The following is a 115,343-nucleotide window of genomic DNA, read 5'->3' on the forward strand; positions in this document are numbered from 1 at the left end:
ACTTTCATAATTACGGAATACAGCAAGGATAAAAAATATGGTTATGATCAAGATTACCCCATCAATATTTTTTACCGAACTACTAAAGATGACTCCATTAATCAAGAACGGTTTTTAAATGCCTTATCAGGGCCAAAAGGCGAAGTAATCAGTTATACAAAATTAGAAAGCTGTTGTCCTTTCCCTACCAAAAGAACCGATTTGGGTGCTGGTTTTCTAGATGTTTATGAATTAAAATGGGACGGTCAAAAAAAACCTGTAAAACTCTATTTGAACATTTACGAAAAAGGAATTTTAATGGTGCCTGTTGGCCTTAGTTTAAAGAAAAATTAAATTATAAACGAGTCCAGCCCTGATAGAAGTGAAAATCCTTTTATTTTTTTCTTTAAAAAAATAAAAGATTGTAACGGATAGCAGGAAATAGCTTCAAAAAAATACTAAATCATATTTTCTAATTACCTTTGCACTTTCAAAATAACTACTATGAACATACATCATATTCCACAAATCAAACATACTGAAAGTGGTAACTTCTTTCTTCTTGCCGGACCTTGCGCCATTGAAGGTGAAGAAATGGCAATGCGTATTGCCGAAAAATTAATTGGTATCACTGATAAATTAGAAATCCCTTTTGTTTTTAAAGGTTCATTTAAGAAAGCGAATCGCTCGAGAATTGACAGTTTTTCTGGAATTGGAGATGAAAAAGCATTGAAAATTTTGGAAAAAGTATCAAAAACCTTTGGAGTTCCGACTGTAACGGATATTCACACGAATGATGATGCCGAAATGGCTGCACAATACGTTGATGTGCTTCAAATTCCAGCATTTCTTGTGCGCCAAACTGATTTAGTGGTGGCTGCTGCCAATACTGGAAGAGTGGTAAACCTGAAAAAAGGGCAGTTTATGAGTCCTGAAAGTATGAAACATGCGGTACAGAAAGTATTGGATTGTAACAATCAAAATGTAATGGTTACCGATCGTGGAACTATGTTTGGGTACCAAGATATGATTGTTGACTTTAGAGGTATCCCTACCATGCAGCAATATGCGACTACGGTTCTTGACGTAACACATTCGCTACAACAACCCAACCAAACGGCTGGAGTAACAGGCGGAAGGCCTGATATGATTGAAACTATTGCCAAAGCAGGAATCGCTGTTGGCGTTGATGGGATTTTTATAGAAACGCATTTTGATCCCGCTAATGCAAAAAGTGACGGGGCTAATATGCTGCATTTAGACTACTTTGAAAATTTAATGACCAAATTAGTGGCTATCAGAAAAACTGTAAATCAGTTTTAAAATTTAGTTATAAAAGCACATTGAACCATTTTATGTTCAACTGAATATATGGGAGGCTGTCTGTAAAATGACAGCCTTTTTTTGTTTAACTCATTTTTTATTTAAATGATAGCGATACGTTTTACTTAAATTATAAATTTGTTTATACCATTGCTTTATTATAAATAATTATTAGCTAAATTTGAAATTATGTTTTTTTTTCTAAAATTAAACATTTCATAAAATTTGTATTTATCTAAAACCCAAATAAAAACAACTTTTAAATTCAATGACTATAAAAAAAGCAAATCCTGATTCAGACGGGACCTATCACTTTGATAATTTTTTTAATATATCAGCTGATTTTATTTGTATTGCAGGATTTGATGGCTATTTCAAGCGAATAAATCCGGCTGTCTCAAAAGCTCTAGGCTATTCAGAGGAGGAATTATATGCTTCGCCTATTGCTAGTTTTGTTTATGAGCCAGACCTTCAAATTACTCTTGAAACGAGGGAACAAGTATACAAAAACAAGCCGCTTTTAAATTTTGAAAATCGATATTTAACTAAAAATGGAGCCGTTGTTTGGTTATCGTGGACCTCAATGCCTGTGGAGTCCGAAAAATTAGTTTATGCGATTGCCAAGAACATCACCCATAAAAAACGAATTGAAGAAGAGCGAAACTTACTTCTTACCAGTCTTACGCAAATTAATAAGGAACTTACTGTTTTATCGCACAAAACATCCCATGATTTAAAATCTCCCATTAACAATATGCTTTCCGTTTTTAGTCTCATTGATGTTTCTAAAATCAATGATCCGGAAACTTTGGAATTAATTAATATTCTTAAATTAACTAGTGAAAATTTAAAACAAACTTTAAACAGCTCAATTGATGAACTTATTGAAAATGAGAGCATAAATACTCATGTGGAAGAATTGAATTTAAGTACATCGCTCAATGAAGTACTTATGTCCATAAATTACTTGGTACGTGATTCAAAAGCAATTATAAATGTTGATTTTTCAGATTTCGAGAATATTCATTTCAACAAAGCGTATATGAAAAGTATTTTTTTGAATTTATTAACCAATTCAATTAAATATGCAAAACCACATCATGCACCCGTTATAACGATCCAATCTAAAAAAGTCAATGGAGTCAAACAATTAATTTTCTCAGATGAGGGACTTGGTTTTGATATGGATAAAGTGAAAGATAAGATTTTTGGTTTATATGAAAAATTCCACTCAAACATTGACAGTAACGGTATAGGACTGTATTTAGTTTACAATCACATCACCAGTTTAGGTGGTCGAATTGCAGTTGAAAGTAAAATAAATGAAGGTGCTAAATTCACAATATCTTTTAAATACTGAGAATTTAGCATTCATAATGGAAGTTATAACTTCTTATTGTTAAATTTTAGACTTAACAACCTCGATCCCATTTTGATCTATTAAGTACATTAGCGAAGCCATTGTTGCCGCTCCTAATTCCAGTTCTCTTTTATTGACAGCATCAAATGTATCATTCAAGGCATGGTGATAATCAAAGTAACGTTGTGAATCTGGTTTTAAACCTGCTTTAACAAGCGTTTTAGAAGTCAATGGTCCAATATCTGAACCAGCATGTCCTTTTACAAAACTATGGATTAAATACGGCTCAAAAAGATCTTTCCATCCTAGAATTTTATTAAAATTAGCATCATCACTTTCTAAAGAAAATCCTCTTGGACTAAATCCTCCTGAATCACTTTCTAATGCAAAAATGTGGTTTTCTTTGTTGGCTTGAGCCAATTCTTCGTATTTTTTTCCGCCTCTTCCTCCGTTTTCTTCATTCATAAAAAGTACAACACGGATTGTGTTTTTCGGTTTATATCCCAAGTTTTTAAAAATATTTACGACTTCCATACTTTGAACCACTCCTGCTCCATCATCATGAGAACCATCGGCTAAATCCCAAGAATCAAGATGCCCACCAACAACCATAATGTTTTCTGGATGTTCACTTCCTTTTATTTCTCCTATGACATTATACGATAAAACATCATCCATTTGTTTACAGGATTGTTTAAAATAGAATTTTAATTTTGGATTACTTTTCAATTTTTTGCTCAATAATTCCGCGCCGTTTGTACTAATAGCGCAAGTTGGAATGTATTGTGACTTTGGAATATCACCGTAACTCTGTGCTCCTGTATGAGGAAAATCATCCAATCGAAGATTCATAGATCGTACAATCGTACCCAAGGCACCAAATTTTGAAGCTTCTTTGGCTCCAGCAAATCTTTGATCTACACAACCACCATAAGCATTGAAAGCTTCTATCTGCTCATCCTCCATCGGTCGGTTAAAAAAAACTATTTTCCCTTTAATTTTAGCTCCTAAAGCTTCTAATTCTGCTATGCTGTGCACTTCAATTACTTCAGCTGTAAGTCCGTTTTTTGAGGTAGCAACAGAACCTCCCAATGCACAAATAGGCACATTTATCTTAGTATTATTGTCTTGAATAAAAGCAGTTTCTTTTTCGCCTCTAACCCATTTTGGCACCATTACTTGCTGAAGGTAAACCCGGTCAAGCCCTAATGTTTCCAATTGTGCTTTGGTATACTGAACCGCTTTCTCAGCGCTGGCCGAACCTGATAAACGAGAACCTATTTTATTGGATAAGTAATCCAACCAAGAATAACATTTTGAGTTGGTTAATGATGATTTGTAAATTTCTTTTAATGTTTGTTCCTCTTTAGTTTGTGCAAAAAGAGTAATTCCATTCAAAAATAATACTGCCAGAAATGTTGCTTTTCTCATACGGTGATAGATTGTGATTCAAAAATTTTGCTAACTTTTAATTATTTATTTGCATCGCAAGTTCGACATTCCTGCATAATTATATATTAAAAAATCAAAAAAAAATCCTACAAGATTTTAGATACTTGCAGGATTTGATAATTTAGTTAATTGGCTCAAAACTAATTGCTGTCCCTCCGCCTGGTGCCAAATTCAAATTAATTTTCGATTTACTTCTTACGAGCATCGTTTTAATTTTGTAAGCGATAGGGTTATTCTTCCAATCAGCATCTTTTGCATCTTCATAAATAATCGCTTTATACTTTTTGCCTTTGGTAAGGAAATCTAACTTTATTTCCGATTTTCTAGCATTTTCATCTGTGATTGCACCTAGAAACCAAGATTCTTTACCTTTTGCTTTTCTTGCAATCGTTAAATAATCCCCTGGTTCCGCCTGTAAATATTTACTTTCATCCCAATCTACTGCAACGTCTTTCATAAACTGAAAAGCATCTGGATATTTTTCATAATTTTCAAGTAAATCAGCCGCCATTTGAATTGGAGAGTACATAGTCACGTACAAAGCCAGTTGTTTTGCTAATGTTGTATGAACTTGCTCTGTTTTATTTTTGTCATAATAACTCATTTTTATTTCAAAAATTCCAGGTGTATAATCCATTGGTCCTCCTAAAAGTCTCGTAAATGGTAATATCGTTTCATGCATTGGCGGATTCCCTATACTCCACGCATTAAATTCAGTACCACGGGCAGCTTCAGCAGCAACATAATTTGGATATGTTCTTCCGTAACCTGTTGGTCTTGAAGATTCATGCGAATTAATCATCAACTTATAATCAGCTGCGCGTCTGGCAACAAAATTGAAATGATTGACCATAGTTTGTCCGTCATGAAATTCACCACGCGGAATAATTTTACCCACATATCCTGTTTTAACTGCTGGATAATTATATTTAACCATATTCTCGAAAGCGCGGTCCAAATGGCGCTCATAATTAGCAACAGAACCTGATGTTTCATGATGCATGATCATTTTTACGTTTTTTGATTTGGCGTAAGCCGAAAGAGCCGCAATATCAAAATCTGGATAAGGTGTAGTGAAATCAAAAACTTCTTCCTTCCAGTTTCCGTTCCAATCTTCCCAACCTACATTCCAACCTTCTACCAATACGCCGTCAAAACCATTTTTGGCTGCAAAATCGATATATCTTTTGGTGTTTTCCGTCGTTGCTCCATGCTTTCCTGAAGCTTTTGGTGCGTCTGCAAAATTAGTTGCATTTTGTGACCCTGCATAATCCCAAGTTGATTTTCCTACGTGCATTTCCCACCAAATCCCCACATATTTCATTGGTTTTATCCAAGAAGTGTCTTCAATTTTAGAAGGTTCATTTAAATTTAAAATCATTTTAGACCCTACAACATCTCGGGCATCATTACTTATCATAATAGTTCGCCACGGTGATACGCAAGGCGTTTGCAAATAAGCTTTGTCTCCAATGGCGTTAGGCACCAATTGAGCTGTTAATTTGTAATTGTTGACATCTACGTTCAAATGCATTACCGGATAATTAACCACTGCAGCCTCAAAAATATTAACATACAAACCCGTCGGAGATTTCATCATCAAAGGCGTTTGTACCATATATTTTCCTGGAATGGATTTCACTCCAATACCGTTATTCATGTTTATTTTAGAGTTGTCAATTTCTGAAAGCTTTGTTTCATTATATTCGTATTCATTGCTGTCAAAATCTCCTGGAATCCAGAACACTTTGTTATTTTCTGTCAAATTAAATTGGGTAACCTCATCAGAAATAATGAAATAATTCAAATCAGCTTGTTTTGGAAAATCATATCTAAAAGCTACTCCTTCATCAAAAGCTCTGAAAATGATATTTATTTTTACATGTGTTCCCTTTTGAACAAGAGAAACAGTGAGCTCATTGTAATGATTAACAATATTGGCTTGTTCTCCTAAAACTGGTTTCCAAGATTCATTGAAAGTCGCCGTTTTTGAACCAACAAATTCAAAATTAGCATCTAAAGCCGGTTTATCCTTTAATTTTATTCCCAAAGCACTTTCCAAAACGACCGCTTTGCTTTTGTAATTTACCGAATAAGTTGGTTGGCCATCTCCTGCTAATTTAAAATTAACGGCAATTTTACCGGAAGGGGATTCAATACTTTGCGAATGCCCGAAGGTTATGGCAAAAAAAAGAAAAAGAGAAAGTACATGTTTCATTTTTTATAGTTTTTTAGAATTGATAAAAGTAAATAAAATAGTCGCTTTTTTATAATGTGACATATAACAAATTCGATTCATTTGTTAAAAAAGCCCTTCGATATTTAACATCGAAGGGCGAATCTCAAAATAAACAAACCAATTTATTTAATCAACTCAAAACTAACTTTATTATCTGTGCTGGAGTTTGTTCCTACGAAAACCTGAAATGCACCTGGTTCAGCAATAAATTGTAAATCAGAATTATAAAACTTCAACTCTTCGACAGAAATTTCAAAGGTTACTGTTTGTTTTTCTCCTTTTTTAATAGCGATTTTTTGGAATCCTTTCAACTCTTTTATAGGTCTAGTTACCGAACCTACCATATCTCTAATATACAACTGAACAACTTCCTTACCATCAAAATTCCCGGTATTGGTAACATCAACAGTAACATTTACTTTATCATTGAAGTTCATTTTATCTGATGAAATTTTCAGGTTTGAGTATTCAAAAGTGGTGTAACTCAATCCAAAACCAAAAGGAAATAAAGGTTCATTTCTTTCGTCAATATAATTAGATCTGAATTTTTCGAATTTCCCTTCTTTGTTACCTAACGGTCTTCCTGTATTTTTTTGATTGTAATAAATAGGCACCTGCCCTACACTTCTAGGAAAAGTAGCAGTTAATTTTCCAGAAGGATTTTCATTTCCAAACAAAACATCAGCAATAGCGCTTCCTGCTTCACTTCCTGCAAACCAAGTGTTCAATATAGCTGGTACAGTTTCATTTTCCTGAACTAAAACTAATGGGCGTCCTGTAAATAAAACTAAAACCACTGGTTTTCCTGTTTTCAATAATGCTTGTAATAAATCTTTTTGAGCTTGTGGAATTTCTAGATTGGTTCGGCTGCTGCTTTCTCCGCTCATTTCAGCAGATTCTCCAAGAGCTGCAAAAATTATATCCGATTGATTGGCAATTTTTAATGCTTCTGCCAATAATTCTTCTTTTGTTCTGTTATCGCGGTGCAAGGTTTTACCAAACATTGTTGCTTTTTCTTCAAATGCCGGATCATAATCCAGGTTACTTCCTTTGGCGTAAAGCACTTTAGTAGCATTTCCTGCCACTTCTTTGATTCCAGCCAATAATGAAACAGAGTTTTCCATTTTAGTGGCCACACTCCATGTCCCTGCCATGTTTTCTTTGGCATCAGCCAAAGGGCCAATCAAAGCAATTGTTCCTGACTTTTTTAAAGGAAGCAATTGGTTGTTGTTTTTTAGTAAAACCAAAGATTGAGCAGCCGTTTTTCTGGCTTCAGCTCTATGTGATGTTGTAAAAATTTCTGTTTTAGCCCTTTTTTCATCACAATATTTATATGGATCTTGGAATAAACCTAAATCATATTTGGCATCCAAAATAAGGCGAACTGCATTATCTATTTGCTCCATGCTTACTTTTCCTTCATCCAAAGATTTTTTTAAAGTTGTAAGGAAACCTTCACCTACCATATCCATTTCAATTCCAGCATTTAATGCCAAAGCAGATACGGTTTGTAAATCGCCCATCCCGTGTTCAACCATTTCGTTAATACCTGTAAAATCGGTAACAACAAAACCTTTAAAACCCCATTGCTTTCTTAAAACATCGGTCATTAACCATTTATTTCCGGTTGCAGGAATTCCTTCTACTTCGTTGAAAGACGCCATAGCTGATCCTACACCTGCATCAACAGCGGCTTTGTAAGGAGGAAAATAATCATTATACATTTTTATTCTGCTCATATCAACCGTGTTGTAATCACGTCCCGCATCAGGCGCGCCATACAAAGCAAAATGTTTCACACACGATAAAATCGTATTGTTTTTTGATAAATCATCACCTTGATATCCATGAACCATTGCTTTAGCAATTTGACTTCCCAAATACGGATCTTCACCAGAACCTTCAGAAACTCTACCCCAACGTGGATCACGAGAAATATCAACCATTGGTGAAAAAGTCCAGTTTATCCCATCAGCACTAGCTTCCTGAGCTGCAATTTGAGCACTTCTTTCAATCAATTTCATATCCCAAGTACATGATAATCCAAGCGGAATAGGAAAAGTTGTTTCATAACCATGAATTACATCCATACCGAAAAGCAAAGGAATTTTCAATCGGCTTTTTTCAACTGCAATCTTTTGTACTTCTTTAATTTTCTGAACGGACTTGATATTGAATAAACCTCCAACTTTGCCTTCTTCAATATTTTTTGCGACATTAGAGCTACTGGCTGATCCAGTTGTGATGTCTCCCGAAGTAGGCAAATTTAATTGTCCTATTTTCTCTTCCAGAGTCATTTTAGACATTAATTCAGCTACAAATTCGGTTTTAGGTTTAATTTTAACCGTTTTCTTGGCAGTCTTTTTTTGGCTGTAGCCAAAAAGTGAAAATCCCAAGAGTAGTATAATTAGTTTAATTTTCATTTTTTATCTGTTTTTATTTGTTTAAACATCCAATCATAAATTTCTTGGTTGTCATATACTTTAGACCAACTATCATGTCCCGCATCATCGAAAATGGTTAGTTGAACATTGGCATTACAGGTTTTTAATTTTTTATAAATTGTAATAGCATAATCCACGTTGACTACGTCATCCAGCAAACCATGAAAAATTCGGGTAGGAATGTTCTTGATTTTACAGTCTTCTATCATTGGAACTCTATCTACAAATCCCGCAATTGGAACCAAAGCGGCAAAAGTTTCAGGGTGTGCAAAAGCAAGATTCCAAGCGCCCCATCCTCCCATACTCAAACCCGTTAAGTAAATTCTATTGGCATCAATATTGTTTTCTTTTTGGATTTTTAATATCAATCGATACAATACTTCTTCATTCCAGTATTCATTCTCCGGACATTGTGGCGCTAGAATATAAGCATCCACTTCGTGGCTTTTTAAATATTTGAAAGGACCATGAACTTTTACTTTTTCGATTTCGGTTCCTTTTTCGCCCGAACCATGAAGAAAAATAATCAATGGTTTTTTCTCTTTGGTATTCGCCGGAATGTGCAATGCATAACCTAATTCGTATTTTTCAACGATTTTGGTTTCCATTTTCCCATTTACATCGGATTGCGAAAAAGAATTCAATGAACATAAAAAGGCAATTACTATAATTTTATAATTCATAATTCTCTAAAAATTATATTTCCCTGAATGAAAACCAAGTTTCACTAAACCTTGTTTTACCTCAGGAGCATTCATAAATAATTTCCATAATAAACCAGTACGATAATTTTCAATCATCGGTGCAATTGTACCTTGATCGATTGCTAAATATCGTGGTGTAACCCAATTATAATGAGGCGAAAAAGCATCATAAGGTCCCGCAATTCCAACTAAAGAGCTCTTTTTTTCATCATATAAATAATGCAAAAATTTCATTGATTCTGTTGGCGTATAGGGAAAAGAAGATAAAGCTGCTGTTGGTGAAATTACTCCTGTATCGTTTAAAGGCTGATGCGCTGTATAACCGGTTGTACCATCTGTATTTCTAGTATAACTTGCTGTCAGTCCCCAACATTTATCAGAATATCCATTCCATTGTTTTGGATTGGCTATGCAATATTGGTTAATAATTTTAGAATGATTTTGCGTCAATGCCCAATAATCTGCATACTGATCCGTCAAAGTAGTAGGGTCCAACCCCAAATAGGAGTATTGAGCCCAGAACAAAGGTCCAACATTTCCTGTAGCTCCGTTATAATTGAAAATCACTGGAATTCCGTACTGTGAACCACCATTTACTATTGCGCCATTTCTTGCCCAAGCTTGATGATATGCTGCTGCCGGAATAGGATGTGTTGGAGAAGCAGCCCCCATTACATAAGTAATCAAACATTCGTTATATCCTTCCAGTTTAAAATTCATTTCCCAACCGTAAGTAGGTGACCAATGCCAGTATAAAGCATTTTCGCCTTTTGTATACCAATCCCACTCAACGCCTTTCCATAAATTATCTGCTTTAGTGGCTAAGGCTTGTTCTGCAGTAGTTCCATTTTTGAAATATTCTCTAACCACTAATAAACCCTGACACAAAAAAGAAGTTTCCACTAAATCTCCCCCATTATCTTTAGTTCCAAAAGGAATTACTTTTCCTGTAGTTCCATTTATCCAATGTGGCCATGCACCGTGAAAACGATCCGCATTTTCGAGAAAAGTCAAAGCAGTAGCAAGTCTGGACACCGCTTCACTTCTATTAACAAATCCTCGCTCTACACCTACAACTATTGACATTAATCCAAAACCCGAACCTCCAGTGGTAACTATATTAGCTTCAAAACTTGGATCATCCGTGAGATAGCGCTCTCTTGCTAATTTTGAATTAGTTTCAGCATAATCCCAAAAATATTTAATGGCATCTTTTTGAACCTGATCCATTGCTTCCGTATCTGTTAAAACAGGTACAGGAGTTGTGGGAGTTGTTGGTAATGGCGTACCACCACCATTATTTCCTCCAGGGGATGAAGACGAACAAGAATTTAAAACAATTAAAAAAAACATTAAGTATAAACCGTTTCTCATCTTTATAAAATAATAGGATTAATAACTAGAAAATACACACCCAATTTTATACAAACTGGGTGTGTAAATAAATCTTTATCTGTTATCTTTTTCTAATTTATATAAAGCAACAACCTCATTATCCGAAAGTGCTGCGTTATAAATTCTAAACTCGTCCATTAGACCGGTGTAATTCAACATCCAACCATCAGCAGCACCCCAAGGAGCACCTAAATGTTGTTGAAATCCTCCAATAATGAATTTAGAAACACTAGAATTAGCCAAATCGCCATAACCAACACCACCAGAAGCGGGGTCATTAGTATATCTTTTGGCTATTGAAGCAGGCAAATCGAGTTTCTTACCATCAATATACATACTGTAGGTAGAACTTGCTCCACTATAGGTCCATACCACATGTTTCCATGTTCCAAACATATTAGTCAAAACGTTAGCACCACTGTGTTCTATAAACTGACCTGACCAAGCAATACTAGGTGTCACATCTTTTTGAAGATGATTTTTCATAAGCATCGTTTCTGCAGGACCAGTACCTTCAATCAAGGAGAAAATATTTCCCCAAAAATCTGTAGTTTTTGGTAACATAAATAAAGATTGCGCTCCTCCAGTATGAGGATTCGTATTGATCCACATAGAAACCGTAATACTTTTTATATCTACCAAAGAACTTGCTACAGCATTATAAGCTATAAATGAACTTGAAGATCCTTTATAAGCCTGACCTTTGATTCCTGTCCCATAAGTCACATTTGTTCCAACACCACCTGTTATTGCGTTTTTTGAATCTGAAACAGTATTCTCAAAACTGAATTTAGCAATCAAACTACTGGCAGCAACATCATCTGAGTTTTCATAACCCCCAATTGACTCATAAGGAATCGGGCTGTTTACTTTATCTATACTATCCTCACTACAGCTCACAAAAAATTGATAAGCCAGAACAGAAGCAAATAAGAAAATATATTTATTTTTTTTCATTTTTACTGTTTTTAAAATTAATAACCAGGATTTTGCGCTGATAATCCGTTTGATTGCGTAATAAATGCTTGTGGTAATGGAAATAATTCATGTTTCCCTGCAACAAATGTTTTACCATCAACAGCAAACGCAGCAACAGCTTGTCCTGTACGTACTAAATCAAAGAATCTATCGTGCTCGAATGCCATTTCAACTCTTCTTTCTTTCCAAATTGCTTTTTTAACATCTAATTGAGATACAGCAGTTGTATTCCCTAATCCAGCTCTTACTCTGATTTGGTTCAACAAAACAATAGCCGCAGGAGTTTGATTCAATTCGTTTAATGCTTCCGCTTTCATTAGAATTACGTCGGCATATCTCAAATATTTGATATTCACATCAGTCTCCCAACCATCTGTGAAAGCAGAAGAATACGCTTTGTAGTTGTATCTTTCATTTTCAACAGTAACTGGAACAACTCTACCATCATATAAAGTTGTACCTCTAAAAATGATTGTTGCATTTTTTCTAACATCACCAGCTTCATAAGCATTTACCAAACTTTGTGATGGAGTATTGAAACCCCAACCCCATCCACCATTACCACGAGCACCTTGTGTATTGGAATATCCTGAAATTCCTTTGGCTGGTGTTGAACCAGTTCCTTGAATTTCAAAAATTGATTCGGCATCATTTTCTCCAGCTAATCTAAACATGGAAGCATAATTGGGAACGATAGAATATCCTGTAACCAAATTACAGTTGTCCACTACTTTCTGCCAGTTTTTTTGGTACAAATTTACTTTTGCTAACAATGCATAAGCAGCTCCTTTTGAAGCTCTTCCTTTTTCAGAAGCAGCATATTCCGATTTGTTTGGCAATGCGGCAATAGCATCGGTCAAATCACTTTCGATAAAAGCATAAACTTCAGCACTTGTTTTGCGTGTTAGTTGCATGATTCTATCTTCATCAGAAGATGGATTTGGCAAACGATCTACAATAGGAACACCACCATAGGTTTTCACCAAAGTAAAATACATAAAAGCTCTTAAAAATTTAGCTTCTCCCAATAATCTTGCTCGTAAAGCAGGATTGGCTTGGTCTAATTGCGGGACAATACTTAATGCTTGGTTGCATCTGTTAATGCCTTCATAGTTAGCCGCAAAAATTTCACTCGTTGATGGCGTTGATGCGTTATAGGTTAAAGCGTCCATTAAATCTTTATCTGACCCTGTATCTCCCGGAGAAGATCCTTTATCAGCATCATCAGAGGCAATACTAGACAAACCAATCCAAGAGAATGAAGTCATGTTCCAATCTAAAAACTTACTATAGATTGCCGTTACAAAAGTAGCCGCCCCTTCATCATTATTGAATAACGCAATATCTTTCGTAGAAATAGATTCTGTTTGATCTACATCTAAATAGTCATTTGAACATCCGGAGAAAAAGTATGCGGATAGTGCAAAAATTGATATATATATCTTTTTCATTTTATTAAAATTTTAAATTAGCACCGATAACGAATGATCTTAATGTTGGGTATGCATCCAACTCGATACCTTGTGTTCCATAAGGATCGCCATTACCATTTAATTCAGGAGAAAAACCAGAGAATTTTTGAGTAATGAATGGATTAATTGCATTTACATATATTCTGCAAGAATTCACAAATTCACCTTGTAATGGAATTTTGTATCCAAGTGTAATATTGTTTATTCTAAAGAAATCGCCTGATTCTAAATAATAAGTAGAAGCTACAGGAACTAAATTAAATGGTCCAGGATTCACTGCAGTGGTATTGTTTGGTGTCCAAAAATCTGTTGCCAATGATTCTTCGACATTTTCTCCGCTAAAGCGTTGTGCTTTTTTACCGTTGTACACTTTTGCACCAGAAGTGCCATATCCATCAACGGATAAATCAAAGTTCTTGTAGTTTAAACCTAAACTAACACCGTAGGTAGAACTTGGTAAAATAGAACCTACATACTTTTTATCTTTATTAGCATCTAAAGCATCTTGAGTCACTTTGTCACCTGTTGCTGTGTAATATAACATTTTACCATTAGTGGCATCAAAACCAGCATATTCATACATATAAAAACTACCCAATGGCTGTCCTATAGAGGTATTATCTAATAATTTTGTCCACTGTCCGTTTCCTAAATCTCCCCCAGTAATTGGAGCAAGGGTAGCATTTTTCAAACCTGTCAATTCATTTTTGTTGTTAGAAAAATTGCCTCCTACGAAGTAGCTCAAATTGTCATTTATTTTGTCGTCCCAACGTAAAGAAACTTCATATCCTTTATTAGATACTTCCCCAACATGTGCCGGTGAAGAATTGCTTATACCTGAAGTTATGTAAGGTCTTGTATTTAAAATAACATTAGTTGTTGTTTTATCATACAAATCAAACGAACCTTTTAATCTGTTGTTCAATAATTCAAAATCAATACCTCCAGAAGTTTCTTCGGTAATTTCCCATGATAAACTAGGGTCAACCTGAGAATTGATAGTAGTTCCTTCATACAATATTGAACCTCCTAAATAACTACTTAATCCAGAAGAATAAGCTTGATTATTAAGCGGTACATTTTGATTTCCTAGTCTACCCCAACCTCCTCTTAATTTCAATAAATTGATTCCTTTTACATCAGCCATAAAGTCTTCTTTGGTAACAATCCAACCTAAACCAAAAGCTGGAAAAGTTCCCCAACGATAGTCTTTACCAAAATTAGATGAACCATCACGTCTAATTGTACCAGTAAACAAGTATCTGTCCATTAATTTATATTGGAAACGACCAAAATAAGAAGCTAACTTATTTTCATTGAAAACTTCGTCTTTATAACTTGTTACAGTTCCAACGTAATCAACGCCTGCCAATGACCAATAATTAGCATCTGCATTTACATTTTTTCTGGCAACAGTCAATTGCTCTCTAGCTCCTCTAACAGAAGTCTCGATACCTGCTGTTACTTCAATGTCGTGAATCTCTGCAAAAACTTTATTGTACGTCAAGTAATTAGATAGATTCCAATTGAAATATTGATTTCTACCTTTTGTCAATAAATTAATATTCTTATCAGCTGGATAGATAATTGTAGCTAACTGACCCGGATTGTTATTGGATTGCCAAATGGTTTTAGTGTCTTCAAAATTGTAATTTTTCCAAGAATAATATTCCCCGTTAAACTGAGAAGTAAATTTCAATGATTTTACAATTTCATAATCTAATTTCAAACCACCTTGTAATGTTATACTTCTTTGTTGCTCATTAAAATAGTCTAATTGTGCTACTGGATTTCCAACATTATTGAAAGAAGAACCTGCAGTACCAGCAAAACCATCGTTTCCTACATAAGAAACACCATATTGCCCATTTGAAAATCGAACAGGAACGATTGGAGACTGTTTGTAAGCATTAGTAAAAGCACTTAAAGGTTTTGGAGTTGAATTCGCTGAACCAAAACTAAAATTTTGATTCAATGTCAATTTTTTAGAAATTTTGTATTCATTATTATTTCTAAAAGTAGTACGACTGAAATCTAAACCATTAAGTATAGCTTTTTCTTGGTAATTTCCTAAACTGAAAAAGTATTTAATGTTCTCTGTTGATCCGGAAACCGAAGCGTTATTTTGAACATATGTTCCTGTTCTCGTAATCGCATCAAACCAATCTGTATTAACGGGTTGATCTTGTGAAAAAGTGGTCGTTTGCAAAGCCGCATTCGAATAATGAGCATATTTATTACTTCCCGCCATTTTTACTTTTTTCAAAGGCTCTCTAAAACCAGCATAGCTTTCAAATTCTACTAAAACCTTATCGCCTTTACCCTTTTTAGTAGTAATAATGATTACCCCATTTGCAGCTCTGGTTCCGTAAATTGCCAATGAAGAGGCATCTTTCAAAATCTCATATGATGTAATATCATTGGTATTGATGTTATTGATATTTTCAGTAGGCATTCCATCTACTATGTACAAAGGATTTCTACCTCCCAAGGCTGTTCCCAAACCTCTAATAACGACTGAAGGCGCACTTCCCGGTAAATCAGAAGAAATTACTTGAACACCCGCAGCTTTACCTTGAATGGCTTGAGAAGCATTCAAAACTTTGGTTTTAGATATTTCTTCCGCTTTCAATGAAGTAATTGCAGTAGTATTATCAATTTTCTTTCTGGTTCCGTAACCAATTACAACTACCTCTTTCAATTCAGTATCCTTAGATTCTTTCATCGTTATCGACATAGAACTTGAAGTTACAGGCATTGATAAAGCATCAAAACCTACCATACTGATTTTCAATACCTCACCTACTTTGGCACTGATATTAAAATTCCCGTCAAAATCAGTATCAGCTGAAGTTTTAGAATCAGTAGCTACAATCATTGCACCTGGAATTCCAATTCCGTTTTTATCTAATACTTTTCCCTTGATTACTTGACCAGACATATAGGCCGGAAGTAAAATGAGCGCTAAAAAGCTAAAAATAAAATTTCTCATATATTAATAATTTGTTAAAGTTAGTAGGGCCAAATTAAATAATTACAACGTTATAGTACGCTAAATGAAGTTACTACATGAATACATCAAAATGTATAATTGAAACAAGAAATCAATGTTTTAAAGGTACTAAAGAAGGAAAATAGAGTGGTACTACATCTTAATGATGTAGTAATGATGTATTGTGATTTGATAAAGAATTCGCTTAAATACTATAGTATCAATAAAAAATAATACTTTTTTATAAACTTAATAAAAACTTAGATAGATTTTCATCCTGAACAAGGTTCAATTTTTTCCTTAATCGGTAGCGGTGAAGCTCCACTCCACGGAAAGAAATATTCATCATTGGTGCAATTTCCTTAGAGGAAAGATTCATTTTTAGGTATATACAAAGCTTAATATCCTTAGAAGTAAGGTTTGGATATTTCTTAGACAGATTAATTATGAATTCATTGTGGATTTGATTTAGATTTGCTTCAAATGTTTCCCATTCGTGCTTGTTCACTGCATTAATTTTAATCGCTTTTTTGATTTCACTTTTTAGTTTATTGAAATCTGTTTCAGAATCTAGTATTCCTTGAATATTCTCAATCATTTCACTTTGCTTGGCAATCGAAAGTGATTTTCCGGCAACTTCAGATGATTTTGATTGCAATTCTAATTCTAAAATATGTTTTTCATATTCCTGTACATTCAGTTCATTCTCCGCTTTTAATTCCATCTCCAGAATTTTCTTTTGATGTTTTAATTCTTCCTCCTGAAATTTTAGTTTCTGAATATATTTTATCTTATTCCATTTGTAATACAGATATAATATCAATCCGATAAAAATGAGATATACCAAAATCATCCAAAGTGAAAAGTACCATGCTTTAGATACGATAAATTGAAAATCTGCCACTTTATTATAATGCAATCCATCATTACCGTAAATAGTTACATCATGTGAACCACTACTAAGGTTGTTCAAGATAATTAAACCCTCATTAACCGGAATAAATTCTTTAGTTCCATTCATTCTATAAAACAAATCAGGCCTTCCCACTCCATAAATCCCCGAAATCACATGTATTCTGAGCTCCGAATTATGCTTGATTCTTGATGTGTTTTGTACCAATGTATTATCATTGAAAGCCTCAATCTTTATATTAGTCGTTTTCTTTTTTTTATTTTTTAATTGAAGCGAAATAAAACCATCGTCCAGATTCAAAAGATAACTATCGTTATTCTTGAATACTTTCAAGTTGCCATTGATAATTTTTCCTTTATAATATTTCTCCTGAATACTATTTTTGATGAATTTATTATCAGTAGCATAAATATGATACAAAAGGCCATCTTGAAGCACCATAAAGTTATTTTCATCAATAGTAACAATATCAGAGACATTTTTGAAATTCGAATTAAACAATTCATTCCCTTCTAATTGATTCGTGATTGAATTATAGGTATACCAGGAGTTATCTATCAAAAAAAGTATTTCATTTCGAAACTCAAAAATTTTTACACCAAAATCATTTGCAATTTTGCTGCGTTGGGTAACGTTTTCAACTTTGATGGTCTCGTATGCATCATTATAAAGAATTCGATACAAACCTCTATTATTATCTGCAGCCCAAATTTCATTTTTTCGATTTTGTGCCACATATTTTATCGGCTTTTGCACTCCCTTTATGACTATCTTTTGATTCAAATCATTAGCATCAATATATATGATTACACCACTGTAAGTCGCTTGCAGATAGGAGTTGTTGATACTACTTTTTACCAAATTCCAGCCTCCATTTATAGTACTGAATTTGTAGAACAATCCTTTCTCGTATATAAAAGTCCCCTCATTGTGACCTACGAGATATTTGCTATCTATTTTACTGATATTCCAGGCTTGTCCTTGCGTATTTGGAATAAGTGAGAGCTGCTTGTCCTCATATTTAAAGACACCATGATTAGAAGCCATCAAATAACCTTTTGAAGTACTGGCAACAGAATAAACCGAGCCTAAAATTCCTGAACTGTCATAAAAAATAGAAATCGGTGAATTGACTTCAATATGTGCAATTCCATTATCCAGTCCTAGCCATAAATCATTCTCTTTGTCCTGACCAATACTTAGAATAGAATTGTTCATCAAGACATTATTTCTATTGATGTTCTTATATGAACCGTCATTCAAGTCTAGAACATAAACTCCTTTATTTGCGGTGCCAATAATCAGTTTATTGTTTTTTATAAACTGTGCCACATTGATATTTGCCGCTTTCAGAATATCATTTAAAGGATTATTCCAAGCGTTTAAAACACCATTTTCCAGAACATAAACACCATTTTTCTTAGTGAAAAAATATGTTTTGTTTTGATATTTTTGAATGCCATGAATAACATTATTTTCTAAAACAGCCCATCCGTTTATTTTTTCTATATGACCATTATTCAACTTATAAATTCCTTTTTCTACCGAAGCAATCAACAACTCATTGTCTATGATAAAACAATAAGAAATAAGGAAAGGAAACTTAACTTCCCTAATGGCTTTTCCATCAAATAGAAATATTCCGTTAAAGGACTGAAAGTATATAGTGTTATTGAATTTAAATATCTTCCAAATTTCTTCGTTGTTATTGTCATCAAAAACCTTCTTGTCTTTAGAAATTGAAACGTAATGCATCTTTCCATCTTTTCGAAACCAATACCCGAATTCTTTGTACGAGCCAGAATAAATCTTGTCGCCATCAACCATAATGGAACGAATAATTGTTTTGTTCGGCAAAGTGTTTTTCTCCCATGTAACACCGTCGTATCGCAACAAATAGTAATTATTTGCAAAGTACATAGCAGCATCATTTCCTTGCGTTACATTCCAGATCTGGTTATCGCCCTGATAATTTGATTTGCTGTAATTTTCAACAAAAGGGAGCGACTCTTGAGAATAAAGTTGGAACGAAAAAATATACAATAGAAATATTGTGGCAATTCTTGCTTTCAAAATGTGGCGTTTTATCTTCAAATATAAAGAGATTTCTTAAATAAAGGGCATAAAAAAGGCCTCTGAATCCAGAAGCCATTTTCGAATATGAAATTTTTTATTTCGTAAGCAATTCAAATACCTGATTCGCAATTTCAATTTCTTCATTCGTAGGAATAACTAATATTTTAGTTTTCGAATCAGGAGTGTTGATTTCCCGGATTTCCTTAGACCGAATTTCATTTTTGAATTCATCCAGTTTAATTCCAAAATAATCCATATCTGTACAAACCAATTTTCTAATGTAGGAAGAATTTTCTCCAATTCCTGCAGTAAAAACAATAGCATCCAATCCATTCAAAACAGCAGAGTAGGAACCAATATATTTTTTAATTCGGTACGCATTCATAGCTAATGCCAATTGACAGTCAACATTTCCATTTTCAGCATTGGCTTCTATATCTCTTAAATCGCTGTAACCGGTAAGCCCTAACATACCGCTTTGTTTTTGCAACATCGTATTAACCGCTTCCAGCGAATAACCCAATGAATTTACCAAATAAAAAATCACGGATTGATCTACATCTCCACTTCTGGTTCCCATAATCAAGCCGTTCATTGGACCAAAACCAAGTGTATGGTCGATACTTTTCCCGTCCTTTATGGCAGTCATGCTGCAGCCATTACCTAGGTGAATGGTAATAATATTACTGTTTTTATCTAAATGCGCGATTGCTTTTTCCGAAACATATTTGTGACTGGTTCCATGAAAACCGTAAACGCGTATTTTATTTTCCGTCAAAAGGTAATTTGGCAACGCATATTTGTGAGCCACAACAGGAATTGTCTGATGAAAAGCTGTGTCAAAAACGGCTACTTGTTGCGCATTTTCAAAGATTTCTTCGGCTACATTTATTCCTTCTAAATTCGCAGGATTATGCAATGGTGCTAAGTCAAAAAGTTGTTTGATTTTATCTTTTACTTCGGTATTAATTACAACGGTATTTGAGAAAGCGCTTCCGCCATGAACTACACGATGTCCTGCAGCTTCGATTTCATCCGTGCTATTAATCACTCCAACTGTTTTATCCATCAACAATTGGGCGATTTTTTCTAAACCTATTTTATGAGTTGGGATGGGTAAAATCTCTTCCAGCTTGACATTATTTGTTACATACGTTAGATTTGAAGTTTCCAATCCTATTCTGTCAATCATCCCGGAACAAATGACTTCAACGTCTGGCATATCAATTAATTGATATTTTATAGAAGAACTCCCTGAATTTATAATTACAATTTTCATTTAAATTTTATTAAAAGATTAAAAAATTGGAGTATTAAAAGATTACTTTTTAAACCTTTTAATATTTCAATCTTTAAATTAAAAAGCTACAATCCTTGTGCTTGAATCGCGGTAATCACGACCGTGTTTATAATATCATCTACGGTACAACCTCGGCTTAAATCATTAACGGGTTTGTTTAAACCCTGCAACATTGGGCCAATAGCTAATGCTCCTGTTTCTCTTTGTACCGCTTTATACGTGTTATTTCCTGTGTTTAAATCAGGGAAAATCAAAACGCTGGCTTGTCCTGCAACTTCTGAATTTGGCATTTTACTTTTCCCCACTTCCATATCTACGGCGGCATCGTATTGAATAGGGCCTTCAATTTTTAAATCGGGACGTTTTTTTCTCACTATTTCGGTTGCAGTTCTTACTTTATCAACTTCATCGCCTTTTCCTGATGAACCGGACGAATAAGAAAGCATCGCAATTTTTGGTTCAATTCCAAAAGCCAAACTCGAATCCGCAGAGGAAATAGCAATTTCTGCGAGTTGTTCCGCAGTCGGATTTGGATTAATCGCACAGTCTCCAAAAACTGAAACACGATCCTCCAAACACATGAAAAATATCGAAGAAACCACACTGGAATTCGGTTTAGTTTTAATGAATTGCAAAGCGGGCAGAATGGTGTGTTGCGTAGTATGTGCAGCACCGGAAACCATACCGTCGGCGTGCCCTTTATACACCATCATCGTCCCAAAATAGGAAACATCTTCCATCAAATCTTTAGCCATTCCTAATGTCACGTTTTTACCTTTTCGCAACTCAAAATACGTATTTACATAATCATCATAATTTTCGGATTCTATTGGATTTATGATATCAACTTTCGAAAAATCAAATTCTAAACCCAATTCAGCTACTTTATTTTCTATTTGCTTTTTGTTTCCAATAATCGAAATATCAACGACATCCATCGCTAATAATCGAGAAGCAGCAATAATTATTCTTTCATCATTTCCTTCGGGCAAAACAATGTGTTTTCGATGTTGTCTGGCGCGTTTTACTAAGTTGTATTGAAACATTTTTGGTGTCATACCCTCAGCTTCAAAAGTAATTAGCTTTTCAGCCAAATTATCCAGGTCAACGTATTTTTCGAATGTACTGATCGAAATTTCAATTTTTTGTTTGTTGTTCGCGTAAATTTTAGATTTGATCGATCCAATTTTATTGGTGATATAATAAGTTCCTTCCTCAACGGCTATAATTGGAACAACAGTAGAAAGACCTTCTATTAATTTCAGAATACTAATCTCAGGCAAGATATTCCCTGTCAATACTATTCCGGAAATAGAAGGATAATTTACGGATTCATTCGCTTGTAGCGCGCCAAGTATGATATCAGCTCTGTCTCCTGGTGTGATTACCAAACTATTTTCCTTCAAATGCAATAAATAATTGCACAGTTGCATTGCTCCTACACTGAAATTTCCGGTTTGATTGTTTAGGTGTGCTGCACCAAATAAAACTTTAGCATCCAACTCATTTACAATTTCCTGAAGTGTAGGATTATTCAAATTTGAAATTAAAGGAATTGAATTCACCAATACATTTTCTGGCAAACTTTTTTTCAATCCATTAGTCACTAATTCTATATTCTCCCGCTGTACTTTATTAGCAATTACTGCCAATACTTCAACATCTTTTACCTTAAATGAATCATATGCAAGATAAAGACTATCAATTAACTCTTCTAATGTTTTCCCCACGCCTGAACCTACAATAATCGTTGGAATCCCAAGGTTTTTGGCAATAAGAACATTCATATCCAGTTCTATAACGGTACCTTCTCCGGTAAAACTGGTTCCTTCAACCAAAACAAAATCGAAACGTTCCTCTAATTTTTTATATTTTTCAATAATCAAATCCAGAACATCTCCTATTTTCCCCTTGTTCTTTTTCTTGATTAACTTACTTTTTGTAATCGCATAAGCATCTTCAAATTGAATATCTAATCCAAAATGACCAATTACCGTTTCAATATGATTATCAAATCCTCCTTCTTCGGTATCTTCTATAATTGGTCTAAAATACCCTACTTTGGCAGTCTTTCCTATGAGCATACTCATAAGTCCCAGAGTGACAATTGACTTACCGCTATTTTCTTCGCTTGTTGCTATATATATGGCCTTGTTCATTTTTATATTTTTATATTACTTCCAAAATAAATTGGATACAATGCATTTAATTACTAAAACCACCGACGTCTTTTAAAATAAATAATCATCCCAATTACTACCAAAAACATCAAGCCAATAACGATATAATACCCATTTCGATAATGTAATTCGGGCATAAACTCAAAATTCATTCCGTAAACACCCACAATAAATGTAAGCGGAATAAAAATAGCCGACACAATCGTCAGCGTTTTCATAATCTCATTCATCTTATGCGTTTGTGCCGAGAAAAAGAAATTAGAAGCACTTTCCAATGAACCCATATCCGATTCTATTTGTTCAAGAAGCTCCAAACTTTTTTGATGTAATCGAGTAAAAAAACTAAAATTTTCTGCTTCTATGGAATTAAACACATTATCGTCTTTAATGCTTTTAATGTCGTACAAAGAATCGCGTAACGGAATAATAGAGCGCTTCAAAAAATTGAAATTATCGCGATGTTTTTCAATCCTTTCCAGAATTATTGGGTCGGCACTATTCTTAGAAATATTGATCAGTTCTTCTACTTTATCTTCTTCATTCTCTATCGTGATATAGAAGTTTTGCATAATGGCATCCAGAAGAATATACAAAAGATAGTCCGCCTTTTTTGTCCTTACAATTCCAGTATGCGTTCTAATTCGTTCCCGAATATGTATGAAAAAATCACTTCGTTTTTCCTGAAAAGAAATCAAAATACCATCTTTTATCAGAAAACTAATTTGCTCCACACTAATATTATCAGAATCTCCGGCGGGTAAAAGTGATTTTATATTAAAAAACAAAGTATCTGACAACTCTTCTAGTTTTGTTCTCTTGGTGGTATTCAAAATATCAGCAAGCATGAAATTATCAATATTAAAATGGCCTCCAATAGACTTCATTAATTCGAGATTATTTAAACCATGAATATTCAGCCAATTCGTTTTTTGACTATTGATATATTTGTCAAGATCTGAAATTTTAAAATCCTCATATTCTGATAAATCAAAATTGTCATAAACAAATAACTGCATTTCTGATTCGTGGCTTTTATGAACCCCGGTATACTCCAGATTATAAGGCTGCAGTTTCCTGCCTTTCTTGTATTTAATTTTTCTCATCCAAAATTATTTATCTAGTAATAGTACGAAAAACTTTTATCAATGACTGACTTCTCTAGCAATTTGCCACTGATAAAAAACAAAGATATGCAGAAATAATAATTCCATATATGAGATTAATCATGTAAGACTTATTAAAAACATTTATTTTTCTATAAAAAACAAACCCGACCTATTTTTGAAACGGGTCGGGTAAAATCGTGAAAACTAAATTTATTATTTTTTCTTCAATGGTCCGGCAGAAACGAAAACAAACTTTTTATCCGCAAGAACGTAAACCATTTTATTTTCCTTCGCTTTATTTTTCAATATCACGTCTCCTTGTTTGTTTACTATACATTCAAAACCTTCATTTCTAATTCTGTCTATCGTTTCAGAAACCGTTTGTTTGTCATCTAAAAAATGTATTTCAGTTATTTTTGTAGTAGTTTGTTCATTCGACAGCACTTTTGTTTTTGAATGTAATTCGCAAATAATAGAAACTGTTGTTACTGCAGCCTCGGTTTTTAATTTGCTTTGCATGGTCTTTTTTTCTTGCCAAGTAATTTTATGCAAAGTAATTCCTTTGGTCGTAAAAGGTTCGATTTTGCATTCTAAGGGCAGCTTATCTACCTCAAAACTTTTCAATAAAATCGTGTCTTTTTTGGCTCCTTTATTGGTGATAAACAAATAAAATTTATTTTTAATCATTTCTGCTGAAACATTATCTGATTTTGCAAAAACGGAGGAAGATGTTGCTTTTTTGCTCTGGCTGAATATAGCGGTACAAAAAAAGGACAGGACAAGAAGTAAGATTGTTTTTTTCATAATTGCTTTCGATTTCAAAGGAATTGAAAAGTACAATAATATTTGATACAAAGCGAACGTAATAATTTCAAAACAAAAAATAAATAGCGTAAAAAAACCGGAATATCGCTAGTCCGGTTCTAAAAAACAAAGAAAATTAAAATTTAATTGGTTTGTGATTTTAATGCTAAATTGTAAACGACAAGTCCAAAGCCGATTTTATTAATTGCATCTGCAATGTTATAAACGACATCAATATTAAGACCTAATCCATGTATACCATTGTACCAGCCGTCAGTTCCTAACATATATCCTAATGGATATATTGACCATCCAACTAATACGAACCAGCATAATATTTTATGAGCAGCCAAAACATTTCCACCTGCCGCTGCTGCTATTTTAGAAGCGTTACCAAGCCAGATTTCATACACAATTATAAAATAAGCAATACCGGAGATTAATCCCCATAACCATGCATTCGGTCTGTCTACCGCTTCTCCAAAATAACCGGTAAGCAACATCACTAGTGATAAAATAATCATTTTCCACATCAATGATTGCTTAGCACCTGCAACTTTCAGAATTAAGAAAAACTCAACACACATCAACGGAACGGTTAACGTCCAATCGATATAACGAAAAAATGTAGGTGATTCCTGGAATGCTGCCCAGTAATCTCTCATGTAAAAATAATGTACGGCAGCAATGAAAGTAATCAAACCTGAAACTAATACTGAAGTTCGCCATTTTTTATCAAATTGATTCAATGATAAAAAGAAAAAAGCAGAAGCAGCCATCATAGCCATACAACCTACAAAAAAGGTAAATCCTACATAATCAGTAGGTGACAATCTTGCAACTAATCCTGGAATAAACATAAAATTTGTCATAAATAATTAAGGTTAAATGATTTTGTTGAATCAAATATATAAAAAGTTAAACAATAAAAACGCATTTTGTTTAGTTTTTTTTTACTAATTTTAAACAAAATAAAAACTTTCATGTCTAAATATTCTAATATCTCAATAGTAGTAAGCTTTTTTGGTTTATGGATTGATTCTTTTTTTTCGGATCAGGTTCAAATTATAATTGGATTTTTATTGATATTTTCATTTGGAATCTTACATGGTTCAAATGACCTGCTGTTAATAGAAAATATCAAGGAAAAAAAATACCCGCTTCCTTTCTTTAAAATAGTAGGGTATTATATACTTGTAGTTTTGGTCGGTGCGCTTTTATTTTATTTAATACCTTGGTTAGCATTAGTTCTATTCCTCATTGTGAGTGCTTATCATTTTGGGGAACAGCAATGGCAGAGTCTAATTCAGAAAGCATCGAAATGGTTTTCAGTACTATTTCAATTCATTTATGGCGCAACGATCTTGTTTTTGCTATTTGCTTTTCATCTCCATGAAGTCCAGAAAATTATATTTCAGATAACACAAATTTCAATTGATACGCTTTATATAATATTACCTCTAAAAATAATTGTTGGGGTTTTAATTCTATCAGGTACTTATTTGTATTGGAAATTTGAAATAGTAAGTAAACAGCTTTTAACAGAAACTTTATATTTATTGCTATTTATCATTATTTTTAAATCTTCTGGTTTGATATGGGGATTTGCTTTATACTTTGTCTTATGGCATAGTATCCCCTCCATATTTGATCAAATAAAATTCCTTTATGGAAATTATTCTTTCCTGCTTTTTGTTACCTATTGCAGGTCGGCATTGTTGTATTGGGGAATATCCATTTTGGGGATTTTAGTTCTCTATTTTGTATTCAGGCAAGAACAATTATTCAATGCCTTATTTTTTTCCTTTTTAGCAGCCATAACGTTTCCGCATGCCTTAGTCATTACAAGAATGTTTAGTGGTAAACAAGAATGAAAATCGAAATCAATGCCCATAAAAAAAACCGTTCACCAAAGGCGAACGGTTTTCTAAATCAACAGTAAAGACGCACCGCAGTGCATCTCTACGGGAAATTATTATTTTACTTCTTCGAATTCAACGTCTTCAACATTGTCTCCTTGAGCAGCATCCCCTTGAGGTTGTGCTTCAGCTTGACCTTGTTCACCTTGAGCATACATCGCTTCAGTTGCTTTTTTCCAAGCTGCGTTGATGTTGTCAAGAGCCGTTTGAATTGCAGGAATGTCTTGAGATTGGTGAGCCATTCTCAATTCAGTTAATGCATATTCTACAGCAACTTTGTTTTCATCAGATAATTTAGAACCTAATTCTTTCAATTGAGTTTCAGTTTGGAAGATCATTCCATCTGCTTCGTTCAATTTTTCAGCTCTTTCTCTTGCAATTTTGTCAGCATCAGCATTAGCTTCTGCATCTTTTTTCATTCTTTCGATTTCTTCAGCTGTCAATCCAGAAGAAGCTTCGATACGAATATCGTGAGATTTACCAGTTCCTTTATCAGTTGCAGAAACTTTGATGATACCATTAGCATCAATATCAAAAGTTACTTCAATTTGTGGAACACCTCTTGGTGCTGGTGGAATACCATCTAAATGGAAACGACCAATAGTTTTGTTATCAGCAGCCATTGCTCTAGCTCCTTGTAAAACGTGGATTTCAACTGTTGGTTGAGAATCTGCAGCTGTAGAGAAAACTTGAGATTTTTTAGTTGGAATAGTTGTGTTAGGCTCAATAAGAGTTGTCATAACACCACCCATAGTTTCGATACCTAAAGATAAAGGAGTAACGTCAAGTAAAAGTACATCTTTTACATCTCCAGAAAGAACTCCACCTTGAATAGCTGCTCCAATTGCAACAACCTCATCAGGGTTAACTCCTTTAGACGCTTTTTTACCAAAGAATTTTTCAACTTCTTCAGCAATTCTTGGCATACGAGTAGAACCTCCAACCAAGATAACTTCGTCAATATCAGAAACAGATAAACCTGCATCTTTAAGCGCTTTAGCAACTGGTGCCATAGAACGTTTTACTAAAGAATCAGTTAATTTTTCAAATTGTGCTCTAGTTAATTTTTTAACTAAGTGTTTTGGTCCTGAAGCTGTAGCAGTTACGTAAGGCAAGTTGATTTCAGTTTCAGTAGAAGAAGACAATTCAATTTTTGCTTTTTCAGCAGCTTCTTTCAAACGTTGCAAAGACATTGGATCTAAACGTAAATCAATACCTTCTTCAGTCAAAAATTCAGCAGCTAACCAGTCAATAATTTCGTGGTCAAAATCATCCCCACCTAAGTGAGTATCTCCGTTTGTAGACAATACTTCAAAAACTCCGTCTCCTAATTCAAGAACAGAAATATCAAATGTACCTCCACCTAAATCGTAAACAGCAATTTTTTGATCTTTACCTTTTTTATCAAGACCGTAAGCAAGCGCTGCTGCTGTTGGTTCGTTGATAATACGCATAACTTTAAGACCTGCAATTTCACCAGCTTCTTTTGTAGCTTGACGTTGTGCATCATTAAAGTAAGCAGGAACAGTAATAACCGCTTCAGTAACTGTTTGACCTAAATAGTCTTCAGCAGTTTTTTTCATTTTTTGAAGTGTCATAGCTGACAATTCTTGTGCAGAGTATAAACGTCCATCAATATCAACACGTGGTGTATTGTTGTCCCCTTTTACTACTTTGTAAGAAACTCTTTTTGCCTCAGCCGAAACTTCAGAAAAAGAATGACCCATAAAACGTTTGATAGAAGCAATAGTCTTAGTTGGATTAGTTACCGCTTGTCTCTTAGCAGGATCTCCTACTTTAATTTCTCCACCTTCAACAAAAGCGATGATAGATGGTGTTGTTCTTTTTCCTTCTGCGTTAGGAATAACAACTGCTTCATTACCTTCCATTACAGAAACACAAGAGTTTGTCGTACCTAAATCAATTCCGATTATTTTACCCATTTTTAATATATTTAATTTTATTGTATACTAGTTTTAATGACTCGAAGTCGATAAGTCAATCTTTGTGCCAATGCAATACACCTCCTTAAATTGTCAGTTTCTGTTAAAATTGGCGTGAAAAAATCTGACAAGATGACATTTTAGCTCCACTGTCATTGTTCTGGGAGTTGTCATCCTTACTGTGACACTAAACACAACCGAAGCTTGAATTTATTTTAGGAGCTATTTCCCGCTATTCGCTGTATCTTTTCTTTTTTAAAGAAAAAAAGAAAAGGATGCCGCTACTATCGGGGCTAGGGATTCTGATTCTTAAATTCTAGTTGTTTTTTATAAAATTACTTTTGCATATCGGCAATAATAACTCGTAAAATTTTAGTTTTCGCCTGATCACTTCTTTATCCAACTTGTTGAATAAGATTATTTGCTTTGCAAATCTAAATGCAAGGGCAAGCGCACCAATAGGCCCCTAAAGCAACTTTAACAAACATTTGAAATCAATCTCGTTGACCTTTCTATTTTACAATAAACAAACAGCGATTGGTAGAGAAAAACAGCAAACCAATAACGGCGGTTTAGCTGAATTTGAGTAATAGTTTTTAATTTGAAGTTGACATTGAAGTCGATTCAAACAGCAGGAATCCGAAAAATAAATCTTAATTTAGTCTTTTCAAGTCTAGAATTTGTCGAGCTATCGCAAAAAAATATCCACAAATTAAAAACTAAAACCTAAAAATGAAGTATAAAGCTAAATCAATCAGACCTTTCATAGGAGCCAAAGATTATGAATTATCGCGTAATTTTTACCGTGATCTTGGATTTCAGGAAATCACTTTATCTTCTGAAATGAGTTATTTCGATAAGAGTGGCTTAGGCTTTTATTTACAAAATGCGTATGTCAAGGATTGGATAGAAAATACAATGGTTTTTATGGAAGTAGAAAATGTGAAACAATTTTGGAACGATTTAGTAGCATTAGAACTTACAGCAAAATATGAAAATATTAAATTAGTGCCTATGCGTGAACTTGATTGGGGAAAAGAATGTTTCTTGCATGATCCTTCAGGAATTCTATGGCATTTTGGAGAATTTACAACGAAATAAAATACAAGAGACAGTATTTTGAACTTGCCACAATACTAACAATCCCGCATCCATTAAACACTTAAACTGTTTCGAAACCAATAAAATATAATTGTAAAAACAGACAACAATTTTCCATGAGAGAAATCGAAAAACTTGATAATCCAGTTTGGCATTCCTTATCCGAGAGCCATCATAGTTTTGCTATTGACTACAATACTGTAAAGTTCTACCAACCGGATTATTGTCCGTTTGGCGGTTTTACAGCACTTGGTACTACCTCCGCCGCTATTGCTGACTATTCTAAATTAGTCGATAATTTCTTCATTGTTGGAGAAAAACCATTATTGCCAAATTCTTTAAAATTGAACAAGGAATTAGTTTGCCTGCAGATGGTAGCTACTGGTAAAATAGACATGGAGATTAAAGAAGAAATTGTGGAGCTTGGTCCTGAACATCACGAGGAGCTTTATGAATTAGTTCGTTTAGTACAACCCGGTTATTTCAAAAAGAAAACACCTTTATTAGGGAGGTATTATGGAATTTTCAAAAACAACAAACTCATAGCGGTAACAGGAGAAAGGATGAAAATGAATCACTATATTGAAGTAAGCGCAGTAGTTACGCATCCTAATCATACTGGAATGGGATATGCAAAACAACTTACGACCCATACTGTAAATGCCATTTTTGATCAAAGCAAAAAACCATACTTACATGTAGCCGAAACCAATAGCATCGCTATTGCATTATATAAAAAACTGGGCTTTACAACCAGAAGGGAAATTAGTTTTTGGAATATAGCAAAATAAATTCTTATAATTTACTGATTTTCAGTTGCTAGATTCAAAATTTATTTATACATTAGCTATAGATGAGGATTCCTAATTTTTGAAAATCCCACTATCCCCAAAATCTTATTACTATTGAAAAGTTAGAAAGCATTTTAAAACTTAACTAACTTTTAGATTGCATCAACTGTTTAAAAAATGATAATTAAATGCTTTTAAAAGCAAATAATTACTTTTTTTATCGTAAACATTTGTGTGATAATTTCATACCAACCTACTTTAAATACAATAATTTTTAATTAATTTAAACTAAAACTTATGTGTTTTTCAGCTAGTGCCAGTTTTGGAGCGGGTATAATTCTTGCAGCAGTTAGTGTTATTTCAATAAAGGAGGTAAGAAAACCATCTCAGATTTATTTCGCCTGTATTCCTATTATTTTTTGTGTACAACAATTTGTAGAAGGCTTTTTATGGTTAGCATTGACTAAGCCTTTTTTCGCGCCTTTGCAACAAATTACAACGTATATCTTATTATTTCTTAGCCAAGTTGTATGGCCATTGTGGATTCCTTATGCAGCATTAAAACTAGAAAAAGAACACGAAAATATAATTTTTCAGCGAGCGCTGCTTGCAATTGGTGCTTTGATTGCTTTTTATTTGGGATATTGTTTGTTGAATTATTCTGTTGAAGCACAAATTAGCGGCTATACTATTTCCTTTTCGCAAAACTATCCAATGAAATATAGTATTCCTGCCGGCCTACTTTACATTATTGCAACTGTTGCTCCACCCCTATTTTTAACTATTAGAAAAGTCTGGTTATTGAGCATCACAACTATAATTTCCTACAGTATCACTACCATTTATTACCAAGATTACATTGTCTCCGTTTGGAGTTTGTTTTCTTTATTCATTGGTGTATCCGTTTTGGTAATTATGGATGAAATCAGGTATCCGACTACGAAAAATTCCAAATACTATTATTCGAGCGATCGCAGTAAAAATTCCAGTATCTCCAATCAGGACTTTAAAGCTTTACATTAATTTAGATTTCAGATTTTCTCGAACGCTTTCAAACCATTCGTTTCTGAGGATACTCAAAATAATGCTGTCACGACGAACATCACTGCCTAAAGTTGGCATGTGATTTCGCAAGACACCTTCTACTTTGCAACCAATACTTTTCATGGCTGCAATACTACGTTGGTTGTTATTATCGGCACGAAATTCTACACGTTCCATCTCCAGAGTTTCGAAGGCAAATTGCAAAAGCAAAAATTTACAATGTTTGTTGAGTCCAGTTCCTCTAAAATTTTTACCGTACCAGGTATAACCCAACTGCACCGTTTTGAATGGCAAACTGATATCATAAAAACGGGTACTTCCTGCATATTTCCCTGATTTTTTATCAAAAACGATGAAGGGGAATTCGGTTTTATTTTCTTTGGCTTTTAAGGCAATTTGGATGTAGTTTTCTAAATTCTCTTTTCCGTTGGCTCTTACCAAAGAATATTCCCAAGTTTCTGGTTCATTGATAGAGAATTCCAATAGGTTTTCAACATCACTTTCTTGCAAAGGACGGAGTAAAACAAATTCATTTTCAAGAATTGTATTTTGGGGAAATTCTAAAATTGCAGCCATTATTTTTTTAAGCTAATTTATAAAAAATCAAACACGATTAATAACGCTATTTAATTTTTCTGCATTTTTTAGCCCAGATTACTTCACTTAACTTTTATTTTCATCGGAGTTCAGTGAACACTCCTTGTTTGAAATGAAAAGCCCACGGTATAAAAAAACAATTTTTCTTGTTGTAAAAGAGCGACCGGCGGAAGCTCCTTTTAGGACTTAGAAAAATATTTTTTTTATACCGTGGACTTGTAATGTATAGCTGGTTTAGCTCCTAAAAATACTACTCACTCATTTCGTCGTAACGCTCCGGAACTTGTGGATCGTAAAGTGGACATTTGAATTCAGCCATAGTATCTACCAGAAGATCCATGGTTTTTCCTTCGGTACCGTAGCAATCAATTTGGATGCTTTTCGGTGTGATTTCTACTTGAAAAGCGCCTTTACCATTTGGGTTTTTCCAACTATTTTCGTCTACCTTATCCCATTTTGAAAACAAAGAATTGATTCTATTGAGAATAACAGCCGTAGGAAGTTCCTCTAGACCAGCCACTTCTTGTTGCTCTATAATGGCTTCATAAACCTCTTGATGGTTTAGATAAATGCCTTCCAAATATCTCCAAAAAACTAGTTCGTACATTTTAAAAAAAATTAAAAGATTGAAAAATTGAAAGATTAAAAAACTCGTGTCAATTAAAACTTTTTAATATTCGAAAGTTCCGTATTCGCTGGTAATCGTCAGTTTTTTAGTAACGGCTGCTTCTACTCTTCCCACGATTTGGGCATCAACATTGAACGATTTTGAAATCGCAATAATGTCTTGAGCGATAGCTTCCGGAACATACACTTCCATACGATGTCCGCAATTGAAAACCTGGTACATTTCTTTCCAATCTGTTTTGGATTGTTCTTGTATCAATTGAAAAAGTGGCGGTACAGGAAATAAATTATCTTTTATGATGTGTAAGTTTTGTACAAAATGTAAAATCTTAGTTTGCGCTCCTCCACTACAATGCACCATTCCATGTATTTCTTCAGACGAATATTTATCTAAAATTTTCTTGATAATTGGCGCATAGGTTCTGGTTGGCGAAAGCACTAATTGTCCCGCATCAATTGGTGAATTTTCTACTGAATCAGTCAATTTTACCTGACCTGAATAAATTAATTCTTCGGGAACTGCAGAATCAAAACTCTCCGGGTATTTGATTGCTAAATACTTCCCGAAAACATCATGACGCGCTGATGTTAATCCGTTGCTTCCCATTCCGCCATTATAGCTTTTTTCATAAGTAGCCTGACCAAAAGAAGCCATTCCTATAATTACATCACCCGCTTTAATATTGGCATTATCAATCACATCCGAACGCTTCATACGAGCCGTAACGGTAGAATCTACAATTATGGTACGCACAATATCACCCACATCAGCCGTTTCACCGCCTGTAGAATGTATGGTCACGCCAAAAGAATCCAGTTCTTTGATCAATTCTTCGGTTCCATTGATGATTGCTGATAACACTTCACCAGGAATCAGGTTTTTATTTCTACCAATAGTGGAAGAAAGCATAATATTATCAGTTGCTCCAACACACAATAAATCGTCGATATTCATAATCAAAGCATCTTGAGCAATGCCTTTCCATACTGAAATATCGCCTGTTTCTTTCCAATACATGTAGGCCAGCGAAGATTTAGTTCCCGCTCCGTCAGCATGCATAATCAAACAATACTCTTCGTCTTGGGTTAAGTAATCAGGAACAATTTTGCAAAATGCTTGAGGAAACAATCCTTTATCAATATTTTTTATGGCGTTATGAACATCTTCTTTGGATGCCGAAACACCACGCTGTGCATATCTTTTTGAAGTATCTGAACTCATGTAGTCTAGTTGTGTAAGCTGCTTTTGAACAGCTGGGTTGTGCGGCAAAGATAATTATTTTTTTGGGTTTTGCCTATCGGTATTTTGGAAGTATGCATAAGAAAAGATAGATCAATCTTACTAGCAAGTAGATTGAAAAAAGTATTGACACTAGTATTGTGAGATACAATCCGACATCTGATGTAAATAACAGGAGCGTTATCGCGGTTTATTAATTTTCCAAGTATTTGACGTAAAAAAAAGTATAGTTAAAAAAAGTTTAAACCTTACAATTAAATAGAAATAATTTGATAATTTTATGACTCAAATAACTCATTAATAGCTATTTAAATTTTAATTATTTAAATATCGACTTCATAAAAACGCAAATCAGGCCACGAAAAAAAAAATATAGAAAATTAAAAACCTCAAAATCATGCCTAAATATTTAATTGAAAGAGAGATTCCAGGTGCCGGTAATTTAAGCGCTGAACAATTGAAAGCCATTTCTCAAACTTCCTGTGGAGTATTGGGCAAAATGGGACCACAAATCCAATGGATTAATAGCCAAATAACGGCTGACAAAATCTATTGCACTTATATTGCTCCAAACGAGGAGATGATTCGTGAACATGCAAAATTAGGAGGATTCCCTGCAAATTCCATTAGCCGAATTGCCACAACCATTGACCCAACTACTGCAGAAGAAACAGTTTGATCAATCTAATCTAAAACAGTAATAGGGAAAGAAAAAACAAAATCTTAAAAAAGAGTAATTCAATGCTTTATAAACAAAAAAACTAAAAAAGATGAAAAATGCAATTAACTGGTTTGAAATCCCAGTACAAAACTTAAGTAGAGCACAAGCCTTTTACGAAACAGTATTAGGAGCAAAAATGCATCCAATGGAAGCTATGGGCATGAAATCAGCTTTCTTTCCCGCCGACATGGAACATGGTGTTGGAGGCAGTTTAGTGGAAAATGAAAAGTATCAACCAGCTGATAAAGGCACTTTGATTTACCTCAACGGTGGTGAAGATTTGAGTATTCCTCTTGCAAAGGTGGAACAAGCAGGTGGAAAAGTTGTTTTACCTAAAACTTCGATAGGACCTAATGGTTTTATGGCACACTTTACCGACACCGAAGGAAATAAAGTAGCCTTTCACTCCATGAAATAAAAAAGTCGCGTCTCAATGAAGTGAAAAAAGGCCCTTGGAAACTTTTGAATTTGATATAGGTCGTCAAAAAAAAATGCTTGGCTTTTGGACATCACTAATTTTTTTTTAAGAATAAATTACTAATAAAAAGGAGTAGGAATCGAATTTTCCTGCTCCTTTATTACAAATGCCACAATAAGAATATGTCAATATCCAAGTTGCTAGACAAAATTCAAAAAACTATGTTTGAACGATATTTTTTTTTAAGCGATTGACTGATAAAACGGTCTTTATAGCAGTTGAAAATGGAATCATCTGGTCCTTATACTAAAAATAGCTATAAAAATAAAACGCTCATAACGGATATTTAAAATCCTGCTATAAGCGTTTTTTTCGTCTAAAAAGTTCCTTTAATAAAAATAAAACTACATCTTGCAATCCACTTTTGACAACACTGTTTTCCCTTCAAATTTTAATTGCTTGATGTCTTTAAATGTTACTTTTCCTTTGTTATCATCAACAACATCGCCATAACCTTCTACATACGTATTTCCCTTTTTCAAAAAAGCTACTTGTCGTACTGATGAAACTCCTTCGGACATAAAAGTGTAATCCGCAATAAGCGTATCGCCTTTAAGTTCCCCGACAAGTGTTCCTTCATTTTTATCTTTTTCATAGAATTTATAACTCAATTTCCCATTTGTTACTTCGTTTCCTTTGATAGTCAAATTCATCAAAATAGTATCTTTTTTTATAGTACCGCTATAACATTCATCGGAAACTGGTTCTTCAACAACTATTTTTTCCGATGCATCCGGAATTGTTTCCACTTCCTTTTCGCTTTCTTTTTTACATGAAACCAGAACACTCACAAACACGAACCCTAATACAATTACTTTTTTCATCTTATTTTATTTACCTATTGATTTAATAAATATACGGTTTTATTATTTGGATTGAATCCAAAAAAAAATCCATCAACAAAAGCTGATGGATTTCCTATATAAAATTAAACAGAAAACTATGCGTCTAAATCAACAGTAGTGCGCGCTGCAATCTCTTTGTAAGTACCGTTTTCTAATTTATCACGAATTGCTTCAAAAGCCGTTAGTGTTTCGTCAATATCTGACAAAGTATGCGGAGCAGTAGGAATAACACGCAATAAAATCATTCCTTTTGGAATAACTGGATAAATTACTATTGACAAGAAAATACCATAATTCTCTCTTAAGTCATTTACCATTACCATCGCTTCTGGTACACTTCCTTCCAAATAAACTGGTGTAACGCAAGTATTGGTATCACCAATATTAAATCCTTTGCTTCTCAAACCATTTTGCAAAGCATTTACATTCTCCCAAAGTTTGTCTTTCAATCCTGGGTTATCACGCAACAATTGCAAACGTTTCAAAGAACCAACTGTTTGAATCATCGGTAATGCTTTAGCAAACATTTGCGAACGTAAGTTGTATTTTAGGTAATCGATAATATCTTTATCAGCGGCTACAAAAGCACCTATATTCGCCATCGATTTTGCAAAAGTCGAGAAATAAACATCAATTTCATCCTGAACGCCTTGCTCTTCACCTGCTCCAGCTCCTGTTTTACCAAGAGTACCAAAACCGTGAGCATCATCAACCAAAAGACGGAAATTATATTTCTTTTTCATTTCTACAATCTCTTTCAACTTTCCTTGTTGTCCACGCATTCCAAAAACACCTTCAGTAATAAAAAGAATTCCTCCACCTGTTTCCGTAGCTATTTTGGTAGCACGTTGCAGGTTTTTCTCCATACTTTCGATATCATTGTGTTTGTAAGTAAAACGTTTTCCACTATGCAAACGAACTCCGTCAATAATACAAGCGTGCCCATCAACATCATACACAATCACATCATTTCTAGTCACCAAAGCATCAATTATAGAAACCATTCCCTGGTAACCAAAATTCAATAAATAAGCCGATTCTTTCATTACAAAAGCAGCTAATTCATTCTCTAATTGTTCGTGATATTTAGTATGACCACTCATCATACGAGCACCCATTGGAGCAGCTGCACCAAATTCTAACGCTGCATCCGCATCTGCTTTACGCACTTCTGGATGATTTGCAAGACCTAAATAGTCGTTTAAACTCCAATTCAAAACCTCTTTCCCTTGAAATTTCATTCTTGGGCCTAAATCTCCTTCTAATTTTGGAAATACAAAATATCCTTCTGCTTGTGAAGCCCATTTTCCTAATGGTCCTTTATTGTTTTGAATCCTTTCGAATAAATCCTTTACCATAATATATTAAGTAATAATTTTAATTTTAAGAAGTTGCAAAAATAATTATTTAAACGGTATAAAGGTATTGAAAGCGAATTTATTTTTTTAGGGTTTATACATATGAGTATCAGGAGCTATTTAGCTAGGTTGAATCTTCAATGTCCCACTCTACACTATATTTTTTGTGATGTCAAGAAAGATTGCTTCGTTCCTAGGAATGACAGCACAAAGGAATGCCTTAAGTAGTGAGGCTTTGGAATCACGACAATCAGGGTTAATCCCGAAGTTTCGAGACTATTGCGATGATAAACTTTGTATATTTGAATCCTAGAAAACATAGTTTATGTCTGACAAAATCACAAACGAACTGCAGGAGCTACTCAAAGCCAATGTAGTTACAGAAGAAACCGCCAAAAAAATCCGGCAATACTTCAACGAAAAACAGGAAGGAAGCCAAAACAGACTCTCTTCTGTTTTTGGCATTTTGGGAGCAATCCTTGTTGGTCTTGGAATTATTCTTGTTTTTGCACACAACTGGGATAACCTTTCTCGATTAACTAAAATATTACTATCGTTTCTTCCGCTGATTATTGGTCAATTATTTTGTGGATATTCCCTTTTAAAAAAATCAGAAAGTCCGGCCTGGCGAGAAAGTTCTGGCGTTATTTTATTTTTTGCTGTTGGATCCAGTATAGCATTAATTGCTCAAGTTTATAACATTTCGGGAGATTTAAATTCGTTTTTAATGATTTGGATGCTTTTGTGCCTGCCATTGGTTTATCTACTAAAATCCTCCATAGTTTCACTATTATACCTTACTGGAATCACCTATTATGGTTGCAATGCAAATTACTTTACCTATCCAACTGCACATTCTTACTATTATTGGTTGCTGCTTTTAGGGATCGCGCCACATTATTATGAACTTTTGAAAACCAAAGCTAACAGCAATTTCACCCTATTTCACCACTGGTTTATAGCTTTGTCCCTTATCATATGCTTGGGTACAATTGCCCATAAAAATGGAAATTCAATAGCATTAAGTTATATGAGTTTGTTTACCATTTTCTATTTCATTGGTCAAACACCATTTTTCGAGGTGCAAAAATTAAAAAATAACAGTTTTCTCATTTTTGGAAAATTAGGAATACTATATCTTTTGCTACTTTACAGTTTCAAATGGTTTTGGGATAAATCTATTTACGATACGACTTCTGTATCGGAAACATTTTTTTCTCTAGAATTCATAATTGCTTTGCTACTGACATTTTTGGCAGCTTTACTCTTTTACAAGAAAAACAGCCAAACAAATTTTAAAGAGATTTCCGTTCTGGAACTTGTTTTCCTGACCAATATTCTCTTTTTCATCCCAGGATATGAATTTTCTATTATTGCAAACGGAATTGTATTAGCAATAGGAATTTCTGAAATTAAACGCGGAAGTAAATTAAACCATTTAGGAATACTGAATTTTGGTTTAATTCTTATTAGCATTCTTGTAACTTGTCGCTTTTTTGATACTAATTTGAGTTTTGTAATCCGAGGGATTTTATTTATTACAATTGGTTTAGGGTTTTTCTTAACCAATTATCTAATGCTCAAAAAAAGAAATAGAAATGAAAAATAAGAAAAACATACTTCTATTATTTGCATTGGTTGCAATAACTCAATTATTTGTTCCTTTGCAAATGATATTCAATCAGGAAAATATCATAAACACCGGAACTGAATTCAAATTTCAAACCGCTCCAATAGATCCTTATGATGCTTTTAGAGGAAAATACATTACACTGTTCTTCAAAGAAAGAGAAATTAAGGTAAAAAACGCCAAAAAATATACTAGCGGCGAAACGATTTTTGCAACAATTATTACCACCAAAAATGGCTTTGCAAAAATTAGTTCTATTTCTAGAAGCAAACCAGAAAACACTGATTCCTATCTAAAATTAAAGGTTGGTTTTGCCCATAATAATGATAAAATAGCCATAGATTTGCCTTTTAATAGGTTTTATATGAATGAAAATATAGCTTCAAAAGCCGAAAAAATCTATCGCGAATCTTCCATTAAAAAGAAAAATGAAACCTACGCTTTAGTTGCCATAAAAAACGGAGAAGCCTTCATCAAAGATGTTCGCATCAACGAAGTTTCCATTAAAGATTTGGCAAACAAAAAGTAAAGAAATATCAATTTAAAAGAATTATTCCTACCTTTAAAGTAGAAAAACTCAATAATATTAAAAATGTCACAAGATACAATTGAATTAAAACTCGCCGTTCTCATTGATGCTGATAACGTTCCATATAGCAATGTAAAAGGAATGATGGAAGAAATCGCCAAATTTGGAACACCAACCACCAAACGTATTTATGCCGATTGGACCAAACCAAATGCCGGTGGATGGAAAAGTGTTTTACTGGAACATGCCATCACGCCTATTCAGCAATACAGCTATACGGTTGGAAAAAATTCTTCGGATTCAGCGATGATTATTGACGCCATGGATTTATTGTATTCGGATAAAGTGGATGGATTTTGTATTGTTTCCAGTGATTCAGATTTTACAAGACTTGCCATTCGTTTGAGAGAATCAGGAATGAAAGTTATTGGAATTGGGGAACAAAAAACACCAAATTCCTTCATTGTTGCCTGCGATCGATTTATTTACATCGAAGTTTTGGATGGCGCAATCAAGAAAAAAGCAAAAAAACGTTCGGCAGATACTAAAAAACCGGTTGAGAAGCCCGTTGAAAAACCCGTTGAAAAATCATTAAACAAAATAGATTCAGATACAATAGAACTTATAGAAACCTCCATAGAAGATATTTGTGATGATGATGGTTGGGCATTTCTTGGAGACGTGGGAAATATGATCGTAAAGAGAAAACCTGAATTCGACCCAAGAAATTATGGTTTCTCTAAACTGACACCAATGTTAAAATCGCTGACTGACATTTTGGAAATCGATGAAAGAGAATCTGATAAAAAAGGAATCAAACACGTTTATGTTAGATTGCGTTACAGTTAAACTAAATCTTTTATCATTTGAAACAAGGTTTCTTTCTTGATTGGTTTAGATAAATACTGATTCATACCAATTTCCTTAACACGCTCTTTTGTAGTTTCCATAACATCAGCAGTTACAGCAATAATGGGGATGTTCATATTTGATATTCCGGCTTCCCCATTTCTAATTGCAATCGTGGCTTCATAACCGTCCATAACAGGCATTTGAAGATCCATTAGTACAATGTCAAATTGGTTTGTCTTGAATGCATATAAACCTTCCTGACCATTGTTTGCATAAACTACTTTGGTATTTAACCATTTTTTGGTAATCATCTTTATGACCATTTGATTGATAGGATTATCCTCAACCACTAGAATTGTCTTGCCCTCTAAGTCGTAAGTAACGGACTCAACTATAACTACTTCCTTTTTTTCTTGTTGCACTACATCATAATCAATCGTTATCTTGCATGTTGTACCTTCATTAACTATACTATCCATTTCAACGTTTCCGTTTTGCATATCTACCACTGTTTTTACAATATAAAGTCCTAATCCGAGTCCGCCAAATTTTCGTTTATTATCAATATTATTTTGCGAAAAAGAATCAAAAATACTTTCCATTTTTTCTTTGGAAATTCCCACACCTGAATCAGAAACAGTCAAAATCAAACTAGATCTATTGTTTGGTTTCTGTTCAGCGTCAATGTGGAATTTAACAAACCCCTCAGAAGTAAATTTAATAGCATTACTCAAAACATTATTAACCACTTGAGCTAATCTCGTCACATCTCCATTCATACGATCTGGAATGTTATCCGATTTTGAAAATTGAAATTCTAATCCTTTATCGCTTGCTCTATTGTGAGCATTATTTTTTAAATGTTCCAAAACTTTAACAGGCTCAAATGATGATTCTTCCAGTTTAAGTTCGCCTTTTTCGATTTTAGAAAAATCTAAAATATCATTTACAGAACTCAACAAACTATGGGAGGAATATTTTATGATTTGGCAGTTTTTTTTGATAGTATCATCTTGCACTTCTTTAGAAATAGAATCAATTAAATTCATAATAGCGTTCAAAGGTGTTCGCAACTCATGGCTTATATTCGATAAGAAATAAGATTTTAATTCATTCATTTCTTCAGAACGTACTAGTGCAATTCTATTCAATTCGTTTTTCTCATTTTTAAGATTCCGAATCAAATTTGACATCGACAAAGAAAGAAAAATAACTTCTAAACCTGTTCCTAATTTAGAACTATTTTGAGTAAAAAAATTGATAGGAAATAACCCAAAATTATATAAAATGAATATGCCAAAACCGACAATCAAAAATAAAATACCTGCGGTAAAAAAAGAGTCCACCGGTTTTTTATTGTAATAAAGATAAATTATTGAATAGACAATCAGAATCAAAAATACAAGTGTAAGCACATTAACTAAAATGTAAGAAAACAACAAGAGTGAAGGAACAAAAATAACACATAACAATAAAAAAAGCAATAAGCCATAAGCTACATTGAATAGAATATAAATTTTCTTGCTATTCGCTTTAATTTTCAAAAACAATTCGCTGTATTTCCCCGATAAAAAAACAGCAAATATTGCTATGAATAATAGGCCATGATTAGAAAACCACCCTCCATTTGGCGTCACATACTTATAGAAAAAACCATCTAAAGCAAACTGCAACAAACCGACAAATGAAACGTACAAACTATAGTATAAAAATATCCTTTCATTTAAAGCAAAATAGAAGAAGAAATAAATAACTGCCGCAATTGACAAAATACCATAAAACATCCCAAAAAACAATTGTTCATTTGAAATCATCCTTATAAAGTTTTCTGACGAATACAGCTTAACAGGAATTTTTATGACTTCGCCGTCGCTCTTAAAATGTAAAAACAACTTAAGATTTGATTTAGGCTGAATTTCCAAGTCAAAAATTGATTTTCTATTATCAAAACTACGTTCCGAATACCGCATAGTATCACCGCTTACCATTTTGACAATTTTTCCCGAAGCCACATCAACAATATATAGTTCTACCAAATCTGTGATAGGTCTTGCTGTCTCAAGGTAATAATCTAACGATTTAGTGGTCGGGTTTTTAAGTTCAACTTTAGCCCAAAAATTGTTTTCAGTAAAGCCTAAATCATCATTTTCAGTTTTTAGTTTTTTGGGATTTAAGGACTGATAATTGGCTATTACGTCCTGAATATCTAAATTTCGTTGGCCTACATCGGCTACTGTAGTATAATTATGAAGCGATAACTCGTTAGGTAGTGAATTTTCATCAAAAATATATTGCGAAAAACTATTTGTTGAAAAGAATAAAACAAATAAAAATAGTAAAACAGTATGGTAGATATTTGATATTTTCTGATACATCATATAATTTTAGTACTATCTATTTACGATAAAAATAATATTTTGGTTTTTTATGTGAGTCAAATTTAAGTCTTTATTTTCTGTTAAAAAAAGTTGATCTTTCATTATTCTCATTAATTTAGTACAAAAACTATATCATGCGACAAAAATTTTTCGTTTTAGGAATTGCAGGACTTATTATTTCTTTGACTATTTTTTTCTATTTTAAAATAGGGCTCGTTTTGTCAGTAGCTATATTTATCCTTTTGTTAATTGGTTTTGCCAACAGTATTCAGCAGAAACATTCCATTCTTAGAAATTTTCCAGTGTTTGGCTATTTTAGATATTTTTTTGAAATGATTGCTCCAGGAATTCAGCAATATTTTATAGAACGTTCTACTGATGGGAAACCATTTTCAAGAAACCAGCGCACTCTCGCCTATCAACGAGCCAAAAATATTGATTCAACATCTCCATTTGGAACACAACTAAACCTCAATCGCTCCAGCTACGAGGGGATTAAACATTCTATTTTCCCTACTACTGTAAATGAAGAGTTACCTCGTGTTTTAGTTGGCGGACCAGATTGTAAGCAGCCTTATTCCGCTTCCTTATTAAACATTTCTGCGATGAGTTTTGGTTCTTTGAGCGAAAATGCAATTATGGCATTAAACAAAGGAGCGCTTAATGGAAATTTTTATCACAATACCGGGGAAGGTGGATTGACTGAATTTCATTTACAAGGCGGTGATGTTACTTGGCAAATAGGTACTGGTTATTTTGGTTGTCGTGATGACAGAGGTGGATTTGATGGTGGTCGATTTGCTGAAAAAGCAAATTTACCAGAAGTAAAGATGATTGAAATAAAACTATCACAAGGTGCAAAACCAGGGCACGGTGGTGTTTTACCCGCTGCTAAAAACACAGCGCAAATTGCAAAAATAAGAGGAGTACAACCAAACATCACTATTCTTTCTCCGCCGGGTCATTCTGCCTTTTCAGACACCAAAGGCTTAATTGAGTTTATTGCAAACCTGCGACAACTTTCTAATGGCAAACCTATCGGATTTAAATTATGTATTGGAAAAACCAGCGAATTCGAAGCAATTTGCCAAGAAATGATCATGCAAAATTGCTTCCCGGATTTCATTACTGTCGATGGCGCCGAAGGAGGAACAGGAGCCGCACCACTTGAATTTGCTGATGGTGTGGGAATGCCATTTGAGCCCGCACTCATTTTTGTTAATAAGACTTTAGTTCGTTTTGGGATTCGTCACAAAATGCGTGTGATTTGCAGCGGAAAGGTAATTTCTGGCTATTCTATTCTTAGAGCTGTAGCTCTTGGAGCAGACATGTGCAATAGCGCCCGTGGTTTTATGTTTTCGTTGGGCTGTATCCAAGCTTTACGATGCAACACCAACGAATGTCCTACAGGAGTCGCCACCCAAAATAAAATGGTTGTAAAAGGTTTGGTTGTTACTGATAAAGCGGAGCGGGTTTTCTATTTTCATAAAAACACCTTACATGCTGCAAATGAACTTTTGGCAGCAGCTGGTAAAAAAAGCTTTGCTGAAATTGATATCGACATTTTTATGCGTGGAGATGAATTCGCTCATTTATCTGATTTGTATTTTCCTGATAATTTAAAAAGCGTAACCATACATTAAAATTACAGCAACAAAAAGGAGGACCTTTTAGAGTCCTCCAATTGTTGGTTCTGATTTACCATTATCTAACTTATACTTTTACTCGTATAGCTGACTATTGAATTATCATGTCTTATTGTAAGATTGATATACTCAAGTAATTAATCAAAACCACACTCAAAGATACAATTTACTTTTCTAAAAATATAAAGCAACCGCTATTTTAACTATTGATTAACTTATTAAGCATAAGGTATTAAGCATCTTAATTACACATCCGTTTTCCAATTATATAATATAATTTAAAATATCTAATACTATTTCCAATGAGACAACAAAAAAGGAGGTCTTTTTAAAGGACCCCCTATGTGATTCTGAATTACCGATATTAACTCTTACCGTTGCTGGTATAGTCTATTGTGAGTTATCAATCTCATTATAAGATTAACATTCCCAAGTATTCAATCAGAATCACATATCAAAGATATTGTTTGTTTCTAAAATAATCAACTGTTAATCCGCATTTAACCAATAATTAACGCCATTCATTTTACTTAAATGATAACCAACTATATACACCACACCGTTAAAATTACTTTTCTAAAAAATTAAATTAGAAAATACTTTTTTTGGAGTATAGCCACAAAAAAAGAGGCCTTTTTACAGACCTCTAGTTTAGATTTTGGTTTACTATTATCGACTTAAACCTTGCGGTCTAGTGACTATCGAATACGCTACTCTTTGCAGATGGCCATATTCAAGAACAAATCAAAATCATACTCAAAGATACGGCTAATTTCATTTTAAAAAACATTCGAAAAGTACTTTAACCTATTTTTAACTTGTTAAATTTAAGCGATTTAAATTAAAATTTATTGTACCAGTTAATCAATACTAACAGCGTGATCAAAATAGCTAAAATTAAATAAAAAGTGATTGTCAGTAGCAGAACCTAACATTCACAATTCTGAAATACATCTAATATTAACACAAAAAAAGGAGGCCTTTTTAAAGGGCCTCCGATTGTTGATTTTGATTTACCATTTATCAAATCATACCGTTAAGCATGAAATAACTATTTGAATAAGCTTCTCTTTGCAGATGGTTTTACCCAAGTGATTAATCAAAACCACAATCAAAGATATAATTTATTTTAATTAAATACTTAAAAAACAACATTTTAACTATACATTAACTAGGCAGCTTTTGCGTGTATCAAAAACAAATTTAAGCACTTTATTAAATAACCTTTTATACCTTAGTTTTAGTATTTCGTTAAACTGAATTACGTTTCGATGCAGGCACAAAAAAGGAGGCCTTTTTAAAGGGCCTCCGATTGTTGATTTTGATTTACCATTTAGCAACTCATACCGTTCAGCATGAAACGACTATTTGAATAAGCTTCTCTTTGCAGATGGTTTTACCCAAGTGATTAATCAAAATCATACTCAAAGATACCAATTATTTCGCCTATTTTCTTCAAAAACAATACTTTAACTATTAATTAACCTGCTCTTTTTAGATATGCATTGTAGTCTAAATGTGCTAATTACAAATAGATAATGAGAAGTACATTGCTCCACTATTGAAGGCGCTAGTGCAAGAATATCTAAAAGTATGTATCTTTGAAAAATCAAACTAAAACCAATAAAATGCAACTCGTTTTCGCTTCCAATAACAAAAACAAAATCCTAGAAATACAAAGTATACTTCCTGCATCCATCAAAATCCTTAGTTTAGAGGACATTGGATGTTTAGAGGAAATTCCAGAAACAGCAGATACAATTGAAGGCAATGCTATTTTAAAAGCCAATTATGTAACCCGTAACTATGGCCACGATTGCTTTGCAGATGATACCGGACTCGAAGTAGCTGCTTTAAATGGAGAACCTGGTGTCTACTCGGCAAGATATGCCGGCGAGCAACGTAATGCTGATGATAATATGGATAAATTATTGAAAGCCTTGTCAAATAAAAACAACAGGAATGCACAGTTTAAAACGGTCATTGCTTTGAATATAAAGGGCAAACAAGAATTATTTACAGGTGTTGCCAAAGGTGAAATTACTTTAGAAAAAACAGGAAACAAAGGTTTTGGCTATGATCCCATTTTTCAACCTTTAGGCTACAAAAAAACATTTGCCGAATTATCTTTGGAAATTAAAAATGAAATCAGTCACAGAGGAAAAGCAACACAACAGCTCATCAACTTTCTAAGAAAGAGCAGTTAATTTTGATATTATTCAAATTTAACACTGAAAAGTTAAACTGAAAACCCTAATTTAAGCCTAAATTTTTAAATTTTAAAAATCAAATTTCAAACCAATCTTATAACTTTCTGACAATCAAATGATAATAAATCATTAAATCTTAAAATAGCATTAGTTTATATCGATTATTAACAGTAATTTTGCACCCTATTTTAAAAATACATATGAATAAATTTGAACAATTAGGATTGAGTGAATCGTTACTGAAGGCGATTTTAGATCTAGGATTTGAAAATCCGACCGAAGTACAGGAGAAAGCGATTCCCCTATTATTGGAAAAAGACACAGATATGGTTGCGTTGGCTCAGACAGGGACAGGGAAAACGGCAGCTTTTGGTTTTCCAGTTATTCAGAAAATTGATGCCAACAACAGAAACACACAAGCATTAATTTTATCTCCAACACGCGAACTTTGTTTGCAGATTACCAACGAAATTAAAAACTACTCTAAATACGAAAAAGGTATTAATGTGGTAGCAGTTTACGGTGGAGCTAGCATAACAGAACAAGCGAGAGACATAAAGAGAGGCGCACAAATTATTGTGGCAACTCCAGGAAGAATGCAAGACATGATTAATAGAGGTTTGGTAAACATCTCTCAAATCAACTACTGTATTCTTGACGAAGCTGACGAAATGTTGAACATGGGTTTCTACGAAGATATCGTAAACATCCTGTCTACTACGCCAGACGAAAAAAACACATGGTTATTCTCTGCAACAATGCCTGCTGAAGTAGCACGTATTGGAAAACAATTCATGACGGATCCAATTGAAATTACAGTTGGAGCTAAAAACTCAGGTTCAGCTACCGTTTCTCACGAATTTTACCTTGTAAATGCTCGTGATCGTTACGAAGCTTTGAAACGTTTAGCTGATGCTAATCCAGACATTTTCTCCGTAGTTTTTTGTCGTACTAAAAGAGATACCCAAGCTGTCGCTGAAAAATTAGTAGAAGATGGATACAGCGCTGCTGCTTTGCACGGAGATTTATCTCAAGCGCAACGTGATGGTGTAATGAAATCTTTTAGAGGAAGACAAATTCAAATGCTTGTGGCTACTGATGTTGCTGCTCGTGGAATTGACGTTGATAGCATTACTCACGTAGTAAACTACCAATTACCTGATGAAATCGAAACTTACAATCACCGTTCAGGTCGTACTGGTCGTGCTGGTAAGTTAGGAACATCTATTGTAATTGTTACTAAAAGTGAATTGCGTAAGATTTCTTCTATTGAAAGAATCATCAAACAAAAATTCGAAGAAAAAACAATACCTTCTGGAATTGAAATCTGCGAAATCCAATTATTACACTTAGCTAATAAAATTAAGGATGTAGAAGTTGATCACGAAATTGACAACTATCTTCCTGCAATTAACAGCGTTCTTGAAGATTTATCGAAAGAAGAATTGATCAAGAAAATGGTATCGGTTGAATTTAATCGTTTTATCAATTACTACAAGAAAACAAGAGATCTTTCTAATCAAGCTTCAGGTTCTGAAAGACGTGAGCGTGATGATAGAGATGGTGCTCCAAGAGAAAATAACAATGGTGGTGCAACAAGATATTTTGTGAACATAGGTTCAAGAGATAATTTTGATTGGATGTCATTGAAAGATTACTTGAAAGAAACATTAGACTTAGGTCGTGATGACGTTTTCAAAGTAGATGTAAAAGAAGGTTTCTCTTTCTTTAACACTGATCCAGAGCATACTGATAAAGTAATGGAAGTATTGAACAACGTACAATTAGAAGGACGTAGAATCAATGTTGAAATTTCTAAAAATGACGGTGGCGGAAGACGTGACCATAACGGAAGAAGTTCTGGCGGAGGTTTTGGCGGAGGTCGCTCAGGCGAAAGAAGTTCAGCTCCAAGAAGAGAAGGAAGTTTTGCACCAAGAAGAGAAGGTTCTGGCGGTGGTGGTTTCAGAAGCGATAGAAATTCAGCTCCAAGAGAAGGTGGATTTGGCGGAAGAAGTTCAGCTCCAAGAGAAGGTGGTTTCGGAGGAAGAAGCTCAGCTCCAAGAGAGGGTGGTTTTTCTGATAGAGCACCAAGAGAAGGAAGTTCTGACAGAGCACCAAGACGTTCTGAAGGCTTTGGTGATGCACCAAGACCAAGAAGACCAAGAAAAGACTAACATTCATTGTTAATTTTCTTATAATTATATTAGTAAACTACAAAATATTCAATCGCCTTTATTACTTTTAAAGTTTTAAATGAGTTTATGAAATATTTTGTAGTTTTCTTTTTTTTAGTACTTTCCACAGCTGCTATCGCACAAGATATACAGCCCTCTCAAAAGGTTAATGGTATTATTATCAACAACAACACAAGACAGCCTTTGTCTAATGTAAATATCATCAATATTAATAAAGTAAGAGGCGCAACTACCGATTCGAGAGGATATTTCGAAATCGATGTGCAACCAAATGATACTTTACATTTTACTATCCTAGGATATCAATCCTTAAGAGTTCGTGTTACAAACGACTGGATAAAAAACAAAAGCACCAAAATACAACTTACCGAAAAAGCTATTGCGCTGGAAGAAGTAATTATCAGACCTTTTAATTTAACAGGATATCTGGAAGTGGATTCAAAATTAATTCCAACAAAAGAAAACTACCGTTATAGCATTTCCGGTTTAACACAAGGCTATGAAGCAGGTGAATATTCTCCAAATGCCTTTGGTAGAGTATTAGGCTCTATCTTTAACCCTACGGATATGCTTTATAATTTCTTTGGGAAAAATCCAAAAGAGCTAAAAAAGTTAAAAGAAATGAAGAAGGATGATACAGTCCGAAATCTACTGGAATCTAAATTCGACAGGGAAACTATTTCCGTACTTCTTGGTGTAGACAAAAATGAATTGGCCGAAATTCTACAACGCTGCAATTATTCCGAAGCTTTTATACAAACTGCAAATGATTTACAAATCATGGATGCCATTAGCGGTTGTTATGAAGAATATAAAATTCTGAAGAAGAAATAAGATTTTAGTCTAAAAACAATATCAATCCTCAATCACGAAAGTAGTTGGGGATTTTTGTGTTAAAATAGTTAAATTTGAATTTTATAAATCTCAATTAATATAACATCAACTTACATGTCTAACATACCTTTTCAAACCATCAATTGGGATACAATAGAGAAAACAGAACATAAAGGAGAAATAGGAACTGCTTATTGGCAAACTATGCAATTAGGAGGGCTTAGAATTAGAAAAGTTATTTACTCTGAGGGTTATTTGGCAGATCATTGGTGCCAAAAAGGACATATTGTACATTGCCTCGAAGGAAATTTTATTACCGAAATGGAGGACGGACGACAAACAAATCTGTCTAAAGGGATGACTTATGTCGTTTCTGATGATTTAAGCTCTCATCGCTCCATAGCCACTAATGGAGTTGAATTATTAATTATCGACGGGGATTTTTTGAAATAATATTCAAACAGATGAAAATATTATATACATTTACTCACATCAAAATTAAAAACATAATTTAAATCCAATATCATGGCAAAAAGTCAAGACGCAAAGAAAACTGCAAAAAAAGAGCCTTTAAAAACGGCTAAAGAAAAGAAAGAAGAAAAAAGAGACAAGAAAAACGCTCCTAAAAGAGACTAAAAATTAGTGTTCAGTATTCAGATTATAGTGTTCAGTTTCGTTTGTTACTGAACACTATTTTTTTTTTTAAATACTGAACACTGAATACTATTTCATCGGAATATTAGCTAAAATTTCCAATACAAATTTCCAAAATTTCTGAGAAGAAGAAATACTTGCTCTTTCATCCGGAGAATGCGCTCCATGAATAGTTGGTCCAAAAGAAATCATATCCATATCAGGATAATTAGTTCCCAGAATTCCACACTCTAATCCCGCATGACAAGCCACAACTTTTGGTTTCGCCTTGTTTTGTTTCTCGTAAATAGCAACAAGAACATCAAGAATCTCCGATTTAACATTTGGAGTCCAACCTGGATAAGAACCTGAAAGCTCTACCTCACAACCTACCAATTCAAAAGCAGAGCGCAAAGAATTAGCCAAGTCATATTTAGATGTTTCTACCGAAGAACGAGTCAAACATCCTACTGAAATTTCACCATCTTTTATAATTACTCTTGCAATATTATTAGAAGTTTCCACTAAATCTTCCATATCAGCACTCATACGATACACACCGTTATGTGCCGCATAAATTGCTCTTATAATTCCTTCCTGAACACCTAAATCCATAACTTTTTTCGGCAAATCGCATTTCACGATTTCTATGGTTAAGTTAGGTTCCGTAGTTTTATATTCGTTTTTGATATCGTTGATGATTTCCTGCATATCAAAAATATAGGCTTCATCAAACATTTCTGAAATAATCACTTTCGCCACACTTTCTCTTGGAATAGCGTTACGTAAACTTCCTCCGTTGATTTCTGCCACCTGCAAACCGAAGTTTTCAAAAGCATCGAATAACAAACGGTTCATGATTTTATTGGCATTACCCAAACCTTTATGAATATCCATTCCTGAATGCCCGCCTTTCAATCCTTTTACAGAAATAAGATGTCCAACTGAACCTTCTGGAACTTCCTCTTCATGATAACTTCTCGTAGCCGTCAGATCAATTCCTCCAGCACAACCAATATCTATTTCATCGTCTTCTTCTGTATCTAAATTCAAAAGAATTTGACCTTGAAGAATCCCTCCTTTTAAATTCAATGCTCCTGTCATTCCTGTTTCTTCGTCTATTGTAAACAAAGCTTCAATAGCTGGATGTGGAATATCTTTACTTTCCAAAATTGCCATAATTGTAGCAACTCCAAGGCCATTGTCCGCACCAAGAGTTGTTCCTCTAGCACGAACCCAATCTCCATCAACGTACATGTCTATTCCTTGTGTGTCAAAATCAAAAACGGTGTCTGCATTTTTTTGATGCACCATATCCAAATGTCCTTGAAGTACAATCGCTTTGCGATTTTCCATTCCTGCAGTAGCCGGTTTACGGATGATTACATTACGGATCTCGTCTTCAAAAGTTTCCAATCCCAGACTGTTACCGAAGTTTTTCATAAACTCAATCACACGCTCTTCTTTTTTAGAAGGGCGCGGAACAGCATTCAAATCAGCAAACTTATTCCAAAGTGCTTTGGGTTCTAAATTTCTTATTTCTTGGCTCATTTATTTTATTTGAAGTTTAAATTTTATCAAGTTCAAAGTTACAAAGTTTAAATTCTTTACGCTACTAAATGATATTGTAATTATATTTACATTCTCAAAATCTATCTATTGAAACCAAAATATTTTCTTTCCCTCTTTCTTCTTGCACAACTATTTTTTCTGCAAGTTATTCCCTATTTCCCTGAATATGTGGAGCAATTTTACAGTAATGGTCTGTATCCAATGATTGCAGCATTTTCGAGAATAGTTTTTGGCAAAATTCCATTTTCATTAGGGGACTTTATTTATTTGATCACGATTTTATCTGTATTATTCTGGTTTTGGACCAAACGAAAATCTTGGAAATCAAGATGGAAAAACAATCTTTTGGCTGTTGTAAGTTTTTTATCAATTTTTTATTTTCTGTTCCATATCCTTTGGGCATTTAATTATTACCGTCAACCACTTTTTGAGAAAATGGTAATCGCAAAAGAATATTCAGATGCTGATTTACTTGATTTTACCAAAAAATTAATCACTAAAACTAACGCGGTTCAAGTTGAAATCACAAAAAATGACAGTTTAAAAGTGGTATTTCCCTATTCGCAAGAACAGATTTTTGAAATGAATTTAAATGGTTATAAAAACTTATCCTCTCAATATTCCTATTTTGCTTACAATAATAGAAGCACAAAAAAATCGATTATCAGTTTACCATTGGCTTATATGGGTTTTAGTGGCTATTTGAATCCGTTTACCAATGAAGCTCAGGTAAATTATCTTGGACCCATGTACAGTTTTCCAATGACAACCAATCATGAAATGGCACATCAAATGGGTTATGCCAGCGAAAGTGAATGCAATTTTATTGGTTTTTTGGCGTCTGTAAAAAATGATAATTTACACGTTCAATATTCAGGCTACAGTTTTGCTTTGCGCTATTGTTTAGGAAATTGGCAATTTCGCAACCCAAAAATATTTAAACAATTGCTAAAAACTATTCATCCTGGAATTTTGAAAAACTACAAAGAAAGCGATCATTTTTGGAAACAATATGAAACACCAATTGAAACTGGCTTTCATGCTTTTTATGACAATTTCCTGAAACTAAATCAACAAAAGGACGGCATTGAAAGCTACAGTAAGTTTGTGAATTTGATGGTGAATTATTACAAAAAAAATGAGTTATAAGTTCTAAATGTTACCATTTTTGAACTCATAACCCACCGTATTTAAACTAGACCTGTCAGGCTTAATTTCTATATTTTTTCAAGTAATAATCCTGTAGCGGTAAGTCCAGGACCAAAAGCCATAGCTACAATTTTTGTTCCGGATGCAATATTTGAATCGTTAATAATTTCATTAAAAATATGAGGAACTGTCGCGGAAGACATGTTTCCCAATTGAAGTAATATTTCATACGACCAACGCGCTTGTTCTTTTGATATTCCAACTGCATCCACTACATAATCAATAATTTTAGGCCCTCCTGGATGTATTGCAAAATGCATATCAGATTTCTCTTCGTCAAGATCTACATCAACTTTGGCGCAAAGCGTTGTCAAAAATGATTTTATATTTTTACGAATAAAAACGGGAACCCTTTTAGAAAGCGTCATTAAAAAATTGTACTCTCCTATTTCCCAGGACATATCATCTAATGAATCCGGAATAATAACCTCATGAGAAGCTAAAATTCTGAGTCCTTTTTTATCCTCAATAGAATCATCATTCATGAACGTATCTTCTTCATATAAAGAATATCCAATAAAACCGTCTCCAAAAAGAGAGCATATCATAGTGTTTGCAACAGAAAATTCAGTTAAATTTAAATGTGCAGATAATAACTCCGTGTGAACCACATCAACTCTACCATGATTTCTACTACCGCTTATCAAGTGACTGGCAGTTCTTATAGCAGGGAAAGCCCCATAACAGCCCATTTGATACGAATGTGTAACCTGCGTTGTACCCCAATTTCTATTTATTACGGCTTCTTGCGCAACACTAGGCGAGGAATATCCCGAACAGGTAACATGAACCAGGTTTTCAGGAGCAGAATTTGTTGTTGAATAAAATTCATCAAAAACATATCCCATCTTTTCTTTAAACCATTGCATTCGGGTTCCAATTTTTGGTCCAAAAGAATCTCTTCTCGCTGATACTAAGCTACTAGGAAATTGATAATCCGAAGGTAAAGTTTCGTCCATTTCATTTTCAATAAAATGTTCAACATCTTCAAAAATTAAAACTTGTCTCTTATTAATATTTTCGGCAGGAACAGAATACTTATCAACCTGATCTGATATAACCTCGAAACTATTTGATTCGTCAATAATTTCATCTTCTCCTGAACCAACTAGACTTGGCTTGGTTTGAAAATGATGGTATAAAAACTTGGTGTATTGGTTAAGTTTTTGCTGATCGATTAATTTCCCTACCAAAATAGGCTTGAAATTAGTAATAATAATGCTTTTCATTAATTTTGAAACTTTGTGTGAATTCCACAAACTTAAGCCATAACACTGTTTTTAAAAAGAAGCCAAATAAAAATTAAAATCGCAAAATTATAATTACTTGATTACTAGGTATTTATGATTATTATAATTTTGTTAAAATATTGTAAATCAGCATATTGTAAGAATGATATCACACGAGCTTAATCACTGATTATCAACGATGTAAGAATGCAATTACACTATTAATAAGGCCGGTTTTTTACACTTCATCACTGGTAAACGTAGTAAAACTTTTCTTTTTATATGGTCTAATAATCAATCTTCCTTCACGGTCAAAACGAATGTAGTTATATACCCAATTGAGGAAAACCACAGCTCTATTTTTGAATCCAATTAGGGAGAATAAATGCACAAACATCCACACAAACCAGGCAAAAACACCACTGAAATGGTATTTTGGCAAATCGACTACTGCTTTATTTCTTCCTATTGTAGCCATTGAACCTTTGTCGTTGTATTCAAAGGCTTGCATCGGTTGTTTTCTAATTAATTTTATGATGTTTTCTCCCAATAATTTGCCTTGTTGCATAGCAGGTTGAGCCATCATGGGATGTCCTTCGGGATAACTTTCCGTTTCCATGGAAGCGATGTCGCCTACGGCAAAAATATTGTCGTAACCTACCACTTGGCTGTATTGATTGACCCGAATACGTTCTACTCTTTCCACCAATGATTTGGCGTCTAATCCTGCAACTAATGCTCCTTGGACACCAGCAGTCCAAATTACGGTTGCGGTTTCAAATGTCAAATCAGAATTCGTAATAATAGTTCGTCCATCATAATTAGTTACCCGAACATTTTTCCAAATTTTCACGCCTAAACTGTTCAGAAACTTCTCGGCGGCAATAGAAGATTTTTCACTCATCGTGTTTAAGATTCTGTCTCCGCTTTGAATGAGATTGATTTCCATTTTATCAATATCCAAATCGGGATAATCTTTTTGCAGAATGGCTTTTTTCATTTCGGCTAGAGCGCCTGCAAGCTCTACTCCTGTGGGTCCGCCACCTACGAGTACAAAATTAATAAGGCTATTACGCTCTGCCACATCAGTGGTAAGAACCGCTTGTTCGAAATTTTCGAGAATAAGACTGCGTATATTGAGCGACTGTGGTATGGTTTTCATCCCCATACTGTTGCGTTCTATTTCTTTGTTGCCAAAATAATTGGTTTTAGATCCTGTGGCAATGATCAGATAATCGTAACTTAATTCGCCAATCTCGGCGATGACTTTTTGGTTTTTTGTGTCTATCTCTTCTACAGAAGTGAGTCGGAAGTAGAAATCATCATATTCCTGTATGACTTTTCGAATTGGATAAGCAATAGAACCTGCCTCTAACCCGCCTGTGGCAACCTGATATAGCAAAGGTTGAAAATTATGATAGTTGTGTTTGTCTAAAAGTACGACTTGCATATTTTTATTTTTTAATTGTCTGGCCAATGCAATGCCTGCAAAACCTCCACCTATAATTACTATTCTGGGATTCTTAGATTGTGGAATGTTCATGTTTAAAAAAGTTCTGATTTGTTGATACTCAAAGATACAATGTTTTTTAATGTTGAATTAAATCAAATAGTATCGAAATTTTTGTTTTTGAAAAAGCCATTCAAAGTACTAAACATGTAAAATAGCCCTGATGGAAATGAAAATCCTTTGTTTTTCTGATTTTTTCAGAAAATAAAGATTGTAATGTACAGCGGGAGGGATGTTTATTATGGATTGAAGTCTTTCTGCTCCTAAAAATTATTAATATTGTAACAAAATCCACTTTTTGATTACTAACGTATATATGAGTGACAATCTAGAACAGTCTTTTGTTAAGCAATTGCAGGAAAATCAGAATATAATCCACAAGATTTGTAGGTTGTATACTAATGGCGATGATGCACATAAGGATTTGTTTCAGGAAATCACGATTCAGTTATGGAAAGCTTTTCCAAAATTTAGAGGGGACAGCAAGTTTTCTACATGGGCCTATCGTGTGGCATTGAACACGGCAATCACTTTATATAGAAAAAGTAAGCGCTCAATTGCAACCATTGAGTTCGAGGGACGTCAGCATTTCTTGAATGATGTGGAATATAATTATGAGGAAGAAGAACAGCTTAAGCTTATGTACAAAGCTGTTTACCAATTGAATGATATTGAAAAAGCGTTGATTTTTATGTATCTTGAAGACAAAGATTATCAGGAAATAGCCGAAACATTAGGAATTAGCGAAGTGAATGCGAGGGTAAAAATGAATAGAATAAAAGGAAAATTAAAAAAAATATTAAATCCATTAGGAATATGAAAGAGCTGGATTTATTGAAAAAAGACTGGCAAAAGAACACGGATTCTTTTGAACAAGTATCGGAAATTGAGATTTACAAAATGATACATAAAAAATCATCTTCGATTGTGAAGTGGATTTTGATTATTAGTATTTTGGAGGTTTTATTATGGACTGCGTTAAGCTTGTTTTTTAATTCAGATGACTATTTGAAGCAGTTGCATCATGAAGAGTTGATATCCTATTTGAAATTATTAACGTATTTTAATTATGGCGTAATATTGACCTTTATTTATTTGTTCTATAAAAACTATGTTAGAATTTCAACAACTGCCTCTACTAAGCAGTTAATGCAGGATATATTGAAAACACGTAAAACGGTTCAGTTTTATGTTTGGTACAATCTTGGAATGATTGTTTTGAGTTTTATTATAGGCTTCATAATTGCATTTAGTTACAGTCCGGAAATAGGTTCTTTGAGAGAGAAAATCTTTAATGACACTAAGGTAATGGCAATCATATTTGGCGTTTTATTCTTGACTATTGCTGTATTTTTTGGCGCATTTTGGCTATTTTACAGAGTTTTATATGGAATCTTACTTCGTAGATTGTATGCGAATTATAAAGAATTAAAAAAGATAGATTTGTAGTTTTACAAAAAAAAAGAGTTCACTAATGAACTCTTTTTTTTTAATATTCCCAACGACGCAGTTTATTTAGCTTTTCCTGTTCTTCTATTTCCTCACAAGGAATTACTTTTAGGAAAGATGCATGTTGCTCGATAGCATATTCTACTTTTTCAACAATTTCCTCAATAGTGTCATTATCATAATCAATCTCTAAAGGTTCTTTGATGATAAACGACTGCAGAATACCTTTCTTTTTCATTCTCAGTCCTTTTTTATCAAAAGAACGGCGGAAACCGTCTATAACAATAGGCACAACAATGGGTCTGTGTTGTTTGATGATATGAGCGGTTCCTTTTCGTACCGGTTTAAAAGACTTAGTGGTTCCCTGCGGAAATGTAATTACCCAGCCATCTTTGAGCGCTATTTTAATATTTTCAGTATCATCTGGGTTAATATTCTTCTTCTCTTGCACATCAACTCCTTTTGCTCGCCAAGTTCGTTCTACTGAAATTGCTCCCGCATAAGCCATAATTCGTGGCAATAAACCCGCTTGCATCGTTTCTTTGGCTGCAACGTAATAAATATTTAATTTAGGCTGCCACATATAACAAACATTTTTGATGGTATCATCGCGCCCGTTCAGACTAGCATTAAAAACATGGAACATGGCTACGACATCGGCAAAATAAGTTTGGTGATTGGATATAAAAAGGACATTTGTATCAGGCAAATTTCGTATAATCTCGGACCCTTCGATCTGTAATTCATTAAATCCTCTATAACGTCGATGGGTAATAACTCCAAAAACACGAATTAAGAATTTTTTTATAAATAATATATGACCAAAAGGATTTCTCTTAAACAATCCCATAAATTTGTGTGTTTTTCTGTGAATTATGTTTGCAATAATACGAATTTTATTTTTGTACTTCCTTTCCAATTTTTCATCTAAAAAAAAGTATCACCAGGAATTGAAAACATCTTTTAAAACATCTTTCAACTCACTCAGCATCATCGCTGTAGCTCCCCACACAATATGTTCCTCGATTTTAAACGCAGGAACACTAATATCATTTGCGTATGAAGTAGTCAGATTAGTATCAGTAATAATAGCATCACTCAAAAAAACCGTTAAAGGCAATTCAATGATGTTTGCAACTTCTTTAGGATCCGGGACGAAAACAATTTCCTCTTTACAAATTCCTAAAAAAGGATGTACCATAAAATCACTGGGAGGAATATACATTGGTGTAAAAGTCTTGATAATTTCCATTATATTGGGGTGAATCCCAACTTCTTCATGGGTTTCACGCAGTGCAGTATTTTCGAAAATTTCGTCTTGAACTTCATATTTTCCTCCAGGAAAAGCAATTTGAGCAGAATGTACTCCCTTGTAAGAATTTCGGACAATAAGTACCAAATGCGTTATTCCATTTTTAGGATAAAACAACATCATAACGGCTGCAATTTTTGGCTTTTTTATTCCAATATCAAAATTTTTTAAACTTTCAATTCTCTCTAGAGGAGCCATTTTGATATGCGAAACTTCAGCAGGAAGCTCTGCTGTCATTAATTTAGGAACATATTCTAAAAATTCTTGAAAATCCATAATCAAAGTCTATTTTTGCATCATAAAAAGATAATATAAATATAGTTTAGAAAATAACGTGATGCAAATTTTCTAAATTAAAAGCCATTAAAATGTATAGTAAAGAAGAAACTCAAAAATTAAAGCGAGAATTCTGGGTGACATTCGCAGATAAATATCCCAGAAAATGGGTGCTTTATGATACAAAAATAAAAGATTTCTCTTTTAAATTTTATGTAGATAATAAAAAGGCGCTAGTTTTAATTGATATTGAGCATCGAAGTGATGACAAACGAATTGCTTATTTCGAGAAAATAGAAGCACTAAAAAATATACTGGAAGAAGAATTCATCAAAGATTTAGTATTTGAAAAAGAATTCATTCTTGAAAATGGTAAAACAATTAGCCGAATTTGGGTTGAAAAATTAGAAGTCAGCGTTAGTAATCGAAAATACTGGGATGAAATCTTTGATTTTTACAACGAGAAAATGAATTCTTTAGAGTTGTTTTATAAAGAGTACGACGATTTTATAAAAGACATCGACTAATTCTTTTTTTGGATTGTTATTAAATAAAAAAAGTCACTACGAGTGACTTTTTTTATTTTTACATGTTGAAAATATTATAAACGATAATTCTATTTTCATAATTGACATACAATTGTTTCCTGTTATCCTGCTTCTTTCTCGTAATAATTGAAAGTGTGCAATCCTCTCCATTATTATCTTTACAAGTAAATGAATAAACGATATCGGTATCATTTTCTTCTGTTGGTTGATAATCAATAATTTCAAACAATTGAATGGCTTGAGAATATATAACGATTCTATCTTTATTAGTATCTAATGATACTAAGATATTGACCAACCCTAAATCAGACCATTTTCCCCACTTGCCTTTTTCGTTTTTTTCTAAAACACTAAAACCTGATGTTTTGAATTTATAATTCTGACTGTAAGACTGTTGTGATCCTAAACCCAAAAAAAACAATATAATAAATAATTTTGTTTTAGTCATTGTGTATTAATTAAAAGTCGAATTTAGTTACTTCTTTTCTGGCATTTTCAAAATCAGTTATTATTTCAAAAAGTATGTCGGCAGCTGGTATAATTTCATGAATTAATCCCGCAACCTGGCCTACTTCTAATTCTCCTTCGATTAAATCACCTTCAAACATACCTCTTTTTGCTCTTGCTCTTCCTAAAAACTGAGACAACTCCTCTGTTGTTGGACATTTCGCATACAATTGCTGAAGATCATCGTAAAACTTGTTTTTAATCAATCGAACAGGAGCCAATTCTTTTAAAGTTAATTGCGTGTCGCCTTCTTTCACCTTTATAATCGTATTCTTAAAATTTTCATGTGCTGAAGATTCTACCGAAGCTGCAAACCTACTCCCTACCTGAACGCCATCAGCGCCTAAAACCATTGCCGCTAACATTCCACGACCAGTGGCAATACCTCCGGCAGCTATCAAAGGAATTTTTATATGTTCTTTTACCATTGGAATCAATGTAAAAGTGGTCGTTTCGTCTCTTCCGTTGTGCCCTCCAGCTTCAAATCCTTCAGCAACTACGGCATCAACACCTGCCGCCTCAGCTTTTAAAGCAAAAACAGAACTACTAACCACATGTACAACTGTTATGCCATTTTCTTTCAAAAAAGAAGTCCAAGTTTTTGGGTTTCCAGCCGACGTAAAAACTATTTTCACTCCTTCATCGACTATAATTTTCATTATTTCTTCGACATTGGGATATAGCATTGGGACATTAACACCAAAAGGTTTTGTAGTGGCTTTTTTGCATTTTTGAATGTGTTCCCGCAAAACTTCGGGATACATAGAACCTGCACCTATTATGCCTAAACCACCCGCATTACTTACTGCACTCGCTAATTTATAACCGCTGTTCCAAATCATTCCGGCTTGGATAACAGGGTATTTAATTTTGAAGAGCTCTGTAATTCTATTCATTTGTTTTACTGTAGGTTATTGCTTTATTATTTTTCCGGTTTTAGAAAAAAGTCCAGATTCTAATTTATAAACATAGGTTCCTTTTTCAAGGGATTCCAAAGAAACATTTGATGTTTCTGTTGTTATATCACTATTTAATATTTTTTGTCCTAAAGCAGTATAAATGAAAAACGACCCTTTATCATGGCCTTCTGGCAGAGAAATGGATATGGAGTCATTTACTGGATTTGGATACAATATAAAATCATTTTTTGAAAAAGCATTTATAGAAAGTGTATACGCTGTGCCAAAATTTGGAATACCAAATCCATATTGATTATTAGGAGTCGCGAATCTATCACCTGATTTTATGATTAAATCTCTGATTTCCTTATTTGTTTTAAGTGGAAATGCCTGCCACAAACAAGCGACCATCCCTGCCATAATTGGACTAGAAAATGAAGTCCCGTTTGCTGTTACAACATTACCTAACGCATCAGCTACAACATCTGATTGTCCTTGAGCCATAACATCCGGTTTTATACGATTATCACTCGTCGGCCCAATCGAACTAAATGAAGCCTGTGCTTTTGCAGAATTTACAGCTCCTACCGCAATCACCGAAACTGCATCAGCAGGTACTGAAATATGTGGCTCTGATGTATTCCCTGAATTACCGGCTGCCGTTACGATAATCATCCCTCGGCTAAACGCTATTTCAGCTCCTCTTGACATATAAGTAGTAGTTCCATTCATTTCACTATATTTATGGCTATACGCGGTATTATCATATTCAAAATAACCTAAAGAGGTATTTATGATATCTACGCCCAAACTGTCTGATTTTTCTGCAGCTTCCACCCAAAGTGATTCTTCCACAGGATTTTCGGTGGGATCATCTTCTGTAATGAATAAATAGTATAGAGCATCTGGTGCTGTTCCTACCAATGCATTTTCTTTATAACCGCCCATGGCTGAAAGAACGGATGTTCCGTGTGAAACTCCGGTGTAAAAATCAGGATTTCTCAATACAAAATTGTAGCCTCCCAAAATTTGATTATTATCTCTCAATCTTTGAAAAGGTTGTGTGGTATTAACACCCGGAAAACCAGCATCTAGAACTGCTATTATCTTACCTGAACCCGTATAATTTTGTTGGTGCAATTGATGTCCATTCAACATCTGAATTTGATTAGCCGAGCTTCCGTAAGCATAATCAATTTTAGTTTTGGTAATCTTATCAGCGTTTCTAATTTTTTTTACCTTCGCAATATTCCCAACGATATTCAGCGATTTATCCGCAAAATCGATTTTATTGACAAAAGAAAATGTTTTTACTGAATTTATTACTGCTTGTGTGCCACGAACATGAATTGCATTTAACCATTTTGATTTGGCTAAAACAGAAATACCAGCGACGTTTTTTACTTGGTTTATATAAGATTGCTCGATAGGAATATCTTTAGAATCTAATGGTATCTTTTGATTACTTCTTCTGTCCAACGCCCTTTGCGACAGCATTTTTAATGGGGAATCAAAGTACATTTGAGTATTTGATTTTGCATTAAAGTAAACCCAAGCATCTTGTACTTGCGAAAAAACAGTTGCTGTAGTGAATATCAAAAGAAACACATAGAATTTTCTCATAGTTAAAATATTAATGTTAAAAAGGAAACTTTATTTATTTCTATAGAACTCTACTATTTAAAATTCATGATATCATTTTACTTCTAAAAAGCTAGATGATTTATAAACCTTCAAAAATAAAGTACTAAACTAAGAAATAACTCCGGAACCAACTAATTCATCACCTAAATACCAAGCAACAAATTGTCCTTCAGTTATAGCGGACTGTGGCTCTTCAAATGAAACATACATTCCGTTTTCAAACTGATGCAGAGTTGCTTTTTGCAAAGGTTGTCTATACCGAATTCTTGCCAATACATCCATTGTTTTGCCATTGGCTAAAGCCAAATCCGTTCGGATCCAATGTACTTCGGATTTTTCAACAAACAATGCTTTTTTAAACAATCCGGGATGCTGACTGCTTAATCCGGTATAAATAGTATTCGTGGCAACATTTGTGGAAATTATAAACAAAGGATCTGTTGTTCCTCCTACATTCAATCCTTTGCGTTGACCTGTTGTAAAATAATGAGCCCCTTGATGGTTTCCTACTACTTTTCCCATTTCAGGAATGTAGTCAATCTTTTTTGCCTCAAGCACTAATCCATCTTCAACAGACAATAATTTAGGCGCATCTATATTGTAAACAGGATTATTTTTATCGATTTGAATAATTAATCCTTCTTTAGGTTGTAATTTTTGTTGCAAAAATTCAGGTAAACGTACTTTCCCTATGAAACATAATCCTTGCGAATCTTTCTTTTCGGCAGTAACCAAATCCATTTGAGCCGCAATTTCACGAACTTCTGGCTTTGTTAATTCACCAATTGGAAATAACGATTTTGCCAATTGCTCTTGTGACAATTGACAAAGAAAATAAGACTGATCTTTATTATTATCTGCTCCGGCTAACAATTGATAAACGGGTTCACCGTCAACTTCAATTTCACTTTTTTTACAATAATGACCTGTTGCCACATAGTCCGCGCCAAGACTCATTGCAATTTTCATAAAAACGTCAAATTTTATTTCACGATTACAAAGTACATCTGGATTTGGAGTTCGTCCTTTTTCGTACTCTCTGAACATATAATCAACAATTTTCTCTTGGTATTGTTCGCTTAAATCTACCGTTTGAAAAGGAATTCCTAATTTTTCGGCTACTAAAAGTGCATCATTACTATCCTCAAGCCATGGACATTCATTAGAAATAGTCACTGAATCATCATGCCAATTTTTCATAAAAAGACCTATAACCTCATATCCTTGTTGTTGCAACAAATAAGCGGCAACACTTGAATCTACACCCCCTGAAAGTCCTACAACAACACGCTTCATCTTCAAAAAATTAAAATTTTATAAGGGTGCAAAGTTACGAAAGATTTATTAAGTCTTAAGTTAATTGTTTTTGGATTTTGTTGCATTTTCAGGGTTGCTCATATTGACAGTTTTGACTGGTTTTCCCTTTTCGAAAAACTGCCAAACACCTGATTTTTTACCATTTAAAAATTGACCTTTCGAAACAACATTTCCATCGGTATCTTTGAAAAATGCCAATCCATTGTACTCGTTGTTCTTAAAAATAGACTCTTCAAGCACAATTCCATTCTCAGTATATTTTTTATAAACCCCTTCTTTCAAGTTGTTTTTGTAATTAATTAGCTCCGCAATTTTGCCATTACTATAATATACGGTTCGCAAACCTTCCAGCTTTCCTTGCTTATAATTTTCAGTTGCCATAATGTTTTTTGAAGCCAGATGGTAATACTTCCATGGTCCGTCAAATAATTTATTTACCACTTTACCCTCACTCACTTTATTTTTAGACTGATCATAAAATATGGTATAAGCAGAATTATCTTTGGCATTGAATTCCCTAGTGGCAATTATGGATTTTGCCTTGGTATCATCATAAAAATTGAAAACTCCAATTTCTTTTCCATGAACAAAAGTCCCTTCATATCTTGGTCTTTTTGATTCTTCGTAAAACCCTTTCCATAGTCCATGTTTTTTTCCTTTTTCATCTAGTTTATTGAAATCTGTTTGGGAAAATATACTTTGACAAAAGCATAGGAGTATAATAACTTTAAAAAAACTAAACTTAATATTTTTCATTATATCTTTTAATTTAGGAGCATTTAGTAAGAACAACTTTATTGCCTTTTTATTTCAACAAATTTACATTTTATATTAGAAGTGACCCTTTTATTCTTTTTAGATTTACAAAACATAATTTGATTGATTTAAATTCTAAAATTCAATACCAAAATCTTCCATTTATACTTTTGAACTCAAGCATTCTTACAGTTGCAAAACAGCCTTTAGAATCAAAAAAGCCTATAATATCATAATAAACCAAATGTCATCAATGATAATCAAAAAGTGATTTTATCAATTGTTCAATTTAATAGATAGCTAATAGCATACCATATTTCACTAAAACAACCTATATCGCTAATATTAAGCCCCTTACATGGTTATTTTCAAATTAAACAATAATAAAAAAAAACATAAATTTTTAATTTGTTTTATCTTTTAACAAAAATATTAAACATTTAATAAAAACAAATATTTAATTTAGCGTAAACAATTAAAAATCAACACTATGAAAAATTCATTAAAAATTAAATGTTTAGCCTTGCTAACATTTTTCGCAATCGTAGGAACATCATGTGATAATAACGATGATGACAATTCTGCACCCGTAGACAATACAATCACAGGAAAAGCAATTGCTACAACGAATTTAAGCATCTTGGTTCAGGCACTTGTCAAAGCAGATTTAGCCACAACCTTACAAGGTGCTGGTCCGTTTACCGTTTTCGCACCTACTAACGATGCCTTTACAGCCTTTCTTGCCACAACTCCTTATGCTACCATAAATGATGTGCCAAAAGAAGTCTTAACCCAAATTTTACTAAATCACGTTGTAACAGGTGCTGTGAAATCCAGCGATTTGTCAACTGGATATATAAAAACATTGGCAAAAGGTTCCGCTTCAGCAACCAATACGTTGAGTATGTTTGTAAACACTTCCGGAGGAGTAAAACTAAATGGAGTCGCAAAAGTAACAACTGCTGACATCATGGCTTCTAATGGCGTAATACACATCGTGGACAAAGTAATTGGCTTGCCTACCATTGTGACCCATGCAACTGCAAATCCAAATTTCACTTCTTTAGTTGGGGCTTTAACTGGAGCGGGGCAACCTAATTTTGTTTCCATTTTATCTGGACCTGGGCCTTTTACAGTATTTGCGCCTACTAATGACGCTTTTACAGCGTTAAATGCAGAACTAGCACCAGGAGGAATTGCAGGTGTTTCTGCTGCAAATTTGACAAAAGTTTTACAATATCACGTAGTTTCTGGAAATGTATTGGCCGCTAGTTTAACCGAAGGTCAAGTAGTTGCAACGCTTCAAACACCACAAACTTTTACTATTCAATTAACTGGCGGAGCAAAAATAAAGGATGCAAATAATAGAATATCAACGATAATTGCAACTGATGTACAATGCTCAAATGGAGTGATTCATGTTCTTAACAAAGTCCTGTTGCCTATTCTATAAGAAAAAATATGTCAAAAAAAAAGCTCCCTATTTTCAGGGAGCTTTTTAGCTTATAATCTACAAAGAATTACTTCTTTTTATCTTTTGCTTTTTGAGCTTCAGCTTGCTCCATAACTTCTTGAAGTTTTTGTTGGAACTTACCTTGTTTTTTTGGCTCTTTCAATTTGTTCTGTTGAATTTGCGCATGTATTCTATCGCTATCAACAATATAATTTTTAATAACAAACATGATTCCTATCGTAATCAAATTGGAAATAAAGTTATACAAACTCAATCCAGCACCATAGCTATTGAAGAAAATTAACATCATAATTGGCGAAATATAAATCATGTATTTCATCATTTTTGCCATATCCGGCATTCCTTCTTGTTGTGGAGCTGCCATTTGTTGGTCCCCGGAAGTCATTTTCATATAAAAGAAAATCGCTATTGCAGCCAATATTGGAAACAAACTGATATGATCTCCATACATAGGAACATGGAAAGGTAATTTTACAACTTGGTCAAAAGAAGATAAATCGTCTGCCCAAAGGAAGCTTTTTTGTCTTAACTCGAAAGCAGATGGAAAAAACTGAAATGAAGCATACATAAAAGGCAGCTGAATCAAGGCTGGAATACATCCTGCCATTGGGTTCACCCCAGCTTTATTGTACAATTTCATCGTTTCCTGTTGTTTCTTCATTGGGTCTTTTTTGAATTTTTCTCCCAATTCCGTAATTTCAGGTCGCAATACTTTCATTTTGGCCTGCGACAAAAATGATTTATAAGTAATAGGCGACATCGCAATTTTGATGATAATTGTAAAAATAATTATCGCAATGCCATAAGCAATGTAAGAACTTAAGAATCCGAATAATGGAATAAACACGAATTTGTTAATCCATCCGAAAATACCCCAACCTAAAGGAATAATTTTCTCTAAATTTTTATCGTATGCCTTTAAAGTCTTATAATCAGATGGTCCAAAATACCAGCTCATTTTATGATCTATCTCACCATTGGTAAATGCTAAAGGCACTTTTGCATTAAATTGTTTAATAAATGTAGTATCAACTTTTTCGTCAACAACTAATTTATTAGACTTCAATGTTGATTTTGCAAACGGAGTATCAGTCAATAAAATCGTACTGAAAAAATGCTGTTTGAATGCAATAAATTTTACATTTTCAGGTGTTTCTTCTTTGTCTTTTCCGTCTCCTACATTGTTAAATTTTTCATCGCCATATTCATAATTCAATAAAGTGTAACGATCTTCATAAGCGATACTTTTTTCCGTTCTAAAAGTTTTCAAATTCCACTCTAAATCCAATGGTTTAGCCGTATTCAAAACTTTATTTAATCCTTGTGAACGAATATCAAAACCAACCATAAAATCGTTTGGTTTCAAAATGTATTTGTATTCCAGAAATTCATTTGGACCTGCTTTCAATTTCATAGAAAGAATTTGATCCGCTCCTACTTTTGTAAGTGTTGGTTCAAAATACAAATCTTTGGTATTTAAAGTACGATTGTCACTTGTCAACAATTGAACATTTAAATCGGCATTGTTGTCCTTAATCAATTCAACTAATTGACCTGATCCTTTCTTAAATTTTTCGAAATTTTTCAAAGTTGCTTCAACAATATACCCACCTTTATTTGCAATTTTTAATTTTACAAATTCATTTTCGATAGTAGTGTAAGCAGCCTTAGCGGAAGGAAGTGTAGCTGAATAAGCAAAATTTCCTAAGGATTTTTGCAATTGAGCCAGTTGCGTTGAATCTCCGGTGGCAGCAACTGCAACGGTAGCTGTTGCTACAGCTTTATCAGATAATTCTTTGGCTTTAGCCTCTTTGATTACTAATTCTTTTTGCGCTTTTTCTGCTGCAATAGCTTTTTCATCTGGTTTGTTTTGGTACATTATCCAAAGCAAAATTCCAAAAATCAATACAAAACCAATAATCGAATTGAGGTCTAATTTTTTTTCTTTCATTATTCTATTTAAAAAAGTTTAATCTATTAGTATAAAGTTTGATGAATTGTTTCAAAAAACAGGAACTATTTTTTCTTCGCCTGTACAGCTGCCGCAACAAAATTCACAAAAATAGGATGTGGATTCGCAACCGTACTTTTATATTCCGGGTGGTACTGTACCCCAATAAAAAACGGATGGTTTTCTATTTCTATAATCTCTACCAATCCGGTATCAGGATTTACTCCAGAAGCAATCAATCCTGCATTTTGTAATTGTGCAACATAGTTACTATTGTACTCATAACGGTGACGGTGACGTTCTGAAATAGTTTCTTTTCCGTATATTTTATAAGCCAATGAATCTTTTTTGATATCACATTTCCATGCACCAAGACGCATTGTACCTCCTTTATCAGTAACTGTTTTTTGCTCTTCCATAAGGTTGACCACCGGATGAGCAGTGTGCTCATTCATTTCGGTTGAATTAGCATCAGCATAACCAAGAATATTTCTTGAATATTCTATGATTGCCATTTGCATTCCCAAACAAATTCCGAAAAATGGTACTTTATTTTCACGAGCATATTGCACTGCAGCAATTTTTCCTTCAATTCCTCTTTCTCCAAAACCTGGTGCAACCAGAATTCCGTCTAAACCAGAAAATTTGTCGTGAATGTTAGTTGCATCAATATGTTCAGAATGGATCGAAATCACATTTACCTTAGTTTCATTTGTAGCTCCTGCATGAATAAATGCTTCCAAAATAGATTTATAGCAATCCTGCATTTCTACATATTTCCCAACCAAACCGATATTTACGGTATGCTTTGGATTTTTTAATCGGCGTAAAAAAGTATTCCAGTTTTTTAAATCCGGAGCAGCTTTCTTAGGCAAATCTAATTTTTTCAACGCAACAACATCAAGTCCCTCTTCCAACATTAAATTAGGCACTTCATAAATCGTTGAAGCATCTATAGATTGTATAACGGCTTCTCTTTTTACATTACAAAACAGAGCCAATTTATTACGTAATTCTTCTGAAATTTCATGTTCTGTTCTACAAACCAGAATATCAGCTTTGATACCACTTTCCATCAACGTTTTTACCGAATGCTGCGTCGGTTTTGTTTTCAATTCACCTGCTGCAGCCAAATAAGGCACCAAAGTAAGGTGAATTACAATACCATTATGCTCTCCTAATTCCCAAACTAACTGACGAACGGATTCGATATAAGGTAAGGATTCAATATCCCCTACAGTTCCTCCGATTTCAGTGATGACAATATCATAATCGCCGGAATTTCCCAGCAATTGCATTCTATCTTTAATTTCATTGGTAATATGAGGTACAACTTGTACCGTTTTACCAAGAAATTCTCCTCTTCTTTCTTTTTCTATAACCGAAAGATAGATTCTTCCAGTAGTAACATTATTGGCTTGAGAGGTAGGAACATTCAAGAAACGCTCGTAGTGTCCTAGATCTAAATCAGTTTCTGCCCCATCATCAGTTACGTAACATTCTCCATGTTCATATGGATTTAAAGTACCTGGATCGACATTAATATACGGGTCAAACTTTTGGATAGTTGTACGATAGCCTCTTGCTTGTAACAATTTTGCCAAAGATGCCGCAATAATTCCTTTTCCTAAAGAAGAAGTCACACCACCTGTAACAAAAATATATTTCGTTTGATTCATTCTGTTGTTATTGTTGTTGTTTGTATTGTAGTTATGTAAAAAACTTGGCAAAAGTACAAATTTAATTAGACAATTTGCCAATTAGACAATGAGAAAATAAAGCAAGGATAAAATTAAATTATTCAATCAATTAAAGGATAAAAACAACAAATTAGCGGAGTAGACAATTAAAAAAAGATAAAAATCTAATTAACATAAATTATCTAATTTTCTAATTGACGAATTTCTAAATTATGGTTTTGGGTACCGTTTTTTTATATTTCTAATTAACTCTTCAAGACCATTGAGTTTTAATTCGTAAATCAGTTGCAACTGCTCGCCTAACTCCCCTTTTGGGAATCCCTTGTTACTATACCAAACAACATAATATTCAGGCAAATCGATAAGAAACTTGCCTTCATATTTACCAAAAGGCATTTTAGTATGAGCTAGTTTAATTAGCTTTTTTTGGTTTTGATCCATTTTATTTTAATAAAAAAGCAAGAGACAGCAACAAGAAGTAAATACGCTTTCTTGTTGCTGTCTCTTGCTTCTAAACACTATTTATTTCCAGTTAAAAGTAATTCTCTTCTCTATTTCTGTATTCAAACTCATAAAAACAGGACAGGTCATTGCGGTTCTCTCCAGAATAGTTATGTCTTTTTGATCATTTGTTCCTTCCATTTCAAACGTAATTTCTATAACACCTATTCTTCTTGGTTCGGCATTCATTATTTTTGTTACGGCAGCGGTAGATCCTTTTAAATCTACATTCATATCACGAGCTTTTATTCCCATAACGGTCATCATACAACTTGCTAAAGCATTTGCAACTGTATCCGTTGGAGAGAAAGCTTCCCCTTTTCCATTATTATCTAAAGGTGCATCCGATATGATTTCATTTCCAGATTGCACATGTATTGATGACGTTCTTAAATCGCCTAAGTAAGTTACTTTTGATGTCATAATTTTATTATTATTTATTCTACTGTCCGACTAATTACTGAATATTTTTAATTTGCTTCTTTTATGGTCAAATCAGTGTCGTAGTACAAGATATAAACTCCTTTATTCGTGTAACCTCCGTCTGGTTTTTTATAATATTCAAATTTATTATCTACTTGCTCCGTTGCCATAGCATCAGCCGTTTCCTGATATGTCTTGCCTTGCGATAGTCGCATCATGGTATCAAAAGTAATATCAAAACCACGAGTCGCAAAAATATTCGGGGAAATTTTATTTATTTTTTTGAAGCTTTTTTCAAATTGCAACGCTCCTGCTGATTCATTATCACGAGTCATGGATGGATACATCATTTTTAATTTTGTCAGATTCACGAAATTTATTTCATCCGTATCTAATGTTTCATTTGGCTCTAAAATAACTAATTGCACCTTATATGTAGCCATAGAACTCATCATAGTCGCAATAGTTGCTTTTATCATACTGGTATTTCCAGTTTCCATAACCACGTAATTTATTTTGTCTTTAACGAACAAACTCTTTAAATTTTCAGCTGACAAGCTTCCGTTTGAATTAAGAGTTGAGAATCGTACGTCTTTTTGATTTTCTTTGATATACTGTATAACCGATTCTTTTTTCTTATCGATTACCGCTATTACATTTCCACCCTTTGATCTCATATAATCAAACATTGCATTTTTAACAGCCAGAACCGTTGGAATTGTTTGGTATAAATTACTAAATGATTTTCCTACGTCTTTTGATAAAGGCGAAATTACAGGTACTTGATTTAAATTCAACAATTCTGCCGTTTTCTCTACATTACTTTGATAAAAAGGTCCAATTATCGCATTGGCATTTTCAAGATTATTTTCCTTGATTATAGAAGCTACGTTTGATGCATTTTTTGTTTCCTGAGAATCAAAAACACTAACGTCTATTGAAAGTCCAAGTTGTTTAGCCGAATCTATAGCTGACATTGCACCAGCATAAAAATCCAAAGTCATATTTAAAAACTTATCTTTTTTCAATCGTATAGCAGTCGAATTGATTGTATCTCCTTCAATAGCATTCATATTAAAAGGCATCAATAACACTATTTTTTTTCGGTCGTTATTCCCGCTTTTTTTAGACAAACTGCTGTATTCTTTTTTACTTTCCTGCGGCATTGAGACAGTAGACGGTATTTTCAGAGTCATTGCTTCGGTTACACCATAAGCCATAGTAGGATTTAAAGCAATCAATTCCTCCTGGCTCATCCCGAACATTTTTGATAAACTATAAAGCGTCTCTTTAGATTTTACTTCATAATTCCAATAATTTATTGGGGTGGTTACTTTTACCGCAGAAGGATTTACAGTTTCCTTTTTCGATTCAGTTACTGCAGCAGTTTTAACTGCTTTTGAAACATTTCCTTTAATAATCAATTTATATCCAATGGGTAAATTAGAAACAACCTCAGGATTTTTTTTCTCTAGCTCAGCAATGGTAATTCCGTATTTTTTAGCAATAGAATACTTCGTTTCCTTAGCTAGAACTTCATGATAGACTACTGCTTCTTTTTTTACAGTTGAAGGTTTTTCAGTTGCAATCGAAGCCTTCGTTGCTGCTTTTGAAGGAATAATTAGTGTTTGTCCTATTTGCAATCCTTCTTTTTCGAGAAAAGGATTCGCTTTTTTCAATGCCTCATCAGTAACTCCATATTTCTTCTCAATACCAAAGAGCGTTTCTTTAGCTATTACCAGATGGGTTTTGGCTTGTAAATTCGTTTTAACTGGGGCAGCTGTAGTTTTCTTTGTTGCACTTTTTGGAATCAACAAAATACTGTTTGGTTTTAAACCGCTTTGCGCATCGGGGTTTAATTGATATATATCATTTGGAGTGACATTATATTTTTGAGCAATCTGCGTGATTGTTTCTCCTTTTTCTACTTTATGTGTACTGTTTTTTTCTTGTGAGGAAACACTGAACGTAAAAAACAAACAAGCCATACAAACTGTAATAAAATACTTCATCATTTTTATTTATAAAAAATTATTCACTCATTAATAACAGAACGGTATCAAATTTTATTCCAAAATCTGATACCGTTTATATAAAGAATATTAAAAAATAATTACTCTTAAAGAATAGGAACTATGTGTAAACGTTATTCCCATTCAATTGTTGCAGGCGGTTTTGAACTAATGTCGTAAACCACTCTATTCACTCCTTTAACCTTATTAATAATGTCATTAGACACTTTCATCAAGAAATCGTAAGGTAAATGAACCCAGTCAGCAGTCATACCATCAGTTGACTCAACAGCGCGAAGTGCAATTACTTTTTCATAGGTACGCTCGTCACCCATAACACCTACACTGTTCACTGGAAGCAAAATAGCTCCGGCTTGCCATACCTTGTCATACAATCCCCAAGATTTTAATCCGTCGATAAAAACTTTATCCACATCTTGCAAAATCTGTACTTTTTCTGGAGTAATATCACCTAAAATTCTAATTGACAATCCAGGACCTGGAAAAGGGTGTCTTCCTAATAATTCTGGATCTATTCCTAATGAAGCTCCTACTCTACGCACTTCATCTTTGAAAAGCATACGTAACGGTTCTACAATTTTTAATTTCATGTAATCAGGTAAACCTCCTACATTATGGTGTGATTTAATAGTAGCTGAAGGTCCTTTTACAGAAACTGACTCAATAACATCAGGATAAATGGTTCCTTGTGCCAACCATTTCACATTTTCTATAAGGTGCGATTCATCATCAAAAACTTCAATAAATACACGTCCTATAATTTTACGTTTGGTTTCCGGATCACTTACGCCGGCTAATTCAGATAAGAAACGATCTCCTGAATCCACTCCTTTTACGTTTAACCCCATCCCTTTATATTGATCTAATACATTTTGGAATTCGTTTTTACGAAGCAAACCGTTATTTACAAAAATACAATATAAGTTTTTTCCAATTGCCTGATGCAATAAAACTGCCGCTACGGTAGAATCTACCCCTCCAGAAAGACCAAGGACCACTTTATCGTCCTGTAATTTTTCCTTTAATTCAGCAACCATTTCTTCAACAAAAGCATTTGGTGTAAAATTTTGAGGAACATCAGCAATTTTTACTAAAAAGTTTTCCAGCATTTTCGCTCCATCTGTCGAGTGAAAAACCTCTGGGTGGTATTGAATAGCGTATGTTGTTTCACCTTCAATTCTATACGCTGCAAATTCTACATCATGTGTACTTGCAATTTTTACTCCATTTGTTGGTAAGGCCTTGATACTATCACTATGGCTCATCCAAACTTGACTATTCTCTGAAACACCTTCAAAGAAGACTTCATTTTCTTTTATAAAAGATAAATTAGCTCTACCGTATTCTCTGGTATTCGAAGCCGCAACTTCACCTCCACTAAAGTGAGATAAGTATTGTGCTCCGTAACATACGGCTAGCAAAGGAAGTTTTCCTCTAATTTGAGATAAATCAGGATGAGGCGCATCTTCTCCTCTAACAGAAAAAGGGCTTCCTCCAAGAATTACGGCTTTATAACTTGATAAATCACTCGGAAAATGATTGTAAGGGAAGATCTCGCAGAATATATTTAATTCGCGAACTCTACGCGCAATAAGCTGTGTATATTGCGATCCGAAATCTAAAATAAGTACGTTGTGTTGCATGCGCAAAAATACTTTTTATATTTTGAATTGAAAAATTGAATTTTAAAAATATTCAATTTATTTTGTTCTTTGGTCATTTATAATTGCTTTTAATCTTATTAACACGACAATATTTAAAAACCAAAAGAGTTATTGTAGCGTATATAGTTATATTTTTGCACCTTAAATATAACAAAAATGAATCTTACACTAATAAAATAATTTAAATGAAAACAAAAACGTACACCCTAATTACCCTAGTAGTCCTATTTTTAGCGTCCTGCAATGTGGTAGATCAACTTTTGACCTTCACCATTTCTAATCAAACTTCTTTCACCATTGCAAGTGGATTTCCTCTTAATACCGCTTCTGAAATAATAACGCCAGATGTTACTACAAATTCAAGTGCTGAATTTCAAAATAATAACACTAATGCTAATTTAGTAAAGGATGCACGATTAAAAGAACTAAAAGTAACCATTACTAACCCCACTGATAAAACATTCAGTTTCTTAAGATCAATCCATTTATACATTTCAACGGATTCAACTGATGAAATAGAACTAGCTTATTTAGATGACATTAATTCTACCACTAACGTGTTAAATCTAACATTAACAGATGCAAAATTAGACAAATACATTAAAGCATCCAGTTATAAAATAAGAACAAAAGCGGTAATTAAAGAAACTCTAACAAAAGACATAACAGTTAAAGCGGATATGAAATTTAGAGTTACGGCTGATCCGTTTTAATAAAAAAAAAGCAAAAGAAAACCCGTTGGAGATTTACGTCCAACGGGTTTTTTTATTCCTAAGATTAGGATATTTTTATTCCTTTACAAGAATAATTGTCGCTTTGAATCCCGTTCCAAGATTCCACTGACTGGAAGAAATCAAAGCTCCCTTGTCATCAAAAACTTGAAATTGAGCGGTATTGGGTCCTGAACTCCCTTGATTCAATGCTTCAAAATCTATTTTATTGAATCCTTTTTCCAAGACTATGTCAAAGCCTTTGTAATCACTGTCCAAATTCACTTGGTATTGAATCACTTTGTCATTCAAATATACCCGAATCTGATCACCATCAACATAAGCTGCATCTCGATAAAGTACCTTGGCAGTCACCGAAGCAGTTTTAAAATCACCTAAATTTTGATTTCTCCTATAAACCGTTCCTTCTTCGTTATCCACCTTTTTATTGAGTTTATCTCTATAAACGTCTCCTGGATTAATAAACTCATTTTTAATAACCATTGAAAAATTGCTAGCAGGCGTCAATAAAGAATTGGGCTTTGGCTTTATAAGATCCGGACTTTTAAAAATATTTGGCGTCGTTATAGGAGGTGAAGCCGATTCCGGTGGAATCACTTTTTTTATCTTTGGAGTTCTATTTATCGGCGCAATCGCCTTAAACTTATTGGAATTAAACTCACTTTGAGTATAGCCATTTAGTGTAATACAAATCATTATAAACAACAAAACCTGTTTCATATACTATCAAAGTTATTTAATCATTTTTTTTTAAATTTTAAAACTACTACTACACCCACCGTAAAAATCCAATATGACATTTAGAGTTGCAGCAAATCAATTTAGAACCTCTAAATTATTCTTTCATCAATAAAATGGTTGCCTTATAACCCAGCCCAATATTCCATTGATTTGATGCAACAACAGTACCTTTGTCATCATAAACCTGAAATTCTGCCGTATTAGGTGCGGCAAAGCCTTCGTTTAATGCTTCAAAATCTATCTTGTTAACACCTTTTTCCAACTTGATTTCAAAGCCTTTAAATTCTCCATTCAAAATAACCTCAGGCTGAATCATCTTATCGTTTAAATATACACGAATCTTATCGCCATCCACATAGGCGGCATCACGATATCTTATCTTGGCTGTAACTGAAGTAGTTTTGAAATTACCTAAATCCTGATTTTTTTTATAAACCTCTCCTGGAATAATAACATCATTTTTGGGAACAATAAAATCATTCTTGGGAATCTCAGCCGGTATATAAGGTTTAATTTCGGGCAAATTTACCTTTGGCGGAGTTACTTCCTTAATTTTCATGCCCTTATTTTTAGGCGTAACCGCTTTAAATTTAGTGCTAAATTCATTCTGCGCATATCCACTCAAAGACATACTAACTATCATTATTAAAAATAGAATCCTCTTCATTGCTTGTATTTTAATTTATTTACTGCTTATATTTTTTTTTAAAAATAAAAAAACTGTCGCTATTAAATCACAAACAGGGTGTAATTTAACTTTCATTTATAACATTCAATTTTCAATTTTATTACATTTAAGAATATTTAATTTCCTAAAATCCCTTAATAAAAATTGAACTTTTTAATTAAAAACCAGCATTTTTTATTTTACTATTTTTTATAAATTGCAAAAAATATACCAAAAATTTGAAATCAATTTTAAAACTTGAAAATCAAGCGCTATTAACCACCTAAATAATTAAAAATGAAAAGAGAAAATATATTGACAGGCTCCCCATGGGAAGATAAAATGGGGTACTGTCGGGCAGTTCGCATTGGAAATATAATTGAAGTCTCCGGGACTGTGGCAATTGTTGACGGTCAATTAATAAAAGCCAATGATGCGCATGCTCAAACACTAAACATACTTACAAGAGTGGAGAAAGTTCTGGAAGACCTAAACGTAGGCATGAAAGATGTCATCCGAACTCGAATATTCACTACTGACATTAACAACTTTGAAGCTGTTGCTACTGCTCACGCTAAATTTTTCAAGGACATAAAACCGACAACTGGTTTTTATGAAATCAGCAAATTAGTAGCACCTGAATATCTGGTAGAAATAGAATTTACAGCGATAGCAACCGAAAAACCATTAATTCAAGAAGGATTGTAATACTTTAGCAAAAAAAAAGCCGAGCCAATTCTAGTTTTGCATCTAATGAATTTAGAAAAAATAAAAAAAATCATATCTCTTTCCTTCAAATGGGTTTCCATTTGCATATTGATAGGATTATTTTCAGGCACCGCTTCCGCATTTTTTTTGGTTGCTTTAGAATGGGTCACACAAATTCGAGAACATAATAATTGGATTATTTGGCTTTTGCCAGTAGGCGGTCTTATTATAGGATTGGGCTATTACTATTTTGGGCAAGAAGTGGTAAAAGGCAATAATCTATTATTAGAAGAATATGAAAATCCTCAAAAAACCATTCCGCTAAAAATGGCGCCTTTAGTACTTCTTGGAACATTGATTACCCATCTTTTTGGAGGTTCTGCAGGCCGTGAAGGAACCGCAGTACAAATGGGAGGAGCCATCGCTGATCAATTCACAAGCCTTTTTAAACTTGATAATTCCGAAAGAAAGATAGTTCTGATTTTAGGAATCAGCGCCGGTTTTGCCTCCATTTTCGGCACTCCTTTGGCTGGAGCCCTATTTGCTTTAGAAGTTTTATATTTCAGTAAAATTAATTTCAAAAGTATTCTCTTATCTTTTGTGGTAGCGTATGCAGCTTATTTTACGGTAGAGCTTTGGAAGGTAAAACACACTCATTACAGCATTCCTGTTGTTCCCGAAATTACTTTCACCAGCTTACTCTGGACAATTCTCGTCAGTTTATTATATGGCTTAGCCGCCATGTTATTTTCTCGAAGCACCCATTTTTGGCAAAATTTATTTTCTAAAACGATACCATTTCCTCCGCTACGTCCTTTTATTGGCGGAATCATTCTTGCATTAACCATCTATTTTATTGGAACTACAAAATACATCGGTCTAGGAATTCCTATGATTGTTCATGCCTTTTCGACTCCAAATGCTTCTTATGATTTTCTAATCAAAATACTATTTACCGGTTTTACACTTGGTGCCGGTTTCAAAGGTGGAGAAGTAACGCCATTATTCTTTGTTGGAGCCACTTTAGGAAGTGCTTTATCAGTAGTTGTTCCGTTGCCTATTGCCCTTTTGGCGGGAATGGGATTTGTCGCCGTTTTTTCGGGAGCAACCCACACCCCTATTGCCTGCACGGTTATGGGAATGGAACTTTTTGGAATAGAAACTGGCATATTTATTGGCATGGCATGTTTAATTGCTTATTTTTCTTCTGGATCTGTGGGGATTTACCAAGCCCAGATTGTAAAAGGCCCTAAATATCTATTTTATCAAAAAATGAAAAGAAAAGATATTGAGATGCTATAATAGGTGAAAATCATGTTAATGATTTCAACTTTACATTAAAAAAATGTAATTTCGCAATCTATGAAAATACAAGACATTCAAGCGATACAGTTGTTATTATCAACTCCAAAAAAAATTGCCATAATCCCACACCGAGGTCCTGATGGTGATGCTATGGGTTCAACTTTAGGGTTGTATCATTTTTTATTAAAAAATAACCACCATCCAGTTGTGGTTTCCCCAAATGAATTTCCTGACTTCTTGGCTTGGATGCCAGGATCAGAAACGGTAAAAATATACGAAAAAGATAAGGAAAACTGCACCAAAATCCTTGAGGAAGCAGAGCTTATTTTTACATTAGATTTTAATGCTTTACACCGTACAGGTGAAATGGAAAACGTTTTGAGCAAGCTAAAAGCGCCGTTCATTATGATTGACCATCATCAAAAACCAGATGATTATGCTGCATTTATGTATTCAGATACTTCATTTGGATCTACTTGCGAAATGTTATACAACTTCATTTGTCTTCTTGGTAAAAAAGCAGATATCGACAAAACTATTGGGACTTGTATTTACACCGGAATTCTTACTGATTCAGGCTCTTTTCGTTTTCCAAAAACAACTGGAACGACGCATCGAATTATTGCCGAATTAATTGATTTAGGTGTTGAAAACACGGAGATTCCAACTTTACTTTTTGACAACAGCTCGTACGGGCGTTTGCAATTGCTAGGTAGAGCTCTTCAAAACATGAAAGTGATTCCAGAGCATAAAACAGCTTATACAACATTGACACAAGACGAATTAAACTCTTTTGATTATGTAAAAGGTGATACAGAAGGAATTGTAAATTACGGATTAAGCATCAAGGGAATTAACTTTACCGCGATTTTTATTGAAAACAGAGAAGAAAAAATAATCAAAATTTCATTTCGTTCGCAAGGTGATTTTGATGTCAATCAATTCGCAAGAGATTATTTCCATGGTGGCGGTCATCGCAATGCTGCCGGTGGAAAATCAGAACTTTCCATGGAGGAAACGGTAAATAAATTTGAAGATTTAGTACAAAAACTAACCCTGTAATAAATTATGAAAAATAACCATGCACTTGCAATTGTATTATTCTTGACACTATTAGTTTCCAGTTGCAAACAACATCAGGAGGCCAGAAGGCCTATTTCACAGGCTTCGGGAAGTTTCATGAAGAAGTCGATAGAGCGAAATAAAAAATTAATTTCAGGCGAAGAAGCACAAATTGATGCTGTAATCAGAAGAAATTCAAACGTGAAATTTATTGCTTCCACAAAAGGATATTGGTATTCTTACATCACAAAAAACACACTGGATACTCTTACTCCTAAAAAAGGAGACGTTGCATTCTTTGATTATGAGATAAAAGATCTAAAAGGAAATGTCATTTATTCTGAAATAGAATTGAGACCTCAAATATATTATGTTGACAAACAAAATATTATGATGGGATTGAGAGATGGGATAAAATTAATGCATAAAAAAGAAAAAGTAAATTTCCTTTTCAATTCACACATGGGCTTTGGTTATCATGGTGACAACAAGAAAATTGGCACAAACCAGCCTTTGCTTTGTATAGTGACCTTGCGTGATTTTATCCCGGAAGCAGTCTATAGAAAACAGAATGAAATTAAAACAACTGCTCCTGCTCCTGCCGCAAAACCAGAAGTCATAACAGAAACCACACCAAAAGATACTGTAACACAATAAAAAAAATAAATATAAACTTCATATGAAAAAAAGCATCCTTCTCGTATTTCTCGTAATTGCCTCATTTTATTCTTGTAAAGAAGAGCATAACAATCTTCCTGACGGTTTGTATGCCAAAATTGAAACCAACAAAGGGGATATTATTGTACAATTAGATTTTGAAAAAGCACCAATCACTGTTGCTAATTTTGTGACGTTGGCTGAAGGAAAAAATGTATTTGTTACCAATGAAAATCTTAAAAACAGACCGTTTTTTGACGGATTAAAATTTCACAGAGTCATTAAAGATTTTATGATTCAAGGCGGTGATCCATTAGGAACGGGATCTGGAGATACGGGATATAAATTTAAAGATGAATTTTCTGATTTGAGATTTGACAAAGAAGGTGTTTTGGCAATGGCCAATAATGGTCCAACGACAAACAGCAGTCAGTTTTTCATAACGCACGTAGCAACTCCATGGCTAGACGGAAAACATACTATTTTTGGCCATGTTGTAGATAAAGGAATGGCGGTAGTCAATAAAATCGAACAAGACGACTACATGAACAAAGTGACCATTATAAGAAATGGTGAAGCGGCAAAAAAGTTTGATGCAGTAAAAACATTTCATGATTACTTTGCGGTAGAATCAGAGAACCAGAAGAAAAAACTAGCAATTGATACTGAAAACAAAAGAGTATATGACGAAAAATACAAAGAGGTGCGTGAGCAAAAAATTGCTTATTTCGCTGGCTTAAAAGCGAAAGCAACGATAACTCCTACGGGCTTAAAATACGTTATCATTAAAAAAGGTGGTGGCAAAAAACCGGCTAATGGCGCTAACGTATTTATTCACTATGCCGGTTTTCTGGAAGATGGAGAATTATTTGATGCCAGCGTTGCTGATGTAGCCAAAACTTTTGGGAAATACGATGAAAATAGAGCGGCTCAAAACGGATACCAACCAATCCCTTTTCAAGCAGGGAAAAAAGATGGCATGATTCCTGGTTTCATAGAAGGATTAGAGAAATTATCTTTTGGCGATAAAGCAGTGATTTTTATTCCTTCGAGATTAGGCTATGGCGCAGCAGGTGCTGGAGGAGTTATTCCTCCAAATGCCAATATAATTTTCGAAATTGAATTATTAGAAGCCATGCCCCAATAATATTTTATAACAAGTAAAAAATTTGTCCGACTTAAATTATTAGAAAAATGAAATCTAAAATTCTATTTTTATTGTTTTTGGGAGTACTCAATATGCAAGCCCAAGTTAAAAAGAAACCCGTTACAGCTAAAAAACCAGTAACTGCAGTTAAGGTTACTCCAAAAGTTCCTGCATCAACCGAAGGGATTTTTGCAACAATTTCAACTACTAAAGGAGATATTACCGTTCAACTGGAATACGTAAAAACACCAGTTACTGTCGCTAACTTTATTGCCCTTTCTGAGGGAACAAGTACTTGTGTCGTGGACGACAAACTAAAGGCAAAACCTTTTTTTGACGGTTTAAAATTTCACAGAGTGATCAAGGATTTTATGATTCAGGGTGGTGATCCATCAGGAACTGGATCTGGTGGGCCAGGTTATGCATTCAAAGACGAATTTACAGATTTAAAATTTGACAAAGGTGGGATTTTGGCCATGGCTAATTCAGGACCAACAACTAATGGTAGTCAATTTTTTATTACCCATAAAGAAACACCTTGGTTAAACGGGAAGCACACTATTTTTGGTCATGTTACCCAAGGAATGAACGTTGTAAACTTAATTGCTCAAGATGACATCATCACTAAGATTACAATCACCAGAAAAGGTGCTTTGGCTAAAAATTTTAATGCCCCAAAAGTATTCGCTGACTACTTTGCTAACAAAAATGAAGATGCTAAAAAGCAAGCTTTGATTGATGCCGAAAATCAAAAAAAACAAGCTGCACTTCAGGCAGAAAGCAAAAAAGCGTATGCACAACAATATGCTCCCGTTATTGCTGCAAAAGTAGCTTACCTAGCCACTACAAAAGCTACAGCCGTTACTACAACTTCTGGCTTAGCGTATAAAATAGTTCAAAAAGGTAAAGGGATAAAACCTGTTGATGGTTCTACTTTCTACTTTCATTATGCAGGATATTTTGAAGACGGAACTTTATTTGACAGCAGTTATGAAGACGTTTCTAAAGCCTACGGAAAATACGATGCTAACAGAGCCGCTCAAAACGGATACCAGGCTTTTCCTTTTGAAGCAGGTAAAAAAGAAGGTATGATTCCAGGATTTATGGAAGCACTGGCATTAATGTCTTATGGAGATAAAGCAGTAATTTTTATCCCATCAAAACTAGCATATGGAGAAAGAGGTGCCGGAGGAGTAATTCCACCAAACACCAATCTTGTTTTTGAGTTGGAAATGTTTGAAAAACAACCAGCAGCAAAACAGTAGAGATAAAAGTATTAAATAAACAAACCCGTCTCGTTCCTAAAAACGAGACGGGTTTAATATTTCAATCTATTTCGAGGAACCCGATTTAGTCAAAAATTCAGCACACACATTGGACAATTAAACTGATAAACACTGATAAAAAACATTTTAAAAATCCGTTTTTTTTCTGTAGCATCCGTGTCGTCCGCGTGCTATAAGCCTTAAATCAAAACTATTACTTCTTCCCGAATTTCCAGTCAAACTCATCCTTTTGATTGATAATCGCACCAATCTCAAATTTGACCACTTCATCAAATTCCGTTTGAAAGATAATCCAGTTCTCTTCGTTAAAATAATTTTCAAAAGTGTCAAATTCTTCTTGCGTGAATTTAATCAGTCCTTTTGGAGCCAATTCTTTTTTGACATCAGTGATTTTTTTATTGATAATCGTAGTTCCAAATAATTCCAAATCTGGACTGGAAGCTACGATATATCCTAATTTCAAATCTTCTTCAACATAGAACGTCAAACGCATTTTCAACGCATTATATGCGAAAATCACATTGTTGTCTTCATCTTTATAATTCCGGTCCGGCTTACCGTAAATAGCGGTAACATCATTCTGTTTCATTCCGAAAAGGAGCTTATCGATTCCGTTTTTTAAGTTGATTTTCATATTCTTTAATTTTGTCGCAAAGTTCGCAAAGTTTTTCGCAAAGTGCACTACCTTTTTTGTTTAAAATTACTTCGAATACCAACACCAATCAACTTCCGAATCTTTATAATTTGGGCATGACCTTGTTGCAGAAAATAAGATTCCCAAACGCTATTTTTTTCAGCAACAAGGTCGGGCTATTCGTTACAATCTTTTATGCCGCTTCGCTTCATAAAAGGATTTCCGCTGCTATCCCTCATGCAAGAAATGGAAACGAGCACCAAAACAGTCTACTTATAAATTCAAAAAGCACTCAGATAATAAATACCCTTTAGAAAATTTGTAAGAAAATTTTAATACATTTGAAAAACATAAAGCGAAACAAACTTTCGCCAATCTACCCAAAATTGGCTGTATATACGAAGGATTGTTTCGCCTATATACAAGTTAGTGGCAAGCGGCCAAAAAAACTAAAAATTGATGACAAAAGAATTTCAAGTAACAAACTCAACACTTTCAGCTAACAAAATTGGAGAATTATTACAGCATAAATATGGTTTAAGCGAAAATACTGAATGTAAACTTTTCAGAACTGGAATGAACCACGTTTATATGGTTTCTGATGATAATGTGAAATATGTATTTCGTGTCTATACTTTTGATTGGAGAACGAAAATTGAAATAGCTGAAGAATTAAGGCTTTTAACACACTTAAAAGAAAATAAAACTAATGTTTCATTCCCGATAACTGATAACTTAAAAGAATGTATTCAAGAATTAAATGCTCCTGAAGGAAAAAGGTTTGGCGTATTATTTTCGTTTGCAGATGGCGAAAAATCAGCAAGATTTACAGCAGAAACAAGTTTTTTTATTGGACAAGCATTAGCAAAAGTTCACAAATCAGCAGAAAATTTTGCATTAAACAGAATAACATACAATAATAGAACTTTACTTATAGATTCCGTTAAACGAACACGAGAATTCTTTAAAAAAGAAACTGATGAAACAAAATTTATAGAAAGATTAGCTAATTATCTTCAAATTGAATTTGATAATGTAGAAAATGAACAAATTAGATTTGGAGCAGTTCATCTCGACGTATGGTTTGATAATATGCATTTTAATGAAGAAAATAAAGTAACGCTTTTTGATTTTGATTTCTGTGGCAATGGATGGTTATGTTTAGATATTTCATACTTTTTATTTCAATTATTCATAACAAACCTAGACGAGAATGATTACAAAGTAAAAGCAGAAAGTTTTCTGAAAGGATACGAAACTATATCTGAAATTAGTAAAGAAGAAAAACGCATTTTACCTATTGTTTGTCTTGCAATTATGACATATTACATAAGTATGCAATGTGATAGATATGACTATTGGACAAACCTTTTTTTAAATGAAGACCATTTGAAAAGATTTGTCGGTAATTTGAAACGATGGATTGCATATAATGAAATCGAAGTAAAATAAAGCCAGCCACTAACAGCTACTACAACGGATTTGGGCAATTGGCTTAATGGGAAGTTGCTTTTGTATTTGGGATGATTTGGCAAATCCGAGAATAAGGCTTAATTTAACCCCAAACCCGCTGCAGTACCAGAACGTTGGCATTCATTTTAAGAACGGAACTATGAAGAATAAATTTTTAAAATTAGACAATCCTTGTAGTGAAAAATGGGAAAATATGAAACCCAAAGACAAAGGAAACTATTGCGATTTGTGTTCTAAAAAAGTAATGGACTTTACAAATCTAAGTCAGGTTGAAATTTCTGAAATAATAAACAAATCAGGAAATAAAATATGTGCAAGATTGACACATACCCAATTAAATTCGCCATTATTAAATTTAGACCGCAAATTAGAGTTTACTATTCCTACATCTAATGTTGCTGCAGGATTAATGTTTGTATCAGTATTAACAACTGGACAAACTTTACACGCTGAAAATCAAAATATGAAGACTGAATTTATTCAAAGTTCGGATTCAACATTAAATTCAGAAAAAGAAAAGTCGAATTCAAAACCTAATGAACCAAAATTATATGATTTAACTATTTTCAAAGGGAGAGTAACTTCTAATGATTTAGGAAAACCTGTGGAAAACACAAAAATAACGATTGTAACATCTGAAAAATTATTCAGTACTTATACTTTAAAAGATGGTACATTTTCAATAGAAATACCAACAAATTTAATTGATAACGATAATGTTATTAGAGTTTCATATTTTAATGTTACGGAGAAAAGAGACAAAGATATATTCTTTAGATATGAAACAATGGATTATGTGCTGACAAAAAAGGAATTTACATCCGAATATTTAATAAAAGCTGAACCTGAAGTAATTTATCTTGGGGGAATTGGTGCTTACATTGAAAAAAGAGAACCGATTGTATTAAATAATGGTATAGAAATTAAATATCGTGAATTTGTCAAGGCTAAATTAGGTAAAAAGAGCAGTTGTAATCTTGAAAATAAAGATTATCTGTATTTTGAATCAAAGTTTGCTATTGCTATCTATGGAAATAAAGCAAAAGAAGGCCTCTATATTTTAACTGACAAAACAGAAAAATAAAAACGAAATGCCAACAGCTGTTTTGAGCTAGCTGGAGTTTAGTGGAATTACCGTTCCGCATCACAGGCTGGCAAACGTCCCGCTCGTACCCTAAAAAATTTAGAACTTTTTTTTTTAATTACAAATACTCATCCAAAAGCCAACATAAGTTTGCTTAACCCAAATAAAGAACAAATGAAGAATTTAGATTTCCAAGAAATCAAAGAAAGGGCGTTAAAAATCAGAGATCAATACCATCAACTGGAGAAAACCCACCACGGCAGTAAATGGACTGTAGAAGAAGATCCTTTGGCTTTTCTTACTGATGCGGGATTGGTAGGACGTCACACCATGTCACAACAAGGTCGTTGGCCAAAAGGAAATACAAACCCTGAACTGCAGCATAAATTAGGTGAGTGTTTTTGGTGGCTGACAGTACTTGCTAACCGAATGGACATAGACATTAATGAATCAATTGAATCTTTTTTGACAAAAACTAAAAAATTATTAGCGGAATAAAAATTATAAAAAAAAATCAATCACTTAAACCAACAATCATCATGAAACAACGTTCAAAAGATTTTGCAGTAAAGACAATCCTAATTGCTTTATTCATTCAACTCGCGACAGTAGCCGTCTCCATTGGGCAAACCAAAACGGAGCAAATTGATAAATTGATGAATCTATACTCGGACTACGGGCAATTTAACGGTTCTATCCTTGTCGCTGACGCTGGTAAAGTCATTTATAAAAAGGGATTTGGAATGGCAAACATGGAATGGAATATTCCGAATCAACCAGATACCAAACACCGGTTGGGTTCCGTTACCAAACAATTTACTTCCATGTTGATCCTTCAATTAGTCGAGCAGGGAAAATTAAAGTTGGATGCTCCTATCGCAACATATCTTCCTGATTATCCTAAAGCATCAGGTGATAGAATTACTATTCATCATTTGCTGACACACACATCAGGAATTCCAAATTATACTTCGTTTCCTAATTTTGTAAAAGAATTAAGCATCAATCCTTACAGTCCTGAAGCATTTGTAAAAAAATTCGCTGACTTACCGCTGGAATTTACCCCTGGCGAAAAATTTGCCTACAGCAATTCCGGTTATTTTTTATTGGGGTACATCATAGAGAAGGCTTCCGGCAAAACTTACGAGCAGTTTTTACAAGACAATATTCTTACGCCTCTTAAAATGACTAATACTGGATTCGATCACCATGAAACTATTCTGAAAAACAGAGCTTCTGGTTATGAGAAAAATGGTAAAAATTATCTTAATGCCAGTTATCTTGATTTATCTATCCCCTACGCTGCGGGTTCTTTGTATTCAACCGTAAATGATTTGTATTTGTGGGACCAAGCACTTTACACAGAACAATTACTTTCGAAAAAAAATAAAGATTTATTGTTTAATTCCTACATACCAGCAGGACCTGGACATTATGGTTACGGATGGTTTATCAATAAGGCTTTTAATGGAGAAAAGAATGACAGCTTAACGGTTGTTGAACATGGCGGTGGAATAAATGGATTCAACACTTTGGTTTCCCGAATTCCGTCTGATAAAAATTTAGTTGTTTTGTTAAATAACAGCGGAGGTGCAAAATTAAACGAGATGAACACTGCTATTAGAAATATCCTTTACAATAAACCGTACAATATGCCTAAGAAATCATTGGCCATTGCTTTCGTAGACGTTATTCTGGAAAAAGGAATCGCAGCAGGACTGACCTATTTTAAAGAAAATAAAAATTCAAATACCTACGCTATCAACGAAAATGAAATGAACAGCGCCGGATATCAATTATTACAAACCGGAAAAATAAAAGAAGCAATAGAAGTTTTCAAACTAAATGTGGAAGCTTTTCCGCAATCAGGAAATGCTTACGATAGTTTGGGCGAAGCCTATTTGAAAAATGGAGATAAAAAACTTGCGATTATAAATTATAAAAAATCCGTGGAGCTGGATCCTAACAATGCAAATGGAAAAAAAGTATTGGATGAAATTTCAAAACCATAAATTATTAATCTTTTTTAAAAATCAGAAAAACTGCAATTTTCATTGCAGTTTTTTTATAATCAAACTTCGACTTTATTGTTTTCAATTACATATAGGTATTATCGTATTTTGTTAAAATTACCTGAAATTATAAGCAATTATTATTTTCTTACCTCCTTTTTTTTGTATTTTCGATTTTCTGAAAAATTATAGTGCTTTCCTAATCTTGGAATCTGCTTTAAAATAAAAACAATAATGACATCATTTAGCAAAGAATTATCTTTTCGTTGGTCAGACCTTGACCCTAATTTTCATGTGCGACACAGTGCCTATTATGATTTTGGTGCTCAACATCGTATTGAAATTCTGGAAAGCCTGGGTTTAACCATGAAGGTTTTGCGATCACAAAATTTTGGTCCAATATTATTCAGGGAAGAATGCGTTTTCAGAAAAGAAATAATGCTTTCGGATAAAATAGTTATGCATACCAAAATTTCTAAAATGAGACCCGATGCTTCCCGTTGGTCAATTGTACATGAATTTATTAATGACGAAGATAAGCTTTGTGCTATAATTACTGTGGATGGTGCCTGGATGGATACAAAACTGCGCAAAATAGCCAACCCAACACCCGAAATAGCGATGGACGCTATTCGTAATTTCCCTAAAACTAATGATTTTCTAGAACTTTAAATTTATGAAACAATTTTTTAAAATTGCCAGCTGTTTACTAATCGTAATGGCACTGGCTGTAAGCTGCAGTCCGCTGATAAACGCAAACACCACTGATTTCACCACTGGAAAAGTACAGGAAATCGTAGCGGGCAAAGACGGTTATACCGCCAAATTAGCAGCAACCGACAATTCAATTTATCTAGTGACTATCAGTCGCGCCAATTTATTTGAACCAACGCAATATAGACAAGTTTCAACTGGAGAAACTATACAAGTAAAAGGGGATGTTTTTAAAATTTCAGGCGTTAATCATATGACAGTGCGAGTGCTGAAGTAACGAAAAACAAAAAGATTGTAAATCAAGAATAAAAAAAGTCAGTAGAACATGTTCTGCTGACTTTTTTGCATTCATCAAATATTTTTCTGCAAATTAGTTCTGCTTCGATTAAAAAGTCCAACAATAAACAAAAGAACAGTAGCGCCTAAAACCGCTGCGCTTGACAAATTACAACAATCGGCTTCACGACTGCCAATACCCAATCTGGCACCTAAACAGACTCCAGAAAAACTCTGGCAATTATGATTGTTCGATTAGCTATTATCTATTTTAACAGGTCAAATTATATCGTTAGAAAAAGTAATCCTTTTTTCATACTTTTATAAACGAAATGCTATTAATTTCTAACTGAAAAACAAAACATGAGAGCAACAAAATTACTATTCTTGGTAATTATCGGACTGTCCATCAGTAGTTTTAAGACTGTCACTTCTGATTCTAAAATCGTAGTTCAATCAAGAGAATTCTACCAACTCAAAACCTACGTTTTGAATACGGAACAACAAGTTCAAACCACCGAAAAATATTTAAAAGAAGCCTATTTACCAGGATTGAAAAAACTGGGAATTAAAAAGATTGGGGTTTTCAAACCAAAGCCAAATCCTAATGACACCCTTAAAAAAATTATTGTTTTAATTCCATTTTCGTCCCTATCGCAATTTCTTGGAATAGAAGAAAAATTAGGTAAAGACAAATCCTATTTAGCTGCCGGAGCAGATTATTTAAATGCGACTTATAAGCAAGCACCTTATGTGCGTATCGAATCTGTATTATTGGAAGCATTCGCTGATCATCCCACTTTGACAACTCCTGTTTTGAATAGTCCAAGAGCAAACAGAGTTTATGAATTAAGAAGTTATGAATCAGCAACAGAAGCAATTTATAGAAATAAAATGGATATGTTTAATGCTGGTGGGGAAGTAAAACTCTTTGAACGCCTTGCATTTAATCCGGTTTTTTACGGCGAAGTAATTTCGGGTGCCAAAATGCCAAACCTGATGTACATGAGCACTTTTGCAGATCAGGAAAGTCGCGATGCGCACTGGAAAGCTTTTGGAGATTCGCCAGAATGGAAGGGGCTAATCGCTATGGAAAAATACAAAAATAATATTTCCCACATCGACATCACTTTTTTATACCCAACGGAATATTCCGATTATTAATTCCTCAGATGCGTTGAAGCAACCATAACTACAACCCTGAATAAGTTGTAGTTTTTTTTATAAATCAAATAAACAGTCCTCATTTTAAGACTTATTAAAGATAAAAACGAACGCTTTAAGCACAATAAAGCAATTAAATTTAAGTATCTTTATTCCTATATACTGCTATGGATACCTTCAATCATTTCTTAAAACTTGCAGCGGGGATTGGATTATTCCTTTTTGCTATGTATTTGCTGGAGGAATCCCTAAAAAATCTTTCAGGACGACGATTCAAGCTTTTTTTGCAACACATTACAAAAAATAAATTAGGCGCTGTTATGGGCGGTGTAATCATAACAGGCATTCTTCAAAGTAGTTCAATGGTTACACTGATGCTACTGGCTTTTGTAGGTGCAGGGGTTTTCAGTATTCGAAACGCTATGGCAATTATTTTGGGTGCAAATCTGGGAACAACAGTTAATAGTTGGCTAATTGCAAGTCTGGGTTTTAAAGTGGATATTGAAGTAATTGCCTATCCTGCAATATGCTTAGGAGGCATATTTCTGATCCTTTTTAGTAATCGCAAATCAATGAAATATCTCGCCTATTTCCTTTTTGGTTTTGGTTTACTTTTCATTGGCCTTTCCTTCATGAAAACTGCAATGGAATCACAAGTACAGGATTTTGATTTTTCAAAATATGTTGAAATGCCAAAAATCGTTTTTATATTTATTGGCTTCCTAATTACCCTTATTGTACAATCCAGCTCAGTAACCATGGCTCTAACACTTAGCGCACTTCACGCCGGTGCGATTAGTTTTCCTATTGCGGCTACAATTGCACTGGGATCAGAAACGGGTACTATCATTAAAATTGTTTTAGGAGCTATTGGCGGCAATGCATCAAAAAAACGGATCGTACTGGGTAATTTATTTTTTAATATTTTTATTACTGGGTTGGCTTTCTTATTTTTGAATCCAATTCTTCTGTTGATTACTGATGTTTTGAATATAAAAGACCCGCTAATAGGGCTAGCTACTTTTTCCAGCCTGATCAACTTTTTAGCCATTCTTGTTTTTTTTCCAATACTGAATTCCTTCACAAAGTTTTTGGAATTATTTTTTAAAGATACCGATGCAGCTTCGGTTGCATTTATCAGTCATGCTACAATAAAAGAACCTGAAACTTCCCTTGATTTACTCCGTATGGAAACAAAATATTTCATACACAATTCAATGTTATTCAACTTGGAACTATTCAAAATTGACACCTTGCCACTTCGTAAAAATGATGACTTTAAAACGATCAATGAAAAAAGAAATTTCTTTTCAAAAACTATAGAAGAAAAATATGAATTTCTAAAGCAATTGCAAGGCGAGATACAATCATTTTATTTAGAACTACGAACACAATTAGAAGGAGAACAACAAGCGCAACTCAACCAAATAATTTCTGCTGTACGCAGTGCCATGCACGCTGTAAAAAGTGTTAAAGACATCGGAACAAATATTACAAACCTCCGTAATTCGTCAAAAGACATCAAGTACAATTTCTTTATACATCATAAAAAAGAAACCGAAAACCTATACCTTGAACTTTATTCAATGCTTACTCAAGGTAAAAATGCAAGCTTTGAAGAATTACAGCATCTATTTGATTCCATACAAAATAATTACTCTACTGCTCTCAATACTTTTTATACCGAAGCCGTAAACGCACCAATTGAGAAGATAGACATAACGACTGTGATCAATTTTAACAGAGAATTATTCACCTCTAATAAAGCAATGGTTATGGCTATAAAAGAGATAGTTTTAGATGAAAAACAAGCTGAAATTTTCAATGAGGTTCCAAAATATAAGACTTAAATAAATATCCATTCGCTTTATTAACTATAAACCATTGTTTAATAATAAGTTATACATGTTTACAATTATCTTTAACCTTATTTAATCCAAAAATTTTACAATATTTAGACAAAAATTTATAAGGTTTTTCTAATTGAAATTTACATCTTTGTAGATTACTCGATTTTAGATTAAAATTGTTAATCTGGTTTAAATTGGTTATTTTTAAACCTTAAAAAACACTTCATTTGAAAAACTATTTAAAGAAAATTTTAAAAATTTTCCTTTGGACATTAGGAGCAATCATACTTTTGCTTCTTTTGCTAATAGCCATTATTCAAATTCCTTCCGTTCAAAACTATGCTAAAGAAAAAGCAGTAACCTATCTTGAAGGTAAGATTAAGACCAAAATTACTATCGACACCTTACAAATTGGATTTCCACAAAAGATAATACTCAAAGGTGTTTATTTTCAGGATCAAAAAAAAGATACGCTTTTAGCCGGACAAAAATTGGCCGCTGATATTAGTCTGCTGCAATTAATTAATAACAAAATTGAGATCAACTCGCTCGAACTTGAAGGAATTACGGCTAATTTAAATAGAGATACGAAAGCAGTATTTAATTTTGAATATATCTTCAAAGCTTTTGCTTCACCAGAGAAACAAAAGAGCGATTCTCCTCCGATGCAGTTTTCTGTGGAGGAAATTAAGCTGGACCGAATAAAATTTAATTATAATGATGCCGTTACAAAAAATGATTTAAATGCTAATCTTAATCATTTTGAAACAACTGTAAAAACGTTTGATTTAGACCAGATGATTTTTGAAATTCCAAAAGCTAAAATTAATGGCTTACGGTTTAAATTAAAACAAGGTTTGGTTCAAATATCCAATAAGACCAAAGTTGCTGCTATAAAAAATGCACCCGAATCCATCTTAAAATTAAAACTGGGAGAAATTGATTTTGCCAAAATTGATTTTGATTACGAGAGTGACAAAACCAAATTATCAACTAAATTTTATTTAAAAAAACTATTAGCTAAAATTGATAAAATTGATTTTAACAATCAATTATTATTATTTGACAGTATTGATTTAACCGGTGCAGAAGGAGAATTAGCTTTTGGTAAACTTGACCCAACAACTGCAAAAAAAGAAACTAATACTGAACCTAGCAACTGGGAAGTCAAAGTAACTAAAACTGAGTTTAAACGAGTGAACCTCAGATATGACAATAATAATATTGACAGAATAAACGAAGGCATCGATTACAACCATTTAGATTTTACTAAATTAAACCTACAAGTAGATGCTTTGTATTACAATCCGGAAAATATTTCCGGGGATGTAAATTCATTAACATTTAGAGACAAAAGTGGCTTAAACGTTCAATCATTAAATGCTGAATTTTTCTATGGCAAAAAGAATGCTTTCTTCAAGAAATTATACTTAAAAACGCCTCAGACTGAATTGAGAGATGAAATTCTTATAAGTTATCCTTCCATTCAATCCTTGGTTAAAAATCCAGGGGAATTAGGGATTACAGCTAACTTTAAGAAAAGTAAATTGGGTATTAAAGATATTTTGCTTTTTGCACCCATATTAATAAAAACGAATCCTTTCATGAGTTATCCCAATGCGATACTGCTTGTAAATGGTAAAGTGTCTGGAAAATTGAAGAATTTTGCGTTTCCAGGTGTTGAAATCAGCGGTATTGGAACTACGAAAGTCGCTGCTAGCGGACGAATCATTGGTTTGCCGGACGTCAATAAAGCGTACTTTGATTTGGATATTAAAGATTTGCAATCCGGTTCTAAAGATCTCAATGGAATTTTACCTCCGGGAACTATTCCAAATTCTATTCAGATGCCTTCAAAGTTCAGTGCTGTTGGTACTTTCAAAGGCACAATTGCTAATTTTAATACCGATTTGAAGTTGGTAAGTAGTTTTGGAAACGCAAAGATCAATGGTACATACGACCGAACAATAAAAAATTACGATCGATATGATGCTAAAATGGAACTTACTAATTTTGATTTAGGGAAATTTATCAAAAACGATTCTATTGGAAAAGTCACTTTAAAGGCGAACATTAAAGGAAGTGGCTCTAATCTAAAAACAGCTACAGCTTCCTTGAACGGAACGATTCAAAAAGCGTACTATAACAAATATACGTACCATAATTTGAGTGTAAAAGGGAATATTCGTAACGGAAATTTCAACGCAACTGCGGTTGCAAAAGATCCTAATCTGACTTTTGATTTGGTTAGCAGCGGAAGCTTTAGAGACAAATATCCAACCGGAAAATTAAAATTGAATATTGATATCGCGGATTTGGAAAAACTAAATCTTCATGCTGGTCCGATGAAAATTAGAGGCGTTGTAGATGCTGATATTCAATCTGCTAATTTAGATTATCTTAATGGTACTGTAAATGCGCATAATATTGCCATTGCAAATGCAAAAGAACAATTTGTAATAGATTCAATAAGCGTAGTTGCAACATCCACTTCTGAAAAGAATACATTAGTGTTGAAATCTCCATTTATGGATGGGGAAGTAAACGGGAAATACAAGTTATCAAAAATAGCGACAGCCTTATCTAATTCTATAGCGAAGTATTACGACAGTAAGCCAAATTCAAGAAAAATCGTTGTTGAAAAACAACAGTTTGCTTTTAAAATTGGTGTAAAAGACAGTCCTATTTTATTGAAACTTATCCCCGAATTGAAAAGTCTAGAGCCTATTAACATCAATGGAAGATACAATTCTGTCAACGATTCTATAGTTCTGAACGGTACAATTCCAAAATTAATTTATGGAGAAAATACGATTACAAATGCCGTATTTAAAGTTGACACTCAAGATAAAGCTCTCGTTTATAGTTTAATTGTAGACGACATCCAAAACAAGCAAATACAATTACCTTACACCAATATTTCGGGAAAAGTACAAAACAACATTCTGGATTATACGCTGCAATTAAAAGATGTAAAAGACTTAGAACGATACTTAATAAGTGGAACTTTGCAAGCAAAAAACGGAAATAACGAAGTAAATCTTGACCCAAATAATCTATTACTTAACTACGAAGCTTGGAAAATAGCCCAAGACAATTTAATTCGTTTTGGCAAAAGAGGAATTTACGCTGATAATTTCGAATTGAGTAAGGATGGAAACAGCATTAAAATACAATCGCAGTCTAATGCTACAAATGCACCAATCGCAATTGATTTCAAAGATTTTGACATCAAAACCATTACTAGTCTAGTTGAAAAACAGGATTTACAAATGAGCGGTAAAATAAATGGAAATGCATTAGTTAAAAATGTAACTACATCTCCACTTTTTACTGCGGATTTAAACATTGAAAATTTTACTTTCAAAAAAGATACCGTTGGTAACATTAATATAAAAATAAACAACGCTTTTTCTAATAGATACGATGCGGTAATTTCGATTACAGGTCAGGGAAACCAAGTCAATTTAGACGGTAATTACAAAACAACTGACAGTAGTTTTGATATGAATCTGGCTATTGAAAAATTAAATTTGAAAAGCATTCAGGGTTTTACTTTAGGCAATATTAAAGAAAGTACCGGATTTTTTACTGGTAATTTCAAAATAACAGGGAATACCTCTCAACCTAAAGTTATTGGAGAATTACAATTCAATGAAATTGGCTTCAAAGCCACACAACTCAATTCAACATTCAAGTCTGCAAATGATAAAATCGTATTTACTGCTGACGCGATTCTTTTCAATAATTTCATTATAAAAGATGAGAAAGACAATGATTTAACTATTAACGGAAAAATTAACAGTGCCAATTTCAGCAATTTTGGTTTTGATTTAACTTTGGACGCGGACAATTTTAAAGCAATCAATTCTAAAGCGAAAGATAATGCAATGTATTATGGCGAGCTGTACTTAGACAATCATTTAAAAATATCAGGGAATTTAGACAATCCTATAGTAGAGGGTAATATTAAAATTAACAAGGACACTAAATTTACCGTAGTGATACCGCAATCTGATCCCTCAATAGCGGACAGAGAAGGTATTGTAGAATTCATTGATCAGGACAATCCACAATTAATGGGGGAAATGGCTCTGGCAGAATTTACTAGCGACTCTGAAATAAAAGGAATCAATGCTTCTGTGAATATTGAAATAGATAAAGAAGCCGAATTATCTTTGGTTATTGACAAGGCAAACGGTGATTTCTTAAAATTAAAAGGGGAAGCACAGTTAAACGGAGGAATTGATCCATCCGGAAAAACAACGCTGACCGGAAGATATGAATTATCTGAAGGAAGCTATGAAATGAATTTTAATTCAATCAAAAGAAAATTCGATATCAAACCGGGAAGTTATATTCTATGGACAGGTGAGCCAACCACCGCCGACATTAGTATCACTGCAATTTATAAAACAGAAGCAGCACCAATTGATTTAGTAAATGATCAATTAGGAACTGTAACTGCAGAAGTTAGAAATACCTATAAACAAAGAATTCCTTTTGAAACCAGATTAAAAATGACTGGTGAACTGATGAAACCTACTATTTCGTTTGACATCGTTTTACCTGAAGGAAACAATAGCGTTTCAACAGAAATTATCAATGCTACACAAGCCAAACTAACTCAATTGCGCCAAGCACCGGATGAATTGAACAAACAGGTCTTTGCCTTACTCCTTCTTAATCGTTTTATTGGAGAAAATCCATTTGCAAGCGAAGCAGGAAGACCAAATGTTTCTTCACTGGCCAGAGAAAGTGTCAGCAAAATTTTATCACAGCAACTTAATAATCTGGCGGGCGATTTAATCAATGGTGTAGAACTTAATTTTGATTTAAATACATCTGACGATTATACAACGGGACAAAAAGCAAATAAAACTGATTTGAATGTTGGAATTTCTAAAAAATTGCTAAACGACCGCTTGAAAGTTACTGTTGGAAGCAGTTTTGGAATTGAAGGTCCACAACAAGTCAATCAAAATGCCAATAATATAGCGGGTGATGTTTCTATAGATTATCAACTTTCGAAAGACGGCAGATATAAAATGCGAGCTTACCGTATCAACAAATACCAAGTGGCACTTCAAGGTGAAGTTGTAGAGACTGGAATTGCATTTATAATTACATTGGATTACAACAAATTCAAGGAATTATTTGGAAAAAGTAAAGCGCGAAAAGCAGCTAAAAAAAATAAATAATAAACTCATGAACAAGGGCCATTTACTATATTTCCTTTTGCTAGCATTGTTTGCATTTTCTTGCAGTAATACAAAATTTTTACCTGAAGGAGAACTACTTTATACTGGAGCAACAGTAAAAGTAGAAGGAAATGAAATCTCTAATAAAGAAAAAAAAGCTTTAAAAACGGCCTTAAAAGATATTCTTAGACCAAAACCAAATTCTTCAATCCTGGGATTAAGACCTAAATTATACATTTACAATTTAGCGGGAACACCAAAAAAAGAAAAAGGATGGCGCTACTGGTTGAAGACTAAAGTGGGCGAAGCCCCCGTTTTATTCAGTAAAGTCGATTTAGAATACAGCAAAAGTGTTTTACAGAACTTCTCAGAAAATAGTGGGTATTTCAATACTAAAACTTCCGCAGATTCAACACGTCACGGTAAAAAAGCAACTGCAGAATATGTTGTCAAACCTGGCAGACAATATAAGATCAGAGAAGTAAAATTCCCAACAGATTCTACTGTAATATCTAGTGCTGTTCGAAATACAGAACGCAGAAGTTTGCTAAAGAAAGATAATGGTTATAGCCTTGATGCTATAAAACTAGAAAGAATTCGCATAGATGCTAGACTAAAAGAAAAAGGCTTTTTTTACTTTAACCCGGATTATCTCAAAGTACAAGTAGACAGCACTGTTGCAGACCATCAAGTGGATCTAATCGTAAAAGTAAAAGACGAAACTCCAAAAGTGGCTGAGACACCATTTAAAATCAATAAAATTATCGTTTATCCAAATTATACCATTGGTTCAGACAGCATTCGACCAGATTATAACGCAATCAAAAAATACAACGATTTTACCATTATAGATCCAGAGAATTTATTCAAATCTAGAGTTTTTGATCGTACCTTGTATTTTAAAAAAGAAGATTTATACAATCGTACCAACCATAATTTATCCTTGAACAGATTAGTTAATTTAGGAACTTTCAAATTCGTTAAAAACCAGTTTAAACCTTCTGATACCTTAGGGAATTATTTGGACGCGTATTATTATCTCACGCCGTTACCAAAAAAATCACTTCGTTTAGAAGTCTTGGCAAAAACCAATTCTGCAAACTACACTGGAACCGAATTAAATGTAAACTGGAGTAATCGAAATACTTTCAGAGGTGCTGAATTACTTACCATAAGTGCTTTTGGTGGCGTTGAGGTGCAGGTTTCCGGACAGAATAATGGATTTAATGTATATCGTGTTGGAACCGAAGCTAATTTAATATGGCCTCGCGTAGTTGCACCATTTAAAGTCAATTCTCCAAGCGGTTTTGTACCAAAAACAAAAGCTACTCTTGGGTATGAATTTCAAAATCGAACCAAGTTGTATTCCTTACAAACCTTCAAAGGTTCGTTTGGCTATTTGTGGAAAGAAAATGAGCGAAAAGAACATTTATTGAATATCACTGAGATTACTTATGCAAGTCCGCAAAATGTAACTCCATTATACCAGGAACAAATTGCAGCTAATCCTTCTTTAGGGAAAGTTATTGAGAAACAATTAATCTTTGGTCCAACTTATTCTTATACCTACACCAATACATTAGAGAAAAGAAAGAAAAACACATTTTACTACAAAGGATCTTTAGACCTGGCGGGTAACATTGCCGGATTGGCGTTAGGAGCGAACATCTCAAAAGGAGATACAATTAAACTGTTTAATGTTCCTTTTAGCCAATTTGTAAAAATAGAAAACGATTTTAGACACTATTTGAAATTAGGTCCAGATTCACAACTTGCCAGCAGAATTATCGTAGGTGCAGGATTTGCTTACGGAAATTCGAATGAAATGCCATTTATAAAGCAGTTTTTCATTGGTGGAACCAATAGTTTAAGAGCGTTTCGGGCTCGTTCTATAGGTCCTGGAACTTATGATGGTACCGCCACCACGAGTAGTTTTTTAGCAGATCAATCAGGTGATGTAAAACTGGAGTTTAATACGGAATATCGAGCAAAAATTTATGGTCTGGTAAAAGGCGCTTTGTTCTTAGATGCTGGAAACATATGGCTATTGAAAGAGAATACTGAAAAACCGGGAGCTAAATTTTCTAAAAATTTCATGAATGAACTTGCGGTTGGAGCTGGCGCTGGACTGCGTTTTGATTTCTCTTTTCTAATTCTTAGAACGGACCTTGCCTTTCCTATCAGGAAACCTTACTTGCCGGACGGACAACGTTGGGTTTTAGACCAAATCAATTTTGGAAACAGCAGCTGGAGAAAAGAAAACTTAGTGTTTAATTTGGCTATTGGGTATCCTTTTTGATTCCGAAAAAACTATAAAAAATTATATATCAAGGCAAAGTATCAGTGAAATTATTGTTTTACTGTTTGCATATTTGTATCTGGTTCAACTGATAACTAAAATATTTTTTTACTCAACCAAAAAATCACTCTGCCATTTTTTTTCTCCCGAAATTACTTGTATGAGATACATTCCAGACGCAAGCCCCTCGGTATTTATTTGTTTGGTATTCTTAGATTGTTCCATAATTATTTGTCCTGTAAGGTCGATAATAATAATTTTATCAATTAGCATATCATCAGGAAACTGCAAGTTTAAAATTGATTTAGCTGGATTTGGGTAAATTACAATACGTTCTTGTAGAAAACTACAAGTCGATAACGACCCTGCATCCATTTTAACAATCAAATAATCATAACTTTTTTGATTTTTGGTAAGATAACCTTCCGATAAATAGGTCCATCCTGCTACTATATACCCCCCATCTTTAGTCTGTTGAATGCTCGTTGCTACATCATCATCAAAACCTCCTAGTGCTTTTTGCCACAATATCATTCCCGTTCCGTTTAATTTTACAACCCAATAATCATTACCCACATAATCATAATCCCCATTATTTCTAATGACGTCTCCATCTATTGAATAAGTCCACCCAGCTACAATATATCCCCCATCGCTAGATTGTTGAATACAGGTAGCTTTATCGTCTCTAATTCCTCCAAGTGCTTTTTGCCATTGTATAGCTCCTGTTGGATCTAATTTTACAATCCAATAATCAAAACTTCCATGATACCCATTAACATCTCCATCCGCAGAATTAGTATTTCCAGCTACTATATAGCCGCCATCAGCGCTTTGCTGGATGCTTTGTGCTTCATCAATATTAGATCCGCCAAATGTCTTTTGCCATTGTATCGTGCCTATTACGCTCAGTTTCACGACCCAAAAATCATAACTTCCGTGATTGTAAGTAACATCCTCGTCTAAAGAAGCTGTCTCGCCTGCTAAAATATAGCCTCCATCTGCTGTTTGTTCAATACTGCTTGCATAATCCCCAGCGGAGCCCCCCAATGTTTTTTGCCATTGAATCTTTCCTGTTTCATTCAATTTTAAAACCCAAAAATCCGTCTCTCCGTGATTCCCTGAAACATCACCATCTTCAGAACTTGTATAACCAGCGACAATATAACCTCCGTCTGTTGTTTCTTTGATGCTAAGCGCAGCATCGTCAAATGACCCTCCAAATGTTTTCTGCCATACAATTGCTCCTATTGCATCCAATTTTACTATCCAGCAATCATAATTTCCATGATTTTCCGTAACATCTCCATTGTTGGAGTTCGTCATTCCAGCTACGATATAACCTCCATCAGCTACTTGCAGTACACTGAATGCATAATCCTCAGCCGAACCTCCCAATGTTTTTTGCCATTGTATAGTTCCTTGCGAGTTCAATTTCACAACCCAACAATCATAATCGCCTTGATTTCCAGTAACATCGCCATCATTTGAATTAGTAATTCCAGCTACGATAAAACCTTTATCTACGGTTTCATGTATATTGAATCCAAAATCATCAAAAGAACCACCAACTGTTTTCTGCCATTGGATAGATGGTTGAGAAAAACAATTCAATTGAAAGAGAATAACACCTAAAATAAATAAAGTTTTTTTCATGATACTAGTTTTAAATATTTTTAAAATCATTCATGCATTTTCGAAAAAAAATGTAAATATTAAGGGGCTAAAATACTTTGCGAAGGCTTATTCAAACCTTTTAGATTTTGAAATTGAGATACGAACTAATCAACTCTTTTCAATTTTTAATCGTAAAATGGTAAGCGAGGCAAAAAATGAAGTTTTAACTTGCTGAAATTATGCTTAACCAAATTATATACAATATCGTAAACATCTCTATATCAAAGCTATAAATAAAAATTTATAGTAATCAACAATTAATTGTTAATTTAATTACTAAATAATATTCCTTGTTGGCCTCCAAATATTCGCTTGGTTCTTTATAGAAAGTAAGTAAAAAAAGAGCATTCATTAAATTCTACAAAATATAACTTCTTTATATCTAGAACTAATTGTACCAAGCCCAGCAGTGGATAACGTGATAAAAAACAATTAATTTTGATCCAATGTATTCCTGTACTTATACTAACAATGGATCAAATGAAGAAAAATACATTCACTATAAAGGTTGATGGTACCTAGTATCAAAAATTGGCTGACCAATAAAGATATTTAAAACTAGAGTCTGATAATAAATGTATCGTAGGAATTTATAGTTTAGTAAAAGGTGCCTTATCCATAGGTACTGAATCTATAGTAAAAAACTAATATAAACACAAGGTGCCTCCTGAAAATTATTATAAAAACCCTTTAGGGCGCTCCATCAGGTAGTTATACATTTTTTGCAAAATGCAATTTCTATTCATTTAAAAATAAACAATCTAAACAAAAATTTGCATCAGTTAAAGTGAGTAAAATGTTTTTCATTCTTGTAAACTAAGCACAATAAAGTAGGCAATACAACCAAAAGTAAAGGCATTGCAATTACAAATCCACCAATCACGGCTATGGCAAGCGGTTGATGCAATTCTGACCCCGTTCCAATTCCTATTGCAAGGGGAAACAAAGCTATAATTGCTCCAAGTGCTGTCATTAATTTGGGGCGCAATCGCGTAGAAATTGAATAAATAATGGATTCACTTACGTTTCGGGTTAATTTAAAAGTTTCTCTAAATTGCAGAAAAGTAAAAATAGCATTCTCACTTATTATTCCAACAATCATAATAATTCCTGTGTAACTCCCTACATTTAATGGTGTTTGCGTTATAAAAAGTAAGAGATAACTTCCTGCAATTCCCAAGACTGAAATTAGTAAGATTACCAATGCCACTCTAAAATCTCTAAATAGAAATAAAATAACACCAAAAACCAATAAGGAAGAAGCGATTAATATCATTAATAATTCCTTGAAAGATTGCTGTTGCTCTTTATAAGCACCTGCATATTCTATATAATAACCACTTGGCAAATGAATATTGCTTTTAACTTTTGTTTGAATATCCTGCATCACACTTCCTAAATCTCTATTATCCAGCCTTCCGGTTACAACACTTATCATTTGAAGATTTTCACGTTCTATTTCAGCCACTCCTTTTTGAGCTGAAATAGCAACTAAACTGGAAATAGGAATCGATTGACCATTAGGTAAAAACAGTTGCAATTTTTTAATGTCTTCTAAACTTCTTTTTTCTGAATTTTTATAGATTAATCGAATGGGAATTATACGTTCATTCTCTAATAAATTTCCAATAACATTCCCTTCAAGCGCAGTTTGCAACTGAAATTGCAAGTCGGCTGGAGTGATACCATATTGTGCTAACCGACTATAATTGGGCACAATATTTATAGATGGCCCAGCCAAAACAATACCATCAAATACATCAGCAGTACCTTTTACTTTTTCGACTATTGCATTTACTTTTTTGGCTATTTTTTGTAATTCTGCTTGATTATCCCCAAATATTTTTACTTCAATTGGCGAAACAGAACTCATTAAATCACCTAACATATCCCCTATTACCTGACCAAAATCAATACGCAAAGCGGGCTGAGTCGCTTCTACTTTTTGTCTGATTTCATCAATAATATCATTGCTGGTTTTACTTCGTTCCTTTTTTAATTGAATCAAATAATCCCCCCGATTGGGTTCCGTTATAAAAAATCCCATTTGCGTTCCTGTTCGGCGACTGTAGGCTTCTACTTCAGGAATTTTTATAATTATCTTCTCCACTTCTTTGAGCATTCTGTCCGTTTCTTCAATTGAAGTTCCCGGCGGGCTTTCATAATCCAAAATAATACTGCCTTCATCCATTTCTGGTAAAAAACCAGTTTCTAAATTGGGCAAAATAATAAAAATAGAAAGCACCAGTACAATACAAAATGAAATACTAATTATCGGTTTTCCAATAAAATAAGCTACCCAAGTCTGCGTTTTTACATCATGTATTTCAGTTTCTTTTTTCGTTTCCGAATTATTTTCTTTTTTGGAAAGCAATAAATAAACTACCGGAAGTAACAGCCAAGTCACAAAAAAGGAACAGACCAAAGTGATTATCATAGTATCCGTTAACACTTTAAAATACGAACCCGCAACACCGCTCATTAAAACAAAAGGAATAAAAATCACAATCGTACTTATGGATGAACCCACCATTGCCGGGAATAAATAGTGAATCGCTTTTTGCAAAAGCGAAACAGTAGGCTCATCAGGATGTTCCTCGTGTGTTCTATGAATTTGTTCTACAACTACAATAGCATCGTCAATTATTAATCCTAAAGCCGCCGCAATCGCGCCTAAAGTCATAATATTAAACGTTTGTCCGGTTAAGTACAAAACTATCAATGTTAACCCTAAAGTAACGGGAATAATAATCAAAATAGTGGCGCTGGCTTTCACCGATTTCAAAAACAAAACAGCAACAATTATGGCTAATAAAAGTCCTATTAACAAACTATCCGTTACACTTTTTACAGCATCATTTACAAAACTGGCCTGCTCATAAAATGGAGTTATTTTTATGTTTTTCGGAAGGATTTTTTTTAATGATTCCAGTTTATCACGCATCGCCTCTGATAGTACAATCAAATTTGAATTGGGTTGCTTGAGAACGGCAATAAGAATACTCTCTTTGCCATTCGCATTTACTTTTATGTATTCTTTAGCTTCCCGAATTTCAACAGCAGCAATATCTTGTAAGGTTACAATTCCTTTTCCATTATTACGAATAACTAAATTTTCCAGTTCGTCCTTTTTATCAACCTGGGCATCCGTAATCGTGAGATATAAATAGCGGTAATCCGATAAATACCCATTGGATTTTATAAAATTAGTTTGACTTAAAACTTGCGTGATAGCATCTGGTGTAATTCCTAATGCTGTCATTTTTGTAAAATCAAGTGACAACCAATATTCTTTTTCTTTTCCGCCAATAATCCTAATCTCAGAAACACCATCAATTTGAGAAAGGAAAGGTTTTATCGTATAATTGGCTATTTTTTTGAGTTCAATAGCGGAGAGACCATTTGCTTCGATAGCATATCCTATTACCGGAAGAATGGAAGGATTCATTTTTTCGACCGAAATTTGAGTATCAGGCGGAAGATTATTTTTTATCTGATTGATTTGCTCTTCTATTCTGGTTTTGCTCAAATCGATATCCGATTTCCAATCCATAAATGCCGAAATCTCGCAACTTCCTCTACTGGTTGTACTTCTGACCGTTTTTAAATCCTGTACTTTTTTAATGGCATTTTCCAACGGTTTTGTAACCGTAATCATCATTTTATCGATCGGCTGTTGTCCGGCATCAGCAATGATTTTTATTTTTGGAAAAGTAATCTCGGGAAACAAGCTCGTTTGCATTTTAGAATAAGCAAAAAAGCCTCCCAAAATAATTAGAAAAATTATGGCACTCAGTCCGTTTTTATGCTTGACAAAAAAGTTGTTCATATTTTATATTTTTAGCCACAGATTTTAAGGATTTCAAGAATCTATGACAATCTTTTAAATCTGTGGCAAACGATTTTAATTTTTTATCACTTTTACCTTAATCGTATCGGCAACACCATAATTTCCTGAAAGTAAAATTTTATCTTCAGAAGTTAAAACCGGTGCTACAATTTCTATTTTATCTGCCGTTTCAACTCCCTTTTTTATTGGGATTTTTATTGCAGTAGTCTTATTAATCAGTTTCATAATCCAAAAATCAGTTTCCGTTTCATTACTTAAAACGGCTGCTTTTGGTAGTGAAATCGTTTTTGAATTTGAACTTTTATTAATTCTGACTTTTACAATCAAGTTCTCTGGAATGTCGTGTTTACCAATGACTTTTAGAATCACACTTTGTGTTTGTGAAGTGGCATCAACGGTAGGCATGTATTTTTGAACTTTCGCTTTAACCAAAGTACTATCCGGTAATATTACCGTTAGTTCTTCATTGATAGAAACATATTTTTTGAACTCATAAGGCAAACTCAGAACGATTGCAAAACTATCGGAGTCATTGATAGAGACTAATGGATCGCCGTCCTGAACATAATCGCCTTGTTGCACATTTACTGAAGTTACAAAGCCATTTGTATTCGCTCTAACTTTTATGGCTCCGCCAAAGTTTAAACTTGGGTCAATTTTATTAATTGTATTCCCTAAAACTTTTGCCTCACGGGTCTTTATCGAAAATAATGCTGCCCCGTTAGAAACATAATCATTGGGAGCCACATTAACGGAATTCAAATACCCTGTAGCATTTGCTTTTATAACATTTTTAACCAAATAAGTTGCTGTAGCATTCAGGTCAATATAGCTTTCAATAGAATGGGTATCAATGCTTGTTAAAGTTACAGGAACACTCGCGTCAATTACTTTTTCGGCTTCGTTGCTATTTTTACAGGAAATAAGAAAAAGCGCTATTAGGATAAAAAACAGAATTGGTTTCTTCATAGAATTAGTCATTAAAACTCCAATAATTAATTTCATTTATGATTTGGAGTTTGGTACTGTTATTTTGGGAAATGGCATTTTTGATTGCTATTAAATTGCCAACAGCAATACTATATTCGGTAATTTGTGCATCGCCGGTAAGCAATAATTTTTTATTGGCTTCAATTAATGCATCAGCGATAATAAGCTGCGATTGCAACTGATTTTCTACAGCTGCTGCTTGTTTCAGTTTCAAATTCAACATCAACAATTGTTGTTTGTATTGTTTATTGAAATTGTTTTTATAGGCCAAATTAGTAGCTAATGCCGCCTCATTTTTTTGATGCTGCAAAGTGCGTTGATTTCCATCATAAATAGGAATTGACAGTCCTAAACCCACACTAAATCCGAAATTCTTATAGGCCTGATAGGCAAAACTGGAATTATAACCTGCATCACCTAATAAAGAGAAGGACGGTTTATAACTGTAATCAATGAATTCATTTTGATTTTGAAGTTTCAGGCTGTCCACTTCAAATTGTTTCAAAAAAACTATTTTATCCGAAGGTTGAACATTTTTCAAAGTAATTTCAGGCTTTTTTAAATTAATAAAAGTCGTATCGGTTTCTCCTGAAAGGTAATTCAACAAAGCCAAATCATTTTGATATTGCTGTTTTAATTGTAATAAAACCAAATCCTGCTGCTTAACAGTTGCGCTAAAAATCAAATAATCCGTTTGTTTGTAAACTGCGTTTTGGGTTAATTTTTTTAGGATGCTTGTTTCCTGTTTTAAAAGAGTTGCAATTTTCTGGTTGAAACCAATTTGTTCTGAACTTGCCGAAGCCGAAATGTATTGAGCAGCAATGGCTTTGTTTAAATCTTTTAAAGTAATTTTTTTATTCAAAACCAAAGCTTCTTTTATCAATTGAAACGAATCTGATTGCGAATTGATTCTGTTTTTTCCAATTATTTTCTGGTTAACACCTACCAAAGCAGACACGGATTGCCCATTACTTAAAGCTGAATCATAACCAAAACCATTAATTATAGGTGCATAATTAGCATTAAGATTTCCTGCAACCTGTGGTTTATAAACTGCCCGATTCAATAAACTATCCAGTGTCGCCGATTTTATTTGGTTGTTGTAATCTTTAATTAAAGGAGAATTATTTTGTGCTTTAGTAATAAAGTAATTCAAATCCTTTTCTTGCGAAAAAGATTTGAAACAAATAAAAATAAGTAATAAAAGCTTCCATTTCATTGGATAAATTTAGATAAAAAGAATGAAACTATTTAGAAATTGGTTCAACAACTAAAACAACAAAAGAATTTGGTACTATTCCTGCTCGTGGTTTCGGATTTTCTACTGTTGGTTCTGGTTTTGTACCAAAGTCTGCTGTAGACAAATACAATTGATTCGTAGTTTTATTCAGTGCAATGGTTCTGGCTCCTTTTTGAGTTTTTACAGTTTCAAGAACTGAAAAAGTATTTGCGTTACTCTCTTTTACAACAGTAATCGTTCCTTCGCCATTAGAACTAAAAATAAGATTCTTTTTTGGGTCAAAAGCAACGCCGTCACAACCAGCACCAATTGGTAAAGTCTTTAATATTCTCCCATTTGCAGCATTAACAATTATCATCAAATTATTACTACAAACAGAAAATAATCGGTTCGTAACTAAATCTATTGCCAATCCTGATGGTTCATCTCCGGGAGCAATACTCCAGGTATTTACAACTTTTAATGTTGAAGCGTCTATCGTTTTTATTTCGTTTTTATCTTCAATATTCACATAAATTAGACCTTTAGTATTGGTTACTGAAAACTCTGGTTTTCCACCCAATGGAATTGTTTTTACCACTTTATTTGTATTGGCATCAATAACCGTAGCATCATTACTTTCAGCATTGTAAACAAACACTTTTCGAGAAAATTGATCGTATAAAATGGCATCTGGTTTAACTCCTGCAATTTTTACTTTTTCAAGTAATTCAAATGTTTTCAAATTGACAATTGTAATAGAATTGTCTTTTCCGTTGCTGATAAATGCTTTATTGAGATCATTGGCAACCGCAATTCCATGAACTCCTTTTGTGTCTGGAATGGTAGCTATTGTTTTATCTGATTTTAAATCAATCACATTGACCATTGTTCCGTGTGAAACAAATAAATGTTGCGCCACATCATCAACAGCGAGATAATCCCATCCGTCATTGCCAGAAGTGCTGATTTTTTTGGATAATTTATACGTTTGACTGTAACTATTAGAAACAGAAGCAATAATTATAAATGATAGTAGTATTTTTTTCATTTGAAAGAACTTTTAAAGTTAATTTTACGAGACAAATTTCAGCTGTAATTCTATTTTAATTCTATGGAAACCACAACTCTTTACATAATTAAAAAGAGTTGGATGTAACACCCAACTCTTTATGGTATAAGTTGATTAAAAAAAGTAAAAATTACTCTTTTATCGACATCCCATTTTCTTTAAAAGCTAGGCTTTTACTCTTCATCCCTTTTTTTAAATCTACTTCATAGATTGTCCCGTGTTTCGAACTTTCTGTTTTGTCTGCCTCTGCAATTTTCCAATCACTATATTTCGATTTTACAGCGGCTAAAACCGCTTTTGGTAAATTGGCAGCTTTAATTTCTCTTTCCGTTTCCAGCCAGGTTCCATTTTCTGAAAAATTAGCAGAAATCCTGCTTCCTTCTAATGTGAATTCTGCTTCCCATTCTTTTGGCCCTTCCACTCCCCAACTTACCTTTGTTGCAGTAGGAAATTTTTTAGCGAAGGCTTTTTTTACTACATCCGGTGGAGTTCCAGCAAATGCACAACTGCAAATGAATACAATCGACATAATCATTACTAATTTTTTCATTTTTTTACATTTAAAAGTTAATTATAAATAATATCATAGTACAAATATTAAACACAATTCTATTTTAATTCTATGTAAATAAATTGTAAATCACAATATTAACTTAATAAAACAATTGACTAAAACTCCATTTGGTCAATTATTTGCAAAAAAACTTCCTGCCAATAATTAGGATGATACGAGGTTTCTGTATCTCCAAAACGGACTATAATAATATTCTTTTCAGGATACATATAGAGATATTGACCAAACAAACCAACGGCAAAATAACTGCCATATTTAAAAGGTCCTATTCCCCAATTATTATTATAAAAGTGTTTATTATTTCCGGATGGATCAGAATGTGTCGAATATTCAACCCATTTTTTAGAAACAATTTGCTTCCCATTCCAGTCCCCTCCATTCAGATAAAGTCTTCCTAATTTAGCAAAATCAATGGCTCTTGCTTGTAAACAACAAAAGGATTTTTCAATTGCTTTATCATCTTTTCGGTCTAAACTCCATGCCGCTGGCGCCTCCATTCCTAATGGCTTCCAAATTTTATCTTCCAAATATTTAGAAATTGTCCCTCCAGTTATTTTTTCAATAATATATCCCAAAAGCAGTGTGTTTTCGCTACTATACCGAAATTTAGTATTAGGTGGACATTCAAGAGTTAAATTAAGCATCCTATCTCTTAAATTATCTCCCCAATAAAACTCGGCGTTATCGGATGCAGGATCTAATTCTCTATCAGTAAACCGTATACCGGAAGTATGCTGTAACAAATTTTTTATGGTGATTTTTTCCCAACCAATTTTATCTTTAAATTCAGGTAAATAATCAACGATGAAATCATTCTCACTTTTTATTTTCCCTTCATCAATTGCTATTCCTATTAATGTAGAGATAAATGGTTTAGCCATTGAAAAGGAGGAAACAAATGAGTTTGAGGTATACCCTTTGTTATATTTTTCGTAAACAATTGTGTCATTACGAATAATTAAAAATGTGACCGTTTTATGTAATGTCGCAAAACTATCCAAGCTTACATTTGTCGAATTAAAATCCTTATTGATTACTCCTATTTTTGTTCCTAACTGATACTTTTTATTGGATTTATAAAAATTATAAGCGGGACCTTCATTATTAACTACTCTTTGAGGAAAATGTTTGTAATCACTTTGGCTAGGAATTCCCCCATATCTCAAGGATCGAAATACGTCACAAGAAATTAAGCTGCAAAATAATACAACAAGAAAAAAATATTTAAACAGCTTTTTTGATTTCATTACGCTACCTCTTTTTTATTTCAATTCATTAATGTTATCATTTGTCAAAATAAAACAATGTTTGCAATTAGTAAATTTATAATTAAATACCAATCCGCTTACCTCTGCAATTTCTTTTACAATAGACAATCCAAGGCCTAGTGATTCTTGCGAAGTAGAGTTCTTATGAAAGCGTTCAAATAACTGACTATCAATTGGGTAATCAACCCCCAAATTTGAGATTATAATTTTATTTTTTGCTATATAAATTTCAATATTTCCACTATTAATATTATGCCTAATTGCATTTTGTAATAAATTATTAACCAATACTAAACACAAATCAGCATTCATCAAAACACAAAAATCGCTTTCAATATTTTTTATTATCTCAATTTTATTGGCTTGAATATGCTCTTCAAAAAAGACTAAGGAGTTATCCACTGTATTTTCAAAAGATACTTTTTCTGTAGTATTAAATTGTCTGTTTTCAATTTTGGTAAGTAATAGAAATGTTTTGTTCAATCGAATTATTTTAGAGCAAGCATAATCAATTGCTACGATTAATTTCATTTCATTCTCCTTCAAATTTTCAGACTGAATAAGTAAATCAATCTTAGATTTTATAACAGCTAATGGCGTTTGAATTTCATGTGAAGCATTTTCAGTGAATTTCTTTTGGCTATTAAAATCAACTATCATTTTCTGCATCATAACATTCAAGGAAAGATTCAACTCATCAAATTCAGTTACCGATGTATTAGCTAAACGTGGAATCACATTGTCACTGGCACGAAATTTCTTTAAATTAGATACTGTTTGATAAAAGGGTTTCCATACTGTTTTTGAAATCCAAAAATTTATAATCAAATAAGTCACAAAAAGCAAAATCAATAAAATAACTAAAGAAGTAAAAATACCTCTAAACAATTCGTTATATTCTAATGTGCTTCTCCATATTTTAATGGAATAATTAGTATTTCCAACTTTAAAAACAGAGGAAAGCAATCTATTTTCTGCCAGTTCATTTTCTTTTTTATCATAAATTAAAGTGTCCGAAAAAATGGGTGCAGCAATTTCTTTAGCATTTATTTCAGCTATTTTTTTAATTGTAGCTTCACTGCTTTTAGTGATTATTTTTAAAGAAATCGTGTCATTCTCTTTTAAATAATTTTCAATTAGCTCTTTGCGATTTAGCAATAGTTCGTTATTACTTTGTCTAACCTCTCTAGTAATGATATGAAAACAAACGTATCCTGATAGGATTAATATCGGGATACTAAAAATCAAATAATACAAACTTGTTTTAGCTAATAGTTTCATTCTTGAGTTTTAAAATTGTAACCTATGCCATAAATGGTTTGCAAATAATCTTCGCATTTTTTTTCCAATAATTTTTTGCGCAGATTTTTCACGTGATTGTATATAAAATCGAAGTTATCTAATCTATCCGAATTATCACCCCATAGATGTTCTGCCAGCGCACTTTTACTCACTACTCTATTTTTATTAGATATAAAATAAAGCAATAAATCATACTCTTTTGACGTCAAAATTATATCTTGATTGTGAATCAAAACTCGTCTTTCGTTAGGTAAAATTTTTATTTCATTGATACTAATTTCCAAATTTCCATCAAAACTTTTTCTTCTGATTAAAGCTTTAATTCGTGAGTTAAGTTCCGACAAATGAAAGGGCTTTGGCAGATAATCATCTGCTCCAAGGTCTAAACCATTTACTTTATCATCAAGAGAATGTTTCGCAGAAATTATTATAATACCCGCTTTAGATTTTTTTAGTTTAATTTCTTTGAGTAAATCTAAACCAGAGCCGTTTGGCAAAGTAATATCTATCAAAATACAATCATAATCATAAATCGATATTTTCTCTTGTGCATGATGGAAATCAGGGGAAATCTCAACAATATTTCCTTCCATTTCAAGGTATTGCTCAATGCTTTTTTGCAATTCTGGCTCGTCTTCTATTAGTAATATTTTCATAGGTAAAGTAAAAATAAAGCTAAAATCTATTCTAATTCTGTTTTTTAAATAAAGTTAGGCGATTTTATTAGTTTATAATTCAAAATTAGCTCAACTAACCAAAATTTCAAAAGTGCCAACTATGACTACCATCTCAACCTCCTATTTATTTACGTTATTGAATGATTAGAATACAACATGATATCTTGCCAAATATTTAATAAAACTCCATTTTCAAACCTTTTCATTGCTACATTCTATTATCTTTGTCTTAAATAAACCTACTGATAAATTATGGAAGAATGTATCTCTGTTTTTGATATGCTTAAAATTGGTGTTGGACCATCTAGTTCTCATACACTTGGACCTTGGCGCGCAGCAGAACGTTTTCTAAGTGAATTGCGAAATGAAAATTTAATACATAACGTAAGCCGAGTAAAAGTAGATTTATACGGTTCCCTTTCTCTAACGGGTAAAGGACATGCTACCGATTTAGCGTTAATGCTGGGTTTAAGCGGACAAGATCCTGAAATTATTCCTATTGAAAATATTGCCGGAATTACAAAATCAATCGAAGATAAAAATGAAATCAATTTAGGAAACGAAATAGTGATTCCATTCTATTTTCTGCAAGACATTGTTTTTAATAAAAACTTCCTTCCCTTTCATGCAAATGGACTGACTTTTACTGCATATACAACTGATGAACAAGAATATTCAGCGACCTACTACTCCATCGGAGGTGGATTTGTAGTAAAAGAAGAACGCATCAATGCCAAAAAGAAAATTGCCATAAAATGTGCTTTCCCATTTCCAATTGACAAAGCCGAAGAACTACTGAATTATACAATTGCCGAAAATAAAAAAATATCTGAAATCGTTTACGAAAACGAGAAATCAATGCGTTCCGAGGAAGTTATTGATCACGAATTGATGCGCATTTGGAATACGATGTTAGAATGCATGTACATCGGCTGTCATTCTGAAGGGATTCTTCCTGGGGGATTAAATGTACGTCGACGAGCATTTGACATGCACCAAAACCTAATTGGCTTAGCCAACTATAATAGCCCTCAAACCTGGCTGGAAGAAATAAGAAAAACCGAAGTCAAATTTCGCCAAATCCTTCAATGGGTCAGCTGTTTTGCACTTGCAGTAAATGAAGTCAATGCCGCTTTAGGTCGTGTAGTTACTGCACCCACTAATGGAAGTGCTGGTGTTATTCCCGCGGTTTTAATGTATTATTTGGTTATTGAAAATCATAATGCTGGGGAAAAAGAAATCAAACAGTTCTTGATGGTTGCCGGAGAAATAGGAAGCATTTTCAAAAAAGGGTCCACAATTTCAGCTGCTATGGGCGGTTGTCAGGCGGAGATAGGCGTTTCGTCTTCTATGGCTGCTGCAGCTTTATGCGAATTAATGGGCGGAACACCAGAACAGGTTTTAATGGCAGCAGAAATCGCCATGGAGCATCATCTTGGTTTAACCTGCGATCCAGTTGGTGGATTAGTCCAGATTCCATGTATTGAACGAAATACTATGGGCGCTATAAAAGCCATTAATGCAGCCGAATTAGCCTTATCCACTGACCCAAAAAATGCAAAAGTCCCTTTAGACAAAGTGGTCGATACCATGTGGCAAACCGCAAAAGATATGAATAATAAATACAAGGAAACTTCCGAAGGAGGTTTGGCCATTGCAGTGAATTTAGCCGATTGTTAAAACAAATTATTTTGAGCGCCAGTTATAACTTCGTAGATTTTCCCACAGTCAAATAAATATGATTATTCGGATAGAGAAATTCCATCTTGGTATTTTGTTTGTTTACTTTCATCTCTACTTGGCCTTGTTTATTTTCTAAAGTATAAAGCGTATAATCAGGATCCGGCGAATAGACCTCAGAACGAATTATTTTATACGATAATTTCATATCAGTGAAAAAGAAAACGACACTATTTTTTTGGGTATCCAAGAATACAAAAGAATATTCATTTCCTGAAATATCACATTGTCCATTATTGAAAGGCAATTCATCAACGCAATAGCGCTGAACATTAAATACGTGTTCTTGAGAATACACGCTACCAGTTAACAGTGGCATTCCGATTATTTTTTTCATACTTCGTGACTATTTTTTTCATTATTAGAAAGCCAAATACCTCTTTTTCTTCATAAACAAAAGATATGCCACAAAAAAACACTTCCCTTAAGTCCTAAAAAAAATACTTTGTTAAAAGCAAACAGAAATTTTAAATTCTCATCAAATTGCAATATGCTCCATCACCTATTTTTATAAAAAAAATCGTTCCTTTGAACGGTGCTAAAATTCAATACTGTTAAAATAAAATGTCGTAAAGCATTTTAAAGAATTAATTTCTGTTAGAGTTTCCAGATCAAAAATAATTTATTATAATATGAATATAAAAAGAGACATTAACGCATTAAGAAGAAAATTAATGCGCAGTTTAACTAAAAATATTGGAACTTCCCATTTTGATCCAAATACTGATTTCACGAAAGTCGCTATTAAAAAAATTTTAATTTGCAGACCAAATCCCCGATTAGGAAATCAACTGTTAATCACTCCACTTGTTCAGGAAGTCATTGCAACTTTTCCTGAATGTGAGATTGATTTATTTGTAAACGGAGGTTTAGCAGCAATTGTTTTTGAAAATTACAAAAATGTCAAGCGAATAATTCAACTACCCCGAAAACCTTTTAAAGAGTTAATAAAATACACTAAAGGATGGATAGCACTAAAACAACATAATTATGACATAGTGATTAATGTGGTTGAAGGGTCTTCATCAGGACGATTGTCAGCACAGTTTGTCACTTCAAAATACAAGTTTTTTGGCGATGATATTGATGAACTTCAACTTAAATATGAAGATTACAAACACATCGCTAAACAACCAGTCTATAACTTTAGACATTATATGACCAAACTAGGTTTTACTGAAAATGACAAACCAATTCCGTCGTTAAATCTAATGCTAAGTGCTTCTGAAATTGCTGAAGGACAAAAATTGTTGCAAGACATCGTGAAAAATGACAAAAAAACGATTGCCATTTTTACTTTTGCAACTGCTGAAAAATGCTATTCTGAATCATGGTGGGAAACATTTTATGGCAGATTGTTAATAGAATATCCAAATTACAATGTAGTCGAAGTTTTACCTGTTGAAAATGTTTCGCAAATAGGATTTAAAGCACCTACATTTTACAGTAAAGATGTCCGCGAAATAGGGTCTCTAGTAGCAAATACTGCCGTTTTTATTGGTGCCGATAGTGGAATTATGCATTTAGCCAGCGCAGCACTAATACCTACAGTTGGCTTATTTTCAGTTACGGATATAAAGATGTATGCACCTTACAACAATAATAGTGTAGCAATAGACACTAATTCTAGTTCTATTGATAATTGGATTAAGATATTGAATAAAATTCTTAAAAATAGCTAGCATAACACGCGTAAAAGAC

Annotated in this window: 91 protein-coding genes (1 of these 91 running past the window's edge); 41 read left to right on the forward strand and 50 right to left on the reverse strand. The window is 33.6% G+C overall.

Translation table 11 applies throughout. The features are described 5' to 3' along the window. The 3 genes from BUC23_RS05080 to BUC23_RS05090 all read left to right on the forward strand — a co-directional run. A protein-coding gene (locus BUC23_RS05080) for a 2-dehydro-3-deoxyphosphooctonate aldolase (protein WP_073206433.1) crosses the window boundary here: on the forward strand, positions 1 to 333 show its 3' portion. 120 nt of this gene lie to the left of the window's left edge; only the last 333 of its 453 coding nucleotides appear in the window; its start codon lies off the left edge, out of view; the stop codon is at positions 331 to 333. A gap of 150 nt (positions 334 to 483) precedes the next feature. Then, positions 484 to 1,302, forward strand: coding sequence for a 3-deoxy-8-phosphooctulonate synthase (gene kdsA, locus BUC23_RS05085; RefSeq protein WP_073206436.1), 819 nt, complete (start codon positions 484 to 486; stop codon positions 1,300 to 1,302). Between the two features lie 268 nt (positions 1,303 to 1,570). After that, positions 1,571 to 2,662: a PAS domain-containing sensor histidine kinase gene (locus tag BUC23_RS05090; RefSeq protein WP_073206439.1), complete on the forward strand. Its 1,092-nt coding sequence runs from the start codon at positions 1,571 to 1,573 to the stop codon at positions 2,660 to 2,662. 39 nt (positions 2,663 to 2,701) lie between these two features. Here BUC23_RS05090 and BUC23_RS05095 read toward each other — a convergent pair whose 3' ends face one another. From BUC23_RS05095 to BUC23_RS05160, 14 genes are all read right to left on the reverse strand, one after another. After that, positions 2,702 to 4,093 (reverse strand): M20/M25/M40 family metallo-hydrolase, encoded by a 1,392-nt coding sequence (locus tag BUC23_RS05095; protein ID WP_073206442.1) that lies wholly within the window; start codon positions 4,091 to 4,093, stop codon positions 2,702 to 2,704. A 142-nt stretch (positions 4,094 to 4,235) separates the two neighbouring features. After that, entirely contained in the window at positions 4,236 to 6,332 is a 2,097-nt protein-coding gene (locus tag BUC23_RS05100; protein ID WP_073206445.1) for a glycoside hydrolase family 97 protein, read from the reverse strand. Between the two features lie 143 nt (positions 6,333 to 6,475). Beyond that, positions 6,476 to 8,776, reverse strand: coding sequence for a beta-glucosidase BglX (bglX, locus tag BUC23_RS05105; protein WP_073206449.1), 2,301 nt, complete (start codon positions 8,774 to 8,776; stop codon positions 6,476 to 6,478). Further along, positions 8,773 to 9,480: a carboxylesterase family protein gene (locus BUC23_RS05110; protein WP_073206452.1), complete on the reverse strand. Its 708-nt coding sequence runs from the start codon at positions 9,478 to 9,480 to the stop codon at positions 8,773 to 8,775. Before BUC23_RS05110 ends, bglX begins: the two co-directional genes overlap by 4 nt. Before the next feature lie 6 nt (positions 9,481 to 9,486). Continuing rightward, positions 9,487 to 10,875: a glucoamylase family protein gene (locus BUC23_RS05115; protein WP_073206454.1), complete on the reverse strand. Its 1,389-nt coding sequence runs from the start codon at positions 10,873 to 10,875 to the stop codon at positions 9,487 to 9,489. Positions 10,876 to 10,950: 75 nt separating this feature from the next. Further along, positions 10,951 to 11,853 (reverse strand): LamG domain-containing protein, encoded by a 903-nt coding sequence (locus BUC23_RS05120; protein WP_073206457.1) that lies wholly within the window; start codon positions 11,851 to 11,853, stop codon positions 10,951 to 10,953. Between the two features lie 17 nt (positions 11,854 to 11,870). Next, positions 11,871 to 13,325 (reverse strand): RagB/SusD family nutrient uptake outer membrane protein, encoded by a 1,455-nt coding sequence (locus tag BUC23_RS05125; RefSeq protein WP_073206460.1) that lies wholly within the window; start codon positions 13,323 to 13,325, stop codon positions 11,871 to 11,873. Between the two features lie 4 nt (positions 13,326 to 13,329). Beyond that, positions 13,330 to 16,338: a SusC/RagA family TonB-linked outer membrane protein gene (locus BUC23_RS05130; protein WP_073206464.1), complete on the reverse strand. Its 3,009-nt coding sequence runs from the start codon at positions 16,336 to 16,338 to the stop codon at positions 13,330 to 13,332. 241 nt (positions 16,339 to 16,579) lie between these two features. Then, positions 16,580 to 19,324: a helix-turn-helix and ligand-binding sensor domain-containing protein gene (locus BUC23_RS05135; RefSeq protein ID WP_073206468.1), complete on the reverse strand. Its 2,745-nt coding sequence runs from the start codon at positions 19,322 to 19,324 to the stop codon at positions 16,580 to 16,582. 97 nt (positions 19,325 to 19,421) lie between these two features. Then, a complete protein-coding gene (locus BUC23_RS05140) occupies positions 19,422 to 20,606 on the reverse strand; it encodes an acetate/propionate family kinase (protein ID WP_073206470.1) in 1,185 nt (394 codons plus the stop codon). A gap of 86 nt (positions 20,607 to 20,692) precedes the next feature. Then, positions 20,693 to 22,786: a phosphate acetyltransferase gene (gene pta, locus BUC23_RS05145; protein WP_073206473.1), complete on the reverse strand. Its 2,094-nt coding sequence runs from the start codon at positions 22,784 to 22,786 to the stop codon at positions 20,693 to 20,695. 53 nt (positions 22,787 to 22,839) lie between these two features. Then, entirely contained in the window at positions 22,840 to 23,910 is a 1,071-nt protein-coding gene (gene corA / locus BUC23_RS05150) for a magnesium/cobalt transporter CorA (protein WP_073206477.1), read from the reverse strand. A 216-nt stretch (positions 23,911 to 24,126) separates the two neighbouring features. Beyond that, entirely contained in the window at positions 24,127 to 24,717 is a 591-nt protein-coding gene (locus tag BUC23_RS05155) for a hypothetical protein (protein ID WP_073206479.1), read from the reverse strand. Between the two features lie 143 nt (positions 24,718 to 24,860). Next, positions 24,861 to 25,589, reverse strand: a complete 729-nt coding sequence (locus BUC23_RS05160; protein ID WP_073206482.1) for a bacteriorhodopsin-like — start codon at positions 25,587 to 25,589, stop codon at positions 24,861 to 24,863. Positions 25,590 to 25,700: 111 nt separating this feature from the next. Here BUC23_RS05160 and BUC23_RS05165 point away from each other — a divergent pair, with 111 nt between their 5' ends. After that, positions 25,701 to 26,591, forward strand: coding sequence for a Brp/Blh family beta-carotene 15,15'-dioxygenase (locus BUC23_RS05165; RefSeq protein ID WP_073206485.1), 891 nt, complete (start codon positions 25,701 to 25,703; stop codon positions 26,589 to 26,591). Between the two features lie 101 nt (positions 26,592 to 26,692). Here the strand turns inward: BUC23_RS05165 and dnaK are convergent, their stop codons facing one another. Beyond that, positions 26,693 to 28,579 (reverse strand): molecular chaperone DnaK, encoded by a 1,887-nt coding sequence (gene dnaK, locus BUC23_RS05170; RefSeq protein WP_073206488.1) that lies wholly within the window; start codon positions 28,577 to 28,579, stop codon positions 26,693 to 26,695. A 732-nt stretch (positions 28,580 to 29,311) separates the two neighbouring features. Here dnaK and BUC23_RS05175 point away from each other — a divergent pair. From BUC23_RS05175 to BUC23_RS05185, 3 genes are all read left to right on the forward strand, one after another. Further along, positions 29,312 to 29,680 carry a VOC family protein gene (locus BUC23_RS05175; RefSeq protein ID WP_073206491.1) on the forward strand — a complete coding sequence of 123 codons (369 nt, stop codon included), beginning with the start codon at positions 29,312 to 29,314 and terminating at the stop codon, positions 29,678 to 29,680. Positions 29,681 to 29,796: 116 nt separating this feature from the next. Next, positions 29,797 to 30,471, forward strand: coding sequence for a GNAT family N-acetyltransferase (locus BUC23_RS05180; RefSeq protein WP_073206494.1), 675 nt, complete (start codon positions 29,797 to 29,799; stop codon positions 30,469 to 30,471). Between the two features lie 297 nt (positions 30,472 to 30,768). Further along, positions 30,769 to 31,494: a DUF6629 family protein gene (locus BUC23_RS05185; protein WP_073206497.1), complete on the forward strand. Its 726-nt coding sequence runs from the start codon at positions 30,769 to 30,771 to the stop codon at positions 31,492 to 31,494. On the opposite strand, the gene BUC23_RS05190 is transcribed toward BUC23_RS05185, so the two are convergent. From BUC23_RS05190 to BUC23_RS05200, 3 genes are all read right to left on the reverse strand, one after another. Then, complete coding sequence (locus BUC23_RS05190) at positions 31,486 to 32,091, reverse strand: GNAT family N-acetyltransferase (RefSeq protein ID WP_073206499.1); 606 nt, start codon at positions 32,089 to 32,091, stop codon at positions 31,486 to 31,488. The two genes, BUC23_RS05185 and BUC23_RS05190, sit on opposite strands and share 9 nt — an antisense overlap. Before the next feature lie 271 nt (positions 32,092 to 32,362). Then, complete coding sequence (locus BUC23_RS05195; RefSeq protein ID WP_073206501.1) at positions 32,363 to 32,719, reverse strand: hypothetical protein; 357 nt, start codon at positions 32,717 to 32,719, stop codon at positions 32,363 to 32,365. A 63-nt stretch (positions 32,720 to 32,782) separates the two neighbouring features. Further along, positions 32,783 to 33,961: an AIR synthase related protein gene (locus BUC23_RS05200; protein WP_073206503.1), complete on the reverse strand. Its 1,179-nt coding sequence runs from the start codon at positions 33,959 to 33,961 to the stop codon at positions 32,783 to 32,785. 415 nt (positions 33,962 to 34,376) lie between these two features. On the opposite strand from BUC23_RS05200, the gene BUC23_RS05205 reads away from it, so the two are divergent. Both BUC23_RS05205 and BUC23_RS05210 read left to right on the forward strand, forming a co-directional pair. Beyond that, positions 34,377 to 34,658: a DUF4242 domain-containing protein gene (locus BUC23_RS05205; RefSeq protein WP_073206508.1), complete on the forward strand. Its 282-nt coding sequence runs from the start codon at positions 34,377 to 34,379 to the stop codon at positions 34,656 to 34,658. Between the two features lie 91 nt (positions 34,659 to 34,749). Further along, entirely contained in the window at positions 34,750 to 35,118 is a 369-nt protein-coding gene (locus BUC23_RS05210) for a VOC family protein (protein ID WP_073206511.1), read from the forward strand. Positions 35,119 to 35,522: 404 nt separating this feature from the next. On the opposite strand, the gene BUC23_RS05215 is transcribed toward BUC23_RS05210, so the two are convergent. Then, positions 35,523 to 36,002: a hypothetical protein gene (locus BUC23_RS05215; protein ID WP_073206514.1), complete on the reverse strand. Its 480-nt coding sequence runs from the start codon at positions 36,000 to 36,002 to the stop codon at positions 35,523 to 35,525. Positions 36,003 to 36,118: 116 nt separating this feature from the next. Next, a complete protein-coding gene (locus BUC23_RS05220) occupies positions 36,119 to 37,381 on the reverse strand; it encodes a cysteate-C-fatty acyltransferase (protein WP_073206517.1) in 1,263 nt (420 codons plus the stop codon). A gap of 325 nt (positions 37,382 to 37,706) precedes the next feature. Between BUC23_RS05220 and BUC23_RS05225 the strand changes: the two genes are divergently transcribed. From BUC23_RS05225 to BUC23_RS05235, 3 genes are all read left to right on the forward strand, one after another. Then, positions 37,707 to 38,990 (forward strand): DUF2157 domain-containing protein, encoded by a 1,284-nt coding sequence (locus BUC23_RS05225; RefSeq protein ID WP_073206520.1) that lies wholly within the window; start codon positions 37,707 to 37,709, stop codon positions 38,988 to 38,990. After that, positions 38,980 to 39,540, forward strand: a complete 561-nt coding sequence (locus tag BUC23_RS05230) for a GDYXXLXY domain-containing protein (RefSeq protein WP_073206523.1) — start codon at positions 38,980 to 38,982, stop codon at positions 39,538 to 39,540. Before BUC23_RS05225 ends, BUC23_RS05230 begins: the two co-directional genes overlap by 11 nt. A 63-nt stretch (positions 39,541 to 39,603) precedes the next feature. Beyond that, a complete protein-coding gene (locus BUC23_RS05235) occupies positions 39,604 to 40,389 on the forward strand; it encodes an NYN domain-containing protein (RefSeq protein WP_208609305.1) in 786 nt (261 codons plus the stop codon). Here BUC23_RS05235 and BUC23_RS05240 read toward each other — a convergent pair. Continuing rightward, the gene (locus BUC23_RS05240; RefSeq protein WP_244153770.1) at positions 40,386 to 42,770 is read right to left on the reverse strand and encodes a hybrid sensor histidine kinase/response regulator; all 2,385 of its coding nucleotides are present in this window, start codon (positions 42,768 to 42,770) and stop codon (positions 40,386 to 40,388) included. The genes BUC23_RS05235 and BUC23_RS05240 overlap by 4 nt on opposite strands. Before the next feature lie 134 nt (positions 42,771 to 42,904). On the opposite strand from BUC23_RS05240, the gene BUC23_RS05245 reads away from it, so the two are divergent. The 5 genes from BUC23_RS05245 to BUC23_RS05265 all read left to right on the forward strand — a co-directional run bounded on the left by BUC23_RS05245 (position 42,905) and on the right by BUC23_RS05265 (position 50,108). After that, positions 42,905 to 44,413 (forward strand): FMN-binding glutamate synthase family protein, encoded by a 1,509-nt coding sequence (locus BUC23_RS05245; protein WP_073206533.1) that lies wholly within the window; start codon positions 42,905 to 42,907, stop codon positions 44,411 to 44,413. 1,631 nt (positions 44,414 to 46,044) lie between these two features. Next, entirely contained in the window at positions 46,045 to 46,623 is a 579-nt protein-coding gene (locus tag BUC23_RS05250; RefSeq protein ID WP_073206536.1) for a non-canonical purine NTP diphosphatase, read from the forward strand. A gap of 203 nt (positions 46,624 to 46,826) precedes the next feature. Next, entirely contained in the window at positions 46,827 to 48,800 is a 1,974-nt protein-coding gene (locus BUC23_RS05255; RefSeq protein ID WP_073206539.1) for a DEAD/DEAH box helicase, read from the forward strand. A gap of 87 nt (positions 48,801 to 48,887) precedes the next feature. Further along, positions 48,888 to 49,655, forward strand: coding sequence for a carboxypeptidase-like regulatory domain-containing protein (locus BUC23_RS05260; protein WP_073206543.1), 768 nt, complete (start codon positions 48,888 to 48,890; stop codon positions 49,653 to 49,655). A 114-nt stretch (positions 49,656 to 49,769) separates the two neighbouring features. After that, positions 49,770 to 50,108, forward strand: a complete 339-nt coding sequence (locus BUC23_RS05265) for a DHCW motif cupin fold protein (protein ID WP_073206546.1) — start codon at positions 49,770 to 49,772, stop codon at positions 50,106 to 50,108. Between the two features lie 270 nt (positions 50,109 to 50,378). Here BUC23_RS05265 and BUC23_RS05270 read toward each other — a convergent pair whose 3' ends face one another. Further along, the gene (locus tag BUC23_RS05270; RefSeq protein WP_073206548.1) at positions 50,379 to 51,839 is read right to left on the reverse strand and encodes an aminoacyl-histidine dipeptidase; all 1,461 of its coding nucleotides are present in this window, start codon (positions 51,837 to 51,839) and stop codon (positions 50,379 to 50,381) included. 108 nt (positions 51,840 to 51,947) lie between these two features. On the opposite strand from BUC23_RS05270, the gene BUC23_RS05275 reads away from it, so the two are divergent. Further along, on the forward strand, positions 51,948 to 53,009 hold the full coding sequence (locus BUC23_RS05275) for a DUF3810 domain-containing protein (protein WP_073206551.1): 1,062 nt from the start codon (positions 51,948 to 51,950) through the stop codon (positions 53,007 to 53,009). A gap of 68 nt (positions 53,010 to 53,077) precedes the next feature. On the opposite strand, the gene BUC23_RS05280 is transcribed toward BUC23_RS05275, so the two are convergent. Beyond that, on the reverse strand, positions 53,078 to 54,298 hold the full coding sequence (locus BUC23_RS05280) for a 3-oxoacyl-[acyl-carrier-protein] synthase III C-terminal domain-containing protein (RefSeq protein WP_073206554.1): 1,221 nt from the start codon (positions 54,296 to 54,298) through the stop codon (positions 53,078 to 53,080). 238 nt (positions 54,299 to 54,536) lie between these two features. After that, a complete protein-coding gene (locus BUC23_RS05285) occupies positions 54,537 to 55,841 on the reverse strand; it encodes an NAD(P)/FAD-dependent oxidoreductase (RefSeq protein WP_073206556.1) in 1,305 nt (434 codons plus the stop codon). 283 nt (positions 55,842 to 56,124) lie between these two features. On the opposite strand from BUC23_RS05285, the gene BUC23_RS05290 reads away from it, so the two are divergent. Together BUC23_RS05290 and BUC23_RS05295 are read left to right on the forward strand one after the other, a co-directional pair. Beyond that, complete coding sequence (locus tag BUC23_RS05290) at positions 56,125 to 56,628, forward strand: RNA polymerase sigma factor (RefSeq protein ID WP_073206559.1); 504 nt, start codon at positions 56,125 to 56,127, stop codon at positions 56,626 to 56,628. Further along, positions 56,625 to 57,257 (forward strand): hypothetical protein, encoded by a 633-nt coding sequence (locus BUC23_RS05295; protein ID WP_073206562.1) that lies wholly within the window; start codon positions 56,625 to 56,627, stop codon positions 57,255 to 57,257. Before BUC23_RS05290 ends, BUC23_RS05295 begins: the two co-directional genes overlap by 4 nt. A gap of 40 nt (positions 57,258 to 57,297) precedes the next feature. Here the strand turns inward: BUC23_RS05295 and BUC23_RS05300 are convergent, their stop codons facing one another. Both BUC23_RS05300 and BUC23_RS05305 read right to left on the reverse strand, forming a co-directional pair. Further along, positions 57,298 to 58,107, reverse strand: coding sequence for a lysophospholipid acyltransferase family protein (locus tag BUC23_RS05300; RefSeq protein WP_073206811.1), 810 nt, complete (start codon positions 58,105 to 58,107; stop codon positions 57,298 to 57,300). A 90-nt stretch (positions 58,108 to 58,197) separates the two neighbouring features. Further along, positions 58,198 to 58,845: an NUDIX hydrolase gene (locus BUC23_RS05305; protein ID WP_073206565.1), complete on the reverse strand. Its 648-nt coding sequence runs from the start codon at positions 58,843 to 58,845 to the stop codon at positions 58,198 to 58,200. A gap of 92 nt (positions 58,846 to 58,937) precedes the next feature. Here BUC23_RS05305 and BUC23_RS05310 point away from each other — a divergent pair, with 92 nt between their 5' ends. Next, the gene (locus BUC23_RS05310; protein ID WP_073206568.1) at positions 58,938 to 59,372 is read left to right on the forward strand and encodes a DUF4268 domain-containing protein; all 435 of its coding nucleotides are present in this window, start codon (positions 58,938 to 58,940) and stop codon (positions 59,370 to 59,372) included. A gap of 58 nt (positions 59,373 to 59,430) precedes the next feature. Here BUC23_RS05310 and BUC23_RS05315 read toward each other — a convergent pair whose 3' ends face one another. From BUC23_RS05315 to BUC23_RS05335, 5 genes are all read right to left on the reverse strand, one after another. Continuing rightward, positions 59,431 to 59,841 carry a hypothetical protein gene (locus tag BUC23_RS05315; RefSeq protein WP_073206571.1) on the reverse strand — a complete coding sequence of 137 codons (411 nt, stop codon included), beginning with the start codon at positions 59,839 to 59,841 and terminating at the stop codon, positions 59,431 to 59,433. Positions 59,842 to 59,851: 10 nt separating this feature from the next. Further along, entirely contained in the window at positions 59,852 to 60,796 is a 945-nt protein-coding gene (locus tag BUC23_RS05320; RefSeq protein ID WP_073206574.1) for an NAD(P)H-dependent flavin oxidoreductase, read from the reverse strand. 15 nt (positions 60,797 to 60,811) lie between these two features. Further along, positions 60,812 to 62,422: a S8 family peptidase gene (locus tag BUC23_RS05325; protein ID WP_073206577.1), complete on the reverse strand. Its 1,611-nt coding sequence runs from the start codon at positions 62,420 to 62,422 to the stop codon at positions 60,812 to 60,814. Between the two features lie 129 nt (positions 62,423 to 62,551). Continuing rightward, on the reverse strand, positions 62,552 to 63,739 hold the full coding sequence (gene mnmA, locus BUC23_RS05330; protein ID WP_073206580.1) for a tRNA 2-thiouridine(34) synthase MnmA: 1,188 nt from the start codon (positions 63,737 to 63,739) through the stop codon (positions 62,552 to 62,554). A gap of 60 nt (positions 63,740 to 63,799) precedes the next feature. Beyond that, on the reverse strand, positions 63,800 to 64,516 hold the full coding sequence (locus BUC23_RS05335) for a toxin-antitoxin system YwqK family antitoxin (RefSeq protein ID WP_073206814.1): 717 nt from the start codon (positions 64,514 to 64,516) through the stop codon (positions 63,800 to 63,802). A 490-nt stretch (positions 64,517 to 65,006) separates the two neighbouring features. Between BUC23_RS05335 and BUC23_RS05340 the strand changes: the two genes are divergently transcribed. Further along, complete coding sequence (locus BUC23_RS05340) at positions 65,007 to 65,969, forward strand: fasciclin domain-containing protein (RefSeq protein ID WP_073206583.1); 963 nt, start codon at positions 65,007 to 65,009, stop codon at positions 65,967 to 65,969. A 67-nt stretch (positions 65,970 to 66,036) separates the two neighbouring features. Here BUC23_RS05340 and yidC read toward each other — a convergent pair whose 3' ends face one another. From yidC to guaA, 6 genes are all read right to left on the reverse strand, one after another. After that, positions 66,037 to 67,941, reverse strand: coding sequence for a membrane protein insertase YidC (gene yidC / locus BUC23_RS05345; RefSeq protein WP_073206586.1), 1,905 nt, complete (start codon positions 67,939 to 67,941; stop codon positions 66,037 to 66,039). Between the two features lie 65 nt (positions 67,942 to 68,006). Continuing rightward, on the reverse strand, positions 68,007 to 69,620 hold the full coding sequence (locus BUC23_RS05350; RefSeq protein ID WP_073206590.1) for a CTP synthase: 1,614 nt from the start codon (positions 69,618 to 69,620) through the stop codon (positions 68,007 to 68,009). Positions 69,621 to 69,851: 231 nt separating this feature from the next. Then, complete coding sequence (locus BUC23_RS05355) at positions 69,852 to 70,082, reverse strand: DUF3820 family protein (protein WP_073206594.1); 231 nt, start codon at positions 70,080 to 70,082, stop codon at positions 69,852 to 69,854. 81 nt (positions 70,083 to 70,163) lie between these two features. Continuing rightward, complete coding sequence (locus tag BUC23_RS05360) at positions 70,164 to 70,565, reverse strand: OsmC family protein (RefSeq protein ID WP_073206598.1); 402 nt, start codon at positions 70,563 to 70,565, stop codon at positions 70,164 to 70,166. Between the two features lie 47 nt (positions 70,566 to 70,612). Next, positions 70,613 to 72,580 (reverse strand): LysM peptidoglycan-binding domain-containing protein, encoded by a 1,968-nt coding sequence (locus tag BUC23_RS05365; RefSeq protein ID WP_244153771.1) that lies wholly within the window; start codon positions 72,578 to 72,580, stop codon positions 70,613 to 70,615. A gap of 131 nt (positions 72,581 to 72,711) precedes the next feature. Further along, on the reverse strand, positions 72,712 to 74,241 hold the full coding sequence (gene guaA / locus BUC23_RS05370) for a glutamine-hydrolyzing GMP synthase (protein ID WP_073206604.1): 1,530 nt from the start codon (positions 74,239 to 74,241) through the stop codon (positions 72,712 to 72,714). 206 nt (positions 74,242 to 74,447) lie between these two features. Between guaA and BUC23_RS05375 the strand changes: the two genes are divergently transcribed. Continuing rightward, positions 74,448 to 74,975 carry a hypothetical protein gene (locus BUC23_RS05375; protein ID WP_073206607.1) on the forward strand — a complete coding sequence of 176 codons (528 nt, stop codon included), beginning with the start codon at positions 74,448 to 74,450 and terminating at the stop codon, positions 74,973 to 74,975. A 75-nt stretch (positions 74,976 to 75,050) separates the two neighbouring features. Here BUC23_RS05375 and BUC23_RS05380 read toward each other — a convergent pair whose 3' ends face one another. Further along, on the reverse strand, positions 75,051 to 75,713 hold the full coding sequence (locus BUC23_RS05380; RefSeq protein ID WP_073206610.1) for a hypothetical protein: 663 nt from the start codon (positions 75,711 to 75,713) through the stop codon (positions 75,051 to 75,053). A 115-nt stretch (positions 75,714 to 75,828) separates the two neighbouring features. Next, positions 75,829 to 76,401, reverse strand: a complete 573-nt coding sequence (locus BUC23_RS05385; RefSeq protein ID WP_073206613.1) for a hypothetical protein — start codon at positions 76,399 to 76,401, stop codon at positions 75,829 to 75,831. A 297-nt stretch (positions 76,402 to 76,698) separates the two neighbouring features. Between BUC23_RS05385 and BUC23_RS05390 the strand changes: the two genes are divergently transcribed. The 6 genes from BUC23_RS05390 to BUC23_RS05415 are packed head-to-tail and all read left to right on the forward strand — an operon-like array spanning position 76,699 to position 82,545. Then, positions 76,699 to 77,109 (forward strand): RidA family protein, encoded by a 411-nt coding sequence (locus BUC23_RS05390; protein ID WP_073206616.1) that lies wholly within the window; start codon positions 76,699 to 76,701, stop codon positions 77,107 to 77,109. Positions 77,110 to 77,154: 45 nt separating this feature from the next. Beyond that, positions 77,155 to 78,411 (forward strand): voltage-gated chloride channel family protein, encoded by a 1,257-nt coding sequence (locus BUC23_RS05395; protein WP_073206618.1) that lies wholly within the window; start codon positions 77,155 to 77,157, stop codon positions 78,409 to 78,411. Positions 78,412 to 78,471: 60 nt separating this feature from the next. Further along, entirely contained in the window at positions 78,472 to 79,476 is a 1,005-nt protein-coding gene (locus BUC23_RS05400) for a DHH family phosphoesterase (RefSeq protein ID WP_073206621.1), read from the forward strand. 6 nt (positions 79,477 to 79,482) lie between these two features. Beyond that, positions 79,483 to 80,133, forward strand: a complete 651-nt coding sequence (gene gldI, locus BUC23_RS05405; protein WP_073206624.1) for a gliding motility-associated peptidyl-prolyl isomerase GldI — start codon at positions 79,483 to 79,485, stop codon at positions 80,131 to 80,133. Positions 80,134 to 80,155: 22 nt separating this feature from the next. After that, on the forward strand, positions 80,156 to 81,280 hold the full coding sequence (locus tag BUC23_RS05410) for a peptidylprolyl isomerase (protein ID WP_073206627.1): 1,125 nt from the start codon (positions 80,156 to 80,158) through the stop codon (positions 81,278 to 81,280). A gap of 47 nt (positions 81,281 to 81,327) precedes the next feature. Further along, complete coding sequence (locus BUC23_RS05415) at positions 81,328 to 82,545, forward strand: peptidylprolyl isomerase (protein WP_073206630.1); 1,218 nt, start codon at positions 81,328 to 81,330, stop codon at positions 82,543 to 82,545. Between the two features lie 214 nt (positions 82,546 to 82,759). Here BUC23_RS05415 and BUC23_RS05420 read toward each other — a convergent pair whose 3' ends face one another. Further along, positions 82,760 to 83,200, reverse strand: a complete 441-nt coding sequence (locus BUC23_RS05420; RefSeq protein WP_073206631.1) for a hypothetical protein — start codon at positions 83,198 to 83,200, stop codon at positions 82,760 to 82,762. 459 nt (positions 83,201 to 83,659) lie between these two features. On the opposite strand from BUC23_RS05420, the gene BUC23_RS05430 reads away from it, so the two are divergent. From BUC23_RS05430 to tamL, 10 genes are all read left to right on the forward strand, one after another. Next, positions 83,660 to 84,652, forward strand: a complete 993-nt coding sequence (locus BUC23_RS05430) for a phosphotransferase (RefSeq protein WP_073206637.1) — start codon at positions 83,660 to 83,662, stop codon at positions 84,650 to 84,652. 160 nt (positions 84,653 to 84,812) lie between these two features. Then, the gene (locus BUC23_RS05435; protein WP_139259771.1) at positions 84,813 to 85,757 is read left to right on the forward strand and encodes a hypothetical protein; all 945 of its coding nucleotides are present in this window, start codon (positions 84,813 to 84,815) and stop codon (positions 85,755 to 85,757) included. A gap of 174 nt (positions 85,758 to 85,931) precedes the next feature. Next, on the forward strand, positions 85,932 to 86,255 hold the full coding sequence (locus tag BUC23_RS05440; protein ID WP_073206642.1) for a MazG-like protein: 324 nt from the start codon (positions 85,932 to 85,934) through the stop codon (positions 86,253 to 86,255). A gap of 41 nt (positions 86,256 to 86,296) precedes the next feature. After that, positions 86,297 to 87,769, forward strand: a complete 1,473-nt coding sequence (locus BUC23_RS05445; protein ID WP_073206645.1) for a serine hydrolase — start codon at positions 86,297 to 86,299, stop codon at positions 87,767 to 87,769. A 234-nt stretch (positions 87,770 to 88,003) separates the two neighbouring features. Beyond that, positions 88,004 to 88,441, forward strand: coding sequence for an acyl-CoA thioesterase (locus tag BUC23_RS05450; protein ID WP_073206648.1), 438 nt, complete (start codon positions 88,004 to 88,006; stop codon positions 88,439 to 88,441). Between the two features lie 4 nt (positions 88,442 to 88,445). Further along, the gene (locus BUC23_RS05455; protein ID WP_073206651.1) at positions 88,446 to 88,760 is read left to right on the forward strand and encodes a hypothetical protein; all 315 of its coding nucleotides are present in this window, start codon (positions 88,446 to 88,448) and stop codon (positions 88,758 to 88,760) included. A gap of 362 nt (positions 88,761 to 89,122) precedes the next feature. Beyond that, positions 89,123 to 89,923, forward strand: a complete 801-nt coding sequence (locus BUC23_RS05460) for an NIPSNAP family protein (RefSeq protein WP_073206655.1) — start codon at positions 89,123 to 89,125, stop codon at positions 89,921 to 89,923. Positions 89,924 to 90,090: 167 nt separating this feature from the next. Further along, the gene (locus BUC23_RS05465) at positions 90,091 to 91,773 is read left to right on the forward strand and encodes a Na/Pi cotransporter family protein (protein WP_073206659.1); all 1,683 of its coding nucleotides are present in this window, start codon (positions 90,091 to 90,093) and stop codon (positions 91,771 to 91,773) included. Between the two features lie 227 nt (positions 91,774 to 92,000). Further along, on the forward strand, positions 92,001 to 96,974 hold the full coding sequence (locus tag BUC23_RS05470) for a translocation/assembly module TamB domain-containing protein (protein WP_073206662.1): 4,974 nt from the start codon (positions 92,001 to 92,003) through the stop codon (positions 96,972 to 96,974). A 7-nt stretch (positions 96,975 to 96,981) separates the two neighbouring features. Further along, on the forward strand, positions 96,982 to 99,273 hold the full coding sequence (tamL, locus tag BUC23_RS05475) for a translocation and assembly module lipoprotein TamL (protein WP_073206817.1): 2,292 nt from the start codon (positions 96,982 to 96,984) through the stop codon (positions 99,271 to 99,273). Between the two features lie 108 nt (positions 99,274 to 99,381). Here the strand turns inward: tamL and BUC23_RS05480 are convergent, their stop codons facing one another. The 9 genes from BUC23_RS05480 to BUC23_RS05525 form a co-directional block, all read right to left on the reverse strand. Continuing rightward, positions 99,382 to 100,929: a T9SS type A sorting domain-containing protein gene (locus BUC23_RS05480; protein ID WP_073206820.1), complete on the reverse strand. Its 1,548-nt coding sequence runs from the start codon at positions 100,927 to 100,929 to the stop codon at positions 99,382 to 99,384. Between the two features lie 799 nt (positions 100,930 to 101,728). Further along, positions 101,729 to 104,779: an efflux RND transporter permease subunit gene (locus BUC23_RS05490; protein ID WP_073206669.1), complete on the reverse strand. Its 3,051-nt coding sequence runs from the start codon at positions 104,777 to 104,779 to the stop codon at positions 101,729 to 101,731. 75 nt (positions 104,780 to 104,854) lie between these two features. After that, positions 104,855 to 105,805, reverse strand: coding sequence for an efflux RND transporter periplasmic adaptor subunit (locus tag BUC23_RS05495; protein ID WP_084538299.1), 951 nt, complete (start codon positions 105,803 to 105,805; stop codon positions 104,855 to 104,857). Beyond that, positions 105,774 to 107,009 carry a TolC family protein gene (locus tag BUC23_RS05500; RefSeq protein WP_073206672.1) on the reverse strand — a complete coding sequence of 412 codons (1,236 nt, stop codon included), beginning with the start codon at positions 107,007 to 107,009 and terminating at the stop codon, positions 105,774 to 105,776. The genes BUC23_RS05495 and BUC23_RS05500 overlap by 32 nt, the downstream gene beginning before the upstream one ends. Positions 107,010 to 107,037: 28 nt before the next feature. Beyond that, on the reverse strand, positions 107,038 to 108,060 hold the full coding sequence (locus BUC23_RS05505) for a YncE family protein (RefSeq protein WP_073206675.1): 1,023 nt from the start codon (positions 108,058 to 108,060) through the stop codon (positions 107,038 to 107,040). A 151-nt stretch (positions 108,061 to 108,211) separates the two neighbouring features. Beyond that, positions 108,212 to 108,631, reverse strand: a complete 420-nt coding sequence (locus BUC23_RS05510; RefSeq protein ID WP_073206678.1) for a PepSY-like domain-containing protein — start codon at positions 108,629 to 108,631, stop codon at positions 108,212 to 108,214. Between the two features lie 119 nt (positions 108,632 to 108,750). Continuing rightward, positions 108,751 to 109,902 (reverse strand): serine hydrolase domain-containing protein, encoded by a 1,152-nt coding sequence (locus tag BUC23_RS05515; RefSeq protein WP_073206681.1) that lies wholly within the window; start codon positions 109,900 to 109,902, stop codon positions 108,751 to 108,753. Positions 109,903 to 109,917: 15 nt separating this feature from the next. Beyond that, the gene (locus BUC23_RS05520) at positions 109,918 to 111,204 is read right to left on the reverse strand and encodes a sensor histidine kinase (RefSeq protein WP_073206685.1); all 1,287 of its coding nucleotides are present in this window, start codon (positions 111,202 to 111,204) and stop codon (positions 109,918 to 109,920) included. Further along, positions 111,201 to 111,881: a response regulator transcription factor gene (locus BUC23_RS05525; RefSeq protein ID WP_073206689.1), complete on the reverse strand. Its 681-nt coding sequence runs from the start codon at positions 111,879 to 111,881 to the stop codon at positions 111,201 to 111,203. Before BUC23_RS05525 ends, BUC23_RS05520 begins: the two co-directional genes overlap by 4 nt. Before the next feature lie 273 nt (positions 111,882 to 112,154). Here BUC23_RS05525 and BUC23_RS05530 point away from each other — a divergent pair, with 273 nt between their 5' ends. Next, positions 112,155 to 113,582 carry an L-serine ammonia-lyase gene (locus tag BUC23_RS05530; protein ID WP_073206692.1) on the forward strand — a complete coding sequence of 476 codons (1,428 nt, stop codon included), beginning with the start codon at positions 112,155 to 112,157 and terminating at the stop codon, positions 113,580 to 113,582. Between the two features lie 22 nt (positions 113,583 to 113,604). Here BUC23_RS05530 and BUC23_RS05535 read toward each other — a convergent pair whose 3' ends face one another. Continuing rightward, on the reverse strand, positions 113,605 to 113,979 hold the full coding sequence (locus tag BUC23_RS05535) for a hypothetical protein (protein WP_073206695.1): 375 nt from the start codon (positions 113,977 to 113,979) through the stop codon (positions 113,605 to 113,607). 295 nt (positions 113,980 to 114,274) lie between these two features. Between BUC23_RS05535 and BUC23_RS05540 the strand changes: the two genes are divergently transcribed. Continuing rightward, positions 114,275 to 115,324 (forward strand): glycosyltransferase family 9 protein, encoded by a 1,050-nt coding sequence (locus tag BUC23_RS05540; RefSeq protein ID WP_073206699.1) that lies wholly within the window; start codon positions 114,275 to 114,277, stop codon positions 115,322 to 115,324. The last annotated feature ends 19 nt before the right edge of the window (positions 115,325 to 115,343 follow it).

The sequence above is a fragment of the Flavobacterium xinjiangense genome, assembly GCF_900142885.1.
Classification (GTDB): Bacteria; Bacteroidota; Bacteroidia; order Flavobacteriales; family Flavobacteriaceae; genus Flavobacterium; species Flavobacterium xinjiangense.

Bases quoted from the DNA above. Each gene is read 5' to 3' on its own strand.
- BUC23_RS05515 (WP_073206681.1), bottom strand. From the start codon at position 109,902: ATGAAATCAAAAAAGCTGTTTAAATATTTTTTTCTTGTTGTATTATTT.
- BUC23_RS05095 (WP_073206442.1), bottom strand. From the start codon at position 4,093: ATGAGAAAAGCAACATTTCTGGCAGTATTATTTTTGAATGGAATTACT.
- BUC23_RS05165 (WP_073206485.1), top strand. From the start codon at position 25,701: ATGTCTAAATATTCTAATATCTCAATAGTAGTAAGCTTTTTTGGTTTA.
- BUC23_RS05435 (WP_139259771.1), top strand. From the start codon at position 84,813: ATGAAGAATAAATTTTTAAAATTAGACAATCCTTGTAGTGAAAAATGG.
- dnaK (WP_073206488.1), bottom strand. From the start codon at position 28,579: ATGGGTAAAATAATCGGAATTGATTTAGGTACGACAAACTCTTGTGTT.
- BUC23_RS05250 (WP_073206536.1), top strand. From the start codon at position 46,045: ATGCAACTCGTTTTCGCTTCCAATAACAAAAACAAAATCCTAGAAATA.
- yidC (WP_073206586.1), bottom strand. From the start codon at position 67,941: ATGAAAGAAAAAAAATTAGACCTCAATTCGATTATTGGTTTTGTATTG.
- BUC23_RS05445 (WP_073206645.1), top strand. From the start codon at position 86,297: ATGAAACAACGTTCAAAAGATTTTGCAGTAAAGACAATCCTAATTGCT.
- BUC23_RS05195 (WP_073206501.1), bottom strand. From the start codon at position 32,719: ATGTACGAACTAGTTTTTTGGAGATATTTGGAAGGCATTTATCTAAAC.
- BUC23_RS05350 (WP_073206590.1), bottom strand. From the start codon at position 69,620: ATGAATCAAACGAAATATATTTTTGTTACAGGTGGTGTGACTTCTTCT.
- BUC23_RS05535 (WP_073206695.1), bottom strand. From the start codon at position 113,979: ATGAAAAAAATAATCGGAATGCCACTGTTAACTGGTAGCGTGTATTCT.
- BUC23_RS05400 (WP_073206621.1), top strand. From the start codon at position 78,472: ATGAAAATACAAGACATTCAAGCGATACAGTTGTTATTATCAACTCCA.
- BUC23_RS05510 (WP_073206678.1), bottom strand. From the start codon at position 108,631: ATGAAAAAATTAGTAATGATTATGTCGATTGTATTCATTTGCAGTTGT.
- BUC23_RS05230 (WP_073206523.1), top strand. From the start codon at position 38,980: ATGAAAAATAAGAAAAACATACTTCTATTATTTGCATTGGTTGCAATA.
- BUC23_RS05240 (WP_244153770.1), bottom strand. From the start codon at position 42,770: ATGATGTATCAGAAAATATCAAATATCTACCATACTGTTTTACTATTT.
- BUC23_RS05355 (WP_073206594.1), bottom strand. From the start codon at position 70,082: ATGGATCAAAACCAAAAAAAGCTAATTAAACTAGCTCATACTAAAATG.
- corA (WP_073206477.1), bottom strand. From the start codon at position 23,910: ATGAGAAAAATTAAATACAAGAAAGGCAGGAAACTGCAGCCTTATAAT.
- mnmA (WP_073206580.1), bottom strand. From the start codon at position 63,739: ATGAAGCGTGTTGTTGTAGGACTTTCAGGGGGTGTAGATTCAAGTGTT.
- BUC23_RS05235 (WP_208609305.1), top strand. From the start codon at position 39,604: ATGTCACAAGATACAATTGAATTAAAACTCGCCGTTCTCATTGATGCT.
- BUC23_RS05140 (WP_073206470.1), bottom strand. From the start codon at position 20,606: ATGAAAATTGTAATTATAAATTCAGGGAGTTCTTCTATAAAATATCAA.
- BUC23_RS05125 (WP_073206460.1), bottom strand. From the start codon at position 13,325: ATGAAAAAGATATATATATCAATTTTTGCACTATCCGCATACTTTTTC.
- BUC23_RS05365 (WP_244153771.1), bottom strand. From the start codon at position 72,580: ATGATGAAGTATTTTATTACAGTTTGTATGGCTTGTTTGTTTTTTACG.
- BUC23_RS05325 (WP_073206577.1), bottom strand. From the start codon at position 62,422: ATGAGAAAATTCTATGTGTTTCTTTTGATATTCACTACAGCAACTGTT.
- BUC23_RS05505 (WP_073206675.1), bottom strand. From the start codon at position 108,060: ATGAAAAAAATACTACTATCATTTATAATTATTGCTTCTGTTTCTAAT.
- BUC23_RS05265 (WP_073206546.1), top strand. From the start codon at position 49,770: ATGTCTAACATACCTTTTCAAACCATCAATTGGGATACAATAGAGAAA.
- BUC23_RS05380 (WP_073206610.1), bottom strand. From the start codon at position 75,713: ATGAAACAGGTTTTGTTGTTTATAATGATTTGTATTACACTAAATGGC.
- BUC23_RS05495 (WP_084538299.1), bottom strand. From the start codon at position 105,805: ATGAAATTAATTATTGGAGTTTTAATGACTAATTCTATGAAGAAACCA.
- BUC23_RS05120 (WP_073206457.1), bottom strand. From the start codon at position 11,853: ATGAAAAAAAATAAATATATTTTCTTATTTGCTTCTGTTCTGGCTTAT.
- BUC23_RS05415 (WP_073206630.1), top strand. From the start codon at position 81,328: ATGAAATCTAAAATTCTATTTTTATTGTTTTTGGGAGTACTCAATATG.
- BUC23_RS05280 (WP_073206554.1), bottom strand. From the start codon at position 54,298: ATGAAAAGCATTATTATTACTAATTTCAAGCCTATTTTGGTAGGGAAA.
- BUC23_RS05255 (WP_073206539.1), top strand. From the start codon at position 46,827: ATGAATAAATTTGAACAATTAGGATTGAGTGAATCGTTACTGAAGGCG.
- BUC23_RS05210 (WP_073206511.1), top strand. From the start codon at position 34,750: ATGAAAAATGCAATTAACTGGTTTGAAATCCCAGTACAAAACTTAAGT.
- BUC23_RS05450 (WP_073206648.1), top strand. From the start codon at position 88,004: ATGACATCATTTAGCAAAGAATTATCTTTTCGTTGGTCAGACCTTGAC.
- BUC23_RS05540 (WP_073206699.1), top strand. From the start codon at position 114,275: ATGAATATAAAAAGAGACATTAACGCATTAAGAAGAAAATTAATGCGC.
- BUC23_RS05395 (WP_073206618.1), top strand. From the start codon at position 77,155: ATGAATTTAGAAAAAATAAAAAAAATCATATCTCTTTCCTTCAAATGG.
- kdsA (WP_073206436.1), top strand. From the start codon at position 484: ATGAACATACATCATATTCCACAAATCAAACATACTGAAAGTGGTAAC.
- BUC23_RS05290 (WP_073206559.1), top strand. From the start codon at position 56,125: ATGAGTGACAATCTAGAACAGTCTTTTGTTAAGCAATTGCAGGAAAAT.
- BUC23_RS05260 (WP_073206543.1), top strand. From the start codon at position 48,888: ATGAAATATTTTGTAGTTTTCTTTTTTTTAGTACTTTCCACAGCTGCT.
- BUC23_RS05270 (WP_073206548.1), bottom strand. From the start codon at position 51,839: ATGAGCCAAGAAATAAGAAATTTAGAACCCAAAGCACTTTGGAATAAG.
- tamL (WP_073206817.1), top strand. From the start codon at position 96,982: ATGAACAAGGGCCATTTACTATATTTCCTTTTGCTAGCATTGTTTGCA.
- BUC23_RS05460 (WP_073206655.1), top strand. From the start codon at position 89,123: ATGAGAGCAACAAAATTACTATTCTTGGTAATTATCGGACTGTCCATC.
- BUC23_RS05305 (WP_073206565.1), bottom strand. From the start codon at position 58,845: ATGGATTTTCAAGAATTTTTAGAATATGTTCCTAAATTAATGACAGCA.
- BUC23_RS05385 (WP_073206613.1), bottom strand. From the start codon at position 76,401: ATGAAGAGGATTCTATTTTTAATAATGATAGTTAGTATGTCTTTGAGT.
- BUC23_RS05225 (WP_073206520.1), top strand. From the start codon at position 37,707: ATGTCTGACAAAATCACAAACGAACTGCAGGAGCTACTCAAAGCCAAT.
- guaA (WP_073206604.1), bottom strand. From the start codon at position 74,241: ATGCAACACAACGTACTTATTTTAGATTTCGGATCGCAATATACACAG.
- BUC23_RS05320 (WP_073206574.1), bottom strand. From the start codon at position 60,796: ATGAATAGAATTACAGAGCTCTTCAAAATTAAATACCCTGTTATCCAA.
- BUC23_RS05440 (WP_073206642.1), top strand. From the start codon at position 85,932: ATGAAGAATTTAGATTTCCAAGAAATCAAAGAAAGGGCGTTAAAAATC.
- BUC23_RS05520 (WP_073206685.1), bottom strand. From the start codon at position 111,204: ATGAAACTATTAGCTAAAACAAGTTTGTATTATTTGATTTTTAGTATC.
- bglX (WP_073206449.1), bottom strand. From the start codon at position 8,776: ATGAAAATTAAACTAATTATACTACTCTTGGGATTTTCACTTTTTGGC.
- BUC23_RS05390 (WP_073206616.1), top strand. From the start codon at position 76,699: ATGAAAAGAGAAAATATATTGACAGGCTCCCCATGGGAAGATAAAATG.
- BUC23_RS05285 (WP_073206556.1), bottom strand. From the start codon at position 55,841: ATGAACATTCCACAATCTAAGAATCCCAGAATAGTAATTATAGGTGGA.
- BUC23_RS05215 (WP_073206514.1), bottom strand. From the start codon at position 36,002: ATGAAAAAAGTAATTGTATTAGGGTTCGTGTTTGTGAGTGTTCTGGTT.
- BUC23_RS05115 (WP_073206454.1), bottom strand. From the start codon at position 10,875: ATGAGAAACGGTTTATACTTAATGTTTTTTTTAATTGTTTTAAATTCT.
- BUC23_RS05090 (WP_073206439.1), top strand. From the start codon at position 1,571: ATGACTATAAAAAAAGCAAATCCTGATTCAGACGGGACCTATCACTTT.
- BUC23_RS05130 (WP_073206464.1), bottom strand. From the start codon at position 16,338: ATGAGAAATTTTATTTTTAGCTTTTTAGCGCTCATTTTACTTCCGGCC.
- BUC23_RS05530 (WP_073206692.1), top strand. From the start codon at position 112,155: ATGGAAGAATGTATCTCTGTTTTTGATATGCTTAAAATTGGTGTTGGA.
- BUC23_RS05185 (WP_073206497.1), top strand. From the start codon at position 30,769: ATGTGTTTTTCAGCTAGTGCCAGTTTTGGAGCGGGTATAATTCTTGCA.
- BUC23_RS05465 (WP_073206659.1), top strand. From the start codon at position 90,091: ATGGATACCTTCAATCATTTCTTAAAACTTGCAGCGGGGATTGGATTA.
- gldI (WP_073206624.1), top strand. From the start codon at position 79,483: ATGAAAAATAACCATGCACTTGCAATTGTATTATTCTTGACACTATTA.
- BUC23_RS05175 (WP_073206491.1), top strand. From the start codon at position 29,312: ATGAAGTATAAAGCTAAATCAATCAGACCTTTCATAGGAGCCAAAGAT.
- BUC23_RS05205 (WP_073206508.1), top strand. From the start codon at position 34,377: ATGCCTAAATATTTAATTGAAAGAGAGATTCCAGGTGCCGGTAATTTA.
- BUC23_RS05420 (WP_073206631.1), bottom strand. From the start codon at position 83,200: ATGAAAATCAACTTAAAAAACGGAATCGATAAGCTCCTTTTCGGAATG.
- BUC23_RS05300 (WP_073206811.1), bottom strand. From the start codon at position 58,107: ATGGGATTGTTTAAGAGAAATCCTTTTGGTCATATATTATTTATAAAA.
- BUC23_RS05410 (WP_073206627.1), top strand. From the start codon at position 80,156: ATGAAAAAAAGCATCCTTCTCGTATTTCTCGTAATTGCCTCATTTTAT.
- BUC23_RS05315 (WP_073206571.1), bottom strand. From the start codon at position 59,841: ATGACTAAAACAAAATTATTTATTATATTGTTTTTTTTGGGTTTAGGA.
- pta (WP_073206473.1), bottom strand. From the start codon at position 22,786: ATGAACAAGGCCATATATATAGCAACAAGCGAAGAAAATAGCGGTAAG.
- BUC23_RS05340 (WP_073206583.1), top strand. From the start codon at position 65,007: ATGAAAAATTCATTAAAAATTAAATGTTTAGCCTTGCTAACATTTTTC.
- BUC23_RS05295 (WP_073206562.1), top strand. From the start codon at position 56,625: ATGAAAGAGCTGGATTTATTGAAAAAAGACTGGCAAAAGAACACGGAT.
- BUC23_RS05455 (WP_073206651.1), top strand. From the start codon at position 88,446: ATGAAACAATTTTTTAAAATTGCCAGCTGTTTACTAATCGTAATGGCA.
- BUC23_RS05180 (WP_073206494.1), top strand. From the start codon at position 29,797: ATGAGAGAAATCGAAAAACTTGATAATCCAGTTTGGCATTCCTTATCC.
- BUC23_RS05100 (WP_073206445.1), bottom strand. From the start codon at position 6,332: ATGAAACATGTACTTTCTCTTTTTCTTTTTTTTGCCATAACCTTCGGG.
- BUC23_RS05500 (WP_073206672.1), bottom strand. From the start codon at position 107,009: ATGAAATGGAAGCTTTTATTACTTATTTTTATTTGTTTCAAATCTTTT.
- BUC23_RS05375 (WP_073206607.1), top strand. From the start codon at position 74,448: ATGAAAACAAAAACGTACACCCTAATTACCCTAGTAGTCCTATTTTTA.
- BUC23_RS05335 (WP_073206814.1), bottom strand. From the start codon at position 64,516: ATGAAAAATATTAAGTTTAGTTTTTTTAAAGTTATTATACTCCTATGC.
- BUC23_RS05220 (WP_073206517.1), bottom strand. From the start codon at position 37,381: ATGGTAAAGGATTTATTCGAAAGGATTCAAAACAATAAAGGACCATTA.
- BUC23_RS05525 (WP_073206689.1), bottom strand. From the start codon at position 111,881: ATGAAAATATTACTAATAGAAGACGAGCCAGAATTGCAAAAAAGCATT.
- BUC23_RS05480 (WP_073206820.1), bottom strand. From the start codon at position 100,929: ATGAAAAAAACTTTATTTATTTTAGGTGTTATTCTCTTTCAATTGAAT.
- BUC23_RS05110 (WP_073206452.1), bottom strand. From the start codon at position 9,480: ATGAATTATAAAATTATAGTAATTGCCTTTTTATGTTCATTGAATTCT.
- BUC23_RS05200 (WP_073206503.1), bottom strand. From the start codon at position 33,961: ATGAGTTCAGATACTTCAAAAAGATATGCACAGCGTGGTGTTTCGGCA.
- BUC23_RS05190 (WP_073206499.1), bottom strand. From the start codon at position 32,091: ATGGCTGCAATTTTAGAATTTCCCCAAAATACAATTCTTGAAAATGAA.
- BUC23_RS05310 (WP_073206568.1), top strand. From the start codon at position 58,938: ATGTATAGTAAAGAAGAAACTCAAAAATTAAAGCGAGAATTCTGGGTG.
- BUC23_RS05245 (WP_073206533.1), top strand. From the start codon at position 42,905: ATGCGACAAAAATTTTTCGTTTTAGGAATTGCAGGACTTATTATTTCT.
- BUC23_RS05490 (WP_073206669.1), bottom strand. From the start codon at position 104,779: ATGAACAACTTTTTTGTCAAGCATAAAAACGGACTGAGTGCCATAATT.
- BUC23_RS05360 (WP_073206598.1), bottom strand. From the start codon at position 70,565: ATGACATCAAAAGTAACTTACTTAGGCGATTTAAGAACGTCATCAATA.
- BUC23_RS05160 (WP_073206482.1), bottom strand. From the start codon at position 25,589: ATGACAAATTTTATGTTTATTCCAGGATTAGTTGCAAGATTGTCACCT.
- BUC23_RS05155 (WP_073206479.1), bottom strand. From the start codon at position 24,717: ATGAAAAAAACAATCTTACTTCTTGTCCTGTCCTTTTTTTGTACCGCT.
- BUC23_RS05430 (WP_073206637.1), top strand. From the start codon at position 83,660: ATGACAAAAGAATTTCAAGTAACAAACTCAACACTTTCAGCTAACAAA.